This is a genomic window from Faecalicatena contorta (genome assembly GCF_022835095.1).
Classification (GTDB): Bacteria; Bacillota; Clostridia; order Lachnospirales; family Lachnospiraceae; genus Faecalicatena; species Faecalicatena contorta.
Map to the genome: position 1 here is coordinate 4,899,681 of NZ_BQNQ01000001.1, position 114,949 is coordinate 5,014,629.

Annotated in this window: 90 protein-coding genes, 1 tRNA gene and 1 pseudogene (1 of these 92 running past the window's edge); 18 read left to right on the forward strand and 74 right to left on the reverse strand. The window is 44.6% G+C overall.

Annotated features, from left to right (window positions below):
• From MWG26_RS21900 to MWG26_RS21955, 12 genes are all read right to left on the reverse strand, one after another.
• Window positions 1–101: the 5' portion of a Flp1 family type IVb pilin gene (locus MWG26_RS21900; RefSeq protein ID WP_025653770.1), read on the reverse strand. The gene continues 100 nt to the left of window position 1, outside the view; the window shows 101 of its 201 coding nt (coding positions 1–101); its start codon is at window positions 99–101; its stop codon lies off the left edge, out of view.
• A gap of 13 nt (window positions 102–114) precedes the next feature.
• A complete protein-coding gene (locus MWG26_RS21905) occupies window positions 115–1,347 on the reverse strand; it encodes a type II secretion system F family protein (RefSeq protein ID WP_025653771.1) in 1,233 nt (410 codons plus the stop codon).
• Between the two features lie 3 nt (window positions 1,348–1,350).
• Window positions 1,351–2,013: a type II secretion system F family protein gene (locus MWG26_RS21910; protein ID WP_081732967.1), complete on the reverse strand. Its 663-nt coding sequence runs from the start codon at window positions 2,011–2,013 to the stop codon at window positions 1,351–1,353.
• Window positions 2,014–2,056: 43 nt separating this feature from the next.
• A complete protein-coding gene (locus MWG26_RS21915) occupies window positions 2,057–3,268 on the reverse strand; it encodes a CpaF family protein (RefSeq protein ID WP_025653773.1) in 1,212 nt (403 codons plus the stop codon).
• The gene (locus MWG26_RS21920) at window positions 3,265–4,194 is read right to left on the reverse strand and encodes a P-loop NTPase family protein (RefSeq protein ID WP_025653774.1); all 930 of its coding nucleotides are present in this window, start codon (window positions 4,192–4,194) and stop codon (window positions 3,265–3,267) included. Before MWG26_RS21920 ends, MWG26_RS21915 begins: the two co-directional genes overlap by 4 nt.
• 238 nt (window positions 4,195–4,432) lie before the next feature.
• Window positions 4,433–4,645 (reverse strand): pro-sigmaK processing inhibitor BofA family protein, encoded by a 213-nt coding sequence (locus tag MWG26_RS21925; RefSeq protein WP_240285588.1) that lies wholly within the window; start codon window positions 4,643–4,645, stop codon window positions 4,433–4,435.
• Window positions 4,646–4,785: 140 nt separating this feature from the next.
• Window positions 4,786–5,274, reverse strand: coding sequence for a deoxycytidylate deaminase (locus MWG26_RS21930; RefSeq protein WP_025653775.1), 489 nt, complete (start codon window positions 5,272–5,274; stop codon window positions 4,786–4,788).
• Between the two features lie 30 nt (window positions 5,275–5,304).
• The gene (gene upp, locus MWG26_RS21935; protein ID WP_025653776.1) at window positions 5,305–5,934 is read right to left on the reverse strand and encodes a uracil phosphoribosyltransferase; all 630 of its coding nucleotides are present in this window, start codon (window positions 5,932–5,934) and stop codon (window positions 5,305–5,307) included.
• A complete protein-coding gene (locus MWG26_RS21940; protein ID WP_117440582.1) occupies window positions 5,934–7,460 on the reverse strand; it encodes an L-threonylcarbamoyladenylate synthase in 1,527 nt (508 codons plus the stop codon). The genes upp and MWG26_RS21940 overlap by 1 nt, the downstream gene beginning before the upstream one ends.
• Window positions 7,461–7,523: 63 nt before the next feature.
• Window positions 7,524–8,222: an N-acetylmuramoyl-L-alanine amidase family protein gene (locus MWG26_RS21945; protein WP_025653777.1), complete on the reverse strand. Its 699-nt coding sequence runs from the start codon at window positions 8,220–8,222 to the stop codon at window positions 7,524–7,526.
• A gap of 162 nt (window positions 8,223–8,384) precedes the next feature.
• Window positions 8,385–10,325 carry a glycosyl hydrolase family 18 protein gene (locus MWG26_RS21950; protein WP_025653778.1) on the reverse strand — a complete coding sequence of 647 codons (1,941 nt, stop codon included), beginning with the start codon at window positions 10,323–10,325 and terminating at the stop codon, window positions 8,385–8,387.
• Between the two features lie 139 nt (window positions 10,326–10,464).
• Window positions 10,465–10,692 (reverse strand): hypothetical protein, encoded by a 228-nt coding sequence (locus tag MWG26_RS21955; RefSeq protein WP_025653779.1) that lies wholly within the window; start codon window positions 10,690–10,692, stop codon window positions 10,465–10,467.
• Window positions 10,693–11,276: 584 nt separating this feature from the next.
• Between MWG26_RS21955 and MWG26_RS21960 the strand changes: the two genes are divergently transcribed.
• Window positions 11,277–11,999, forward strand: coding sequence for an adaptor protein MecA (locus MWG26_RS21960; protein WP_025653781.1), 723 nt, complete (start codon window positions 11,277–11,279; stop codon window positions 11,997–11,999).
• A 155-nt stretch (window positions 12,000–12,154) separates the two neighbouring features.
• Here the strand turns inward: MWG26_RS21960 and MWG26_RS21965 are convergent, their stop codons facing one another.
• Both MWG26_RS21965 and MWG26_RS21970 read right to left on the reverse strand, forming a co-directional pair.
• Window positions 12,155–12,361: a DUF1858 domain-containing protein gene (locus MWG26_RS21965; RefSeq protein ID WP_025653782.1), complete on the reverse strand. Its 207-nt coding sequence runs from the start codon at window positions 12,359–12,361 to the stop codon at window positions 12,155–12,157.
• Window positions 12,362–12,898: 537 nt separating this feature from the next.
• Window positions 12,899–13,984, reverse strand: a complete 1,086-nt coding sequence (locus tag MWG26_RS21970; protein ID WP_025653783.1) for a C40 family peptidase — start codon at window positions 13,982–13,984, stop codon at window positions 12,899–12,901.
• Between the two features lie 402 nt (window positions 13,985–14,386).
• Here MWG26_RS21970 and MWG26_RS21975 point away from each other — a divergent pair, with 402 nt between their 5' ends.
• From MWG26_RS21975 to MWG26_RS21990, 4 genes are all read left to right on the forward strand, one after another.
• On the forward strand, window positions 14,387–14,782 hold the full coding sequence (locus tag MWG26_RS21975; RefSeq protein ID WP_025653784.1) for a Fur family transcriptional regulator: 396 nt from the start codon (window positions 14,387–14,389) through the stop codon (window positions 14,780–14,782).
• Between the two features lie 152 nt (window positions 14,783–14,934).
• Window positions 14,935–15,477 carry an NADH peroxidase gene (locus MWG26_RS21980; RefSeq protein ID WP_025653785.1) on the forward strand — a complete coding sequence of 181 codons (543 nt, stop codon included), beginning with the start codon at window positions 14,935–14,937 and terminating at the stop codon, window positions 15,475–15,477.
• 237 nt (window positions 15,478–15,714) lie between these two features.
• Window positions 15,715–16,251, forward strand: a complete 537-nt coding sequence (gene rbr / locus MWG26_RS21985; RefSeq protein ID WP_025653786.1) for a rubrerythrin — start codon at window positions 15,715–15,717, stop codon at window positions 16,249–16,251.
• A 261-nt stretch (window positions 16,252–16,512) separates the two neighbouring features.
• Window positions 16,513–17,715, forward strand: coding sequence for a uroporphyrinogen decarboxylase family protein (locus MWG26_RS21990; RefSeq protein ID WP_025653787.1), 1,203 nt, complete (start codon window positions 16,513–16,515; stop codon window positions 17,713–17,715).
• 144 nt (window positions 17,716–17,859) lie between these two features.
• Here MWG26_RS21990 and MWG26_RS21995 read toward each other — a convergent pair whose 3' ends face one another.
• From MWG26_RS21995 to ileS, 8 genes are all read right to left on the reverse strand, one after another.
• Complete coding sequence (locus MWG26_RS21995) at window positions 17,860–18,999, reverse strand: CdaR family transcriptional regulator (RefSeq protein ID WP_025653788.1); 1,140 nt, start codon at window positions 18,997–18,999, stop codon at window positions 17,860–17,862.
• A 189-nt stretch (window positions 19,000–19,188) separates the two neighbouring features.
• Window positions 19,189–20,514 (reverse strand): GntP family permease, encoded by a 1,326-nt coding sequence (locus tag MWG26_RS22000; RefSeq protein WP_025653789.1) that lies wholly within the window; start codon window positions 20,512–20,514, stop codon window positions 19,189–19,191.
• A gap of 130 nt (window positions 20,515–20,644) precedes the next feature.
• Entirely contained in the window at window positions 20,645–20,911 is a 267-nt protein-coding gene (locus MWG26_RS22005; RefSeq protein ID WP_025653790.1) for a GIY-YIG nuclease family protein, read from the reverse strand.
• 339 nt (window positions 20,912–21,250) lie between these two features.
• Entirely contained in the window at window positions 21,251–21,991 is a 741-nt protein-coding gene (locus MWG26_RS22010; RefSeq protein WP_025653791.1) for a M23 family metallopeptidase, read from the reverse strand.
• Window positions 21,992–22,033: 42 nt separating this feature from the next.
• On the reverse strand, window positions 22,034–23,023 hold the full coding sequence (locus MWG26_RS22015) for a SpoIID/LytB domain-containing protein (RefSeq protein WP_025653792.1): 990 nt from the start codon (window positions 23,021–23,023) through the stop codon (window positions 22,034–22,036).
• 57 nt (window positions 23,024–23,080) lie between these two features.
• The gene (locus MWG26_RS22020) at window positions 23,081–24,136 is read right to left on the reverse strand and encodes a hypothetical protein (RefSeq protein ID WP_025653793.1); all 1,056 of its coding nucleotides are present in this window, start codon (window positions 24,134–24,136) and stop codon (window positions 23,081–23,083) included.
• 9 nt (window positions 24,137–24,145) lie between these two features.
• On the reverse strand, window positions 24,146–26,620 hold the full coding sequence (locus MWG26_RS22025) for a glycogen/starch/alpha-glucan phosphorylase (RefSeq protein ID WP_025653794.1): 2,475 nt from the start codon (window positions 26,618–26,620) through the stop codon (window positions 24,146–24,148).
• Window positions 26,621–26,625: 5 nt separating this feature from the next.
• Entirely contained in the window at window positions 26,626–29,781 is a 3,156-nt protein-coding gene (gene ileS / locus MWG26_RS22030; RefSeq protein WP_117440556.1) for an isoleucine--tRNA ligase, read from the reverse strand.
• A gap of 744 nt (window positions 29,782–30,525) precedes the next feature.
• Between ileS and MWG26_RS22035 the strand changes: the two genes are divergently transcribed.
• The gene (locus MWG26_RS22035; protein ID WP_025653796.1) at window positions 30,526–31,713 is read left to right on the forward strand and encodes an AfsR/SARP family transcriptional regulator; all 1,188 of its coding nucleotides are present in this window, start codon (window positions 30,526–30,528) and stop codon (window positions 31,711–31,713) included.
• A gap of 234 nt (window positions 31,714–31,947) precedes the next feature.
• Here MWG26_RS22035 and MWG26_RS22040 read toward each other — a convergent pair whose 3' ends face one another.
• Window positions 31,948–33,192: a uroporphyrinogen decarboxylase family protein gene (locus tag MWG26_RS22040; RefSeq protein ID WP_207658932.1), complete on the reverse strand. Its 1,245-nt coding sequence runs from the start codon at window positions 33,190–33,192 to the stop codon at window positions 31,948–31,950.
• Between the two features lie 213 nt (window positions 33,193–33,405).
• Between MWG26_RS22040 and MWG26_RS22045 the strand changes: the two genes are divergently transcribed.
• Window positions 33,406–35,703, forward strand: a complete 2,298-nt coding sequence (locus MWG26_RS22045) for an extracellular solute-binding protein (protein WP_025653798.1) — start codon at window positions 33,406–33,408, stop codon at window positions 35,701–35,703.
• Window positions 35,704–35,803: 100 nt separating this feature from the next.
• Here the strand turns inward: MWG26_RS22045 and MWG26_RS22050 are convergent, their stop codons facing one another.
• Window positions 35,804–38,647, reverse strand: a complete 2,844-nt coding sequence (locus tag MWG26_RS22050; RefSeq protein ID WP_117440555.1) for a tetratricopeptide repeat protein — start codon at window positions 38,645–38,647, stop codon at window positions 35,804–35,806.
• Window positions 38,648–38,978: 331 nt separating this feature from the next.
• Between MWG26_RS22050 and MWG26_RS23115 the strand changes: the two are divergent.
• The 8 genes and pseudogenes from MWG26_RS23115 to MWG26_RS22090 all read left to right on the forward strand — a co-directional run bounded on the left by MWG26_RS23115 (window position 38,979) and on the right by MWG26_RS22090 (window position 48,843).
• Window positions 38,979–40,240: pseudogene (locus MWG26_RS23115) on the forward strand (Glu/Leu/Phe/Val family dehydrogenase).
• Between the two features lie 34 nt (window positions 40,241–40,274).
• Window positions 40,275–41,423: an iron-containing alcohol dehydrogenase gene (locus MWG26_RS22060; protein WP_025653801.1), complete on the forward strand. Its 1,149-nt coding sequence runs from the start codon at window positions 40,275–40,277 to the stop codon at window positions 41,421–41,423.
• Between the two features lie 108 nt (window positions 41,424–41,531).
• The gene (locus MWG26_RS22065; protein WP_025653802.1) at window positions 41,532–42,869 is read left to right on the forward strand and encodes an aspartate aminotransferase family protein; all 1,338 of its coding nucleotides are present in this window, start codon (window positions 41,532–41,534) and stop codon (window positions 42,867–42,869) included.
• Window positions 42,870–42,912: 43 nt separating this feature from the next.
• A complete protein-coding gene (locus MWG26_RS22070; protein ID WP_025653803.1) occupies window positions 42,913–44,370 on the forward strand; it encodes an MFS transporter in 1,458 nt (485 codons plus the stop codon).
• 81 nt (window positions 44,371–44,451) lie between these two features.
• Window positions 44,452–45,087 (forward strand): dihydroxyacetone kinase subunit DhaL, encoded by a 636-nt coding sequence (dhaL, locus tag MWG26_RS22075; protein WP_025653804.1) that lies wholly within the window; start codon window positions 44,452–44,454, stop codon window positions 45,085–45,087.
• Between the two features lie 6 nt (window positions 45,088–45,093).
• Window positions 45,094–46,092 carry a dihydroxyacetone kinase subunit DhaK gene (locus MWG26_RS22080; protein WP_117440554.1) on the forward strand — a complete coding sequence of 333 codons (999 nt, stop codon included), beginning with the start codon at window positions 45,094–45,096 and terminating at the stop codon, window positions 46,090–46,092.
• A 12-nt stretch (window positions 46,093–46,104) separates the two neighbouring features.
• Complete coding sequence (locus MWG26_RS22085) at window positions 46,105–46,956, forward strand: class II fructose-bisphosphate aldolase (protein ID WP_025653805.1); 852 nt, start codon at window positions 46,105–46,107, stop codon at window positions 46,954–46,956.
• 18 nt (window positions 46,957–46,974) lie between these two features.
• The gene (locus MWG26_RS22090; RefSeq protein ID WP_025653806.1) at window positions 46,975–48,843 is read left to right on the forward strand and encodes a PEP/pyruvate-binding domain-containing protein; all 1,869 of its coding nucleotides are present in this window, start codon (window positions 46,975–46,977) and stop codon (window positions 48,841–48,843) included.
• A gap of 53 nt (window positions 48,844–48,896) precedes the next feature.
• Here the strand turns inward: MWG26_RS22090 and MWG26_RS22095 are convergent, their stop codons facing one another.
• From MWG26_RS22095 to MWG26_RS22180, 19 genes are all read right to left on the reverse strand, one after another.
• A complete protein-coding gene (locus tag MWG26_RS22095) occupies window positions 48,897–50,171 on the reverse strand; it encodes an ATP-binding protein (protein ID WP_025653807.1) in 1,275 nt (424 codons plus the stop codon).
• A 431-nt stretch (window positions 50,172–50,602) separates the two neighbouring features.
• On the reverse strand, window positions 50,603–50,725 hold the full coding sequence (locus MWG26_RS22765; protein WP_275891933.1) for a hypothetical protein: 123 nt from the start codon (window positions 50,723–50,725) through the stop codon (window positions 50,603–50,605).
• A 17-nt stretch (window positions 50,726–50,742) separates the two neighbouring features.
• Window positions 50,743–52,119, reverse strand: coding sequence for a D-alanyl-D-alanine carboxypeptidase family protein (locus MWG26_RS22100; RefSeq protein ID WP_044925969.1), 1,377 nt, complete (start codon window positions 52,117–52,119; stop codon window positions 50,743–50,745).
• 202 nt (window positions 52,120–52,321) lie between these two features.
• Complete coding sequence (locus MWG26_RS22105; RefSeq protein ID WP_025653808.1) at window positions 52,322–52,939, reverse strand: ThuA domain-containing protein; 618 nt, start codon at window positions 52,937–52,939, stop codon at window positions 52,322–52,324.
• A 5-nt stretch (window positions 52,940–52,944) separates the two neighbouring features.
• A complete protein-coding gene (locus MWG26_RS22110) occupies window positions 52,945–53,688 on the reverse strand; it encodes an SDR family NAD(P)-dependent oxidoreductase (RefSeq protein WP_025653809.1) in 744 nt (247 codons plus the stop codon).
• Complete coding sequence (locus MWG26_RS22115; RefSeq protein WP_025653810.1) at window positions 53,685–54,632, reverse strand: carbohydrate kinase family protein; 948 nt, start codon at window positions 54,630–54,632, stop codon at window positions 53,685–53,687. Before MWG26_RS22115 ends, MWG26_RS22110 begins: the two co-directional genes overlap by 4 nt.
• A gap of 9 nt (window positions 54,633–54,641) precedes the next feature.
• Entirely contained in the window at window positions 54,642–55,481 is an 840-nt protein-coding gene (locus tag MWG26_RS22120; protein ID WP_117440553.1) for a class II fructose-bisphosphate aldolase, read from the reverse strand.
• Between the two features lie 15 nt (window positions 55,482–55,496).
• The gene (locus tag MWG26_RS22125; RefSeq protein ID WP_173005532.1) at window positions 55,497–56,888 is read right to left on the reverse strand and encodes an L-fucose/L-arabinose isomerase family protein; all 1,392 of its coding nucleotides are present in this window, start codon (window positions 56,886–56,888) and stop codon (window positions 55,497–55,499) included.
• Between the two features lie 58 nt (window positions 56,889–56,946).
• Window positions 56,947–58,170, reverse strand: a complete 1,224-nt coding sequence (locus MWG26_RS22130) for an MFS transporter (RefSeq protein WP_025653812.1) — start codon at window positions 58,168–58,170, stop codon at window positions 56,947–56,949.
• Window positions 58,167–60,881 (reverse strand): glycoside hydrolase family 2 TIM barrel-domain containing protein, encoded by a 2,715-nt coding sequence (locus MWG26_RS22135; RefSeq protein WP_025653813.1) that lies wholly within the window; start codon window positions 60,879–60,881, stop codon window positions 58,167–58,169. The genes MWG26_RS22130 and MWG26_RS22135 overlap by 4 nt, the downstream gene beginning before the upstream one ends.
• Before the next feature lie 26 nt (window positions 60,882–60,907).
• Entirely contained in the window at window positions 60,908–61,741 is an 834-nt protein-coding gene (locus MWG26_RS22140) for a carbohydrate ABC transporter permease (protein ID WP_025653814.1), read from the reverse strand.
• A complete protein-coding gene (locus MWG26_RS22145) occupies window positions 61,742–62,596 on the reverse strand; it encodes a carbohydrate ABC transporter permease (RefSeq protein ID WP_025653815.1) in 855 nt (284 codons plus the stop codon).
• A gap of 56 nt (window positions 62,597–62,652) precedes the next feature.
• A complete protein-coding gene (locus MWG26_RS22150; protein WP_025653816.1) occupies window positions 62,653–63,954 on the reverse strand; it encodes an ABC transporter substrate-binding protein in 1,302 nt (433 codons plus the stop codon).
• Between the two features lie 90 nt (window positions 63,955–64,044).
• The gene (locus MWG26_RS22155) at window positions 64,045–65,619 is read right to left on the reverse strand and encodes a response regulator (protein ID WP_117440551.1); all 1,575 of its coding nucleotides are present in this window, start codon (window positions 65,617–65,619) and stop codon (window positions 64,045–64,047) included.
• Window positions 65,612–67,423, reverse strand: a complete 1,812-nt coding sequence (locus MWG26_RS22160) for a sensor histidine kinase (protein WP_162149246.1) — start codon at window positions 67,421–67,423, stop codon at window positions 65,612–65,614. The genes MWG26_RS22155 and MWG26_RS22160 overlap by 8 nt, the downstream gene beginning before the upstream one ends.
• Window positions 67,424–67,497: 74 nt before the next feature.
• On the reverse strand, window positions 67,498–70,419 hold the full coding sequence (locus MWG26_RS22165) for a glycoside hydrolase family 2 TIM barrel-domain containing protein (RefSeq protein WP_181969549.1): 2,922 nt from the start codon (window positions 70,417–70,419) through the stop codon (window positions 67,498–67,500).
• On the reverse strand, window positions 70,391–71,566 hold the full coding sequence (locus tag MWG26_RS22170) for an iron-containing alcohol dehydrogenase (protein WP_025653822.1): 1,176 nt from the start codon (window positions 71,564–71,566) through the stop codon (window positions 70,391–70,393). The genes MWG26_RS22165 and MWG26_RS22170 overlap by 29 nt, the downstream gene beginning before the upstream one ends.
• 136 nt (window positions 71,567–71,702) lie before the next feature.
• Window positions 71,703–72,374: a phosphatase PAP2 family protein gene (locus tag MWG26_RS22175; RefSeq protein WP_025653823.1), complete on the reverse strand. Its 672-nt coding sequence runs from the start codon at window positions 72,372–72,374 to the stop codon at window positions 71,703–71,705.
• A 148-nt stretch (window positions 72,375–72,522) separates the two neighbouring features.
• Complete coding sequence (locus MWG26_RS22180) at window positions 72,523–73,143, reverse strand: helix-turn-helix domain-containing protein (protein WP_025653824.1); 621 nt, start codon at window positions 73,141–73,143, stop codon at window positions 72,523–72,525.
• 327 nt (window positions 73,144–73,470) lie between these two features.
• On the opposite strand from MWG26_RS22180, the gene MWG26_RS22185 reads away from it, so the two are divergent.
• Window positions 73,471–74,055 (forward strand): flavodoxin family protein, encoded by a 585-nt coding sequence (locus MWG26_RS22185; RefSeq protein ID WP_025653825.1) that lies wholly within the window; start codon window positions 73,471–73,473, stop codon window positions 74,053–74,055.
• A gap of 387 nt (window positions 74,056–74,442) precedes the next feature.
• Here MWG26_RS22185 and MWG26_RS22190 read toward each other — a convergent pair whose 3' ends face one another.
• The 12 genes from MWG26_RS22190 to MWG26_RS22245 all read right to left on the reverse strand — a co-directional run bounded on the left by MWG26_RS22190 (window position 74,443) and on the right by MWG26_RS22245 (window position 87,840).
• The gene (locus MWG26_RS22190) at window positions 74,443–75,681 is read right to left on the reverse strand and encodes a uroporphyrinogen decarboxylase family protein (protein ID WP_025653826.1); all 1,239 of its coding nucleotides are present in this window, start codon (window positions 75,679–75,681) and stop codon (window positions 74,443–74,445) included.
• A gap of 16 nt (window positions 75,682–75,697) precedes the next feature.
• Window positions 75,698–76,021: an L-rhamnose mutarotase gene (locus MWG26_RS22195; protein ID WP_025653827.1), complete on the reverse strand. Its 324-nt coding sequence runs from the start codon at window positions 76,019–76,021 to the stop codon at window positions 75,698–75,700.
• 99 nt (window positions 76,022–76,120) lie between these two features.
• A complete protein-coding gene (locus tag MWG26_RS22200) occupies window positions 76,121–77,158 on the reverse strand; it encodes a uroporphyrinogen decarboxylase family protein (RefSeq protein ID WP_117440549.1) in 1,038 nt (345 codons plus the stop codon).
• 90 nt (window positions 77,159–77,248) lie between these two features.
• On the reverse strand, window positions 77,249–78,490 hold the full coding sequence (locus MWG26_RS22205; protein ID WP_025653828.1) for a sugar ABC transporter substrate-binding protein: 1,242 nt from the start codon (window positions 78,488–78,490) through the stop codon (window positions 77,249–77,251).
• Window positions 78,491–78,594: 104 nt separating this feature from the next.
• Window positions 78,595–79,620 (reverse strand): ABC transporter permease, encoded by a 1,026-nt coding sequence (locus tag MWG26_RS22210; RefSeq protein WP_025653829.1) that lies wholly within the window; start codon window positions 79,618–79,620, stop codon window positions 78,595–78,597.
• The gene (locus MWG26_RS22215) at window positions 79,620–80,669 is read right to left on the reverse strand and encodes an ABC transporter permease (protein WP_025653830.1); all 1,050 of its coding nucleotides are present in this window, start codon (window positions 80,667–80,669) and stop codon (window positions 79,620–79,622) included. The genes MWG26_RS22210 and MWG26_RS22215 overlap by 1 nt, the downstream gene beginning before the upstream one ends.
• Window positions 80,654–82,192 (reverse strand): sugar ABC transporter ATP-binding protein, encoded by a 1,539-nt coding sequence (locus tag MWG26_RS22220; protein ID WP_025653831.1) that lies wholly within the window; start codon window positions 82,190–82,192, stop codon window positions 80,654–80,656. The genes MWG26_RS22215 and MWG26_RS22220 overlap by 16 nt, the downstream gene beginning before the upstream one ends.
• 23 nt (window positions 82,193–82,215) lie before the next feature.
• On the reverse strand, window positions 82,216–83,697 hold the full coding sequence (locus tag MWG26_RS22225; RefSeq protein WP_025653832.1) for a peptidylprolyl isomerase: 1,482 nt from the start codon (window positions 83,695–83,697) through the stop codon (window positions 82,216–82,218).
• Between the two features lie 36 nt (window positions 83,698–83,733).
• On the reverse strand, window positions 83,734–84,372 hold the full coding sequence (locus MWG26_RS22230) for an SGNH/GDSL hydrolase family protein (protein WP_025653833.1): 639 nt from the start codon (window positions 84,370–84,372) through the stop codon (window positions 83,734–83,736).
• Window positions 84,373–84,497: 125 nt separating this feature from the next.
• Window positions 84,498–85,559 carry a uroporphyrinogen decarboxylase family protein gene (locus MWG26_RS22235; protein WP_025653834.1) on the reverse strand — a complete coding sequence of 354 codons (1,062 nt, stop codon included), beginning with the start codon at window positions 85,557–85,559 and terminating at the stop codon, window positions 84,498–84,500.
• A gap of 102 nt (window positions 85,560–85,661) precedes the next feature.
• Window positions 85,662–86,966, reverse strand: a complete 1,305-nt coding sequence (locus tag MWG26_RS22240) for a hypothetical protein (RefSeq protein ID WP_025653835.1) — start codon at window positions 86,964–86,966, stop codon at window positions 85,662–85,664.
• 121 nt (window positions 86,967–87,087) lie between these two features.
• Entirely contained in the window at window positions 87,088–87,840 is a 753-nt protein-coding gene (locus MWG26_RS22245) for a helix-turn-helix domain-containing protein (RefSeq protein ID WP_025653836.1), read from the reverse strand.
• Between the two features lie 110 nt (window positions 87,841–87,950).
• Here MWG26_RS22245 and MWG26_RS22250 point away from each other — a divergent pair, with 110 nt between their 5' ends.
• Window positions 87,951–90,206 carry an extracellular solute-binding protein gene (locus MWG26_RS22250; protein WP_025653837.1) on the forward strand — a complete coding sequence of 752 codons (2,256 nt, stop codon included), beginning with the start codon at window positions 87,951–87,953 and terminating at the stop codon, window positions 90,204–90,206.
• Here the strand turns inward: MWG26_RS22250 and MWG26_RS22255 are convergent.
• From MWG26_RS22255 to MWG26_RS22300, 10 genes are all read right to left on the reverse strand, one after another.
• Entirely contained in the window at window positions 90,200–92,638 is a 2,439-nt protein-coding gene (locus MWG26_RS22255) for a response regulator (RefSeq protein ID WP_117440581.1), read from the reverse strand. The two genes, MWG26_RS22250 and MWG26_RS22255, sit on opposite strands and share 7 nt — an antisense overlap.
• 81 nt (window positions 92,639–92,719) lie before the next feature.
• Window positions 92,720–96,571, reverse strand: a complete 3,852-nt coding sequence (locus MWG26_RS22260) for a diguanylate cyclase (RefSeq protein WP_044925975.1) — start codon at window positions 96,569–96,571, stop codon at window positions 92,720–92,722.
• Window positions 96,540–97,151, reverse strand: coding sequence for a TetR/AcrR family transcriptional regulator (locus tag MWG26_RS22265; protein WP_117440548.1), 612 nt, complete (start codon window positions 97,149–97,151; stop codon window positions 96,540–96,542). The genes MWG26_RS22260 and MWG26_RS22265 overlap by 32 nt, the downstream gene beginning before the upstream one ends.
• Window positions 97,152–97,882: 731 nt before the next feature.
• On the reverse strand, window positions 97,883–98,683 hold the full coding sequence (locus tag MWG26_RS22270; RefSeq protein ID WP_025653840.1) for an EcsC family protein: 801 nt from the start codon (window positions 98,681–98,683) through the stop codon (window positions 97,883–97,885).
• 684 nt (window positions 98,684–99,367) lie between these two features.
• Window positions 99,368–99,441 (reverse strand) — tRNA-Arg (locus tag MWG26_RS22275).
• A gap of 136 nt (window positions 99,442–99,577) precedes the next feature.
• Window positions 99,578–100,453 (reverse strand): DUF3881 family protein, encoded by an 876-nt coding sequence (locus MWG26_RS22280; protein ID WP_025653870.1) that lies wholly within the window; start codon window positions 100,451–100,453, stop codon window positions 99,578–99,580.
• A 66-nt stretch (window positions 100,454–100,519) separates the two neighbouring features.
• The gene (gene serS, locus MWG26_RS22285) at window positions 100,520–101,806 is read right to left on the reverse strand and encodes a serine--tRNA ligase (RefSeq protein WP_025653871.1); all 1,287 of its coding nucleotides are present in this window, start codon (window positions 101,804–101,806) and stop codon (window positions 100,520–100,522) included.
• 23 nt (window positions 101,807–101,829) lie between these two features.
• Window positions 101,830–102,354, reverse strand: a complete 525-nt coding sequence (locus tag MWG26_RS22290; RefSeq protein ID WP_025653872.1) for a DUF4446 family protein — start codon at window positions 102,352–102,354, stop codon at window positions 101,830–101,832.
• 139 nt (window positions 102,355–102,493) lie between these two features.
• Window positions 102,494–103,417 (reverse strand): ParB/RepB/Spo0J family partition protein, encoded by a 924-nt coding sequence (locus MWG26_RS22295; RefSeq protein ID WP_025653873.1) that lies wholly within the window; start codon window positions 103,415–103,417, stop codon window positions 102,494–102,496.
• Window positions 103,418–103,419: 2 nt separating this feature from the next.
• Window positions 103,420–104,187, reverse strand: a complete 768-nt coding sequence (locus tag MWG26_RS22300) for a ParA family protein (protein WP_025653874.1) — start codon at window positions 104,185–104,187, stop codon at window positions 103,420–103,422.
• 1,245 nt (window positions 104,188–105,432) lie between these two features.
• Here MWG26_RS22300 and MWG26_RS22305 point away from each other — a divergent pair.
• On the forward strand, window positions 105,433–106,401 hold the full coding sequence (locus tag MWG26_RS22305) for an alpha/beta fold hydrolase (RefSeq protein ID WP_025653875.1): 969 nt from the start codon (window positions 105,433–105,435) through the stop codon (window positions 106,399–106,401).
• 101 nt (window positions 106,402–106,502) lie between these two features.
• Here the strand turns inward: MWG26_RS22305 and MWG26_RS22770 are convergent, their stop codons facing one another.
• The 9 genes from MWG26_RS22770 to rpmH form a co-directional block, all read right to left on the reverse strand.
• Window positions 106,503–106,628 (reverse strand): hypothetical protein, encoded by a 126-nt coding sequence (locus MWG26_RS22770; RefSeq protein WP_275891934.1) that lies wholly within the window; start codon window positions 106,626–106,628, stop codon window positions 106,503–106,505.
• A gap of 16 nt (window positions 106,629–106,644) precedes the next feature.
• Window positions 106,645–107,358: a 16S rRNA (guanine(527)-N(7))-methyltransferase RsmG gene (rsmG, locus tag MWG26_RS22310; protein ID WP_025653876.1), complete on the reverse strand. Its 714-nt coding sequence runs from the start codon at window positions 107,356–107,358 to the stop codon at window positions 106,645–106,647.
• A 108-nt stretch (window positions 107,359–107,466) separates the two neighbouring features.
• Window positions 107,467–109,359, reverse strand: coding sequence for a tRNA uridine-5-carboxymethylaminomethyl(34) synthesis enzyme MnmG (mnmG, locus tag MWG26_RS22315; protein WP_025653877.1), 1,893 nt, complete (start codon window positions 109,357–109,359; stop codon window positions 107,467–107,469).
• A complete protein-coding gene (gene mnmE / locus MWG26_RS22320) occupies window positions 109,325–110,737 on the reverse strand; it encodes a tRNA uridine-5-carboxymethylaminomethyl(34) synthesis GTPase MnmE (RefSeq protein WP_117440546.1) in 1,413 nt (470 codons plus the stop codon). The genes mnmG and mnmE overlap by 35 nt, the downstream gene beginning before the upstream one ends.
• Before the next feature lie 187 nt (window positions 110,738–110,924).
• Window positions 110,925–111,788 (reverse strand): RNA-binding cell elongation regulator Jag/EloR, encoded by an 864-nt coding sequence (gene jag, locus MWG26_RS22325; protein WP_025653879.1) that lies wholly within the window; start codon window positions 111,786–111,788, stop codon window positions 110,925–110,927.
• 31 nt (window positions 111,789–111,819) lie between these two features.
• The gene (locus MWG26_RS22330) at window positions 111,820–113,109 is read right to left on the reverse strand and encodes a YidC/Oxa1 family membrane protein insertase (RefSeq protein ID WP_025653880.1); all 1,290 of its coding nucleotides are present in this window, start codon (window positions 113,107–113,109) and stop codon (window positions 111,820–111,822) included.
• A gap of 12 nt (window positions 113,110–113,121) precedes the next feature.
• Window positions 113,122–113,334: a membrane protein insertion efficiency factor YidD gene (gene yidD, locus MWG26_RS22335; protein ID WP_025653881.1), complete on the reverse strand. Its 213-nt coding sequence runs from the start codon at window positions 113,332–113,334 to the stop codon at window positions 113,122–113,124.
• Window positions 113,335–113,339: 5 nt separating this feature from the next.
• Window positions 113,340–113,681, reverse strand: coding sequence for a ribonuclease P protein component (gene rnpA / locus MWG26_RS22340; RefSeq protein ID WP_025653882.1), 342 nt, complete (start codon window positions 113,679–113,681; stop codon window positions 113,340–113,342).
• 57 nt (window positions 113,682–113,738) lie between these two features.
• Window positions 113,739–113,873, reverse strand: coding sequence for a 50S ribosomal protein L34 (gene rpmH, locus MWG26_RS22345; RefSeq protein ID WP_025653883.1), 135 nt, complete (start codon window positions 113,871–113,873; stop codon window positions 113,739–113,741).
• Between the last annotated feature and the right edge of the window lie 1,076 nt (window positions 113,874–114,949).

Genomic DNA, 114,949 nt, shown 5'->3' on the forward strand with positions numbered 1-114,949 from the left:
AGTATTAAAATCAGCTCTACGACAGACAGCCCCGTAGAGTCACATAAAACTACTTTTGCCCTGCCCAACCTCTGTTTTAATCTCCCTACAATTCTCTTCATTTGTTTCCTCCTCTCAGATCTGTATCGTAAAAAATGCCGGAACCACAATCATAATCAGTACCACCGCCAGCATCAGGAACATCGGCCCCAACATCTTTGTTCCGGCTTCCTCCCCCAACTTCCTGGCCTGTTTTTTTCTGTCCTCCAGTGCATCCGCGGCTTCCCTTTTGAGCAATTCATTCATCCCCCTGCCCCCTTTCCGCAGATTCTGTGACAAAAGTGCGCCAAACCTTCGATACGCCGGCAGACCGCACCTGCTGCCAAACCGTTCATAGCATTCCCCCTCTGTGACGCCGCCCTGAATCTCGTGCATCGTATAGGACATTTCCTCATAGGCAATCCGGGAACCTTTTCTATCCCTTCTTTTTTCATACTCTTCCACCATCTTGAACCATGCTTTGCGAACGCTCATTCCCGCTCCCAGGAACAGGGTGAACTGGCTGATCAGCTGTGGATAGTCTGTGGACAACTGTCTCTTCCGCTCCTCCACCATCTGTTTATGTTTCTGCCTGTCCAGAAAAAAGACTGCCGCTGCCGCCACGATTCCCAGAACGAATAGTCCCGCTGCCCTCGACTCTCCCGGATATTTCCATGTTATTTTACTCCCATCCACGCTGCCCGGCAGAATCAAATATTTTTCTTCCGGTTCGGCCAGCTCTGCCTCCCGCAGTGCCTTCTGTAGTTTTTGCATCTTTTGTTCTTTTTCATTTAACCTGGGAGGAAAGACGTTTACATAAAAGGAATGTACAGCCTCCTCCCCGCCATATGTAAGTACTGCACGCAGCTCAACCAACGTACCTTCTTCCTGCAGATGTTCCTGCTGCAGCTCCCCCAGAAGATTAACGATTTCGTAATTTCCGGACTCCCACGACACATTAATTCCCATACCCGGCACCTGATCCGCCAGTTTCAGATTATGCCTGACTTCATCCAGGCTCTCATTTTCTCCCAGCACAGCCTTTTCCAGTCGTTCTCCGGCCTTCTTAAATATCTCCGGAAGTTCCTCTTTCTGATACCGCTGCTCTTCTACCTGTACAGTCAACGGCGCCTTGTCTCCGTCTACCCGGGCCTCCAGTTCCACCTTTTTACTTCCCTCACCGTGGCTGCCACGGGCAAGTACACTTTTTCCTTCTGCATTTTTCTCCGGCCTCCGGCGGCTGTCAGCAGCCAGCATCAGGAGTGATATTACGCTTGCAGCCAAAAAGATAATTCCCATTCTTCCATACACTGTGTTTCGCTTCTTCATAATCTACACCTCTATATCCACCAGCTTTTCTCCCATCCGGTAAGCGGCCGCATATATCAGCAGACATCCCGTCATCAGCGCGGCTCCCCCCAGATTCCCGTAAAGCACCTTCATAAAATCCGGAAAAGCCATTCTCATATAAAACAGAATGCCAAATGGTATGATACACATCACCTGAAATTCCAGCTTTTTAGAAGCTAGAAGCGTCTGTATCTCCTTTTCCGCTTCAATCTTATCACTGATATCCCTGACCGCACTTTTGAGTATCGCTATGCTGTCCCCTCCTGTCCGCTTTGCCGCAGCAAATACCGTTACGAAGTTCTCTACATCCTCCTGACTGACCCTGGCCGCCAGATCATTCATGACCTGTTCAACCGGCTGGTTCATATCCAGCTGATGGATCATCCGCTCAAATTCTTTTCGTATTCTGCTGTCCTTCCGAAACAACGGCTTCAAATCCCGGGCAGTCTCGCGCAGCGCATTCTCCACGGAATATCCCACGTTGAGAGCCGATGCCATGGTTTGAATACTGACCCGAAACTGTTCCCTGAATTCCTGCTCTTTTTTCCGGAACTGCCTGGACTTCCAGTAGAGCAGATAGACATATAAGGCGGGCAGAAGCGCCAGCGCCGCAATCCACGTATCGTAGAAAAGATATGCGGTCATGCATAGAAGCAAAATCCCATTTATCAATGCCTGTATATATTCCTTACAGCGTATATCCTGCTGCCAGCAGCTTTTCCCGGTTGACAAGCTCTTCCACTTTCATAAGCCGTCCTTTAACTTTTCCATCTTCTGATCCCTCCTCCTGATACGCAAAAAGTGTCTGTATCTGTACCTCACCATCTTCATAGCCCAATACTTCTGCTATCTCCATTACTTTTCTGCTTCGGTCTCTCAGCCGCCCCAGGTGGATAATAATATCAAGGGCCGAAGCCACCTGCCGCTGGATTGCGGTAAAAGGCATATCAATCCCCATCATCATCATCGTCTCCAGACGGTGCAGCATATCCACGCAATTATTCGCATGGCCGGTGGACATAGAACCGCTGTGCCCATTTAGCATGGCCGAGGAAATCATATCCACGGTTTCCTCACCCCGAACCTCTCCGACCAGGATTCTGTCCGGACGCATCCGCAGTGCCGACTTGATCAGATCCCGTATGGTCACTGCCCCGGATCCCTCCAGGTTGGCATTCCTTGCTTCCAGCCTGACCAGATTGGGAACGCCTTTAATCTGCAACTCAGCATTGTCCTCAATGGTAATCAGCCGCTCATCTTTTGGTATATAATCAGACAGGGCATTCAGAAATGTGGTCTTCCCGGCCCCGGTTCCGCCGCTGACAAATATGTTGTACCTGGAATGCACCAGGAGCTTTAGAAACCCCACCGCCTCGCTGCTTATGCTGCCCCACGCAATAAGCTGCTCCATTGTTACCTTCTCCTTGGGAAACTTCCGGATCGTCATAATGGGACCGTTCAATGCAACAGGTTTTAATACCACATTCACACGGGACCCGTCCTCCAGCCTCGCGTCAACAATGGGGGAGGCTTCGTTCACATACCGGTTTGTTCTGGATACAATCTGCTGTATGACATCCTCCAGCTTTCCCGGAGAAAGGAAGTGCCTGTCCGATTCGTATATCTGTCCTCCTTTCTCCAGAAAAATATGATCTGTGCCGTTGATCATAATCTCCGTAATATCATCGTCCTCGATCAGATCCTGAAGGATATCCAGCTTTCTGAATGCATGAAACAGTTCTCTGCTCAGCTTAATTTTTTCCTGCAGTGGTATGTAAGTTTCTCCTCCCGCCTGATTGAGTACGGAATGTATGAGATCCAGCAGTTCATCATCCTCCATCTCCCTGCCCATATCCATCTCTTGCAGCACTCTGCCGTATAACTCTTCTAACTGCTCTATGCCTCCTCACCAGCCTTTCTCGCAACCCGTTTCTGTACGGTATGTTCCAGCACATCCTCATAGCCCGTCCGCCTCAAGTTCTCAAAATACTGCTTCAGCTTTGCCGAAGAAACCGGCTCATCCGTATACAACGTATACACTGTGCGGCATTCCCTTAGTATGCGGTACAGACCGTTTACACCGTCCCCCAGATCCAAGATCACGGATTTATAAATGGACTGATCAAAAATGGCTTCAAACAGTCTTAGCCACTCAGCCTCTTCAACCGCCCTCAGATCCTGAATAACCGGCATCGGAGAAAGATAATCCAGTGCCCCCGCCCTGCCGGCCATGGCGCTTATTCTCAGTCCAATATTCGCCTTATCCTGCCTCAGATAATACAAGAGATCCGTCAGGTTATGCTCCGTTTCCTCCGGAAAATAATGGCTTGTCCCGGAATACTCCTCCAGATTCAGATACAGAACCGGCCCTTCTTTGGAGAGCTCCCTGCCAAGCTCCAGCGCAAACTTTGTCTTTCCGATCCGGTGCACCGGAGAATAAACACCGATCAGCTGCCCCTCTCCCCTGCCTTTGAATCTCCCCGGTATTTCCTCACCGTCCAAGGCCTCCTCCAGGATAAGGCTGAGGATCCTATCTGCAGATTGATACTTAAAGATCCCCCTTTCTTCCGGAAGAAGCCCGCTGTCTTCCCCCTTAATCAATACGTAACGCCTGTCAGCGTTCATCTGCTGCCTCTGTTCGGGCGGGCAGTCTTCCCCCAGCAGCAGGATGTGGACTTGTTTCTGCTGTGAAAATGCCTCCAGATGATCTGTGTCCTGAAAAAGATGCATCTGAAACCCCAGCTCCCTGTGAGAGCCTACGGCCTGCATAAGATTCTTTGCGTACTCCTGCTCCGCATCCCATATTACAAAATTCTTTGGATGCAACTTGTCCCTCCTTTTTTCATTTTTAATAAAACAACGTTTGAAAATACCGCTGCGAATATGCAGCATGATTCTTACATGATGGTTAGTTCATCGTCCCAACCCAAGATACATCCGGCACCACGATCCGGCGCCTGAATGATGACAGCAGCTCGAACAACTGCTGTGTGAATCGTATTATAAACACAGATTTTTAAAATGTCCATACTTCTTTTCAAATAAATTACTTTTTGTGAAAACCTCACAAATTTTGATAGAATAAAATTCCATAAAGCAGACACACGCCAGGAATACCAAGGCTTCCGGTTGTCAAAAAGGACACTGCATTCAGCCCCACATTCAAAGCATTATCCCCAGGGAGCAGATATTGATTAATAAAATAAATCAGCCCCATGCCCAAAATAGCACGGATCACAAAGTTCAAAACAATATTCCCCCATTTATTTCCTTCCATACTCACACATCCTCCGGATCAGCATATATGATATCCTATTCAAATCCGTGACAAAATATTCCCCCGGGCCGTGCAGTCCGTAAAATAATACGTTCTGCACAGCCCGGGGGATAACATACGGACAGTTCTCCGGAGCCTGTCTACAGCTTGATCTTTACCTCGCGGTTGGTCCTATGGTATTGGTGGTACCGCACCCCCGCGGCGTCCATCATCCGCTTGGAAGCCAGCACACCAGGAGTATCGGCGTATTTGTCACAGTCATAGATAACTTCCTTTATCCCGGACTGAATGATTGCTTTTGCACATTCATTGCACGGAAAAAGGGAGACATACAGCTTGGCCCCCGACAGGCTGCCGCCATTGTAATTCAGGATGGCATTTAACTCACTGTGCGTAGAATATACGTACTTTGTCTCCAGTGGATCATCCCCTTCTCTTGCCCAAGGAAATTCATCGTCTGAACATCCGATCGGAAACCCATTGTATCCCATGGACAATATCTTATTATCCTGACTGACAATACAGCACCCCACCTGTGTATTTGGATCCTTGGAGCGCATACCCGAAAGCATTGCCACCCCCATAAAGTATTCATCCCAGGAAAGATAATCCTTTCTTTTGTCAGACATATCTATCCTCTCCTTTCGTTCTTGCACCTGCTATTTCGTTCCGAAAATGCGGTCTCCCGCATCCCCCAGCCCGGGTACGATATATTTATGCTCATTCAGATGGTCATCCAGCGCGCCTATATAAAGATCCACATCCGGATGTTCCTTCTGCATCCTCTCCACACCTTCAGGCGCTGCTATAATACACATGAAACGGATTCTTTTCACTCCTTTGTCCTTCAGCATCTGAATCGCTGCTGTACTGGAGCCGCCCGTTGCCAGCATCGGATCAACGACAAAGACCTCCCTCTCATCGCAGTCCGCCGGAAGCTTGCAGTAATACTCCACTGGTTCAAAAGTCTCCGGATCACGATAAAGCCCGATATGTCCAACTTTTGCAGCGGGTATCAGAGAGAGCATCCCGTCCACCATCCCAAGGCCTGCGCGCAGAATCGGCACCACGGCAAGTTTCTTACCGGTCAGTTCCTTACCGATCATCTCACAGATGGGTGTCTTAATCTTCACGTCCCGGAGCTTCAGGTCCCGCGTAGCCTCATAGCACATCAGGCCGGCAATCTCCCCGACTACCTCCCGGAACTCCTTGGTCCCCACCTCTTCCCTGCGGATATAGCTGATTTTGTGCTGAATCAATGGATGATCCATAATGTGTACTTCTGACATCATTCTCCTCCTTTAGTAAGTGCATTAAGTTTATATGTTAATTTTTTTATTAACATCGATATTATTTCATAGCATTCTCCGTATGCCGTCAATGGTTGTCCATAAGGATTTGGTATTTCTGTATCCTCCTCCGCGAACTCATTTAGAGTATATACATTTTTTATGTTCTCATACTCGGATATAACCTTCCACTTTTGATTCTCATCCATTGTCAGAACAAGCGTATCCTCCTGCAGGTCCTCCTCAGAGAAAGCAATGGATGAATGGCCTTCCAGGCTCATCTGACCGCTTTTCATAATTGCCTCGGCTTTCTGATTGGCAGGCTCAGGAAACAGTACGATAAGCCCCCTGGAATCTATGGCGTACTCCTGTTCCAGATCCTGGCAGCGCAGAAGTTCCGCTGCCATGGGGCCTCTGCTTGTATCGGTATTGCTTAAGAATACGATGCGTCTGTATTTCTGCTGCTTCACGATTGCAGCGGCAGGCAGCATCACATGCCCGGCCGCCTTTTCCAGCCGGTTCATGATCGCCTTACCGATCCCCTGCGCGGCAAAGGACTCACTGAAGATTACGCTGACTTCCTCCTCATCAAATTCCCGGAGAACCGCATAGAGATTCCTTGCAATGGCCTTCTCATTTTCCCGCGATCCCAGATTCTTTACCAGTCCATAGGTATAAAAGGGCATCGTCTCGTTTGTCGCAATAATCCCGGTCTTTTGCCCTTTGCGGTGTGCCTCATAGGCAAGCTGCCGGATCGCAAGCACTTCCTCTCTCAGAGTGCCTTCCACGATCATCAGCCTGGCCCTGGGCGCGTAATGGCGGTACTTCATCCCCGGAGCTTTGGGCACCTGTGTGCTCTCACTTCCCAGTATGGTCTCATCCACGCTGACCGCACCGATGACTTCCTCCAGCATACCCGCCGTAATGGCGCCGGGGCGCAGAATCATGGGAGGTGTCACTGTCATGTCCAGAATGGTGGATTCCAGACCGATATCCACACTCCCGCCGTCCAGGATCATATCGATCTTACCTTCCAGATCCTCTGCCACATGCTGTGCCGTCGTGGGACTCGGACGGCCGGACGTATTTGCGCTGGGCGCAGACACGTACCCTCCCGCTGCAAGGATCAGTTCCCTTGCAATCAGGTCGCTTGGCATGCGTACAGCAACCGTCTCAAGGCCCCCGGTCGTTCCCATCGGCACAATATTACTTTTTTCAAAAATCATTGTCAAAGGCCCCGGCCAGAAATGAAATGCCAGTTCCTCTGTAGCAGCGGGAATGTTCACCGCGATCTCATCAAGTGCCTGCACATCTGCAATATGCACAATCAGCGGGTTGTCTGACGGACGCCCTTTTGCTGCATAAGTTCTTTTTGCTGCCTCCTCATCCAGTGCATTTGCTCCCAGTCCATAGACTGTCTCCGTGGGAAATGCAACAAGTCCGCCTCTTTTCAGTATTTCTCCTGCTTCCTGTATCACGTCTTCGTCTATCTGATTCTTATCTACTTTTTTTATTATTGTTTTCATAGGCTTCATTATACCATTAATCAACCTAAAAAAAAACTCTCTTTCACAAAATAAGATGCAGTCCTAATTCAGGCATTGCAAAATCCCCGCGCAGACGGCCTCCGCCAGCGCATCCTGGTATGCTCCGTCCACCAGTTTTTCCGCCTCCTCATAATTACTCAAAAAACCACATTCTACAATAATGACGGGCACCTCTGTCTTTTTCAGCATATAATATGTATCATTCGCCTTTGCCTGCCTTTTATTGTCCGGATCAACAGCCAAAAGAGCCTCCTGCATAATACCGGCAGCCTTCTCTCCGCCCTTGGAATGCGTATAGTAGAATACCTGGGCGCCATGTATGCTTTCTCCTTCATAGCTGTTCTGATGTATGCTGACCGCGAGATCCGGTTTTTCCTTGTTAATAATCGCCACCCGTTTCTTCATGTCTTCTGCTTTTGAATTTGCAATTCCGTTTTCATCCTCGCGTGTCATGATCACCGACACTCCCTGTTTCTCCAAAAGTGTCTTTACCTTGCCTGCAATCTCCAGGTTTATGTCCTTTTCCAGCGCTTTATTAATTCCTACCTTGCCCGGATCAGAGCCGCCGTGTCCGGCGTCTATGACAACCATTGGCTTATCGCCCTTTTTTGCCGCTGCCGCAGTCTTTTTGCCCTCGCTTCCCATATAATTCTTGTACAGGTATTCCCCTGCCTTCTGGCTCCCTATTACTGCGCACAAAAGCAGTACGATCAGTCCCAGTATTCCTATTTTACGGCGCAAAAAAACATCCCCTTTCTCATATACTATTCCTAAGTATATGCAGAAAAAGGATGTTTCTTTCATATTTCTGCAGTGCGGCGTATAATCACGCGCACTTATGAACATCGTAAAATTCACTAGTACAGCAGGTACTTATTGCTGAATCATTAGTGCAACGCTGTACTAGTTCACATATTGCAGGATTAGATCCCAAATACCTGAATTCTCCCAGCCGAGCCGCCACTCAGCCACTCCGGCCAGATTATTGCTTTTGATCAGCTTCAGCTTCTCCTCAATGGACTGGCTGTCCTCAAGCCATATTTTATAAGTTCCGCCATCGACATCCCACTGGGCATAATTCTGCTTCGTCTTATCATCCCATTCGGCCTGAACGCCTGCCGTCTGTAATGTCTGATTTGCCTCGTCCATGCCCATGGCCGTACTCGTCACTTTGTTCGGATACTGCGCCGCCTCTGTGCCTGCTTCCTCCTCCAGTTCTGCCGTTGTCTTAGGAGTCTCCAGCCACAGCCTTGTGTAGAATGGAATTGCATTGACAAGTTTTGAATTCGGAACGACTTTGAGGGCGTTCTCTATTCCGTCCTTCACATAGTTATAAGATGCCACAGGGCCTGCTTCATAGGACCCCTCCGTGTGCTCGTCATACCCCATAATGATAACATAATCCGCCATAACCGCCTGTTCCTTCAGGTTATAGTGCTCGTTATACGGCATGGGGACATAATTATCCACGGAAAATACAAGGCCGTTCTGCCTGCATTTTACGGACATCTCGCGTACAAACTGAATGTAATGTTCTCCACATTCAGCGGATATAAGCTCAAAATCCAGATTGATGCCGTCGATGCCTGACTGCAGCGCAGCTCCGATTACCTGGTTGATTAGGTTCTCTCTCTTTGAGGTATAGCTTAAAACTGCATAGGTCTCATCGTAAGAGCTTATACCTCCATGGAAATCTCTCAGCACAGCCCACACATCAAGATTCGACTGATGCGCATAGTTGACGTACTCGGAATTAGCCAGAGACGAGATATTCCCGTCCGTGTCGCTTATGTTGAACCAGGTCGGTGCAATCGTAGTCAAACCCTTGGTATTGGCAATTGTCTCCAGCACATAGCTGTTCGCCGTGTCATTCTCCACATTGTGCCAGGCCATATTAATCGTATAACCGGTAGAAATATTCGTATAATCCGGCTCCTGGAACTCTCTGGACCGGGTCTCTTTTGTGATCTTCTTCAGCGAACTTGTCTTAACATAACCAATGAACCCATCGCTGGTACGGACCTTCATCCAGTCATTCTCATCTTCCAGTATCCTTAGCTTTTCTGACTTTTTCACCTCTGTCAGAATCGGGCTCTTCACACCGCCCTGGTATCTGACCTGAGTGTCCCTTTTCAGACCGGATACGCTTTGTTCTCCCCAATTGCAGTCAATAACCGCCCTGTCAGGGTTCTCATATACTTTATATTCCATATTGGTATACTGCTGTATAAATGCGAGTGCAATATATGCAGTCTTACCTTCGGTCTTCAGAATTACATAGTCTTCACTTTTCTTTTCCTTAATATCGGTGTACTCTTTGCTGCCGACGCTTACAGATACGCTGCCGTTCGGAAGGGTATAGAGCAGGATGTTCTCATTAGAATCCCAGTAAAATCTTTCATTGATATAATTACGGACCACGGAATACTCCACATAGGGTATGCCATCGTAAAACTTTCCGCCTGCAGAACTGCTCTCCTGCGTTCCTGCATCCCGGGCGCCCATGATCTGGTCATCCACTACCACCGCAAGATCATCGTTATTCTGTATCCCATAATATTGTTTCAAATCAGCCTTCTCTTTTGATGAGCCGTATTTTTTCCAGAATACGAATCCGCCTAATGCTATAATAACCAGAACAACGAAAAGAATCATCCTTATGATGAGATTGCGTCTTCTTCTCCTTGCCCGGCTGCTCTTTCTCCTTGGTCCCTGGCCATTCGGCCCCGTACTCACTGGTCTTGAACTCCCCGGTCTCTGGTCACTGCTGGCTGGGCGTCTTCTCTGTGCATTCTGCTGGCTGCGCCTTCGGGCATACTCAGCTCTTTTTTCTCTTTCGTCCATGCCGCACCTCCTATCAGACCTTATTATACCATATTTTTTTCATACGTCATTAGTATTTTGTCTTTTTACAAAGTTTTTAGACGTATGCCCGTGGCAGCCTGTATTGCCGGCTGTCCGGCAGACTGAGGGAATTCTCTGCCTAATTGCTTCCATTAATATTTACAAAAGCGAGTGATTCTATGTATCCTTTGGGATCCAGAACGTAATCCCGCATATAGCACCCTTCCTCACGGATCATATGCGCCGTCACAATCTGCAGCGGGCTGGCCTGACAGCCGTCCATAAGCATGTTCACACCGTGCTTTTCATAATTCTCCAGTTCTGTGTATAAATCTCTGTATAAATGAGCTGTGTCACCAATTTCCATGGCTCACTCCTTTCCCTGCGGATTCGGATAAATAACAGCCGCTGCCTGCTTCTTTCATACCGAAGGCCTCGTGACGTACCGCCGGACTGGTGCAGCATGGAAGATAGTATGAACCCGCAGTTCCCTCCTCTTTAAGAATATCTGATGATTGCGTCCCTGAATGGGACATGTGATTTTCCTGAAATATATTCCACAGCTTTCCTGTGATCATGAAAAGATTCATGAGTAAAGATGTCCGGAATATATTTAGATAGGATTTCCTTTATGATTTCAAAAATCCGAATAAAATTCTGTACCTCCTTTCGTATAGACATATATTTATCCTGGAATACTATCTTCTGTAACTGCCATTATAGAGAGCGTGTCCGGCTATTTCAATGTGTTTATTGTTTATAAGCCGTCCACATTTGTTGATAACTGAAAAATATAGCGTCCAAATAATCCTGTGACGGGCATGGTACCAAAGTAGTATAAACTCTCTATAAACTCTTTACAGTTTTTCTTTACATATTTTTTAATTTTGTTTATACTAATAGTGAGAAGATATATTTTTTTTAAAATCCCAATCGTAAGGATGTGATAATATGAAGATCGAAAAACTGAATGACAATCAGATTCGCTGTACCCTGACACACGCCGACCTGGCAGCCAGGCATCTCAAGCTGAGCGAGCTGGCCTACGGCACGGAAAAAGCAAAGTCTTTATTCAGAGACATGATGCAGCAGGCGTCTTTCGACTTTGGCTTTGAGGCAGAAGACATCCCTTTGATGATAGAAGCTATACCGGCTTCTGCGGACTCTATCGTATTAATCATTACAAAAGTAGAGGACCCGGAGGAATTAGACACCAGATTTTCCAAGTTCACTCCGTTTGGCGAGGCTGGTATGGCCAGCACAGCTGAAGCCTTGGAAAAATTGGAAGGGGCGGAAGAATTTCTAAATCTGCTGAATAAGGTAAAAGAAGCCGCGTCCGAAACAGGCAATGTGGCGACCGTACCGGACGCGCCTGCACTTTTCAATGTTCGCCTGTTTTCTTTCGACAGTATGGACCGGGTAATCCAGGTTGCCCATCTTCTTGAACCTGTATACCATGGTTCTAATACACTGTACCATGACACGGAGAATTCATCTTATATACTTGCACTGACTCAATCAGACCATTCAAATAATGAATTCAACAAGATATGCAATATGCTTTCCGAATATGGTACGATTGAAAAAGCTTCCGGCGCTGCGCTTGCATTTCTGGAAGAGCACTGCGATATTATGGTATCTGCAGATGCAGTACAGAATCTGGCCGTAATCTAATCAGATACTGTGGGACGGCGTGTACAGTCCCCGGAGGGTTTTTATGATATAGGAAATTCCTCTGGAATTTTCTATATCATAAAAAAGCCCCTGCAGGTTTCTATTGATCCCTGCAGGGATTTTTTATGCAGAATCCTCCGCACATGGCCTTTTTATTAACCGTTTGCTTTCATGGAAGCGTTAATCTTTTCTACAAGCAGATCAGAATCAATGCCATGCACCATAGCAGCTTCTTCCAGAGATTCCATCTGTGCTGACGGGCATCCAAGGCAGTGCATTCCTATCTCCATTAAAATAGGTGCTGCATCCGGGTAAATATTTAATAATTCACCTATGGTGGTACTTTTAGAAATCTGTCCCATTTCTATTTCCTCCTTTATTATTCAGTGCTTTTTATTATAATCCCAATTTTTATAATAATCAACCGCCTAAAATGTAAAATCCTTATAAAACACCGACACACTTCCGATCTATTTTCTGAATTGTTCGAACAATTATTTTCAATTTTTGACTACTCAAAAGTCAATCATTTTGCTGATTTTTTTCGACAAAAAATTAAATTCATCATAACTTAACAAAACGTTCGTTCTTTTTTTTATAAAAGTAATCCACCAAAAACACATGTTTTTATGTGGATAATGTGTATAACTTTTATAAAAACTAGATTTTTCCACGTTTTTTTGAGTTTTGAGTGTGGATAAGTTGAAAACTACCTTTCCCAAAGTTTCGACATGTTTTTACATTTTTGTGCATTTTGTATATGCCATCCTTTTCACATTTATCACATTATTCGCGTTTTTTAGATATCCTGAGTCAAGATGTCTAACAAAAAACTACACTTCAAATGCAGTTTTTTTTGAAGTGTAGTTTTTTTTGTCAAATCTTTAAATTTAATACTTTTATATTACCCTTCGTATTGTAATGATCGGTGTGTAGGTGGCACTGCAGATTCCAATGCCGTCGGCTTCATTCATTGCATTGACGATATTGCCGTCACCCATATATAATCCCACGTGCCCGTCATATAATACGATATCTCCCGGGATCGCTTCTTCTAAGCTGACCGGTGTTCCGACGGACTCCATATCCCACGTCGTACGCGGAAGGCTGACTCCAAAATGTGCATATACGGATTGTACAAACCCGGAACAGTCAGCGCCTTCTGTCAGGCTCGTACCGCCCCATACATAGGGGTTCCCGATGAACTGGCAGGCATAATCAATAACGGCCTGTCCACTTGACGCCTGAACCTGCATTGCAGCCGCCTCCTGAGCTTCCTGCTGCTTTGCCGCCTCTTCAGCGGCTATTCGCTCATTTTCTTCATCTTTTGACTCCGCATAGCTGTACTGCTTCTCTACGCTTACATAATCACCGCATACCCAGCCTGCCGTACCGTTGACATAGACCGGATACCAGCCGTTTACTGCTTCGCCGGTTACCTCGTACTGCTGGCCGGCCAGAATCCTCGTCAGAATATTGGCCTCCGTACTCTGTCCGTCTCTTACGTTCAGCACGTCTGCTGTTACCGTTGCATGCTGCTGTTCGTAATTTCCTGCATTTTCCTGGGCTGCTTTGCCTGTATACAGGCACTCTGCGGGTACATAACCTTCTACGGAGCCGGACCGTATCCTTGTCCAGTCTCCATTATATTCAAGCACTTCTGCCGACGAATCACTGTACAGCTTGCCGACCCAGTCACTTGCTTCATCTGGGGCATTTCTAATGTAAGTATAATCACTCACATTAGAAAATGCCATATTCAAATACTCACCCTCGTTATTTGGTACCAGATACAGGTCGATGTTTTCTTTGACCTCCGACTGGTAACATTCTTTTACTGCCGATTCGATTCCTGCAACCGGTATGACCGGCGTATTCTCAGTAGAATTATCTGCCGCCCTGACCGTGATTGCACTCCCCGGAACCAAAATCGCTCCTGCTAAAGCAGAAAGAATCAATTTCTGCTTCATACGTATTGCTTTCATATAAAACCTCCTTGTAAGTGTCTTTATCTTTTGTAGGAAGTTCTAAATGTTACACAATTGTTAAATTTGTTACGTTGTTATTATAGCAACCCCTTAGCATTGTGTCAACCGTTTTTACCCTATTTTCAATTTACACACTTCGACATAAGTCCTAAAATTCTGTTATTTTGCAATATTATTTTTTTATATTCGTTCATTATTTTGTAACATTTTATCAGCCCTATTCCTTCTATTATAATGTTTAACAGAATTTTTAGGATAAAGGAAATCATTTCTATACACTGCTGAAAAACTTTTTTTTATTTTTTTTAAAATACTGTTGACATTTTTAGGAATATGTATTATATTCTAATCACAGTAACAATTACTATTATTAATTTACAAATCGAAAGGAGGTCTATATTGGCAGCTCTGAAGTATAGTCGGCAACGTGAATCCATCAAGCGGTATCTGATGATGACGAAGGATCACCCCACTGCCGATACGGTCTACCTGCATGTAAGGGAAGAATTTCCCAACATCAGCCTGGGTACCGTATACCGGAATCTAAATTTGCTGACTGATATTGGCGAAGTGATCAAGATTCCCACGCCAGACGGCGGTGACAGATTTGATGGTAATGTCATGCCGCACAATCATTTTTTCTGCACAAGCTGCAGAAGGGTTCTGGATCTGGACCTGGATATGAAGAATATCGAAGAGGTCAACAAGGCAGCTGCCGAGAACTTTGACGGCATGATAGAATCCAGCACCACAATTTTCTACGGTAAATGTGGAGACTGCATACACAAGCCGTAATTAGGAACACAGAAAGTTCACTGAATAAACACACGTGATTAATATAGGAAGTGTAATCTGCTTCCTATATTAAAAATAAATTACCGGCAGGCATAAAGCCTCCGGAAGCAACTATACTTATAAAATATTAAAAAGAAAAGGAGATTTTTATTATGAAGAAATTTGTATGTACAGTATGTGGTTATGTTCACGAGGGAGACGCAGCACCGGCTGAATGTCCGATCTGTAAAGCGCCGGCTGATAAATTCAAAGAGCAGACAGGTGAAAGAGAATGGGCTGCAGAGCACGTTGTAGGCGTAGCTCAGGGCGTCAGCGAAGACATCATCGCTGATTTAAGAGCAAACTTCGAGGGAGAATGCTCAGAAGTAGGTATGTACCTTGCAATGGCAAGAGTTGCCCACAGAGAAGGATATCCGGAGATCGGGCTGTACTGGGAAAAAGCTGCTTATGAAGAAGCAGAGCACGCTTCTAAGTTTGCTGAATTATTAGGTGAAGTTGTTACCGACAGCACAAAGAAGAACCTGGAGATGAGAGTTGACGCAGAGAACGGCGCTACAGCTGGTAAGTTTGACCTTGCTAAACGTGCAAAGGCTGCGAACCTGGATGCAATCCATGACACAGTTCATGAGATGGCAAGAGACGAAGCTCGTCACGGAAAAGCTTTTGAAGGCCTGTTAAAGAGATACTTCGGTTAATCACATACCCTTTAGATACACATTTTACTCCAACATTCATATAAGCACCCAATTTATACAGACGGGGCAGTCAGCCCCGCGGTAAAACGTAAATGCCTGCATAGGAACTACCTCTCCTCTGCAGGTAATTTACTCTTGCCGGAATGGGATATTTATCCATTTTTTATTTTTATTTCATTGAATCAGAAAAACAGCATGTTATAATATAGATATTAGAAAAAACAAGGAGGATTTACTATGTCAAAGTACGCAGGAACAAAAACAGAAAAGAATCTTATGGAAGCATTTTCAGGTGAGTCACAGGCACGCAACAAATATACATACTATGCATCTGCAGCAAGAAAAGCCGGCTATGTACAGATGTCCAATATTTTCTTAGAGACAGCTGACCAGGAAAAAGAACACGCAAAAATGTGGTTCAAAGAATTCCACGGAATTGGGGATGTAGAAGCCAATCTGGAAGATGCTGCAGCAGGCGAGAACTTCGAATGGACAGATATGTATGCCCGCATGGCAAAAGAAGCTGAGGAAGAAGGCTTCACAGAACTGGCATCCAAATTCAGAGGCGTTGCAGAAGTAGAGGCTGCACATGAGAAACGTTATCAGAGACTTCTCGATCATTTCCGCGCAGGACAGACTTTCAAAGACGAAGCGCCGCTTGGCTGGAAATGCGGAAACTGCGGTTATATCTACCAGGGCGACGAAGCTCCGGAAGTATGCCCGGTATGTGCACATCCACGTGCATACTTCGAAAGAAAAGCTGAGAATTACTAAAATATAAGGTATAATATAGTTGTAAATCAAGTGTGCAGGCCCCTCATGACTGAGGAGCCTGCACACTTTGTATGATGCCGTTTTGCGGCTGTATGGATGATCGGGGCTCGTATATCCTCGAGAGAAGCTGGCGGCCACGATAAATTCAGTTTTGCAGCACTATTTTCCCCGTCTTTTTTGTCTTTTTGCCACAATGTTAATTTGCTTTCCCCCTGCTATACTAAAATTGTTCATAAAGATCTATTTTAGGAGGAAAACACAATGACTGTAAAAGAAAGAATTTTAGCCACTCTGCGTGGCGAGCCTACAGATGCCCTGCCCTTTGTTCCGCGTCTGGATAACTGGTTCTACGCTCACGAAGAGACAAATACCTTACCTGATGAATATAAGCATGCCAATCTCCGGGAATTTGCAGATGACCTGGGCGTTGGATTTCATTCTATTGTCCCTAACTTCAAAGGCTGGCGCGAAGGCGGGGTCAAAGACCTGCACGTAGGCCTGGGGATTTATGATCTGGAACTTTCTCCCTGGATTGTCAGATTCCACAACGTAGGAATTGCCCATGAACGGAAAGATAACGGTGAATTAACTGTTACTTATGATACTCCCAGGGGCATTATCCGAACCAAAGTTGTCTATACAAAAGAAATGCTCCGGGAAGGAATTACTCTATATGCTCATAAAGAACACGCATTAAAGGAAATTGAAGATTATGACGCACTGGCTTATATTTTTGAGAATGCAGAAGTAATTCCCAATTATGAAGCTTTCACCAAATATCAGTCAGAATATGTAGGCGAACGCGGGGTAGCAGTGGCACTCGCTGCGATGTGGGCGTCTGCCGGACATTATTTAATCAAGGAGCTTATGGGATTTGAAGATTTCTATCTGGCCAGATTCGATGATAAAGAAGCAATGGACCATCTTGTATCCCGTATGACTCCATTCTGTGACAAATTATTTGATGCAGCAATTAACAGCCCTGCCGAGGTTGTTCTGTCCGGAGCTAACTATGACTTTAATTTTACAACACCGGATCTCATAGAAGACTACGTGGTTCCATCCTTAAAAAAGCAGAGCGACAAAGCACACAGCCTGGATAAGTTTGTTGCAACACATACTGATGGGGAAAATACAATGCTTCTCGATAAATATGTCCGTGCCGGGTTTGATATAGCAGATTCAATCTGTCCGAAACCTTTGACAAATATCTCCTTACAGGAAACCCGTGATGTGTTTCAAGATAAAATTACAATTTGGGGCGGCGTTCCTTCCACTGCGCTTTTAACAGCCAACACAACCGACCAGGAATTCTATCGTATTGTGGATGAAACCCTGCATGCCATTGGAAAGGGTGATCATATGATTATGTCCGTAGCGGATACCCTTCCCCCGGCAGCAGACTTTGGGCGTCTTCTTTATCTTAAAAAGAAATTTGAAGAATTTGGTCCTGTCACCCCCTAGAGTAAGTTTGAAAATTGCTTCTCATAAGATGGCGTCCTGGTTTGTCCATTCCACCCGGAGGTCCTTTATATAATAGGAAAATGCAGAGCACTTTCCTATTATAAAAACAGCGGAGGTCCTTTTAGAGACTTTCGCTGTTTTTTCCTAAAAACCGTTTCTTTTTCGCTTAAAATACGCACACATATACTTTAAAAATTCTCTTTCATTGGATTTTTGTAAAGGATTTATGGAGAAGATTACTTTTAGCTTATTTAACCGGAACACCAGTGTATTCTTGTGTATAAATAATTCCTTGCTGCTGTCTACCAGATTATAATTATTACGCTCAAGGGCGTCTACAAGTTCTACTATATCATCCTGATTTTTCTCATCAAGCAGTTCCTCAAACACGTGATATATCTGATGCAGCTCCATAAATGGGACAAGGGAATGTATGTATTCACCGGCATAGTCGTAGAAATATACTCCTCTGCTTTTTGCCTTCACATGATCCCGGAGCCAGCAGCATTGTTGATATGCTTTTCTATACTCTTCCAGCTCATTCTGGAAGGTTCCGATATAAAAATGGCATTCGATATCACGATCCAGCAAAAAGCCAAGAAAGTTCCCCAGATATTCCCCTATTACATACTTATATGTCCCCTGAAGAATCTTGCCTTTGTCAAAACATTTAAATATAATAATTTGTTTTTCCCTTGTTACCGCAGAAATATCTTCATAAGTATGCAGACTTCCCTCTTTAATTTTCCTCAGGAGCTGCGAGGTATCCACATTTCCCTCTGTTGTAATCAGTATGGGGATTCTGACGGCAGTTTCCGAGTACCCAAGCTGGGAGGCATAATATTTCAAAGAAAACAGATCTGTATCTTCACCATAGAGTATTAAATTCAAAAACTGCTCCTTCAGATTCTTACGATGTTGTATATCTTCTTTATATAATTCATATTCCAGCATGGTCTCCACAGACATTCTCATAATCTTCAGTATAGGAGCAACCTCATCGGGCTTTCCTGTCATTCCAATTACGCCAATCTTCTTATGATGATAAAAGATGGCCATATTGATACCATATTTCACTCCCAGATAATTATGCTCTTCATGCTCTGTTATAATCTGATCATCTTCTCCATTTATGATCTTATACGCAATTTCGTGAAATCCTCCAATCCTGTCTTTGTCCTTGCTGGCAATGATAATCCCTTTTTCGTTCATAATATTTACATTATATTCCGTAAATTCGGAAATCTTATCAATAAACCGCTCAGCAAGTATTTTATCTAACATATCCTCTCTCCCTTAAAAAACCAATTATTCTATAGATGTATTTACATATTTAACAACTATCTGAACCATGAACAGTCCGTTTATTATGTTCTCTATTATGAACAAAAACACGTCCCTGCAGGAATTTATCATTAATCCCTGCAGAAACGCACTTATAATATATACTTTTTATAACTAACAAAACTATCGTTACACAACACCAAGGCCGCCAAGGAATACCATTACAAAAGAGGTGAGCAAAGGTATGATAACCGTGACCATAAACATATCAAAATAAATCTGTTTGTACCCATATCCGGACAGATCCAGCAGCACCAGCACACCGCCATTATGCGGAAGGCTGTCAAATGCAGCCGATGATACTGCCGCAACACGATGAAAAGTCTGCAGTGATATTCCCGTTGACTGAGATAAATCAATGAACTTACTGCTCATGGCATCCATTGCTATGGTTAATCCACCGGAGGATGACCCTGTCGCCGCTGTTATTACATAGATAGCAATTGCCTCCGCAATCAGTGGATTGCTTATATTCACAGAAAAGATAGCATCCGTAAGCGCTGCAAAGGCGGGAACTGCTTTGATTACCGCGCCAAAGCCAACAATTGCACTTGTATTCAGTGTAGGAATAATCGAGTTTGTGGCACCATCGTTCAGTGTTTTCAATGGATGGAGGTACTTTAGATTTAATAAAATTCCTACAATATTACCGAGCAGCAAAGCCGGAATAATCATATTTGCCTTTACAAAGTCGCCCACCGGTATAATTGCAGGCAATACATTATAGCTGACAAGTACTGTTACAAGCGGTATCAGCGAAATAAGCGGATGAGGTAAATCCTCCGCATTTTCTGAAGGCAGCTCTTTCCCCGGCTGTTCATCAAAAAACAGCCCCTTCTTTTCATACCGTTTTTTTGCATGTCCCAGCCACAACATGGATAACCCAAACATCATGACTGCTGCAATAATTCCCAGTACAGGCGCCGCCATCGCAGTTGTGCCAAAATAGTTGGTCGGAATAATATTCTGAATTGCAGGAGAACCGGGAAGTGCCACCATCGTGAATGTAAAGGTTCCGGCCTGTATTGTTGCCGGTATTAGACGCCTGGAGATATTTGCCTCCCGAAAGATAGCCAGTGCCAGCGGATACAAGGCAAAAGAAGCAACAAACATAGAAACTCCGCCATAAGTCAGAACCGCTCCGGCAAGCACGATAGAAAGCAATGCTTTCCCTTTTCCAAGCTTCCCGACAATGAAAAGTGCAATAGACTTTGATGCCCCCGAGTCCTCCATTACCTTGCCGAAGATTGCCCCCAGCATGAACATCGGCAGATACGTTTTTGCAAATCCAACCATACCTTCCATATAGGTTGTCATGTACGCTTGAAAAAAATCAACTCCGCTCAAAATTGCAACGAGTATGGCGCATATAGGCGTTGCAATATAAATGGAAACCCCCTTGAACACCAAAAAAATAAGTAGAATCAACCCTAAAAAAATAATTGCTATCTCCATGATTTTCCTCCTGATATTTGTTATACCTATTATATCAAGGAGAGCAGCAGACGTTCTTGTACCTAGAATACAAACAATTGTTTCTTTTTTAGATTCAAATACTAAAAATCACTTTTAAGCCTTTCAGGATCTATCCCCCATTTCCACATACCAGTCCCCTGCTGCCAAGCAGCTCCAGCTTCTTCCTGCGCGGCAGCCGCTTAATAGCATACTCCCGCCGCATAGCCTCCTCCTTCGTCTCAAAAGCCTCAAAATAAGCCAGCACCACAGGCCTGCGGGCCCGCGTATACTTAGCCCCCTTCCCCGCATTATGGTCACTCACCCGCTTCTCCAGGTCATTCGTCCACCCTGTATACAAACTCCCGTCCCTGCACCTCAAAATATATGTATAATTCATCCATCAAACACACCTTTCCATACCTATCACTATACCACATATCCACATCCTGATCAAAAAAAACTCCCTCACTGTGGATAACTCCACCAATTCCCCACCCCCACCTGTAATTTTGTGGATAACTAAAAAAAGTCCTTTTTATAACCAGATAACCAAAGTCCCACAGAACCACCTAGAAAGTCTCTAATCTTTATAAATCATCCTTGGCGCTCCGCATCCGCCTCTCACCGTCGGATGCTCCCAGCCATCCAGGCGCATGGAGCAGCCGCCCGCCGGGAAGACATCTAGTGTTTTCCCGACGGGCGGCTGCTCCATGCGCCTGGATGGCGTCCCTCCCCCTTAAGACTCCATAAAGTCCATAGGATTCACAGGAGCCCCATCTTTGAGCACCTCGAAGTAAAGGTTCGGCCCTTCCACGCTATAATATTTTGTTGGTTCGCTCAGATATCCGACTGTCTGGCCTGCATCTACATAATCTCCGACCTCCAGCGGCACTTCCTTGAGCTGCCCGTATACTGCGCTGTATCCGTTTCCCATATCCAGGGTGACTGTGGTACCTGTCTGGGCGGACTGTTCTACATTTGTAACAACGCCCGGTGCGGATGCACCGATCATTTCTCCAACCTGGCCGCCAATAATCAGTGCCGGATTGTACTTATACTGTTCCAATGTTGAAAAGTATACCGTTTTGTCCATACTGTAGTTGATCAGTACTGCGCCGCTTGCCGGCCATGTGAGCAGGCTCTCCTCGCTGAAATATACTTGTGCGGTATTCCCTGCTGTCTCCGCATTTCCTGCGGAACTGTCCTGCGCGCTTTCATTCTCTTCGGTGTCATTTTCTGTTGATGTATTACCTTCTGCTTCCGGCAGGACAATATCATTGGTTGTCGTTGCCTCGCTCTTTTCTTTTGTTAGCTGTTCAGTCTGTTCCTCTGCTTTAGCCAGCTGCTGGTTCAATTTTTTATTATAATTGTTGAATGTATATGCTCCAACCATTACAATGACAGCAACAAAGCAGATCACGATTCCGACTGCTGCGCCCTTTCCTTTTAATAAAGATGGCTTTTCATTCTTATTCATATTCATCACCTCTGGCTATATTTTTGCCAGAAAAATGACGCCTTATTCTATTTTTGTAAATATTTCTCCGCCATCTGTCAGATTTGTTCCCTCAAAAAAATTTTGCAGTATTTCTTCGCAGCTTTTCCCCTCTTTTGCCATCTCGTTTGCCGTCCACTGGCTCATCCCCAGGCCGTGCCCTTTTCCCATAGTCGTAATCCGAAGGCCCCCGTCCGCCTCCTGCAAAGAGAATGCACTGGACGCCAGTGACAGAGCCTCCCGGAACTGTTCGCCGCTGCAGACCGTATCACCGATCCGCATCTGTGATACATATCCCGCAGAATCATAGGCTTGTATTTCAAAATCAGAGAAACTGTAGGTTTTTTCTGCATTTTCTTTATCCACGGCCACCAGAAACGGCTGACACTTGGCCTGTATTTCCTTGTACTCCATGTTATAAACATGCATCTCGTCCTCGGCTTCTTTATCCTTAGGACATTCTTTTACCGCCAGATAGGGGCAGTCTTCATTTCCCAGAACCTCCTGTCCGCTTCTTGTTTTACCATTGCTGGCCTGGTGGAACGGTACCATTGCATACGTGTCATTATAGTATAACACCTGATTTCCGGTCTCATCCATTGCCTTTTTTAACTTTTTGTAATAAGTTTCAAACTCCTTGGCACTCCACTTTTTTTCCAGAGATTTCGTATCCAGGTAATTGTCCTCCAGCAGCTTATCCTCACTGCTGTCCAATGTCTGGTAGAGGTTGGTGCGAATCAGAACTGCCTGCGCTTTCAGCGCTTCTTCTTCATAATTTCCGGGCATTTCTTTTGCAAGCATGCCCAGAAAATATTCGTCCCAGGGCACCTTGATTACCTGATCACTTCCATCCTCCGATGTTTTCTTCACCTGCACATAAGCACCGCCATTTTTTCCGTTTACTTCCATATCTGCGCCATTTACAAAAACCGCGACCACATAGGGAAGCAGAATTAAAATAAGCAAAAATGAACAGACGGTTTTGACTTTTTGCTGCATATAACGTTGTCCCATAAAAAAGCCCTCCATATATATATTATATGAAGGGCTCAAAGGGGTCAGACCCCTTTTTTATAAGTCACTATTTTCTTTCTTTTCTGTGTACTCCTCGTAAGTCTGGGTACCCTGTGGCGGCTTCTGCGTTTCTACGTCAGTCTCTGGCCCGGATACCTTTTCTTCTGTTTTGGATTCCGTATCCGGCAGAATAATTACTGACGGCTCCGGCTCCTCCTCTGAAACAGGAGACTTTGGTTCTGATACCGGTGCTTCAGGCGTCACAGAAGGTACTGGAGGAACGGGAGGTACAGGCGGCGTACTCATATCCGGTGTTGTGGGAGGCGCTGTGGTTTCCGGTGCTGCAGGTTCTTCCTGCACTGCCTCCTGGGGCGCAGGTACTGCGGTATATGGCCCCGGCATAGATCCGGCCGGCGGCATAGTTGGGTAACCCGGCTGGATAAACGGTCGTCCCAGATCTGGCTCCATTCCCGGATTAAAGTTCCTGTTGCGCATTGCGAAGAGGCAGATGGACTCGTAAAGAGGAACCACCATGCACAGTACTGCGTGAGCAATGGACATGTTTTTGGAAGTAAACTTCTCAAGAATCTGGTGATTTACAAGAACGCTCAGTACTTTATAGAAGGCACTGTACACGATAGCAGCAATCACCCAGATAATTGCTATGATGATAATTCCCATGATCATACCACTGCTGATATGTGAGGATGTACCGCCCCCATGGCTGTATAAAGCACTGGAATAGAGGCTGGAAAACGCTCCCAGTCCGACTATCCATACGATCATATAAAAAATAAAGTTAACCACACCGAAGATAAACGGCATTGCAAGGAGCCAGATCCCCGGATTTTTGATGGTTTTGGATTTGAGGGTAATGCTTCCGCCCAGCTCTCCATGGAGATATGTCCTGGCAAACGGAATAAACGCGAGCCAAGGATACTCCATCCCCTGTCTCTTTGCAATGGTATACATACCGATTCCTTTGAATATATAACTGATTACGTAGAAAATGAACCATACTGCAAGCACGATCAGATAAATGGCCAGAATCCCAGTAAGCATAGAATCCACCGGTGAGTTATAAGTATAAGTGTAGCTGTCATAATAATCCATAAATGCCTCCTATTCCGGCTGTCCTGACGGAACATCCACTTTTTCGAGTTTCCAGATATCCTTTACATACTCCTCAATTGTCCGGTCTGAGGTGAACTTCCCGCTGCATGCAGTATTCATCATTGCCATTTTCGACCATCTCTGTACGTCACGGTAGGCAGCCTCCACTTTTTTCTGCGCCTCTGCGTACGCGCGGAAATCCTTCAGAATAAAGTAAGTATCGGGCCTGTTTGTGCAATGTGTATTTAAAAGGGAGTTGTACAGGTTCTTGTACATCTCGTGGTTGCCGCCCGCATAGGTGCCGTCCATCAGCTGGTCTACTACACGTTTGAGCTCCCAGTCATTAAAGTAAATGTCAATCGGATTATAGCCGCCGTTTTTCTCGTAGTTAATAACCTCCTCGGAAGTTAACCCGAAGATAAATGCATTCTCCGCTCCGACTTCCTCCACGATCTCCACATTGGCACCGTCCATTGTTCCCAGGGTCGGTGCGCCGTTGAGCATGAACTTCATATTTCCGGTGCCGGATGCCTCCTTGGACGCGGTCGAGATCTGCTCGCTCACATCCGCTGCCGCAAACAGAAGCTCCGCATTGGATACGCGGTAATCTTCGATAAATACAACTTTCAGCTTGCCATTGATGCTTCTGTCATTGTTCACCACATCCGCTACGGAGTTGATCAGCTTGATTGTCTCTTTGGCTCTGAGATAACCTGCCGCGGCCTTTGCTCCAAAGATAAATGTCCTTGGATAAAATGACATCTCCGGATGCTCCTTGATCTGATTGTACAGATACATAATGTGCAGAATATTCAGCAGCTGACGCTTGTATTCGTGAAGTCTCTTCACCTGCACATCAAAGATCGAGGTAGGATCCACATCGATTCCATTATTTTCTTTGATATATTTTGCAAGGCGTACTTTGTTCTGATACTTGATCTGCATAAATTCTTTTCTTGCGCGCTCATCATTCACCAGCGGCTTCAGGTTGCCGATCAAAGATAAATCCGTGATCCATCCGTCCCCAATCCTTTCCGTGATCCAATCCGCAAGAAGCGGGTTACCATGGAGGAGAAAACGTCTCTGTGTGATCCCGTTTGTTTTATTATTAAACTTCTCCGGCATCATGTCATAGAAATCCTTCAGTTCCTGATTTTTCAGGATCTCCGTGTGCAGCCTTGCCACACCGTTAACGGAGAAACCGGCTATAATCGCCATATGCGCCATGCGCACCTGATTGTCCCTGAGGATTGCCACTTTTCTGACCTTCTCCTCATTGCCCGGATATTTGGCGCGGACCTCCTGCAGGAAACGGCGGTCGATCTCCTGGACGATCTGGTAAATACGCGGAAGCAGCTTAGAAAACAGATCGATCGGCCATTTTTCCAGCGCCTCTGCCATAATCGTATGGTTGGTATAGGCACAGGTCTTTGTGGTCACTTCCCATGCTTCCTCCCAGGTCAGGCCTTCCACATCAATGAGCAGCCTCATCAGCTCCGGAACAGCAACCGTCGGATGCGTATCATTCATCTGGATTGCCACCTTCTCATAAAGCTTTTTGATGTCGTCGTGGTCCTTTTTATACTTCGCAATCAGGGCCTGCAGGCTGGCTGAGATAAAGAAATACTGCTGTTTCAGCCTCAGCTCCTTGCCGGCATAGTGGTTATCGTTGGGATAGAGCACATCCACGATCATCTTGGCAAGGTTCTCCTGCTCGACCGCCTTATGGTAGTCCCCTCTGTCAAATGATTCCAGGGAAAAGTTCGTAATCGGCTCTGCATCCCATATCCGCAGTGTATTTACCACATGGTTCCCATAGCCGACGATCGGCATATCATAGGGTATCGCGCGTACAGATTCATAGTTCTCCTGAATAAACTTATCTCTGCCGGTCTCCGGATCCTTTTCAAAACGGATCGTACCGCCGAAGCGCACCTCTTTTGCGTACTCTTGTCTGCGCAGCTCGAAAGGATTGCCTTCCTTAAGCCAGTCATCGGGTGTCTCTATCTGGTAGCCGTTCTCAATCTTCTGCTTAAACATCCCATAACGGTAGCGGATACCGCATCCGTATGCAGGGTAGTTCAATGTTGCCAGTGAATCCAGGAAGCATGCGGCCAGACGTCCCAGACCTCCGTTTCCAAGCGCCGCATCCGGCTCCTGATCCTCAATCACGTTCAGATCGATATTCATCTCCTTTAGCGCTTCCCTCACGTCCCCGTACGCAGTCATATTAATCAGGTTATTGCCCAGGGCGCGGCCCATCAGAAATTCCATGGACATGTAATATACCGTCTTAGCATCCTGTTTCCTGTACTCCGCCTGCGTTGCCAGCCAGTCATCAATGATGATATCTTTCACGGCATAGGACACCGCCTGGAATATCTGCTGCGGCGTCGCCTCCTCTATCTTCTTCCGGTACAATGTTTTCACATTGTCCCGGACAATTTCTTTGAAAACTTCTTTTTCAAATCGCTTACTATACATATAACTTACATCCCTTCTTTCATTACGCCCATTGTAACAGCCTCGCCGTTTATCTTCCATTTCTTCACATAGCCTGCCGGTTCTGCCTTCACAACTTCGTTTGCGAGTACTTCGCTTCCGATCTCTTTCCCGTGCTTTGCAAAGACACCTTCTGCTTTTGCGCTTCCCGCGTAAGTCACTTTGATCTTATCCATGACTTCAAAGTCTGCTTCCTTACGCATCGTCTGGATCTTGCTGATAATCTCTCTAACAAAACCTTCCTCTAACAGTTCTTCTGACAGGTTCGTATCCAGAACAACGGTAATACCGTTATCATTTTCAGACACATAACCCTCCATCTGCGCCGTGTCAATCAGCAGGTCTTCCTTAAACAGAGTAATCTCCTGGCCGCTGATATCCAGCTTTAATGCTCCCGTCTCATTAATCTCGTCCATAGCAGCATTGCCGTCGAGACTGTCCAGAGCAGACTTGATTCCACCTAACATCTTACCATACTTTGGCCCGACTGTCTTTAACTGTGGTTTAAAACTATATGAAGTAAAGTCTCTCACATCCTCTGTAAACTTCATATTCTTTACATTCAGCTCATCTTCAACGATTTCCTGATAAAATTCCGGAAGATCAAACCCTGCCTTCACAAACATCTGGCCGATTGGCTGACGGTTCTTGATATTAGCAGTATTGCGGCACGCGCGTCCCATTACAACCAGCTTCAGGACATTCGCCATATTGGATTCCAGCTCCCCATCGATATAAGTCTCGTTGACAACCGGGAAATCACAGAGATGGATACTCTCCAAGGCCCCACTGTCAATGCTGCATACCAGGTTCTGATAGATCTCTTCTGTCATAAACGGAATCATCGGCGCCGCCACCTTTGCAACGGTCACGAGCGCAGTGTACAGCGTCATATACGCATTGATCTTATCCTGCTCCATACCCTTTGCCCAGAAACGTTCCCTGCTTCTTCTGACATACCAGTTGCTCATGTCATCCACAAAGTCCTGCAGCGCCCTTGCGCTCTCCGGTATCCTGTAATTTTCAAGGTTCTCATCCACTGTCTTTATCAGTGTATTCAGTTTGGACAGCAGCCATTTATCCATAACACTCAGTTTTTCATAATCCAGGCTGTATTTCGTTGCATCAAATTCATCTATATTTGCATACAATACAAAAAATGCATAGGTATTCCACAGCGTTCCCATAAACTTACGCTGTCCCTCTGTCACTGCTTTTCCGTGGAAGCGGTTCGGCAGCCACGGTGCGCTGTTCACATAGAAGTACCAGCGGATTGCATCCGCGCCATACTGATTCAGCGCATCAAACGGATCCACAGCATTTCCCTTGGACTTGCTCATCTTCTGGCCATTCTCATCCTGCACATGGCCGAGCACGATGACATTCTTGTATGGCGACTTATTAAAGAGCAGAGTAGAGATTGCCAGCAGAGAATAGAACCATCCTCTCGTCTGGTCCACAGCCTCTGATATAAAGTCTGCCGGGAACTGCTGTTCAAACAGTTCTTTATTTTCAAACGGATAGTGGTGCTGTGCAAACGGCATGGAACCGCTGTCAAACCAGCAGTCAATCACCTCCGGCACGCGGTGCATCTCTTTGCCGCAGACCGGGCATTTTATCGTAACATCATCAATATACGGGCGGTGAAGCTCGATATCATCCGGACAGTTATCGGACATGGACTTCAGTTCTTCAATACTTCCGATGGAGTGCTGATGTCCGCACTCACACTCCCAGATATTCAGAGGCGTGCCCCAGTAACGGTTGCGGCTGATCCCCCAATCCTGCACATTCTCCAGCCAGTCGCCGAAACGTCCCTTCCCGATGCTCTCAGGGATCCAGTTGATCGTATTGTTATTGGCAATCAGATCGTCCTTCACGGCAGTCATATTGATGAACCAGGATTCGCGCGCGTAATAGATCAGCGGCGTATCGCATCTCCAACAGTGCGGATAGCTGTGCTCGAACTTCGGAGCATCAAAGAGAAGCCCTCTCTCCTCCAGGTCTTTAAGCACCATCGGATCCGCTTTCTTTACGAAGACTCCGGCAAATGGCGTGGACTCCGCCATATTACCCTTTTCATCTACAAGCTGTACAAACGGCAGTCCATAACTTCTCCCAACATTCGCATCGTCCTCACCAAAGGCAGGGGCAATGTGTACAATACCGGTACCATCCGTCAGTGTAACGTAGGAATCACAAGTCACATAGAACGCCTTCTTATTCTGTTTCGCAGCCCCCTCCGCCGCACAGGCAAACAGAGGCTCATATTCCTTGTATTCCAGATCCTTTCCTTTATATGTCTCCAGAATCTCATATGCCGGCTTATCCTCTTCTGCCAGCTTGCCAAGTACCGTATCCAGCAGTGCCTGTGCCATATAATACACATAGCCGTCTGCTGCTTTTACCTTCACATAATCCTCCACCGGGTTCACGCAGAGAGCCAGATTAGAAGGCAGTGTCCAAGGCGTAGTTGTCCATGCCAGAATATAAGCATCCTCATCCTTCACCTTAAATCTGACAATCGCAGATCGCTCCTTGACATCCTTATATCCCTGTGCCACTTCCTGGGCAGACAGAGGAGTCCCGCACCGCGGGCAGTAAGGTACAATCTTAAATCCCTTATAAAGAAGGCCCTTGTCCCAGATCTGTTTCAGCCCCCACCACTCGGATTCGATAAAATTATTATCATAGGTCACATAGGGATGTTCCATATCAGCCCAAAACCCAACCGTACTGGAGAAATCTTCCCACATTCCCTTATATTTCCAAACACTCTCTTTACACTTATCGATAAAAGGCTCCAGGCCATATTCCTCAATCTGATCCTTCCCGTCGAGTCCCAGAAGCTTTTCCACCTCCAGCTCAACCGGAAGCCCATGCGTATCCCATCCGGCTTTACGCGGGACCATATACCCCTTCATTGTGCGGTATCTCGGAATCATATCCTTGATAACGCGCGTCAGCACATGTCCGATATGAGGCTTCCCGTTAGCGGTCGGAGGCCCGTCATAGAATGTATACTCAGGGCAGCCTTCCCTCTCCTCCATACTTTTCCGGAAAATATTATTATCAGCCCAAAACTTTTCAACTTCTTTTTCACGCTCAACAAAATTCATATCCGTAGAAACTTTCTTATACATAACTCATCTCTTTCCTTTCTATTAAAATGAATCCTTATACACACAAAGCGGTTTTTCCCGCTTTAGCTCCTCACCCATGAGGGGCTTGCACACTTTGGCGCCGCCGCGGTGCCGCTTTGCGGCTATATACCTTATCGCGGCGTGTGCATCCTCCCGGAGGGTTTTTATGATATGGGAAATTCCTTTGGAATTTCCCATATCATAAAAAAGCTTCCGCCCTGTAATAGGACGAAAGCTTTAACTATCGTTTTACCACCTGTTACAACATACTCGGACTGCCTGTTCCTGCCCTGTATATGCGTTCCCGTAACGGAGGAACTCCGTCAGCCTCTACTGCTTACGTTTCGAGGACTGCGACTCAGAAGTGATGTTCAGAAACACCTTACTCATACCGGACTCCCACCGCCTCCGGCTCGCTGCAAATTTCAGATAAATCCTACTGTCTTCGTCATTGTCTTTCCTGTTTTGTCTGCACAGGGATATTATAAGAAGAAACCAGCGAATAGTCAAGGGATTGCACACAAATTTCACCAAATTCCATAGCCCCCCTCTTCATCCCCCCATACCAAACCTCGTAATCCAAGCCCCATTTCTATAAGTGAATTACCGGATATTTGTTGAACTTAATGTTATGCATAATGTATAATGAAACCATACGTTTATTCGAAGGGCGAAACCGCCCCTGCAGATCGATATTCCACCCGTATAAGTTCCATATTCAAAACTACAAAGGAGATTTGTTATATGAGAAGAAAGCCTGACCTTCACATTCGATTTTTTAACGATTTTGCAGTATCCAGCCCCTATTATGAGTACGCTCCGAGCGCACACAACAGTACACAGTTGACATTGTTGATATCCTACCTGGTTGCCAATCAGGATACCAAAGTGCCAAAAGACGTACTGATGGCCATGCTGTGGCCCGACGAAAAGGATAAGTGTCCGGTCGGCGCCCTGCGCAATCTGGTATACAGAGCCCGTAAAGAGCTCGAACATCTTTATCCCGATAAGGATGTGGATTACATCAAGTTTACCCAGGATGCCTACTACTGGAATCCAGATCTTTACTGTAAGATCGACATCCATGACTTTGAGAATTACAACAACCTGGCCCGGCAGGAACCTGATCCGGAAAGGCAGTTCCGTTATTACTACCGGATGCACCGCCTTTATACCGGTGAATTTCTTTCCAACCACACCTCCATCGAATGGGTTCAGTACCGCATAACCTATTATAAGAATATGTATATCAACTGTACCATGAATATGTGTGAATATCTCTATACCAGGCGCCGTTATGATGAATTGATTGCTTTATGTGACCAGTCTATTATTTTCTATCCCGACGAAGACCGTTTTTACCGTTATAAACTGCTTGCTTATCTGGGTATGAATACAATTAAGACAGCACTGGAATACTACCACACTACCCTGGATTTTTTTTCTTCCAAATACGGTACTGATATCAGCGGATCTCTGAGGGATGTCCATCAGGAGATTCTCCTGCGCATGCCCAGCAAAGAGCTTGATATCAACGAACTGGAGACAACGCTTGGAAAAGATGATAAGAGCGGACAGACTTTTTACTGCAATTTTGATATCTTCAAGAACATCTATCATCTGCATTCCCGCTCCTCCCTGCGTATGCCGGGACGGCATTATCTGATGCTGCTTACTCTGCATTCAAAGAAGGAAAAGATGCCGGATGCCGCAAAGGTAAAAGAAGTCATGGAAACCCTGTACTATATGCTTTCCACACATTTGCGTAAAAATGACGTCTTCACCAGGACATCGCTGACTCAGTACTCTGTGCTCCTGTGCGTAACAGAAAAAATAGGCGTGGATACGGTAGCTGACCGAATAAACGAGGCGTTCCATGAGATGAATCCAAATTCGGAATTGTATCTGGAAGTCTCGAGCAAGGAAATCTAAAAACCGGAGCAAAGCGGGTAAGCCCCGGAGGCATTTCCTATATCGTAAAACAGCACCGCAGCAGAAGAGGCAGACTGTACCGGGGATGCATACTTATTGCACGATCCCCGGTACAGCCCGCCTCTCCTGCTGCGGTGCTGTTATAATCTCTTTCTTCTTATTGTATATATCCAGAACTGTCACATTATTATAGAATTCTGTGACTTCATGGAACCTGCCTTTTACTGAAAGCGCCTATTTGCGTGAATCATTCACTGCCTTATACATTGCCAGTATATTTACTCCCGGTACATCAGGCATGATGTTGTGTTCCTGATTGAATACAAATCCCCCTCCCGGAGCAAAGATATCAATCATTCTTCTTGTGTAATCATAAACCTCTTCCGGCGTGGATCTGTTCAGGATGCTTCTTGTATTGCATCCGCCGCCCCAGAATGTTATATCGTTTCCAAATTCGCGCTTTAATGTTGCGGGATCCATCTGATATGCAGTTGTCTGAACCGGATTGATCACATCATATCCTGCGTCAATCAGATCTCCCATAATCGGATAAATAGAGCCGCAGGAGTGCAGGAATGTCTTCATATTACTGTGTTTATGCACATATTCATTCAACTGTTTATGATATGGTTTGAATAACTCCTGATATTTTTCTCTGGACATAAACATCCCGGTGTCCATTCCAAGATCATCTCCAAAACGGAGGATGTCTACAATATCTCCCACAGATTCACATACCTTTTCCAAAGTAGCCAGATGACGGATCATCAGCTGTTCCACCAGTGATTCCACATTTTCCGGGTCTGCATATGTATCCATCAGGAAGTTGTCAATTCTTCTCAGAAAGGTTCCCCACTCGAACAGGTTGCATCCGCAGGTAATCATCAACGCACGGTCTGTTTTCTCTCTCAGGGCCAGTGTCCGCTCTCTCAGTTTCTGATAAAAATGATCTTCGCCGGCATGATCCCAGGGGCTGTGCACCAATGCGCTCCAGAGCACTTTTCCCATCTGATGGTCCAGATCTGACCAGTCATCCGGATAATCATCTATATAAGGGAAATACGTCTGGTCAAAGAAAGTTGCGCCCACCGGCATTCTTGCGATCAGAGTTCCTTCTGCGTCATGAACAACATAGTCTCCGTTTTCCAGCTTTTTCGGCTGAAACCATTTGGGATACTGACCGGTAGAACCATCCGCCAGTGTTACATCGTACCAGTCATCATCGTTCTCATTAAACACCCTTCCGATATCAATCACATCTACACCGAACTTATCCATAAGTTCAAGCTCAGGCTGTACTACCTGCTGAACAACGTCGTATATTCTTGTATGCCCGCCTGTAATACCCATCTCCTTCTTCAGGTTGTTGTAAGCAATTGCTGAGATTCCTGAACTTGGAGTCCCGCCCAGATCCAGCGGCACATAATCGGGTTCTTTGTGGTTGATTGCTGCCAATACTCTTTCCCTTGACATCATCATATTTATTCCTCCAATTCTAAACGATTAGATTTTTTTGTATGCGATAATTAATTTGTTACTTATGATTATAACTGAAAGAGTTTTAAATTCAACATGGTTTTTAATATTTTTATCTAAACGTTTAGATTCTTTGATTTTTCTAAAATAATATGCTATGATGAAGCAACAGAATTATGCAGTGCTGATTTTACAAAATACCGGAGGTGACTGTCATTGGCAACCTTAAAAGATGTCGCAAGAGACGCAGGAGTTTCTATTGCGACGGTATCCTGCTGCCTGAGCGGCGCAAGGAATGTAAAGCCGGAGACCCGTGCCAGAATCATGGATTCCATAGAGAAGCTGAAATATATCCCAAATGCATCTGCACGCAACCTCAAGACCGCGGATTCAAAAAAAATAGGGATTGTGCTGACAGATATTGATGATTATTACCATGCCGAAATTTTCAAAGGCATTTCATCCTATCTTCAGAATAAGGGGTTCAGCATGAATGTAGCCTTTTCCAATAACTCCCCTGATATCGAATGCGATAAGATCGATGATTTTGTAAGCGGAAATGTATCCGGGCTGCTGATTATTACATCACAGCCACAGAATACCGAATTTTTCACCGCCAGAATCAGAAATTATAACATCCCCGCCGTATTTATAGAGCGCAGGCCCGATAATCTGAATACCAGTTTTGTCAGCTTTGACAATTCTAAAACCACCTATTATTTAACAGAAAATCTTATAAAAAAGGGGTATCAGAATATTGCCCTGATCACGGGATCACAGCAGTTTTCCTCGGAGGCCGAGGCCATAAAAGGCTACCAGCTTGCTCTGCAGGATTATGAACTTCCTGTTAATCCGGATCTGATCCAAACCACCAATCTGACCAGGGAGGATGGGTTCAAAGCATTTCTCACCCTCCCCCTCCTGGATCAGATAGACGCCGTAATCACCACCTCTGAAAATATAGCCCAGGGCGTGGCAGAAGCCTGCAAAATACAGGGCAGCATCCCCTCCGATGACATACAGATCCTGACCTTTGGAGAAGAGTCCTGGAACCGCGTTAATCTGTCCGGAATCATCCACACCTCGCGCACCGCATTCACGCTGGGCACAAAAGCCGCGCAGCTGCTCATGCAAAACATTGAATCGCCTGTCCTGTTTGAGGAAAAAACTCTGATTTTCACGGATGAAATCATACACAGCAGGCTTCCTCTGCCCGAAGCCAAAAAAAAGACCCCTGCCTCCAAAAAGGCGGGCTCTTCAAAGGAACCGCTGCGTATCCTGATGGCAGACCTCGCAACCTCCCATGCCGCCAGGCTGCTTTCCGAAAACTTTACACGGCAGACAGGAAATCCTGTGGAGATCGATTTTGCCGCCCAGAATGAACTGCCTGGCAAAATTGTGGAAGATCTGGGCCGCTCCCGGTCCCACTACGATATTTATATGTATGATATCCCCTGGCTGCAGTATCTGGTTCAAAACGGACTGATTGCAGACATCACTGATTTCATAGAAAGCGACAGCTTCAACTCGGATGCCTTTTTCCCGGAAAATCTGAACAACTGTATGTTCGATAAGCGTTATTACGGCATCCCGATCGTCGGCGGTTCACAGATATTATTTTACAGACAGGATCTTTTCGAAAACAGGCGCATACAAAAGGATTTTAAAAAGATGTTTCAGATTCCGCTCTCCCCGCCCCGTACATGGACAGAGTTCAACGGGATCGCCTCCTTTTTCACAAGAGACTGCAATCCGGATTCTCCCACCCAATACGGTACCTCTATGGCCGGAATCGTAGATGAAGAACTGGCTCCCGAGATCCTGATCCGGCTCTGGTCAGGCGGCGGAAAACTCTGGGACAAATACAACCGGGTCTGCATGAATACCCCGGAGAACGCCCAGGCCTTCGGCAGTATCCTGAAAACTCTCAATTATATAGAAACCTTCCCGTTCGAAACCGATATATCCAAAACGGTCCATGATTTCTGTTCGGGAAAGACCGCAATGCTGATCACCTACTCGGAATATGCCGGCCAGATCTGCCAGAGCATCCATAACAACATCATCGGACGCGTGGGATACGAATCCATCCCCGGAAAGACCCCGGCCAGCGTCGGCTGGAATCTGGGCATGAATCCCTGCACCGCCCGTTACGAGGAAGCCTGCCTGTACTTCCAGTGGCTCAGCAAAAAAGATATCAGCATTTACATGACCATCCTGGACGGCCAGTCCCCCGCCCGCGCGCCATACTCCAGCCACGAACTCCTGAAGCTGTATCCCTGGCTGGAACTGACCGAAAAGAGCTTCGAATACTGCCGGAAAAGAACCGGGCCATACAGCAAAAACTCCCTCATCATCCCCCAGAGCCGTATAGAAACAACCCTCTGCACTGTACTGAGGCGTATCGTAACCGATGGGCTGGGCATAGCGGAGGCACTTGATGAGGGACAGAAAGAAATGCAGGCATTATTCAAATCCTACGGCTATCCAAAACCGCTGCATTTACTGCCCTGAAGGATTCGTCGATCTGACGAATCCTTTTACATTGGATGATTACAATCCATAGCACACCGCCGGGCTTTTACGGCAGGTGACGGAAGTGAAAAAGGAGAGTCTAGGCATCAAATGTAAAATGGTATTCCTCGAATAACTTATTAATCTTATCCTTAACGGGAACTTTTAATTCCTTTTCCAGACAATCTGTCATTTTTTTTGCAATGTTTTTTGCCTGGAATACAGCGTGGGAGGCTAAAAGCATATCTATATATTCGAAATATATATCTTCCATATAAGGCTCTATTGCCAGAATCTTTTCGTAGTAATCCTGGCCCTTTAAATAATCTTTTTTATCTTTGAAAAAATTAGCAATATGTTTGAGCGTATGTATGTATTTCACATTTATTTTTTCCCTCTCTATTTCTAAGAAAGGTTCATATGGATATTCTTCAAAAAAATCTCCCTTATATAAAAGATCAAGCTTATTCAGTAAACTTTCATCAATCACGTCTTTCCTATTCATAATACAGTTGCAAACATCGTCAAACTCATCAATATCCAGGGAAATTCCATTGGAACTAAGCTGATAACATTCTTTCGTACGCAGGATGTACTTTGAGTTTTTCCCGGATTTAAGATCTGGTTCCAGTGCTTTGCGGAGAACAGAAAGCGCCACATTAAAATGGTTGGCATTATCATACATGATTCCGGGAAAAACAGCGTCTATAATGATATCCTTATTGATTTTGTGCTTCCTGTTCACGATGAGAAACTGAAGTATGCGAAGGCTTGAATTTCTTTTAATATTTATATCTTTGCCGTTCAATACAATGTGAAAGCTTCCAAGGGTGCTTATTTTTAGATCTTCCTGGTCTGAAGGCTCCATGAAATCTGAATCACTGCCTTCCGCGGAAATATCCATAACCCACTCGTATTTGTATTTGCGGCATATTTCAGAGAGCTCCTGCTTTTTTGAGCGGATCCGATCTGCCTCATCCATCAGAGTATAAAGCTCCAGCTGCTTTTTCACAATACTGTAATGAAGATAACCACATTTCAGACAGCTTTCATATGCGATATTCAAACTCCATTCGGCCTGGCGGAATTTCCCGCTCTGTAAATATGCGTTGCCTAATGTCAGATATGAAAGCGCTATATCATATCCATCGCTGTACTCTATCACAGAATCGATTGATTTTTTTGCCCAGATAATAGCCGCATCATACTCTTTTTTTTCAGTAAGCAAAGTACTTTTGTCCGTCAAAAGCCAAAATGAAATAAATGGCTCTTCTTCAGCTAAGCCAAAGGCCTGTGAAAGATAAAACTCAGCTTGTCCGTAGTCTTTAAGAGCTATATATAATCGAGTTAGCACTTCCAGGGTATGTACCTGCATAATTACGATGTGGTGTCTTTCAGAAATAAATAAGGCCTGCCTCGCATATTCAAGGCTTTTTTCGTATGATCCCATACATATATGGCACTCCGCAATTAATTGGAGATTGCAGGCAATCAGGGCATAGTCATTAAATTCCGTTGCGTTCTGATACGACTTTTCAAACATTTCTTTTGCTTCGGATATTCTGCCCGTATGATAATAAAATGTCCCCAGTCTGTTTTGCAGATTAGATAATAAAAAAATATTCTGGTTCATCTCCGCCGTATGAATAGCATCATTCAATGGATCAATAAACTCAATAAGAATTGATTCCGGAATACATCTTGCTAAAAACAGCGAGGTATTCGAAAAAAGCAATTTCGGTGATATTTCCTCTAAATGGCCGTCAATTACGTTTATAAACTGCATCGCATTGTATCTGTGCCCGATGAGTTTTATTATTTTCGTTGCTGATTTATAGTCATTGCTGGCAACTGCATGCGCGAAAGCCAGTATGTAGGAATGGCGCTGCATATAGATTTCCGTCAGCTTATTGTGCTGCTGCGACATTTTGCCTGCATTAAAATGATAATAGCGTTCGTATAAAAATTGTCTGAAAAGTTTATGGTATCTGACTGCACCGTACTCGTTTTTATATACAAATGCATGATTATCAAGGAGGTATCTGATGATCTCTTCTCCTCTGTTGATTTCAAGAAAATGATCTACTATATCTGGTTCAAGCTCTGTCATTAAACTGGTTTTCAACATGAAGTCCTTTATTTCTTCCGTTTCACACTCAAATACTTCATTGCTGAGATAATCAAAAATATCAGGAACGTTTGATAAAAGATGAAAATCAAGGCGGTTTCTTTTTGGGTTCGGGAATTTTTGAATATATTCAAGGATGAGTTGATAACTTGCAGGCCAGCCTTGTGTTATCTCATAGATCCAATCCAGCTCATAAGGTTTCAGATTCAGATTGTTATAATTATTAAAATAATCCTCTGTTTCCCGTCTTGAAAAAGCCAGATCATCGGCATCCAGTTCATAGTAGCGTTTTTTTGATTTCAAAAGCGGCAGTGAAAAGTCAGGCCGCTGTTTCCCCATGATAACAATCGTGACGAGAGGATTCGCAGCTTCTATTACCCTTGCTATAAATTTATGAATATCCGATTGTGCACTCGTCATATGATAATTGTCAAACACGATAAACAACGGAGCTGTAAGAGCGTTCAGTTTACTTATTATACTGTCAATTTCATCTTCAGCAGACAGCTCTTTCGGACTATAAGGAGTATCGGATTCTTCCGGTAAGAGCTCCAGCACTTCCTTTCTTATATTCGAAAGCAGATGGGCATCGTATCTGATAATGCTGTCAATACCACACCAGATATTATTTATATTGTAGTGTAATAAATAACTATACATCAAAACTGTTTTGCCAAATCCGCTGTTGGCAAATATTCCTATAAGCGACACATTTCTGTGTGATTCCAGCTTATTGTAAAGACTCTCCCTTAAATATCCGGATGCCGCATCTGATGATTCTGCAGTGTTTTTGTCATCTGTTTGTAATGACTTCATTTTATCCCTCCCTGAACAATAACATTTGTTAAAAAGTAATACATTAAAGGTTTTAAGGAGCCGCTTATTTCGTGTATTTATATGTAAGTATACTTACACGAATATAAAATTACAAGGAACTCCGGCAGATTTGTAAGTAAAAGAAAAAAAGCTGTAAGTAAGCAGTAACGCAAAGTGGATATTATCAGGGCAGCCCCAAAAGCGAAGCGAATGCCTGACGTTTATTTAAGGGAGGTGAGCCAGGTAAGCTATGAATTGAGCAAAACAGGCATTGAAAGCTGCAGGGAATGTTATGAACAAAAAGACAGAATAGTGGAAAGAGGGCACACAAATGGAACAAAGTTATAATCCGTATGATAATGTATTAAAAGTTGTCGAGCAGGCCGCAGGAATACTGGGGTATAAACAAAGTGAATATGAGGCCATTAAATTTCCGGAAAGAGAATTAAAGGTTTCTATTCCCGTTGAGATGGACGATGGAAGCGTCCATGTGTTTGAGGGATTTCGTATTCAACATTCTACTTCCCGTGGTCCGGCAAAAGGCGGCATTCGTTTTCATCCCTGTGTTAACAATGATGAAGTAAAAGCACTCGCAGCCTGGATGACATTTAAATGTGCAGTGGTCAATATTCCTTATGGCGGAGGAAAGGGAGGGGTTATTTGTAACCCCTTGCAATTATCTGAGAGAGAACTGCGTGCACTTACCAGAAGATTTACAGCAGCTATCGCACCCTTAATCGGTCCGGATCAGGATATTCCCGCACCGGATGTGGGAAGTAACGCGGCTGTCATGGGCTGGATGATGGATACCTACAGTATGCTAAAGGGACATTGTGTACATGGCGTCGTAACAGGAAAACCCATAGAACTTGGCGGTGCATTGGGAAGAAATGAAGCCACTGGACGCGGAGTGATGTTTACGACAAAAAACATCCTGAATAAACTGAACATTCCTGTGAAAGGAACAACTGTGCAGTCCAGGGGATGGGAAATGTAGGCAGCGTTACAGCAAGACTTCTGCAGGAGGAAGGTATGAAGGTTGTAGCGGTTAGTGATGTATCCTGCGCTCTGTATAATAAAAATGGATTGGATATAGCAGCCATTTTGGATTATTTATCACGGGATCGTAAAAATCTGCTTAAAGATTTAGATCTTAAGGACACAGCAGTAATGACAAATGAAGAATTGCTGACCCTGGATGTAAAAGTTTTGATACCGGCAGCTCTTGAGAATCAAATTAATGAGAACAATGTGGATCGAATTAAGGCAGATGTTATCGTAGAAGCAGCCAATGGCCCCGTATCCCCGGAGGCAGATGAGGTTCTGGCTGAAAAAGGAATTGTACTTGTACCGGATATCCTTGCCAACGCCGGCGGCGTTGTTGTTTCCTATTTTGAATGGGTGCAGAATATTCAGTCTGTTAACTGGACCGAAACTGAAGTAAATGAAAAGCTTAAAAATATCATGGATCCTGCATTCGATGCAGTCTGGAACATTGCTCAGGAAAACCATACTACTTTGCGTACCGGTGCATATCTTATCGCCATCAGACGTGTTGTAGAAGCGAAAAAGTCAAGGGCTATATGGCCATAATCAATACACATAACTATGTGAAAGGAGAATTGAAATGGATTACACATTTTATCAGGGAGTAAAAGTGATTCCCGGCATAGGATCGGTCAATAAAATTGGCGAGCTGTGCAGGGATACAGGCTGTAAAAAAGCTTTTATAGTTTGTGATCAGGGTATAAAACAATCTGGTATAGCAGACAGAATAGAAAAACTGCTGGAGAAATCTGCAATTGAATATTACGAATATGCAAAAGTGGTATCTGATCCGCCAGCCTCTGTCATAGACGAAGGGGCACAAATCTGCAGGGAGAATAACTGTGATTGTGTAATAGCAGTGGGTGGCGGAAGTGCTCTTGATTCTGCCAAAGGGATTAACATTCTGCGGTTTAATCCAGGCAGAATATTAGACTATGCAGCAAAGCCGATGCAGGTATGCCGCGGTTTAATTACTATTCCCACGACTTCCGGGACCGGTTCTGAATTATCTAATGGAGCGATTATCTCTGATACGGAACATAATTTAAAACTTCCAATATTGTGCGCAAATTGTATGAGTGAATATACAATTCTGGACCCGGAACTTACCCGGGGAATGCCCGCCTCCTTAACCATGATGACGGGATTAGATGTGTTTTCACATGCTTTTGAAGCTTATACGGCTATAACAGCAAATATGATGACGGATTTAGTTTGTGAAAAAATTATGGAAACAGTGATTGAATACCTGCCACAGGTTATCAAAGACGGGAATAATCTTGCCGCAAGAGAAAAAATGCAGGCAGCCTCCTCAATGGGAGGATGGATGTTATACAATTGCTGTGCCCACGTGGGACACAGTATCGCTCACGTTCTCGGTGCACATTTCCATTTGGCTCATGGCGCCTGCTGTTCATATGGCCTTAGTAATGTTATTGTAGAAATGGCAGATACACAGTGTGAAAAGATTAAAAAAACAGGCCGGCTATTTGGTTTGACATTTGATGATGATATCAGTAGTATTGAGATCGCGTCAATGGTTGCAAATAAATATAAAGAGTTTGCTTCTGAATTAGGTTTAAAACCTGTTGAAGACTGTCAATTACAAACAGATACTCTTGATGAACTGGTGAATGAAGTGGTAAATGAGCCATTTGCAGGATTAGCACCGTTTAAAGTCACACATGATGTGGCGGAACGTTTATTAAGGTCAACATTAAAATTGTAAGTAAAATAAGAAAATGTGTAAGAAAGCAGTAACATAGAAAATGTATGATTAACTTAACCAAAAAACTGAGCGAAAGCCAGATGTTAATTTAAGGAGGAGAATTATCAAATGAAGAAAAAGAATGATTGCCCAAAGAGCAGAGCGATGACAGAAGAGTTTTTGGATTACTTCCCGGTAGCACACTCAAATATGAGGATTAAAGTAAGTGCACAAAATTACAGAATGTTTATTGATCATGGAGAAGGAAGCCGTCTCTATGATATTGACGGAAATGAATATATTGACTATTGCATTTCTTACGGACCTGCTGCATTGGGTTCCAAACACGAAGAACTCTCAAAAGCACTGATTGATTTGATCGAGACAAGGCCTACTGCAAGCTTTTTCTTTTCTGATGACGATGTGAAGCTTGGCGAACTTATCAGAAAATATGTTCCGTGTGCAGATAAAATCAAAATGCAGATGACAGGTACAGAAGCAGTGCAGACAGCAATTCGAATTGCCAGGGCATATACAGGGAAACCAATGATCCTGAAATTTGCAGAATGTTTCCATGGCTGGATTGATAATGTGTTTGGCGGCGGATATGACCCAAGTCCGAGTGGATTGCCTTTAATGTCATTAAGAGAAGATGATCACTCTTATTGCCCTGGGTTAAGTAAAATCGCAACACAGGAGACGTTAGTAATTCCTTTTAATGACTTTGACATTCTTGAAGAAACGTTCAAAAATTATGGACATATGATTGCAATCTGCCATTTTGAGGCGGTTCCGATTAACCATTTCTCTCTTCAGCCAAAGCCTGGTTTTTTAGAGAAAATCAGGGAATTGTGTACAAAGTATAATGTAGTAATGAGTATGGACGAAGTGCTCACAGGATTCAGAGTCGGACCGGGAGGCGCACAGGGGCTTTTTGGAGTTAAACCTGACATTGCAACCTTCGGTAAGATGTTTGCCGGCGGCGTAGCATCTGCATTTGTATGTGGCGTAGAGGAAGTTATGAGAGTGCTTCCGGAGAAGAATGTTCTTTCTGCCGGTACATTTAATGGCTGGCCTTTGGCTCAAAGGGCAGCGGCAACTACGATCGACATCCTGACCAGAAATGATGGAGAGGCTTACAGGAACATGTATGAAAAACAGGAAAAGATTATGGATGGACTTGTATGCCTTGCAGATAAATATGGATTGAAGCTGAGGATTACAGAGAATCCCGGTTGCTTCTATACTATTTTTGGAGTAGAAGGCGGCAGAACACCTATTTATTCAGATGATGATATCAAGGATATGGACGATGATCAGAACAATACCTTCCGTAAATTAATGGAGAACAACGGGGTGCTCATCTTACCTGCAAACCGTTGGTTAATGAGTTTTGTTGTAACAGATGAAGATGTTCAGTGGACATTGGAAGCTGCAGAAGATGTAATGAAGCAAATGGCCAAATAAACAATCTCATTCGAGGACTTTACGAGGAGGAGGAAATGAAGAAATGAGGAAATTAGATAAGTATGATATTGATTTTAGATCAACTACCGGAAAAATCCCATGGGTAGATAAAATCGCAATGTCCTTAAACAGCGGATTTGCATTCAATGTTGCCTGGATAATATTCGGATATTACCTGATGTTCTTTTATACAGATATTGTAGGAATGAGTGCAGGTGTAGCCGGAACCATCATTTTAGCAGCACGGCTTCTGGATGTTATAACAGACCCGATCATAGGATATTTAATAGATAATGTCTGCCTGAAATGGGGAAGATTCCGTTCATGGATGTTTGTTGGTATTCTTCCGCTTACGATATCATTTGTAGCAATATTTACAAATTTAAAGGGCGCCACAATGGGCACAAAGCTTGTATGGGCAGCAATCAGCTACAGTATATTTGGAGCAATAGGCGCAACAGCAACCTATTCGCCCTTTACCGGCATGGTAATGAATATGACCAAAAACCCACAGGAGAGAGCAGTGATTGCAAGCCTGCAGGGTATGTTTAATGGTATATCAAATATTGTTGCTGCTACCTTCTTCATCTCGCTGGTTAAGCTATTTGGTCATAATTCGGCCGATCAGTCCAAAGGATACTTTGGAGCAGCTATCGTAATCGCGGCAATCATATTTATTTGCGCATTATTTGTAATTATAATCAGTAAAAAATATGAATTAAACAGAGATGGATCTGTAAGAGAACATCTTATGCAGACAGAACATGAACCGTTTTTAAGCCAGCTGAAAAATCTGGCGGCAAACAGACCCGTAATTATTCTTATTACAGGACAAATTATATTTCAGATCATGCTGGCTATAAGGAACGGCGTAATGATTTACTTTTTCCAGTATTACTGGGGAATGGAAGATTTTTATGTCACAGCGGTATTCTGGAATACAGTAGCATTGGGCGTGGGGGCGTTGTTACTTAAGCCGCTTATCAAATGCTTTGGCGATACTAACAGAGCCTATAAAGTAGTGATAGCAGTAAACATCGTGTTATTTGCAGTTATGTTTTTTATGGTTCGGGCTATGGGTGCAGAAGGCAGTGGCGAATCAATACAATTTGGACTGCTGTTCGCTGTGTTTCTTTTCAGTGGTCTGGCGATTGGTTCTTATACTTCATTTGCAACTGTTTTAACACTTAATACCGTAGACCACAGCGAATACATAGCTGGAAAACCACAGGCCGGACTGATCCATGCGGGCTTCGGACTGTCAATTACGCTTGGAGCAGCTTTAGGAGGATTCTTCTTCGGAAATATATTAGAAGCCATCGGATATGTGGCCAATGCAAAACAGAGTGCAGGCACATTGAATTCAATGCTGTTTGTAATGTTCGCAGTACCTGCTCTTCTTACGTTAGCACATTTTGTATTGCAGCAGTTTTTCAATCTTACCGACAAACAGGTTGCTGAAGAACTCCAGGAAATGAAATCCAAAAAAAGCGAAGCATAAAAATCTGAATAATTGTATTGGTTACTGTGCTAACCCGAAGAGTGTGAACAGTAATCAATACAGTTATGAAAGGAGATCAATATGAATGTATACAATACAATAGACATGATGTATGAGGTATGTGATGAAGCAATTTCATCAAAAGACCTGTTATGCAAATTAGACAGCTTTGTAGGTGATGGAGACCATGGCTTTACTGTAGCCCGTGGATTCTCTGCTGTTAAGAATGTACTTGATAAAGGAAGCTTCAACACTCCCAGAGAAGTATTTGCAGCGGTTGGAGATACACTGGCAGAATCTATGGGCGGCGCCATAGGGCTCATTATAGGCGGACTGTTCTCGGGCGGCGCCAGAACAATGAATGACAGCGCTGATATAACAGTGGATGACATATATAAGTTACTCAGAAATGGCCTGGAAGAAATCAAAATGATTGGAGGGGCAAAAGAAGGGGACAGAACACTGATCGATGCCCTTTCTCCTGCATGTGATGCCTATAAAAATAAAATGGATTCTGAATCAGGCTTGGCCGAATGCCTTCATGCTGCAGCAATTGCCGCGGGTGATGGTGCTGCAGGTACTTCCAAAATGGTTGCCAGAAAAGGGCGGGCAAAATTTTTAAATAAAGAGTCTCTTGGCTATGTAGATGCCGGTTCTGTAACAATGCAAAAAGTGATCGAAGCAATGTGGAAGTATGTGCGTAAAATAGAGGAGTAAAATAATATGAAAAAATTTTTAAATAAACCGGAGGATATTATGCAGGAAACGGTAGAAGGCTACGTTTTAGCAAATAAAAACCGCCTGAAGCTGACCCCTGGGACACATAATATTACAAGAAAGGATCCAAAAGAACCGGGTAAAGTAAAAGTGGTAATTGGTAACGGAGGCGGTCACGAACCGGGAACAATGGGACAGGTTGGATATGGGGCCTATGATCTGGTTTCCTTAGGCGAGGTGTTCGCAGCCCAATCAGGAAAGAAGTTTTTCGAAGCAATCGAGGATATTGATGATGGAAGCCCCATTCTGCTGACGATTGCCAACCATGCCGGAGATGTAATGAACGGGAATATGGCATATCGTCTAGCGAAAGAAAAAGGAATGGATATAGAGAAAGTAATTCATTATGATGATGTTTCTTCTGCACCGAAAGGCTATGAAGAGGAAAGAAGAGGCACAAGCGGGTTCTTCTTCCCTGTTAAGGCAGCAGGCGCAGTTGCAGAAGAAGGCGGAACATTAGAAGAATGCGTAAAAGCTTTTCACAAAACCAGAGATAATACAAGAACCATTTCTATAGCCCTGAGCGGATGCACACATCCTCAAACTGGCATGCAGATGATGAGTATACCGGACAATGAAGTAAGTATTGGAGCAGGAGCTCACGGAGAAGGGGGCTCCTATAGCGGTAACTTCACAAACTCATATGAAATGCTAAAGATCGCAGCAGATTATTTGATTGAGGATTTGCCATACAAGGAAGGGGACGAGGTTTTATTGCTCGTAAATGGTATGGGATCCACAACAATGATGGAATTGTCTATTGTATACAGGGAGGATCTGTGCAATTATTTGGGAACCCATGGAATAAGTGTCTATTCAGGGGTGGCTGCAAACATGGTAACTACTCAGGAATCATCAGGGGTTTCTATTTCTTTCTGTAAAGTTGATGACGATATAAAGAAATGGTGGGACGCACCTTGCAGTACACCGGTCTATTCAAATTAAGGAGGATGTACTGTGTTAATATCAATGAAGCGTATTTTAGATTATGCAGAGGCAAATGGAACCGCAATTGGTGCCTTTGATGTAGCCAACCTGGAGGGAATCCGTGCTGCTATAGCTGCGGCAGAAGAGCTTCATCAGCCGGTAATCATACAGTTTGCACAAGCGCATCATGCGATAAGCCCTGTGGATATATTGGGGCCAATTATGGTAATGATGGCAGAAAAAGCAGACGTACCTGTATGTGTGCATCTGGATCATGGTGAAGAACTGGAGTTTTTGAAGAAGGTACTTGATATGGGCTTTACATCCGTTATGTATGATGGGTCAGCTCTTAATTTTGAAAAAAATGTGGCAAATACCTGTATAGCCGTAGAGCTGGCGTCCGCATATCATGCATCCGTTGAAGCGGAAATCGGTTCCATGGGAAGAGAAGAATTCGGCAGTGCCGGGGCGGAAGGAAAGGCAATCGAAAATGTGTACACGAACCCGGCAGAAGCAAAAGAATTTGTAAAACGTACGGGAATTGATGCACTGGCATGTTCTTTTGGAACTGTTCATGGGTTATATCTGACAAAGCCTGTATTGGATTTTGAACTTATCAGCACAATTCGCAAAGAAGCAAATGTCCCGGTTGTTATGCATGGCGGCTCAGGTCTGCACGAATCAGAATATAAAGAATGTATCAGGCGTGGCGTCCGTAAAATAAATTATTATACTTACGCCGCAAAAGCTGGTGGCGAAGCGGTTAGAAAAATGTGCACCCAAAAAGAGGGGGATGTCTATTTCCATGACATCGCGAACTGTGGTATGGATGCAATGAAAGCAGATGTCATGTCCGCTATGAGGACTTTTTCGAATCTATAGAAAAACGGGGATGATAACATGACAAACTATGCAGAATTATTGCAAAAAAACAGCCTTTCCACTATGGAGAGCAAAGAAGTCTGCAATGCACTTATGACAGAAGATCCCAGGATGGAGAAGCTGATCCTGAAATACTTTCAGCCAAATGATTATATGAAAATATGGCAGCGCAGAATTGGTGATGGCCTCATCGGTGGAAAAGCCTGTGGGATGGTCATGGCCCAAAAGTTACTGAGCATTTATCTCCCCGACTGCAAAGAACACCTGACTTCTCCAGATTCCTGGTTCATAGGCTCCCATGTCTTTCATGATTATGTAGCAGAGAATCAGTGCGAAGGGCTCTGGCGGATACAGACTCTAAAAAAAGAGGATATGGAAGAGATAAAAAAGTTTCAGGACAGACTCCTGTCAGGTAAATTCTCATCCCCTGTGATACAAAAACTGGAAGAAATATTGGACAATTATGGCCAGACTCCACTCATTATACGCTCCAGCAGCCTCATGGAAGATAGTTATGAAAATGCCTTCACAGGTAAATATGACTCGGTCATTTGTGCCAATCAGGGTACAAAAGCAGAACGTATGGCAGAACTTTTAAATGCTGTACGCAGCGTATATGCCAGCGTACTGAATCTTTCCGCATTGGAATACCGCAAAAAACGGCACCTGTTGAACAAGGAAGAACATATGGCTCTTATCATCCAGACTGTGGCCGGGAGCACACATGGGCAATATTTCTTCCCGGCTGCTGCAGGCATGGGGTGCTCTTATAATCCTTATAAATGGATGGAACAATTAAATCCCAAAGCGGGAATGCTGCGAATCGTCATGGGTCTTGGCACCCGTGCCGTGGAGCAGACTCCTGGTGACTATCCCCGGCTGGTCGGATTGGACCGGGCCCGCGCAAATCTCCACCCAACGATCGCCGAGCGTCACAAGTATTCCCAGCGGCATGTTGATGTCATTGACCTTGCCGCAGGAGGGCTGTGTACCAAATCTTTGGAGGATATGACTGACCTTCTTCCTAAATGCCAGAGAAACATGCTGTTGAGCCATGATACTGAAGCAGAAACGCTCCTGGCCCAACGCCGAATCTATCGGAACATATACTTTGCAGACTGCCAGGGTCTGGTTGAAAACTCCGATTTTATTAACGTCATGCGAAAAGCCCTGAACATGTTTGAAAAAGAGTATGAACGGCCTGTGGATGTAGAATTTGCGGTAGACACTTCTGCCGATGGCTCCTGGCACATCAACATTTACCAGTGCCGTCCTCTCCGGTCAGCTTCCGCCGAAGGAATCACAATTTCCGGAGGTGTTGAACACGAATTTCTTTTCGATATAACCGGGGCGTCCATTGGACGTTCAGAAGAGAAAAAAATTGATTATATTGTATGGGTAGATCCTCAGAAATATTACGAATGTCCATACTCTGAAAAACCAAACATCGGACGGATGATTGGCAAGATAAATCAAAAATTTAAAGATACGGATAACGGGCGGCTCCTGCTTACACCTGGACGGATTGGAACCACTTCGCCTGAACTGGGGGTTCCCGTGGCCTATGCCGATATCAGCCAGTTCTGTGCGGTCTGCGAAGTGGCATATGAAAAAGCAGGTTACTTCACGGATCTCTCCTACGGCAGCCATATGTTTCAGGACATGGTGGAGGCCGGCGTGTTTTATGGGGCAATCACAAAAAACCGGACGACAAAATTATACCGCCCGGAAATGCTGAAACAATATCCGGAGATCCTGCATAAGTGGTGGCCTGATGCAGGAAAAATCCGGGAAATTGTAAAGCTCTATGATCTGACCGGCCTCCATGCATCTATCATCCTGGATGCCAGGGCTGGAAGAGCTGTCTGCCGCATTTTCTCCCCCTGAGGAACACATACTGCGCAGCAAGGCCCCTGACGTGCTGCGCAGTCCACTGTATCTTAAATCAGCCAGACTGGTACATACCAGTTTTTTTCATCAACAGGAAGTAACTCATTTGCCATACAGACAACGCTCCCTGTTCCTATCTCTACTTTAAGTGTCTCCAAAGCATCAAATGTTCCTGACGCGCTTACAGGGTCTAACACATGAAAATTTTTTATCGCCGTTTTTCCAGGTGAAGCAGCTTTTTTAATCTCAATGGGAGACAGTATACCATTCTGAAAAATCAGCAGGTCAATTTCCTTTTGATCTTTATCCCGATAATAATAAATTGGAGGCTCTTTTCCCGCATTCAGGTAACTTTTATAAATTTCAGAGAATACATAGCTCTCAAAAAATGCTCCTGACATTGCCCCTCTTTCCAGTGCCTCCGGGTTCCCCCATTTTAAAAGATAAGCGGCCAGACCCGTATCTAAAAAATGGAGAAGCGGCATTTTTACTACTCGTTTCAAAGCATTATTATGATAAGGCTGTACAAGCGCGATGATATGGGAAGATACTAAAACAGAAAGCCATTTCTTAGCAGTAGGAGCCGTAATCCCGGCCGCACTTGCCAGTTCCTCGTACACAACAGGTTTGGATGTATGAGCGGCGGCAATCGTCATAAAATTATAAAACTGCATTTCATCAGCAACCTGAGCCAGATCACGGATATCCCTCTGTAAATATGTGTCTACATAGGAACGGTAATAGGTTTCCCAGTCAATATGGTCATCAGCATAGAGTTCTGGCATAGAGCCTCTGAATATTCTCCGGTAGATCTCATTTAACCCACGTGCCTTTGTTACAGATAAACGCTCCAACAAACGCCCGGTATCCGTGGAAAAGGGTTCATTTGGCACCTGATAGATCTCCGCATCGGACAATCCCAGCAAATTTACAATTCCCACGCGTCCGGCAAGACTTTCACTCACATTTTGCATAAGCCGGAAAACCTGCGATCCTGTAATCCAGAAATCCCCTTTCCGCTTAGAACGATCAACACTCATTTTAATATAAGGCAGCAGCTCCGTTGCATACTGAATCTCATCAATCAGAACAGGCGGAGTATATCTTTGCATGAACAAAGCCGGATCTTTCTTTGCCAGATACCTCACATCAGGATCATCCAGAGTCACATATTTACGATCCACTCCAAGTTCACGCTGCGTCTCCGCCAGTTTTTGCAGCAAAGTTGTCTTTCCCACCTGCCTGGGCCCGGTTACCAAAAGTACAGGAAACATTGTCGATATCTGCTCAATCGTCCCCTCCACAGCTCTTTTAATATATACCATCTGAACCTCTCCCTTCAAAACTAAATTGCACAAATCAGAAAGAACTGCCTCTCCGTCCATTCCAAATTACCATTTTAGTTTAGCCAAAATTACCGACATTGTCAATCACATTTCCGTCTATTCTAAAATTATATTTTAGTTTAGCCATATCACTTACATTTCCTGATCTTATAAAATAATCAAGCTCCCCTCGCCGCCTATACACACTCCTTTTCCAAATCGATCCACCGCCCCCATCAAAGCCCCTGCCGCACCCCCCTGGGTGCGTCCAGCTCCGTGAAAGCGGAAGCGGGCTGCCCCGGGGATACATATGCCGTTTCTTTGAGCATATAGCGCGGTTAGCAGCAGTAAGAGAAAAAGAGCAGAATCGCAGGACTGGAAACTGATTCCGAATCAGTTTCCAAGGAAGCCTGAGCCGTCTAAGCATCAGCTTAGGCGGTGAATGCTTCCGATGTCCTGCGATTCTGCTCTTTTTCTCTTAACTGCTGCTTACCAAGCGGACTGCCCAAAGAAACGGCATATGTATCCCCGGGGCAGCCCGCTTCCGCTTTCACGGAGCGTCCCCCCTTCCCTACCTCTTCCGCCGCCCAAAACATATCCCTGCGATTAACAGGATGAGTACTGCCGCCGCCCCAATCCCGATATACAGTTTGAGCCTCGGCTGTTCATCCTTTTTATCTTTGGGCGTCTCAACAGGCGTATCCTCCTGTTTATTATCTATTTTACGACTGTCACTTGCCGCAGTATCCCCCATTAGCTTCTGATACCCTTCTTCAGTCAGGGTGGCTTCCGCGCTGCCGACTGCCTGGCCCTTATAGGTATAGATGACTTTACCGTCTCTAATCCCGCTTTCGGTCAGAACAATATTCTTTTCAAGCTGGGAAAATTCTATCCCGTCCGGCAGTACGACATAAGCATCTTCTGTGTTAAAATTCCTGATGTCTTCTGAAGTCTCCAGACTCTCAACCGGAACTTTTTTGAAGTTCGAAAAAACATAATCCATCATGGCCTTTGTATCCGTATACGCATCGACTCCATAATCGTAGAGGACTACAGCGGCCAGGTGCATATTTCCATTGTCTGCCATTGTCACCAGCGTGGTTTTTGCCTGATCTGTGTATCCGGTTTTTCCGCCGGTACAGTATTCGTAATAATAGTAATTCTCCGGCCAAAGCATCTTATGGTTCTGTTGAAATACACGTTCTTCCTGCGTCAGGTTCGTAGGGCCAATCTTGTACTCCAGTTTTCCCATAATGGTTCTAAATTCGTCCTGCTGGTACACTGCGGATGCAATCAGGGCCATATCATGGGCTGTTGTGTAATGTTCATCGTCATGCAGCCCGTTCGGATTCACCCAATGGGAGTTGGTGCATCCAAGCTCTTTTGCCCTGTCATTCATTTTCCGGATAAATGTATCATAATCTCCGCCCAGGCTCTGCTCCCCCACACTCTCGGCAACCGCATGGGACACCTCATTTGCAGAAGCCAGAAGTACCGCGTGCAGTGCATCTTCGAGGCTTAATTCCTCTCCTGCTTTCATTCCAATCTGCGCGTCATCATACTGCAGAAAAGAGATACTGTCTTCGGTAAATTTTACCTTATCCGCCAGATCCGCATTTTCCAGAGCTACCAGAGTAGTCAGCAGTTTTGTGATACTTGCAGGGTAATGTTTTGCATCCATATTCTTGCCATACAGAATTGCACCGCTCTCCATATCCATTACCACGGCCGAATCTGCATATACATTTGGTCCCTGAGGCCAGCCCTCCAGCCCGTTCGTATCAATCGCCGCCTCATAAGATGCGGCCTTCTCCTGCAGTTCCGCCTCAGCGGCAAGCTCTTCCTCTGTCTTCTCCTGCGTATCCCCATCCTCCGCCAGCACAACTGCCGGGGAAAGGATCAATATAGCTGCTGCTAAAAAACAAAATAAAATCCGTTTTAACTTCATAATTTCCTCCAGATTTTTATTATCATATGCAGAACCTGCAGAACTCATTCTTCTATAAAATTATTTCATAAATAAAAATAAAATTTATTATTGAGCTTTTCGTGTTTTGGATAAGAATCTATACATTACATAGTACCTCAAATATTGGACACTTACAAGTATTAAACTTTTGAAATCTATCCGCCAGCAAGACGGAAGCTCGTTAACGAATTCCTAATTTTATTACGCATTCCCTCAACAATCTCCGGAATGTTTTACTCTCCGCTGTCTTTTCATCGTGCCCCGGCGCCAGATAGATCATCCTGCCCTTTTTATAATTCCTGCACCAGCCCGCAGGGTAGTCTTCTCCCTGATATTGAAAAGTAAGAAAAATCTGTTTCTCCGAATCCAGCTGCCTCACCATATAAGGCTCTTCCTCTAACTGAAACTCTTTTTCTCCCGGACACTTTGCAGTACGATAAACCAGCAGGCAGCGGGGAGGATGCGTTACGAAGTTCCCGCCGTATGCTTTTTCCAGCTTACTTCCTGCGCGGCTGATAATTCCGTTATGCAGCGCCAGAAGACGGCCGTCGCATGCAAGATAATCCGCAAGAATGTCATCGAATCCATTCAGATTCTGGTAATCGTCAAGATAACTGATGATACAGTCATATAACTGCAGGTCAGAAATAGTCAGGCCGCGGTAATCTGTACATACGCTTATCTCCCCCAGGGATTCCAGTGCCTCCCGGATGCCGGGCAGCACTCTGCTAAGCGGATGATAAGGCGCCTGTTCTTCATCCCCTAATATCATAATCTTTTTTTCCGTCAACTCTTTCATACCTCCTACCAGGGAATGATGCTCCCGTCATAGCTGTCCAATACCAGCTTTTCCTGTTCCCGTATTTTGAAAAAGCTCTGCAGGGCCAGCCTTGCCGCTTCTTCCGGATTCAGATCGGCGTGTTCTTCTTTGGTTCCCATCATATAGGTATTCATCCATCCGGGGTGATAGAGACGGATTTCATAACCGTCTTTTTTCAGCCGGTTTGAAAGAACTGCCATACCTGCGTTGAGTGCAGCCTTGGACATGCAGTATTCGGTTTCGTCCTCCCGCCAGCAGGTCCCGATGCTTCCTGCTTCCGAAGAAATACAGCAGATCTTTTTGTCTGTGCCCCGGTCCATAAGCGGAAGAAATGCCTCTGTCACCCGTATTGCTCCCAATGCGTTGACATTAAGCGTCCGAAGCATCCCAGGATAGTCATATCCATCCCGAATGTCCCGGATCGTACCATTGATTCCTGCACAATGAATCAGCATATCAACCGTTTCCACACGTTCCATCACCTTTTGAACCGCTGTTTTTACAGAATTATCATCTCCCACATCCAGCGGCACACAGATCAGGCGGTCAGGATAAGTCTGTTTCAAGGCATCGAGTTCCTTCCATTCCTCCATATACCTGCCTGCAATCACTTGAAATGTGGTTTTTGATTCTGCACCGGTCTGCCTCCCGCTGGTTTTCAAAAATTCCTCACACAATGCAAATCCCAGTCCCCGGTCTGCACCTGTTACCATCACAGTTTTCCTCATCTCCAAAATGCCTCCCGATACTGTTCTTCTCTTTCTGCAAAATCACAGGGCAGGATCTCACCTGTATTTTGAAAATGTTCCACACATTTTCTCGTAGGAATTCCGGTACGCCCGCCCAGGACCGTACACTTTATCGCGGAAACCGCTCCGGCAAATAAAGCTGCTGATTCTGCATTCATTCCTTCCGCTATTCCACAGGTAAATGCGCCGTGAAAAACATCCCCCGCCCCGGTCGTGTCCAAAACCTCCACAGGATAGGATGCTGATTCAAAAAATCTACCATGATCCATTCCTGCACATCCCTTTGCCCCCAGCGTAACGACAACTACCGGCGGCCCCTCTTTGGACAGAAGCCCCAGATTCTTCTTGTACTCTCCGTCAGAATAAAGATGATTGTAATAATATTCTGATAGTATAAAAACATCAATATTCCTCAGGTTTCTCTGGGTCCGCTCATCAAATTCATCCCCATCCACAACAACGGTTCCTCCGTTTTCATGTACATATTTCGCCATCTTTTCCGCCACGGTATCCATCTGATACAGCATCAGATAATCCCCTTTTTTAAAGATTTCGTAAGGGATATCCGCAGCGTTCCACGGCTGAACCGTAGATGCAGATTCAATATAGTGCTTTCCCCGCTTTTCAGAATCTACAATACTGACACAAAAAGCAGTTCTGCCTTTTCGCATCTCCAGGTGCGAAACATCCACGCCAAGCACTTTTAAGTCTTCTACACAAAGCTTCCCATACCTGTCATTACCCACAGCCCCAATAAATGCAGTTTCTGCCCCCAGACGCGCAGCAGCGGCAACCGCATTTGCAATCTTGCCCCCGCCCATCAGACTCACATCCTGAAATTCCACCAGTTCCTCTTCTGTTGGCATGTGCGGGCACAAAATATTCATGTCCATACAGGGGTAATCAAATCCTATGATCCTCATAAACACCTCCTACCAGCGTGTCAAACTGATTTTCTCTTTCAAAAATGCCTTTGCCGCCTGCGCCGCATCTGCCAGGGTACAAAATATATAAGGTTCTCCCACATCTTCCTTTATGTTCTTCTGCACCGCATAAAAAATGGTCTGGTCGTATCCTGTTCCCACATTCAGCTTACGGATCCCTCTTTTCACAGCTTCCCTGATCTGGCTGTCTGGAATTCCTGTGCCTCCATGGAGCACCAGTGGAATGGAAACCTCTCTCTTAATCGCATCCAGGCGCTCCATATCCAGCTTCGGCTCTCTGACATAATTGCCATGCGCACTGCCAAATGCAATCGCAAGTACGTCACACTCCGTCCGCTCCACGAATTGCTTCGCCAGCTCCGGGGAGGTGTAGCCACTGTCATCCGCAAAATCTGCAAGCGTATCTGCATTTCCCACATGCCCCAGTTCAGCCTCCACATCCACACCCATAGCGTGTGCCGCTTTTACGACCTCCCTTGTCCTTCTGACATTCTCCTCGAATTCACAGGATGAAAAATCCACCATGATACTGGTAAATCCGGCTTTCAGGCACTGCATTGCAAGCTCGTAGCTGTCCCCGTGATCTAGCATCAGCCCCACCGGGTACTCGCTCTTTGCGGCCAGTGTCTCTACGATCCGGGCAAAAGTATCCACACTGATATACTCTGTCATCTCAGGGTATATCATAACGATTGTCGCTGTCTTCAGCTCCGCTGCCGCCTCAATCACCCAATTGATCGTTTCAAAGTTAAAGGTATCAAATGCAGTCACCGCATATCCCCCTTTATCTGCTTCTTTTAAAATCTCTGATACTTTTACTAATGGCATATGTTTCTCCTCCTCTTATCTTTCATCGGCCTCATCAGCCCTGATTCCCGTGTAGCGACATACTTCTTTCAAAATTTCACTGTACTTTCCGTGGACGCCGCATGCATGATGGATATACGGGCCGTACATCAGCTTTCTCTCCCATCTGCTCCAATCCTCTACCTCTACCCAGATATAATTCCCTCCGGTCTCCGGTCCTTCCACGCCTTTCCCTTCTCCAAAAAACATCTGGAAATCTCCGCAGACACCTCCGAACCTTGCAATCGTGAGATCGCCTCCCTGGATTTCATACCGCCCCATACATTCATCCGTCAACTCCGGATTGCAGGATGGTTTTGCCAACGATTTCGGGAACGGTCCGCAATGCCACAGCAGCTCTGCATTGTCATTTTCCGGATGCCGTATGGTCATGTCCGCAGTAAATGCAGGGGACTCCATCCTGGCTGCTCCCGTCAGAATTCCTGCTGTCACTGCGCCGTAAATATCTGTCTCGCAGATCACCGGCAGGCCTTTCTCCGTCAGGTTGCCGAAGGCATAGCATGGATAACACTCATAGATCAGTGGATTGACATACCAGCAGTCTCCTGCCATAATCGTGCACCCATAAGTTTCAGCCAGATTTCGGATTGCCAGCTCTGTGGCCGCTGTAATCTCCGCATGCTTCTCCGAAATGCTGTAACACGGAAACGACTGTTTTGTTTCCTGCACCAGCTTTTCCACGGCTCCCCGATCTTCCTTCCGAATACGTTCGATCTCCGTTACCAGCTCTGTCCCGTCAATGGGTACTGTATCAATTTTCAACTGGTTTACCAAAGCCCCCTCGTCCACGATGACGCTCAGAAAATCTCTCGGGCGCGGACCGATCTGCCCGATCTTCATATTTTTCACAGCCTTTACCGCACATGCCGTGCGGATAAAATTCTCGATTCCCTGCTCCAGCTTCGGATCTTCCAGCCAGCAGTTCTCCAGATAGGTATAGGTCAGCCCCTCCCGAAGAAGCCCCATCGTCGTGGCAAACAGGCCGCACTGCGTGTCCGTCTGTCGATATCCATATCCTCCCGGAGGTGCTTCATCCCTTGGCCCCCATACCAGAATGGGCACAGAAAACTCCCTGCAAAGCTTAACCACCGCCTCCTCGTTCCCAAAGTTCGCGTGGGGCACAAACAAAGCGTCAATTTTCTTCTCCCGGAAATACTGGGCTGCCCTCTCCACATCACATGCCTGGTACAGCAACGCCTCCTCATTTAAAAATGAAATATCCACCAGCTCCACATCGCCGATTTTTTCAAGAATTTCATCCACCCGCCTCCGGATCTTCAGGCTGTTTTCATATGCATTTTTCGGATCCGGAAAATCAAACCTCCTTGTCGGCGCATATCCCAACACTAATTTTCTGTAATTGTACATAAACATCCTCCTACCTTCAAAATCTATTTTTTATTCATTCATGGCCTGAGCATTACCTTCATTGCCTCCGGCTCTTCTGCCGCATACTCCTTTCTTTTTTTACGGCAGCCATTCCTGTCAGACACCCTGCTATTGCAAGCATCATAACTCCGCCAAGAAGCAGCAGGCTTGCATATCCAAAGGCTTCCATCAGCCCCCCTGCCAGCATCGGAAAGATAATTCCTCCGAGACTTCCGAAGATGCTGACGGCATTCGTCGCTCCCACAGAGCTTTTTGGGAATTGCTCACAGGCCAAGCCGATTTCCAGTGGGAAATTCACACCTGACAGCAAACCGACCAGGAAAATTAAAACAATCATCATGACCGGCTTCGTAACCGCAAGACCGAGCGCCAGAAGAACCGCTGTGACCAGATTGACACATACCAGGTATTTTTTCGTATCATATTTTGCAAATAATACAGGATAAATCAATCGTCCTGCTGCCGAACCTGTCCAGTAAAAAGTGATCGTAAGTCCGGCCATTGCGGATGCATCGAGCGCCAGCTCCAAATAGCTGGACATATACGTACTGATCGTCATATCAAATCCCATAAACAAAAGCGCCGCAAAACAGGTCATCAGCAGATGCGGATTTTTTAAAAGCCGGAAAAACGGCTCTTCCTGTCCCGGTTCCGACCCTGCTCCCTCTGCCTTCACTTCTGCTTCTCCCTGACTCGGCTCTGTCTTTTTCTGCTTTCTTCCAAGAAGCAGAAGCCCCGCCAGAAGCAGGAAGGAAATCCCGCCGATCACGAAGTAGCTCAGCTTCCAATTCAGTCCGCATGCCAGGATAAATGTGGGAAGGATCGGACCTGCCAGAGAGCCCAGCCCATAGACTCCATGAAAAATATTCAGATACGAATTGCGCTTATCCCCGGACAAATCAGATATATAAGCGCTCATCACCACATTGAGCAGGCTGATCGCCGCACCATTTACAAAAAATGCAGCCAGCAGACTCGTAAAGGAAACCGAGGCCGCAATCCAGAACATTGAGACCAGATGCGCCAAAACTCCCACGGTGATCAGGGTAACTCTGGGCATCCTCCGCGCCAGCATGTCATTGAAAAATATCATAACCAGCTGCCCCACGCACAACACGGATCCTACGATTCCCGCCTTTGCCAGTGGGATACTGTAGGTTTCTGAAAAGGCGGAAACCAGTGCGCTGTACATGATAAATCCAAAAGAAGCAAGAAATATCGTTACATACATGGCTGACAACAATATTTTTTTGTTATTCATTGTGCTTCCTCCATACGAAATTCCCAGCGGACCGGTTTTGTAATTCCATGGAAAGAAGAGAAGATTTCCATGCAGACCCAGATATCCGCCTGTGATGCATCCCCGTCCCCCTCCATTTTTAACGCAAGCTTGTCAGGCTCTTCATACGGCTTTTCTACTTCGATCACATTTACACGTTTTGCATCTTCTGTTTTGAGCTCCACTGTAATGCTGGCTTTTCCTTCCAGCAGCTCAAACTGCAGGTACAACGGCTCTCCCTTCCGGTCTTTCGGGATATCCGTATGACAGTGGTATACCAGAAAACCGCTGTTCTTCCATAAATCATGAAGCTGGGTTCCATGGCCGATTTCCACCGGGTGATAAGAAGGCAGATGGCTGTAATTTCCATCCACTTTTTCCGGCTCCTCAGGCATCCATTCTGCCATTTCCCAATTTGTGATATATCTACTCTGTACAGTTTCCGCCTCCGGTACCTTACTTCCCGGTTCACAGATACTTGTAAGCGCCGCCTTTTCCAGCCCCCTGGCCTCTGCCTGGATTTCCACCCTGGTATCCTGCACTTCTGCTATGATCTGGGCCTTCCCGTTGTACAATCTGCATACTGGTTCTCTGCGGTTACTGGTATCCTTCACATCCCCGTTGCCGGTTACCAGAAGCCTGGCCCCTTTCAGCCTGGTAATCTCAAATACATTTTCAGCATCCGGCACCTCCCGGCCTGCCTCGTCCAATGCGGTTACTGTATAAACAGCGGCTTCCCGGCAGCCGCTTTTTACCTGCTGGTTCTCCAGCTTCAAAGAAAGCTTTTTGGGTTCCCCTGTTGTCTCTCTCACGCATTGCGCAGCCACGTTTCCATTCACCATCGCAATGGCTTTTAATTCTCCCGGCTCATATGCCACATTCCAGTCTGTCTGAAAATAAGCATCGTTCTTCCTGGTTCCAAGCAATCGCCCATTCAGATAAAGGCTGACCTCATCCCCCGTGGAAAATACCCGGACTGTCACGTTTTGGCCTGCCTTCTTCCCGTTCCAATGGGGCTGGATATAGACGAATGCCTCTCCCCGCCAATACGTCTGATACAGATAATAGCTGTCCTTTGCATAACCATTCTGGTCCATACAGCCGCAGGGCGCAAACAGCCCCGGATAATCATGTTCTCCCCGGTAGTCCATCCCCGTCCAGGCAAACATGCCGCTCATGTATGGCGTATTGTCCACAATCTGCCATGTACGGATTCCGGCTGTCCGGTTCCCCAGAACATCTTCCTCTGATGCATTGTTCACTTCTGAAAATACAATGGCCTTCTCAGGGTATTTCTTATGGACTGCTTCACACAGTTCAATGTTGTAGTTCATTCCAATCATATCCGCGCTTTGTGCTGCGCCGTCTTCCAATAGTCCTGTGTGCATCGCCATCAGCACCGGCCTTGTCGGATCCTGCTCATGAATCCTGTGCTTCATGGCATTCATGATCTTTCTTCCGCGTTCACCGTCCTGCAGGGATTCCTCGTTTCCTGCCGACCAGACGATCACACTCGGATGGTTCCGATCCCGTTTCACCATATTTTCCAGACGCCGCAGACCATTCGGCGAAGATTCGAACCAGCGGTTTTCATCCATCACAAGCATACCCAGACGGTCGCATGCATCCAGCGTCTCCCGGGAATGCGGATTATGCGAGAACCGATATCCATTGCATCCCATATCTTTGAGGCGCTGTACCCGGTACTCCTTTATATTATCCGGCAGCGCCGTTCCCAGGCCGCCATGATCCTCATGAATACACATTCCCTTTATTTTTGTTGGTATACCATTTAACAGAAAGCCGCGTTCTGCATCGAATTCAGCTGTCCTGAATCCAAATGTAGTATCTACTTCGTCCAGCAGCACCTCACCGCTGAAAATTCTTGTTCTCAGCTGACAGAGCGTGGGATGCTCCACCGACCACAGCTTTGGATTTCTCACCTCCGCCTGCTGCATCAGCCTCTTTGTTTTCCGTCCCGGTACCAGCTGTATCGATTCTGTTTCAAATAATAAACTGCCCTGTTCATCCGCCGCCGTTTGAACCACCCTGACCTCTCTGTCTGAAAATGCGTCATTGCGCAGTGTCGTTTCTATCGGCACATTCCACAGTTTTCCATCCCTGGATTCCGGATGAATGAAAATACCGCAGTAATCCACACAAACCGGCTCTGTCTTAACCAGCCATACGTGCCGGTAGATTCCTCCGCCTTCATACCACCATCCCTCGTATTCCCGGTTATCCACATATACCGCAATTACATTCAGCTCGTCCTCGTATCTGGCAATATCCGTCATATCCAGATCAATTTCTGCGTATGCACTGTCATTCATCCCCATATAACAGCCGTTGATCCAAATACGGCTTTCCGTACAGATTCCTTCAAATTCTATATGGATGCTTTTCCCTCTGTCGGAAGGCTCCAGCCTGAAGAATCTGCGGTACCATGCATTTTCCCGGATCAGAGAGCCATGCACCGGATTGGCCTCTGGCGTGGGTGCTCCCTGCACCACATAATCATGAGGCAGTTCCACTGTTTCCCAAAGACTGTCATCATAATCTGCTGAGGCAGGTCCCCTTCCCCTCTCCGTTTTTGTATGCATATACGTATACAGATAACCGTGTGACACGGTATCTTCCACATCCCCCCTGTGAAATTTCCATCCTCTGTCCAACTGTAATTTTTCTCTCATATCATCGTCCTTTCCATTTTCCCCGCCTAGCCTTTGATCGCTCCGGCTGTCATTCCTCCTGCAATGCTTTTCTGCGTCAGGAAGAAAAAGACAACGACCGGTATCAGTGACAGGCAGGCCGCGGCAAATGCAGCATTCATATTCGAAACATGCTGTCCGAAGAAATAAAACTGCTGCATCGGTATTGTCCGCATTTCCTTCTTCTGCAGCACGATCAGCCCGATATTGAACTCATTCCACATCCACAGCATATGCAGCGCTGCCACCGTTGCTGTGATAGGCTTCATCAGCGGAAATACAATAAACCAAAAGGTGCGTATTTTCCCGCAGCCATCAATCTGCGCGGCCTCCTCCAGCTCAATCGGAATGGTCTTCGTAAAACCGACATATAAAAATGTTGCGTAGGAAACACTGGTTCCTACCATCAGGATAATCGCGCCTGTATATGTATTCATCAGATCCAGACCCTTCAGCATTCGATAAACCGGAATCATGATCATCTGGAAAGAGACCATCATGCCTGACATCAGAAGCAGATCCATGGCTTTATAAAACCGTTTGCCGCTCTTTCTGCAGATCATATACCCTGCCATAGAAGATGAGATAACAATCAAAATGACCGAAAGCAGCGTTACAATCGTACTGTTTTTTAATGTCACAAAGAAATTTGTTACTTCCACTGCCTTGCTGAAATTCTCCAAATGCAGGCCGGAGGGGAGCGATAAAATACTTTTTGCCGTCTCCATCGGTGTCTTGAAGGCATTTACGATAACGATGTAAAGAGGCGCCAGGAATATCACTCCCGCAAGAATCGTCAGAAGGGAAAGCAGCCCTTTGATTCGTTTACTTTTCTTTGACATCTACGCTTCCACCTCCAGTCTGCGCAAAGCCCTGGACAATCCGCCTCCGATCAATACCAGTGCAATGGTAAATACAACCGAGATGGCCTGCCCGTATCCTGCCTTGTTATAACTCATCAAATGATTGTATATATAGATACCGATCGTCTCTGATGCTCCTGCCGGTCCCCCCTGGGTCGCCGCATACGGAGTTGCGAATTCACGCAGCCCATAGGTCAGCGACAGGGTTATGCAGGTGGTAAATGCCGGTACAATCATAGGCAGCGTTACCCGGAAAAACTGCTGTATCCTGGTTGCTCCGTCCAGATCCGCCGATTCATATAATTCCTTTGGCACTGTGGTCAGAGAGGAAAGATAAACAAGCATATTGATACCCACATCAATCCACATATGGATGATGGCAATTCCGAGAATTACGGTACTCTTCTGCCCCAGAAGACTGTTTAATCCGAACAGGTTTCTGAACACATCGCGGAAAATGTAGCCCCAGATAAACACTGCCAGCACAACGCTGATCGCGGTAGGAAGGAAAAATGCAGTCCTTGCAAATGTCCTCCCGATAAATTTCCGGTTGATTGCCAGTGCAAGCAAAAGAGAAATGATATTCCCCGCAATCGTTGCAATCAAGGTATAGCAGATCGTGTTCTGCACGGGCTGCAGAATATCTTTATTGGAAAATATGTTGATAAAGTTTTTAAACCCAACATAATTTAGTTCTTTGCTGACCCCATTCCAGTCTGTCAACGCAATATGCAGCCCCGAAAAAAACGGAATAATGACAGAAAAGCCGAAAAAAAATAAGACCGGCAGCAAAAAGCTAAAATTTATCAGCTTACTTTTTACTTTTTTATTCATAGGTCTTCCTTTCCCGGACAGGCGCCACGGACGGTGCCTGTCCTGTGTCCACTATTCTATTTTTGCGCGGACAGAGCCGCTTCAAACCGCTCATCCAGCATCTCAATGGCCTCATCCACCGTCATATTTTCATTCATCAGAAGTTCCGTCTCCACATCCGTCACAATCGTCTGCAGCTCGTCGGACACGAACAGCTCAGAATACCCAGTCCAGTCAAACACCTTATCCGCATCAATATACTGCTGGACGTCATAGAGGATTCCATCTTCTTCCGTAACCTCTACGTTTTTACATGCAGAGATATCACCTTTCGTCTTTTGCTGCAGTGCCCCCATTTCCGGTGTAGAGAGCATTTCCAGGAATTTCAGGGCTGCATCTGCATTTTCTGAATCCTGATATACCGCAAATCCGCCAGGTGTAGAGCGAAGCGGCAGCATCGCTTCCTTAGAATCCTCCGTCAGCGGAAGCGGAAAGATTCCAAGATTTGCATCCGGATTGATTCCCATCACAGCCGCCGGGGTCCATGAGCCGTTGAGAATCATACCTGCATCCCCTACTGCCAGCATATTCAGCGCCGTATTCCAGTCTGTTCCAAAGGGATCATCATTGGTATACTGATACCGTTCTTTCATCCTCTGCAGAACCTCTGAAAAATGGCCTTCGTCCGCCGCCCAGGTTGTTGTTCCTGCTTCCAGGTTCAGACGGTTCTCTTTGTCATATTTTACAGTTGTTACCACGGAATCGCACTGCTCGTCACTGAACAGCACCCACTGCTCCTGGAACCCCGCTGCAATCGGAGTCTTTCCTGCTTCCTGTATCGTCCTGCAGGTATCGATAAAACCACTCCAGGTATCAGGCACCTGCTTAATTCCTGCTGCCTCAAATACATCCTTGTTATATATGACAAACATACCGCCCTGCGTAAAGGGCAGGCACCATGTTTTGCCATCGACGCTGCATGCCTCAACTGCACTCTCCTTGATATTTTCATTCAGCCATTCTTCCCCGGAAATATCCATACAAATTCCCGCATCTATAAACTCCTGTTTTTTATGGATATCATCAATAAAGAACAAATCGGGGACATCATCCGCCGCAATCTTATTGCGCAGCATGGAGTTGTAATCATCGCTGGAGAGCGTCTCCATATCAATCTTTACATCCGGATTTTTCTCTTCAAACTGTTCAATAGCCTGCTCCAGAAAACTGATCGCACTGTCTTCATTCATATCATGAATCAACGTCAGTTTTGTATCTTTGCGCTCTGCCGCATCTGATGAACCTTTCGCCCCGCATCCGGCAGCCATCCCCGCGATCATTACAGCAGCAAGCACAACACTTATTCCTTTTCGTTTCATAGATTTTCCTCCTCTTATTATGGGATTTCCTTTGTTGACTCTAATATAAACTTTTTTCTTTTATGGGTCATTTTAAAAAATTGCAGTTTCTTAAAAAATACTATCTTTATATTCAGAAACGGTTGTTCCCGTCACCTGTTTGAAAATCGTGGAAAAATAAGAGGCACTGGAGAATCCTACAGTCTCAGCAATCTCATGTGCTTTCATACTGGTGTTTTTCAGAAGCTTTTTAGCACCCTCGACCCTCACCTGATTGATATACTGGGTCAGCTTCATTCCCGTACTGTTTTTAAAAATCTTGCAGAGATAATTGGGTGTCAGCCCCATCTCTTCTGAGAGAATTTCCAGTGAAATCTCTTTCATATAATTTTTTTCAATATAATTCATAATCGCGGTGGCCTGCCTGCTGCTTCCGCCAGACCCGATCTGATTCTTCTGGCTGATCTTCAGAACCAGCTTTTCATAGTCTTCCAGCAATGCAGCCTCCATCTCCTGGATAGACCTGAACCTTCGGCACCAGCCCTCTGTAATCACCTTCACACCCAGAATCATTTCAGGGTTTATATGTTCTTCTATAGAGATACGGTAGAAAATATGAAAAAGCAAAAAGCATGTTCTCTGAAGGCTGTTCTTATCGGGACGTGTCTGATAGAGGTTTTGAATGATCTGCTTTAACTGTGCCCGTGCTCTTTCCTCCTGGCCCTCATGGATCTCTTCCGCCAGATCCTCAATGGCAGCTTCCAGATTCTGCTCCGTCTTCTTCTGGTTTAAAGTGGAATAAAAAAACACTTTTTCATATCCTTCATACAGGCTCTGTTCCTGTGCCCTCAGCGCCTGCCGGTACAAAAGGGCAATATCACCGGGATTTTTAAAGCTGTCGCTGACTCCCATGGAAAATCCCGTAATATGCTGCCTTTTCATTTCCTGATAAATAGCAGTCACCTTCCGGGTCACATATTCGAAAATACGCATGGCGCTATTTTCATGCTCCAGACAGAACAGAACTGCCAGAGTCTCACCATCCATGGAAATGGTAAACTCCTGCTCTGATATATGTTCATTCAATATGTTCCGCGACTTTTCATAAGTCACCTCATCCGGATCAGGGAGTTTCACTGTCAGCACGGTCATATTGCCCGGTTTATCCGTCCTTCCGGTATATTCCCAGAATTTCTGCATATACTCCTGAGAATTCAGCTTATTTAAAAGCAGATTTTTTAAAAAGTCATTGGAAATAATGGAGAAATTCTCTGTTACAAACTGAGATTTTTTATATTCCTCTTTTTCCCGCTCAATTTCCGCCGCTATCTTATCCAGTATGGAGATAATTTCCTGCTCCTTCAGGTCATACTTCAGAATATAATCCCGGGCGCCCAGCTTCATTGCATCTTTCACAAAATTAAAATCATCATATGAGCTCAGAACAATGCATTTAATCCTGGGATAGCATTCCCGCACCTGCTTTAGCAGCTCAATTCCATTCATCTCCGGCATACTGATATCTGTGAGAATCAGATCCGGTATCTCTTCTTTCAGACAATCCAGCGCACATTTCCCATTCATAGCCTCTCCGATCACCTGAAATCCATATGCCTCCCAGTCCATAAAATTCCGGATTTCATAACGGTAAAACACATCGTCTTCTACAATCAATATCTTATACACCTGCCTGTGCCTCCTCTCTTGTCCGAAATAACGGAAGCCAGACCTCTACAATGCTTCCCCTTCCAGGTTCACTGATATAATTCAATCCATACTCTTCTCCAAAATATTGCTTGATTCGCTGTGACACGTTTGCCACTCCAATGCTATTCAACCCTTCATACCTTTCTTCCTGCACGGTCAGTATCGATTTTATTTTTTCCTGCGTCATCCCGACCCCATTATCTTCCACCGTCAGCCGGAGCTTTCCCTCTGAAACGGATGAAGTAATCCGGATTATCCCGTTTCCTTTGGATATCTCGATGCCGTGAAAAATTGCATTTTCCACCAGCGGCTGCAGGATAAAGTCCAGCATAATATATTCCTGCACGCCCTCGCACAGACAGTATTCTACAGCAAACTTATCCTCGTACCTGAACTTCTGCAGGGTAAAATAATTCCGGATATACTCCACCTCTTCCCTGACTGTGTGGTATTCTCCGTTTTTGCTTAATGATGCTCTGAGAAGTTCGATCAGCGCCGCCGTCATTTCTGCGATATGCTCCTGCTTTTCCATCTTCGCCATGCATTGAATTGACCCCAGTGAATTATAAAGAAAATGGGGATTGATCTGAGCCTTCAGTACCTGGAGTTTAAGCCTTTGTTTCGCCTGTCCTTCTTTATAGGCCGCTTCAATTAGCTCTTCAATCTTATCCGCCATATAGTTAAAACGCGTACACAGCATGCCGATTTCGTCAAGACTGGTGGGTTCGATATGCACTTTAAAATCGCCCTGTTCTACCTTCCGCATGTTCCGCTCAAGGTAATGGATATTCCGGCTCAGATTTCTTGAAACAGCATAGGAAAAAATCAATGATACAAGAATCGCCCCTACCGCAATCATCATAATATACCATTTAATTGATTTTGCATTTGCCATGAAAACATGCTCCGGTATCAAACAGTATATGTTCCACTCTGTACTGTTTTTGATGCGTTCTGCAAAAATATAACTCTCATTCTGGTAAAGAATACGCGATATATAATTGCCATACCGGTCTTCTTTCCTGCTCATACGGTTGTCTATTCCGTCTTCCATCTGAAAATCCCCGTAAATCATGGAACTCTCATTATTTTCGAAGACCAGGCTTTCATTGTCGATCATCCGGTTCCGGGACTGGATGGGCCGGAAGAAATCCTGAGCAATAGCAAAGACCACCGTTCCATACACCTGCCCCAATTGATTCTTCGTATCAATCATATTGCGCACCAGATAGACCTGATTTTCTTCTTCCTCCAGAAACCAGCATGTATTCTTTGCGCCCATCCGGTTCTCCGCCATTTCGAGAATCTCTGCCGCCCGTTCCTGGTTGATATTGCTGTCATTAAATGCCTTTGTATACCTCGCCCACCATGCCGGCTGTTCTCCCACCCCTTTTACGTAAAAAGCAGTGACTGGCACGGAGCTGCTAAAATGTTTATTGCCAAGTGTCCGGATGTTCTGCCTGTATTTTCCCGTACCTTCCTGCTTAATCTGCGGCTCCGGAGCCTTGATACACTCAAGAAACGCCTCGTCGGTCATAAGTTCATATGTGGTCTCCAACAAACTTTCTGTGCGGTTTTCTAAGTTATAGGATAATTGTTCCAGGAACTCACCGGTAAAACTGGCCGTATTTCTGAAGATAACCTGTACTGAAATATACTGAAAAACTCCTCCCAGCAGTAGAATCAAAAGCAGCATAGTACTTACATACGCAATAAAAAATTTGGAGCGGATTTTCAGTTTTTTTGCCCACAAACGGATTTTTTCTATCAGCTTCTGTGCCATATTCTGTTTTCCCCCTGTTCTCATCTGTATATTCCAAAAGGACATACAAGACCTCTTGTATGTCCTTAATTATACTATACCTCAAATCTTACAGGCCCGGTTATACCGCATTTCCAGTGATTACCTTTTATTACCAGTTTGATAATTAACCGGTCTCCTGTAACAATCCCCGGCAGTTCTACCCTCATGCGGCTTCCTTCCACGCCGTGTTTCTCCAGATAATAACGTTTCTGAATGCGGTTCATGTAATCACGCATGGAGATTAAGATTTCTGCCTCCCCGGTAATCTCCTCGAACACCACTGCTCCGGTCTTTCCCGCCTCCAGATCCGGCATATCCGGCTCCATACAATAAATAATATAGCCGCCGCCTCTTGTAAAGTAGAAGGGCATCTGGCGGTCCAGCATCGATGCGCTCTCCAGGCTCTTTCTCCAGTAAATATAATTGTCATCTGTGGTATAGGCGTAGATGTCCGGTTTCTCCTGGTAAATATGAGACATAAACCAATCGTTAATATACGGATTGCCGACACTCACAGACCTTTCCCAGGCAGGCTCTTGTTTCTCCGCCCGGCCAGACTCTTGTTTTCTCTCCCGGGCAGGCTCCTGTTCCCCTTCCCGAACCAAATATAGATTTACGCAGCAGTCCGCTTCTTTCAGCATGCCAGAAATCCTGATTTTCAACACACCTGCTTCTGTCCTGCACCGAAAAACCGCCATTCCTTTTCCTTTATACAGACACATAACCTCTTTCTCCGGAAAGCAGCTGCAATAAGGATCCGCATTATCCGTGCACACACACTCTGCCAGTTCATTACATGCTGTTTCAAAAATATGGGATGCCGTGGGTACCAGATTTCCTTCTGTATCTATGGCCTCCACCCGGACCGTAACCAGGGCTTCGCCGTCTGCAGGATATTCTGTCTTTTCCGGGCAGACCCGGAAGGCATACGCCTCGCCGCTTGTCCGTATTTTTGCTGTTACCCGGTCCGCTCCGCGGATTCCCACTGCTTTCAGTTCACCTGGTTCATAAGGAACCTTGAAGACCGCATGCTGCCGTTTATCTACCACTGCCTCGGCCTGCTTTCTCCCATTCACATACAGCAGAACTTTATCCATATTGCTGCATACTACTACCTCCCGCATTGCTTCTTCCGTGGGATTCCAGTGTCCGCATATATGGAGAACGGGGTCTTCCCTCCAGCGGGCTGCATATTGATAAAAACCGTCTTTTTTGTCTCCATTTATATTCAGCGGACAGGCATCTGTAAAGAACCCCAGATTTCTGTGCTCTCCCCGGTAATCCTCACCGGCCCAGGCAAAAGTCCCGCCATAATAAGGATGGCTTTCCCCGAACTCCAGTGTTTCATACGCCCCCTCGCTTCCCGAAAAAGGATTGCCGCATTCTACTACAGTATCCGCCAGGCAGAGCATCTCCGAACCGATGATCGGCTTGTTTGGATATCTCTTATGGATCTCTTCCAGCTTCCTGTGATTATAATTGACTCCGATCACATCGACCGCATCGGCTGCCGTCCTTTCGCCTTCTCTGTCCGCTTCTGTGAGGCCGTCATGCATAGCCATCGTCACCAGCCTGGACGGGTCCAGTTCCCGGATCCATCCCTTCATCGTCTGCGCAATCCGGTAACCCCGCTCCTCTTTCTGCCAGGGCTCCTCATTTCCCACTGACCAGAGAATAACGGATGGATGGTTTCTGTCCCTTCTGACCAGATGGCGCAGATCTTCTCTTCCCAATTCTCCCGTGTCAAAACGCCGGGTCTCCTCCATGACCATAATTCCATATAAGTCGCACAGATCCAGCAATTCCCTTGCCGGTGCATTGTGGGAACACCGGTAAGCATTTGCCCCCATCTCCACCAGATGCTGTATTCTGCGTTCATAGACCGAGGCATCGACTGCCAGCCCCAGATTGCCTTCATCCTCATGAAAACAGAATCCCCGGATTTCTTTTCGTTTTCCATTGATAAAGAATCCCTGCTCAGCGTCAAAATGAATCTCCCGAAAGCCAAAACGCTGGCACAGACTGTCCCTGATCTCATGTTCCCGGCTCAGCTCCAGATCCAGCAGATAACAGTTTCCCTCATGGATATCCCAGAGAGCCGGAGCTTCCACTGTCATCTCCATGCTGAGGCATGCCCTGGTGTTATTTGGATGTATCCCCTGGCAAATGTATGCTTCCCGCTCTGCCGCCAGAATTCCCTCTGCAGAAAAGATACGTGCTCTGACCGTGCAGTTTCCTGTTCCGCCATATCGGGCATTTACCTCAAAATTGACTCTTACTTTCCACTTCTCTTTTGATTCCGAACTCCCCGCCGTCCCGGTCTTTTCTTTTACCTCCGGAAGATCCGACGCTCCGGTCTTTTCTGTTACTTCTGAAGGCTCCGCATCCCCGGTCTTTTCTGTGAGAATCTGAACTTCTTTTGAATCCAGATACAGCAGGTCTGTTATTTCCAGCCACGCCTTGCGGTACAAACCACCGCCCTGATACCACCATCCCTGCATCCATGTATGATCCAGAAATACTGCAATCAGATTGACAGAAGCGCCAAACCTCACTACATCTGTAATATCAATTTCCACATCACAGTAGGAGGACATCTGTTTCCTCATCAGGCAGCCATTCACCCATATTTTGCTCTCCCCGGTTATTCCGTCAAAATGTAAAATAATACGCCGTTCTTTATCCCTGGCATCAAGACAGAAAAACTTCCTGTACCAGCAATTTTCCGCGTCGAGATATCCATTGTAATCTCTGGCCTGTGGATTCAATTCCTGGAGCACTTCAAAATCATGGGGCAGCGTTACCTCCGCCCAGCCATGGTCGTCATAGGACATTGCAGCAGGCGAAACCTGTGCTCCGGTCTTAGTCAGATGATATGCGTCATATTCCATATCTGCTTTCATTTCTTTTGTAAATTTCCATCCCTCATTCAGATGGATGATTCTTCTACTTTGATGCAAGGCGGTATATTTCATAAACATCCTCCGGTGTCAGCGCGATATATGCGTCGCCATAATCTTCTGTACAATTGATACGCTCAGAAAGCATTTTACCGTCTTTCTCAAAATCAATGCCAAGCTCGGATAAGGTAACCGGCAGCCCCACGCCTGCAAAGAATTCTTTTGTCTTTCGTATCGCAGCGTCCACCGTCTTCTCCGGATGGTCCACATTGATATCCAGGTTCCAGACTTCCCTTGCATAGCGCAGGAGCAGATGAAACTTCTCCTTCTTCAGATACGTCATCCATGCCGGAAGAATGACGGAGAGCGCAGCACCATGCGTCACATTATAGATTGCCCCCAGATCCTCCGCAATGGTATGCAGCCCCAGATTGGTATACAGGCCCATCGATGCAAATTTTCCCATAGCAAGGGTGCCGCAGAGCATCAGCTGGCTCCGCGCCTCGTAATCATCCGGTTTTTCCAGCGCCGCCGGGAGATATTCGATAACCGTTTTCATCACACTCTCGCTCAGCCTGCTGGTCAGCTTCATATCCTCAATTCTTCCAAGATATGCATCACAGATATGGGCAAAGATGTCACATGCCCCGCACATTGTCTGGTATGCCGGAACGCCAAAAGTAAGCTCCGGATTCAGCAGTGCAAACCTGGGCCTCATTTCCGTACAGCCATATCCGATTTTGGATACTTCCTCCGTATTTGTCAGTACAGCAAAGGGACTGGTCTCGCTGCCTGTCCCCGCAAGTGTCATAATAGCCCCCACCGGAAGGACCTCATCCGGCCTGGCCTCTCCACTGTATACCTCCCAGATATCCTTCTCGAGGCGGGTCCCAAGGGCAATGGCTTTTGCCACATCAATGCAGCTCCCGCCGCCGATTCCCAATGTCATCCCCACTCCCTGTTCCTTTGCAGTCTGTATTGCTTCCCTCGTTTTGTCCAACAGAGGATTGGGAACCACATCATTGTATTCCACTACCTTCAGCCCTTCCGCTTCCAGATAGCCGATCACCCGCTCCACCAGAGGGCGCAGCGGCCCCTCTGCATAGGATACTGTCATAACCGTATCCGTCAGCGCAAACTCCCTGCACAGCTTTCCGGCCTCTTCTTCCACACCAGTTCCCCAATAAAGCCTTGTACCATTTTCAAACATAAAATTTGCCATAAGAACCCTCCTGATATTACACAACTAATTTCTGAACCAATGGTAACATCAGAATGTGAAAGAGGCATTTAAAAAAAGAGGGATTCCTTTTAAAATATTATAATAACTAAGTGTGCAGGTACTCCCATGCTTTGCTTTATACCACTCTGTTCTTCGACTCAAAATACAACAATGCAGAGCAGTATAGTGCAATCAGCACCGACGAAAGTAAAATCCCCGCCACAATATCAGTAAACCAATGGACACCGGATATAAGCCGCCCGATTACAGTTGCTGTAATAATGAGGACGGATACAATATCCGACATCCAAAGCCAAGCTTTCCTTTCTCGCAGATAATAATGAAACTGCAGCATGGCTGTAGCCATAATACAGTTTACAAACATAACATGGGAGGAGGGAAACGATGCTTCTAAACTTTCCGAAAGAATAATGGGTCTATCATTGACAACCACCACCTCAAAAAACAAATAAACAGCAATAACCATAACGTAAAATACGCCCAACAGTAAAATCCTGCAATCGACTTTCTGAATGCTTTTCCGCTTTATAAGCTGGAATAGCCCTAAAACCGCAAACCCCAGAGCAAATACTATTGCGAAAACTCCAAGCCAGTCAGTAATATCATACCATAATAGGTTTACACCGAAAAATTTAAACACGCACTGGTTGACAGACGCAAGGCCAACTTTTGAGCGATCCGGACCGACAGGCTGTACATCCACGGTTTTGACCATAACAGTAAAAAGTATAAAGATTAAAAACAATCCCCCTGTTATGATAAGATACTTCTTTAATTTCTTTTGCATAATCAATCTTCCTTTCTTTTGCGGAAATAATCTATTTGCAAGCTGCATTTGGATTATCTTCCAGCAGTACCAAAAGGACAAGAAACCTCTCGTCACAATAGAAAAAGGCCCCGACACTCTTCGTGTCAAAGGGCCTTTTCTCAATGATTTAAGGCTGATCTGCCTGTATCTGCTTCCATAGTAAAAATACTTTCACTCCAAAAAATAAAAATAATAGAATCGTTGCATATGGCTCTCTTGCGGCTGCAAACAAACAGATGGCTGCCGCGCCGGCCGCAATCGAAATTTTAGTAAAATAACGGAACAATAACTCCTTCTCAATATAAATGAATATAAGTCTGGCAATGCCAAGACCGATTAAAAATGTAAAGACAGCCCAATAAATAGTACGGTCTATATTGGGAGTATGGGTATTAGCCAGCAGATTCACTGAGTAAACATGGTTCCCTTCCGGTTTTCCATAAATCGGAAGTAATATAAATGCAACAGACAAAACATCGACGATCCCGCTGATAACCATGTAGATCTTTTTAAGATTAGAACGGTTCTCAGTTTCTGCCAGGGTAATCAATTCATCACTTGATAATAATTCATCAATTGTAACTGAAAAAAGTTTTGATATGCATTTTAAAGATTCGATGTTTGGATAGCCCCTGCCACTTTCCCACTTTGATATAGCTGTCCGTGATACATACAGCTGCTCTGCAAGCTGTTCCTGCGTAAGATTGTTATTCTTTCTAAGTTGCTGCAGCTTTTCATTAAATTCCATTTGTATCCCCTGTCCGTTATTTGTATTAGGCTTCTAAGGCAACAGATTCTTCGATAAACTCCCCGCTGCTTTTTCATTTTTCTGAGGTTTCGACGTATACCTCCTGCAATTTATTGTATACATATTATAACGTTTTATCAACACTCAAATTCGATGTACCGAAAATGGATGTCAGGAGCGCCAGTCTCTACTACGAAAAACTAACTCAAAAATGCATCACGAATCGTAAGAAGCTGCAATCTGCAAAATGATCTAGTAACTTAATCGAACATTTTTACAATGTTTGGTCATGTCTGATATAATAAAATAAAAACCCGGGAGGTACATATGAAAAATATATTAGTAGTCATAGGCGGCGGCAGAGCAAATGGAAATACAATGCAGCTGGCAGATTCCTTCATTGCAGGTGCAAAAGAGGCGGGACATCAGGTGGAGAAAATATCATTATTAAAGAAAGAGGTTAAGGGCTGTCTGGGATGTAATGCCTGCCGGTTTGGAAAACCATGCATACAGAAAGATGATTTTCATGAAATGATTCCTAAGATAAAAGCTGCCGATCTAATAGTTTTTGCATCCCCGCTGTACTTCTGGACAATTTCCTCCAGGTTAAAAGCATTTATTGAACGCTTCTACTGTATTGCAGAGGAAGATGACAATCCGCCTTACGGCAGATATGAAAAATATCCGGTAAGAGACAGTGCACTGTTAATAACATCTGCTGATGACCTGTTTTGGACATTTGAGCAGGTAACTTCCTATTACAAATTTGCTATTGTAAATTATATCGGCTTCCACGACAAGGGCATGCTGTTAGCAGGCGGATGCGGAGATACAAACGGAAAACCCAGAATCAGCGAAACTGGCCATCTAAAAGGTGCTTACGAATTCGGGAAATCACTATACAACGCGTAATAGCGGACTGAAGAGGGACAGATACGCTACCCAGGCCCTCTCCCGCGCCGCCACTCCTTCCGCCCGGGTGCGCCCAGCCTGTGAGGAGCGGGACTTCAGCCGCGGGCCGGGAAACTTCCCTGTCCCTTTCCGCGGGCATAGAGCGCGCCGTAGTTTCACTTGAGAAAAACCACATCGGACTGGAAGGCTAAACTCTGCTTCCGAAGCAGAGTTTAAGCCGGCTTGAGCCGCGCAATTCATCAGAATTGCACGGTGAATGCCGGTGGTGCCTTCCAATCCGATGTGGTTTTTCTCTAGTGAAACTTGGCAAACGGACAGCCTGCGGAAAGGAACAGGGAAGTTTCCCGGCCCGCGGCTGAAGTCCCGCTCCTCACAGGCGTCCCCCCATTATCTCGAGTCCGCCACAGCCTTATACATAGCGAGAAGATTCTCCGGCGGTACGTCCGGCATGATGTTGTGTTCCTGATTGAACACGAAGCCGCCGCCCGGCCCGAAGATATCGATCATTTTTCTTGTGTAATCATATACTTCCTGCGGTGTGGAACGGTTTAATACGGATCTCGTATTACATCCGCCGCCCCAGAAAGTGATGTCTTTTCCAAATTCTTTTTTCAGGGTCGCAGGGTCCATCTGGTAAGCGGTTGTCTGTACCGGATTGAGTACATCGTATCCCGCATCGATCAGATCTCCTATGATCGGATATATGGAACCGCAGGAATGTAAAAATGTCTTCATACTACTGTTTTTGTGGACATACTCATTCAGCTGTGTGTGGTAAGGCTTGAACAGCTCTCTGTATTTCTCCTGGGACATAAACATTCCCGTATCCATCCCCAGATCGTCTCCGAATCTGAGAATATCCACGATGTCGCCCACGGCGTCACATACGCAGCTCAGGGTAGCCAGATGTCTTTCCATCAGCTGATCCACAAGCGCTTTTACATTTTCCGGATCCGCATAAATATCCATAAGGAAGTTATCCATCCTGCGCAGGAATGTTCCCCACTCGAACAGGTTGCATCCGCAGGTAATCATCAGTGCCTTGTCCGTGCTCTTTCTCAGTTCGAGGGTGCGCCTTCTCAGTTCGCTGTAAAATCCCTTCTCCCCGGCGTGATCCCACGGACTGTGCACAAGAGCGCTCCACAGAACCTTGCCCATCTGATGATCCAGATCGGAATAATCATCCGGGTAGTCGTCCACATACGGGAAATATGTCTGGTCGAAAAAGGTTGCTCCGACCGGCATTTTAGCTATCTGGGTTCCTTCTTTGTCTACAACGATGTAGTTGCCGTTCTCCTGCCGTTTCGGCCGGAACCATACCGGGTACTGTCCGATAGAACCATCTGCCAGGGTCACGTCATACCAGTCGCTGTCTTTTTCATTAAACACGCGTCCGATATCGATGACATCCACCCCAAACTCGTCAATCAGATTCTGTTCCGGTATAACGACCTGCTGCACTACGTCATAGATCCGGGTGTGCCCGTCTGTAATGCCCATATGCTTTTTCAGATTATTATAGGCAATCGCCGAGATCCCCGAGCTTGGTGTTGCCCCCAGATCCAGCGGCACATAATCCGGTTCTTTATGGTCTATTGCCGCCATCACACGCTCTCTTGAATTCATACCAAAACCTCCGTCCTTAATCTAAATGATAGACCTCTTCCATCTCAGCCCACCACTCGCCTTCTTTTCTCTCTTCGAGCGGCTGCTGGAACGGCATTACCAGATCCCACCACTCCTGGGTCTTCGGGTCTGCTGCCATTTTGTCCATATCTGCTTTATAATCGTCTCCTGTATACTCATAATATGAGAACAGTAATTCGCCGAAATTATAGATAGAATAATTGGAGATATTGCATTCCTTAATCATTGCATTAATTTCCGGCCATATATGTGCATGATGATATTTGTAATCATCCAGTTTTTCCTTTTTCACTCCTATGATAGAACCATATCTCTGCATTGCTGCACCTCCGATTTTATACTTTATTCCGCAGCTCAGCTGCTGATCTGCCCGCAGGACATGCATTACGAGGTGCCCTTTGGGTATATTTTTCTCCGTTCAATATACTTTCTGTGCCTCTTCAAACAGGGCATGGATATTAGCTGGCGGTACATCCGGCATAATTGCCTCGTGGCTTGGTGAAATAATCAGTCCTGTAGGGAAGATTTCACGCAGTTCTTTTACTTTATTGCGCACATCCTCAGGGCTTCCGTTTACAAGCAGGTCCTGGGTATCTACGCCGCCGCAGAATGCAACCTGATCACCGAATTTTTCTTTCAGCCCTCTTGGCTCCATGCCTGTTGCCAGTGCCTGAATCGGGTGTACAATATCCACACCGGCTCCAATCAGATCCGGAATTACATCTGCGATAGAGCCGCAGGAATGGTAAATTACTTTTACGCCGTAGCTGTGTGCCTGCTCAACAAGGCGTTTACATCCCGGAATAATAAACTGGCGCACCATATCAGGTGATAACATCAGGCCTCTCTGACTGCCCATGTCGTTTCCAATCAGGACTGCATCCAGTTTACCTTTAGTCGCTTCAAAAAAGATCTTATTGGCCTTCAGATAGAATTCCATGACCTTTTCATTGACTGCTTCATAAATCTCAGGATTTGCAATCATATTCATCAATGCAGTTTCCATGCCAAAAGCGGCGCAGGTATCCTGGAAGTGAGCTGACCAGAGGATTCCCAGTCTCACTTTTCCTTCCGGTGCTGCCTCGACACGGCGCAGACACTCTTCGGGATCAATGTATTTTTCAGGATCCGGCCATTCAAAGAAGTCCAGATCTTCCAACTCCTCGGCATCCTTAAAACATCCGTCTGCCGTCAGGGTCCGGTCCTCCGCATCTACATCGCCGTCCATATACCAGTCAAATGCGGCATAGATGGCGCTTGCGGTCGGTGACTTGTACGGGACTTCCACTGCATAAAAATCATCGCCTACCGCCAGTTTTAACTCATGCATATCCTTAACGCCATAATATTCAAATAATGCCGGCTGTGAAAATATATCCGGCATGCCAAGCCATGCTGCCGGGCGGTCTACCGGTTTCCTCTCAACTGTTGCCAAAAAACGTTCTTTACTGTTCATCTGCCTCTCCTCTTTCACAGGTCAGGCGGAGGTTGATATACCATCCTCCGCCCGACCGTTATCTGCTATTTCATTTTTACTAATTCTTGCTTACCACTGACATGGGAGGAAATCCTCTACATTGTCAGCGCTGATAATGTCTGTTCCGATGTAAGCTACTCTCGGGATTTCTTCTCCGCAGAAGTACTCGGACATTGTTCTTACTACAAGACCTGCATCTGCCTGGCATGACTGATAACTTGCGTATTTCAGCTGTCCGCTCTGGATCAGCTCTGCGCCCTGTTTTGAAATACCAGCTGCTACGATAACGATATCTTCACGTCCTGCTGCTTTACAAGCTTCTGTTGCACCGATTGCCTGGTCAGAATCGTCTGCAAGTACGATTGCGTTCAGGTCGTCGCCATATTTTGTGATCCAGTCAGATACAACCTGTTTTACAGCGGAAGCCTCAAATCCTGGTGACTGAACGTCAAGAGATTTGATGTCAGGATATTCTTCTGCTAATGTGGACATTGGTCCGAATGTACGTGCATAGTATGGTGATGTTCCTACATTATGTGTGATGTAGCAAACGCCGCCTTTTCCGCCAAGCTCTTCACCGAGTTTGCTTGCCAGGTTTCTCATCTGATACCAGTCGTTCGGGCCTGTGTAAGCCAGAATGTTGTTCATTGCATCTGCTTCCGGAAGTGTGTTACAGCAGAATGCAGGGATTCCTGCTTTTGTGATCTTCTTGAACTGCTGTCCTGCATGGTCAGCACTTACAGGAATTACAACGATTGCGTCCGGGCTCTCATTGATTGCCTGGTCAACATATCCGTCCTGTGTTGACTGATCCCAGTTCGGATCATATACGTCACATGTCATTCCAACTGCTTCACAAGCTTCCTCAAAAGCTTCCTGATAGCATGTTGTCCATGCGTGTGCGCCGTGTACAATTACGATAACGTGTTTGCCCTTCTGTCCGTCTGCAGGAGATTCCGGGAATTTTGAGTCATTTGCATCATCCCAGTCAAGGTACTCATAATAATGCCATTTATTAATATCTGAGTCCTCCAGTTTTTCCAGTTCTTCTGCATCACCCTTTGCTTCCGGTACATCAAATGTTGTTCCTTCTTCCATCAGCGGATGATTGTCTGTTGTTTTGAGTTCTTCAATTGCCTTTGCTAGAAGTTCTTTGGATTCTGCCAGGTTATCCCCGCCCTTTGAATCCTCTGTCTTTGCATCTGATTTTCCAGAATCAGAATCTTTAGAACTGTTTCCGCAACCTGTCAGGCTGACTGCGCTTACCAGCATAAGCCCGCTGAGCAATACTGCTACATACTTTTTGAACATTTTTCTTCCTCCTTTTGTTTTCCTTAGGTTTCTTATTAAAAACATGTCCCGCATGTTTCTAATCTGAGTTACTTTCTGAACCTGCTCGGATTCGAGAACCTGGCCTATGAAGCCTTGCCCAGCTCCTTCATGGCCTCTTTATGCAGGTTCGGCCTTGTACCAACTGTCTTGTTTCTGTTGTACAGAGCAATTGTTTCGTAAACGATACATGCAATCAGGATTGCTGCAATAACAAGTACCTGAATTTCTGTCTTCTTGAAAATAGCTTTCAGGAGCGCAATGGCTACCAGTGACACCCATGTCCATACAACGCTTCCCTTTCCTCCATTGATTGCAGTACCACCAATAATGGTTGCTGTCAGTGCGATCATCAGAGGGCTGATTCCTTTTTCGCCCATTGTAATACCGGCTGTTCCTGAGTAGATACCGTTCAGCGCTCCGCCCAGTGCACATGCCGCTGATGAAATAACGAATGCCAGTGTCGTGACTCTGTCACTCTTAATACCTGCCAGCCATGCTGTCTCAAGGTTACCGCCGATCATATAGACATTCCGTCCGAATCTTGTGTAACGGAGCACAATCATAACTATGAATACAACAACTGTCGTAATCAGGAAGTAGGTTGAAAACGGCAGGAAGGAAAGCAGATTGTCATTCAGAACATCACTGAATGCATAATCTTTTCCAATACTCAGCTCTTCTCCGCCTGTATAGATGTACATGGAACCTTTTAATACAAACTGCATACCGAGTGTTGCGATGAAGGAATGAATCTTCAGCTTTGTTACAAGGAAACCGTTGATACATCCAACCAGAACTCCGACCAGTGTTGCAATCAGGATACAGACAGCCCAGGGAAGACCCGGTTTGTCATGCAGTCCCAGACAAAGCAGCGCTGCAAACGTGGACATATACATAATCGTCAGATCCATATGTCCTGCAATCATACATGTTGTAAATCCCAAGCCCAGCCAGATTACAAGGCTTCCGTTTCCTGTAGCGGCACTAATGTTGTACATGGTATAGAAGTTATCTACAAAAAGACCAATAATCAATATCAGAGCCAGGAAAAGATAAGATCTGTTTTCATTAATAAAATTTGCATTAATTTTAAATTTCTTATTTTTCATTATGCTCTACCCAACTTTCTGTTAGAATATGTATTCAGCCAAACGATAAACAGGAATACAAGACCCTGTACCAGGTATTTCTCATAGGTTCCAAGACCAATCCATGAAAGGATGTTGTTGAGGATACCATAGGCTAATACGCCTCCAAATGTTCCAACTACTGAACCTTTTCCTCCGTTTAAGAGGCATCCGCCCAAAAGTACGGCTGTCAGACAGGAGAAATCGTATCCGGTTCCGTTTTCGTAGGATGCTGTCTTACGCAGCGCTGCGAAGAAGATCCCGCCGATGGAAGCACAGACACCGTTGATGATGTAAGCGGTAATCAGTGTTTTTGCACAATTGATTCCGGAGAATTTTGCTACTTCATAGTTTGTACCGATAATTTTCAGCTTCTGGCCAAATTTAGTCTTTGCATGTATAAACCAGGCAATAACCATAATAACGATCATGACAATCGCCATCAGGGAAATATACTTTCCGATATAAGTTCTGGCAATGGAAAAGAATGTGCTTGCTGCATGCTGCGCAAAATCAGTGTCCTTTGCTACCTTATCCGCATAGAGCTGTTTTCCTTCCCAGATTACACGTACGATACCGGAAAGCAGAAGGTTGAAGCCCCATGTCCAGATGATCGGGTTCGCTCTGAGCTTACCAATCATGAAACCGTTGATGAAACCGATTACCACACCGGATAAAATACCGATCAGCATTGCAACCGGGAAACCAAAGTTAATAGTCTGCACTGTCATCATACCGCCCACAGCCATGGTAAGCGGAATGGACATATCGGTCATGTTACCGGAATATGTAATGAAAATAAGTCCCGCACTGACCATACCGATCAGTGCAACCGCCTCCAGGATGGACTGGATATTGCTGGCGGCGAAGAATGTACCTTTTGATACAATCATACCTATAATAATTAACGCAACTACAACAACGTAAATACCCAACTTATTAAAAATAAGACTGAACTTGTTGATCTCTTCTTTTCGTGTATCTACCTTGGGCGCGCCTGGATTTGGATTGTTATTTATTTGTTCTGACATGATACGTACTCACCCTCCCCATTAGCTGCAATCAACAGTGAATTCTCATTGATACCTTCTTTTGGAATCTCGCCGATAATGTGGCCTTCTCTTAAGATTACCGCGCGGTCGCAGAGGCCTACAACCTCCGGCAGGTCACTGGAAAGCAGGATACATGCATTTCCCTGTGAAACATATCTCTTAACCGCATCGTGGATAACCTGTTTTGCATTGACATCAACGCCTCGTGTAGGCTCATCCAGAATCAGAATGTCAACATCTGCCGCCAGCCATTTTGCCATCAGGACCTTCTGCTGGTTACCACCGGAGAAGCTGTTTACCAGTCTGTCTCTGTCTGCTGGATATACACTCATTTCGTTGATCTTTTCATCGATCAGCCCGAACTGTTTCTTACCGTCATAGATAATGCCAGGGCCGCATCTGTCAATAATACAGGATGTTACATTGTCTGCAACCGTCTGAGGAAGCGCCAGTCCTACGACCTTTCTGTCCTCTGTCAGATACCCGATTCCGCCCTTGATGGCTTCTCCGAGATCCCGGAAGTGAACTTCTTTTCCATGGATGTACTCTTTTCCTCCGTCGATCTTGTCAACCCCTGTCAGGCCTCTTGCGATCTCGGTACGTCCGGAACCGGCAAGCCCGCAGATAGCGAGGACTTCACCCTTATGAAGTTCAAAGTTTACGTGATGATAGAATCCCCATCTTGTAAAGTCTTCCACTTTCAGTACTACTTCATCGGTAACCATGCTCTTATGGTCTGCATAGAAGCTCTTTACAGGCTCACCAACCATGCATTCTACCAACTGTTCTGTATTGGTCTCTGAGATCGGGAAAGAGTCAACCAGCTTACCATCTCTCATGACTGTAACCATATCTGCAATCTCGAAGATCTCACTTAAGTGGTGGGAAATATATACAATAGCCAGTCCCTGTTTTTGAAGATTTCTTACGATCTCAAACAGTTTGTTGACTTCCTCGCTTGACAGTGCGGAAGTAGGCTCATCCATAACCAGGATCTTCGGTTCAGAACCGAGTACCTTTGCGATCTCAACCAGCTGTGCATCACACTGGCTGATCTCGGATACGTCCAGCGTCGGATCGATATCATCCAGGCCGACACGGCTCAGCAGCTTCTTAGCTTCCTCGATTGCTTTCTTCTTATCAATGAACAATGCGTTCTTTTTCGGAAGGCGCCCAACAAGAAGGTTTTCATAGATGGAAATTCTGCGCGCCAGTGATAATTCCTGGTACACCATTCCTATTCCATATTCTTTTGCAAGGTTCGGTGTGTGGAGATCTCTCTTTTCTCCATTGATATAGATCTCTCCTGTATAATCATTGAAAAGACCCGCAAGCATTTTCATCAGAGTGGATTTACCAGCTCCGTTTTCCCCCATGAGGGCATGTACCTCCCCCGCTCTCACCCGGAAATCGACTTTATCAACAGCCAGTGTTCCGGGAAATCTCTTGGACACGCCACGCATGTCCAGTGCATACGCTTCATTCTTAGATGCGTTACCCATGCTGATTAACTCCTTTCGTGTTGCTATTTATTGATTTCACCACCGGCAAATCCTAAAACATAACTGTGGCGTTTTACTTTGGCAGTATCCAGCAGATTCTGATACCATTTATCATGCGCTTCTATGCGCATATCTTCCTCTGCTTTTACCTGCCATGCCTCAGCACCTTCGCCGGCGTAATAAACCACATGAAAACCGCTTTCTGTGTATATGACACTGCAGTCTCCAGGCTTGCGCCCATCGTCAAACACCCATTTATCAATTGCATCATCCAGAGTGTCTCTGGTCAGATTCTCAAATGTTCCGTCTGAATCTGATGCAGACTCATATTCTGAAGCAAGAGCTTCAAAACTTTTCTCTGTTTTATCACCTTTTTCCCATGTCTCTTTCAGCTCTTCCGCTTTCGCACAGGATTCTTCATACAGCCTGTTTACTTTATCTTCATAATCATCAGCGCTGCTGTCCTCAAGCGCCGGATCAACCGGGAAGCAGACATCTGTGATGCTGGCTGTCGGATAACTGCTCTCGTTCCTGCTGTGGAACACCATTACATAATAACCTGAACCGTCATCTATGACATTAAGATCGCCGTCTTTTCGATCTGAAGAAAAAAGCCATTCTCCGTAGGAGAAATTCGGATCATAGTATGCGTCATCAAAAGCATAATAGGTTCCGTAATCTTTATATTCACTGCTGACTTCTTTTAGTTCCCCGCCTTTTTCCACCTTGTCATGAATCTCCTGCGCTATGGCAAAGGCATTCTGTTTTTCTTCCTGGGTCGGCTCTGTATCTATATCGCTGGCTTTCACATAAAAACGTTCATAGTTGACAAATGTATATTCCGGAAGATGTTCTTCATAATACTCTCTGATCTCATCCTCACGGAAACTAAAGTCAGCCTTTACCTTATCGCTGTACTCCGCCGCCAGATGGGAATATGTGAGATGCTTCCTGTAAAGCTCTTCCGTCATGCCGCTGCCGTATATATTTTCCAAATACTTATCTATACTGATTCCGGCATTATCAGCGCTGCTTTTTATATCTTCCAGTGCAGTATCAATCTCTTTCTGCGCCTCAGTGCTCAGTCCAAATCCTTCTTTCTCAGCCAGAGCAGCCGTTCTTAGAACGCTGGACATAGACTCCACGGTCTGATCCTCAAAATATTCGAACCAGGACTGATGATCGTCATAGGGCTGGTCTTTCAGAGATGTGCTGTCATCAAACATATACTCTCTGAACTCACTGTGTTCATCCAGATAGGAATTATAATAAGCATAGTAGTAATAGTTAAATTCACACAGCTTATACCCTTTCCCGTCTATCGTCACCGCAGGAAGGAGCTTGACCGGCGCCCCGCTTTGAAAAAACAAAGCTGCAAGAATTCCAACGATCAAAAATACTCCGAGTACCACTGCAAAAATTGTGATCTGCCTGTTCTGGCGCTGCTTTTTTGCCTGATGTTCCTGTTTCTTTGTGCCCCCGCTGTTGTTGATTTTTCTGCTCATAGCCACCTCTTATCAGCACAAAGGCCTCTTTATCTGTTATCCAAGGATCTCTTTTACTTTTTCCGCAAAGGCTTTCCCCAGTTTTTCATGGTATTCAGCCTCCATATGTACCCCGTCCCTGACGGATGCCTTTCCATATTTGGATGCGTCTATAAAGTGCACACCGTTTTCTTTTGCAAATGCCTCATATGCTTCTGCAAACCTTTCTGAACGCTCAACCGCGCCTTCTCCGAACATATCCAGAAAGAGCGGAACATCCTTGTAAGACGGATCAATCAGGAGGGGAGCTGCCAAGAGTACTTCCGGCCTGTTTCCTGCCATCGGCACCGTTTTAACCGCGTTCAGATAGCGTCCGAATCCGAATGCTATGGTATAAGGATCTACCCCGAATCTGGCCTTCAGATCGTTCGTCCCGAGCATCAGGATAATCAGGTCAAGCGGGGACTGTGAATCCAGGCAGGCCTCAAAATAAGCGATGCCGGAAAGTCTGTTTTCGACTGGATCGTCGTGGACAGTGGTCCTTCCGTTATATCCTTCTTCAATAACCTGATACTCATTTCCCAGTTCAGCCGCCAGAATCCCTGTCCACCTGACATCGTCCGGATGTCTGGTCCCTTCAGCCGGAACGGCTCCCCAGGTGTTGGAATCCCCGAAACAAAGTATTCTCTTTTTCATACTGCTGTTTCCTCCTTCAATTCTTCAAGTACGCCCCGGCGTACCTGCGGCGGGCCGCGCGTCATGCTCCGCATGACACAATTAATCTGCGCGCCTCTCCCATCCGCCGGAGGCTTTACTGCTTGTTAGATAAATTTTTTTCGTGCTTCATACAAAGCAATGATATTTTCCACAGGAACGTCGCCCTCAAAATCCTGGCTCGGCCCCAGAATATATCCTCCATCCACATTCATCGTCCTGATGATGTATTCCGTCTCCGCCCTGACCTCCTCCGGTGTCCCGAAAGGCAGCAGGTTCTGTGTGTCCACACCGCCCTGAAAGCAAAGCTTGTCTCCGTATTCCCGCTTTAATGAATCGACTTCCATTCCCTTTACCTTCTGAATCGGCTCCAGTCCGTCAACCCCGCATGCAATCAGGTTTGGAATAATCTTCCTGACCGCCCCGCAGGAATGCTGCAAGTAAAAACAATTATATTTATGTGCCAGCTGAACCAGCTTTTTCGTATTCTCCGCAAAATATTCATCCCACATCTTTGGGCTGAACAAAAGGCTGATCTGCGTCCCGTAATCGTCACATGGCCGGATCAGATCGATCGCACCATCGCCTGCTTCTAACATCCGCTCATACATCTCCATATAAAACTGGCTGTAACGGTTCAGCATTGCCTTTACCATCTCCGGCTCCTCCGCCATCAGCATATAGAAAGATTCCGCCGGATACAGATCCAGAAATACCTGATAAGGCCCCGGCCATCCGATCCGGATCGCTTTATCCTGATGCTGGCCGCAAAAACGCTTCACAGCCTCATAGTCAAAATGATCGGGATTCGGCCAGTCTCTGAAAGCCATGAGTTCTTCCATCGTCTCAACATGTTCAAGAGGCCTTTTGATGGTATGGCTGTTATACTCCACACCGTTCCATTTTTCTACATATTGCTGTCCAAAAGGATGTGTATGCACTACCTCCCCTTTTGCGTTAACAAAATCCGGTTTCTTAGGCCCGATATATGGCGGAAAATCCATTACCCTTGTGTCAATCTCCAGGATATCCATAACCTCTTCTGCCGATTCAACCTGAAAGTATTGCTGCATCTTCTCCCATGCAGTCTCAACAGCCTGCATCGTTGCAGGGACACGGTCCGGAGTCTTGTGCTCAAAAGCTGCCCTCACACGCTCCTTACTATTCAATTGATATCCCTCCCTCAGAGTTCCTCTTCTTGTTAAGCTCATTATAATTCTGAGGGAGTTTAAAAATCAATTTAAATTAAATTTTAAATTTAAACGTTTAAATTATTTTGTATAATCCTCGGCAACACGCATTGCAATCTTCTCCCATTTAAACAGCCGCTGTGGATCATGCCTTACAGTTGAGATATCTTTGAAGATAAGTTCCACATGGCACTGCCCCTCTGTCAGCTCCATAAACTCTCTGATTTCCTTCTCCGCCTGAGCCTCATCAAAAATATTGCCTGCAACAATGGCCGGGTTCGGCTTTCTGCTCATAACATAGTCCGTCCCAACCTCTTGAATGATCTTTTCACTGTTACACCAGGGTGATACGGATATTTTGCGCAGATTGGGTATTTTTCTAAGCATGGAAACCTTCAGATCCAGAGGTTCACAGCATCCGTAATAGGTAAGTCCGAATCGCCTGAGCCACTTCAAATCATGTTCAACGGCGAATTCCCAGTGCATCTCAGGAGATACGGTTGAGAATATCTGTGCATTGGAACATCCCCACATATTCTTTGCAAGTACATGGTTCGGATTAAAGTCCTCACCGGGAAGCTCTGTTGTATACCCGTAACCGCCTGAGCCTACCCGGGTGTTATTGCAGTCCAGTGATAACAGGTTCTGTTCTTCAAACTGATCCAGCTCTACCATCCATGCCTGGACCATTTTTTCATAGATGTCGTGTACCATATCCGGCCTCATGACCAGATCCATAATGGCTTCCTGTACGCCCCACCAGCGTATTAGGTAATCCCACGGCGTATACCATATATGGGTCTGCCCCACCTTTTTGACAGGGATTATTCCCGCAAATACATCCCGCATTGCATCATAAGAATACTGCGTGGCCCTTTCATAATGGGTGACCACCGGCATCTTGATCTTTTCAATGTCTTCCGGCTCCTGGATCTGAATCTTAAAATGCCTGGAATAGATCTCATTTTCCTGATCCGTATACGCGGCATCCACATCTTCCACAATTCCAAAATCCGTAGAGTGGATCGCCAGCGGACATTCGATATAGGGGTTGACTACCATGTCCCCCGGAAAGTGGTTCCACTGGAAAATCGTCTTTTTCAGCGTATCCTCCAGATTTCTTGCCCAGGGATGTGTGCACTTCAGGGTCAGCTCATCGTTTATGTTCATCTCATGCCAAGGAATCTCATTGATCCATACCATTGGTTTTACCGATTTCTTATCATTCAAAAGCGTCCAGTTTCTGGCATTCTCTTCATTTCTTCTATCACCTGAGATCTGCGCTATCCTCTCTCCCAGTGTTTTTAAGATATCCTTATCCTTCTGTGTAAGTATAATTTCTTTCTCCTCCGGAATCACCGGTTTGTGTGACGGGTCATGCAGCATAATCTTTTCCTCCTTTACTATATGCCTGCCGGTTCCGAAGAACCGACAGGTTATTCCAGATTTTTACTCTTTTTTCCATCCTAACACTGCATGAAAAAAGCCACAACGCTCTGTTGTGGCTTTAAGGTTGCTCAATGTGACATTTTTTGTATTCACCGGGAGTGACTTCCATATATTTTTTAAATGCTCTGGAAAATGTCTTCGAATCACTGTACCCGCAGTCGGCAGCAGCCTCATTCACTGTGCTGCCCCCAATCAATGCCTGAGCCCCCACACTCATTTTCCTGGTATAGATAAACTGGCTCGGGCACATGCCGAATATCTCTTTAAACCTCCTGGTAAAATAGGACCGTTCCATACCCGCACACTCTGCCAGCTCCTGTACCCCCGGATTCTCAGCAATGTGCTCATCAATATACTTCAGCACACGCTTCATGCGCCGGCTGCTCGTGCGGTAAATCGGCAGCCTCTCATTGATCCGCTTCAAAAAGATATCGAACAGCCTGGACACGTCCTGAAAGCAGGCGGGATCACGCTGCAGGAGCCGAATGCTGTGCAGCAGATAATACAGCTCTTCATCCGTTCGGACCTCAATGCAGGTAAAATTCATAGCCAGAGAGATATCCATCTCCACATGGAACCAGAGCACTTCCAGCGGATCGTCCAGATCATGCCGCAGAGAATAGGGCTGCATCACGGGAAGTACATAAAAATACCCCTTTTCCAGCTGCACCTCATTTTCCCCCTGCCGGAACCATGCCTTTCCTCCGCAGACATAATACATGCGGTAAAATGCGGCGCATTCGTCCGTCATGCCCCAGTCCGGAGGGCACAACGTATACTCATTTTGTATAATCTTAAATTCAAAATGCACAGCGTGCCTCCTTCTTTAATCGTTTAACTTAATATTAAATTCCGTTGACTTTTTTATTTACTTATGACAATATTATTATAAAATTTGGAGAAAGGCAAGGAGGGATTCTTATGGCAACATTAAAAGATGTTGCGGAAAAAGCGGGCGTTTCGATTGCGACCGTCTCAAACTGTATTAATAATACGAAAACCGTAAAACCCGCTACCCGGGCAAAGATCATGCAGATCATTGAAGAATTAAACTATATTCCCAATGCATCCGCTAAGAGCCTCAAATCTGAAGCATCCAGAGAGATCGGAGTTGTATTCCCTGATATTGATGACTCCTGTCATGCAGATATTTTAAAGGGAATCATTTCCAGCGCAGAGAATATGGATTATACATTAAATATTTCCTTCTCTTATCACACGCCAAAGCTGGAGCGCAAAATCATAGACCAGCTCATCGGCAGAAATGTAGCCGGGATCATTCTCATCACATGTCAGCCCCAGAATGCAGACTATTTCCAGAACAGCATTGTCAGGCATAACATTCCAACCATATTTATCGATCATTTTCCCGATAATATAGACGCAAACTTCCTGGCATTTGACAATTACAATTCCTGTTACTATCTCACTAAAAAGCTGATTGAAAACGGTTATCACAATATTGACCTCATGATCGGGCACAGCGATTACTTTTCTGAGCGTGAATGTGTCCGTGGATTTACCGATGCCCACGATGACCTGGAACTGGAATTTGACCCCTGTCAGATCATTGAAACACGCTTTACAAAAGAATCCTCATTCCGCAAGGCCATGTTCAACATCGTAGAAAAACCGCCTCAGGCTATTATTACGTCCTCACATCCGCTGGCCAAAGGGGTAATTGAAGCATTTAATCTCTGTTCAATCAAGATTCCAAAAGATACCTGTATCATCACTCTTGGAGAAGAATCCTGGAATGAGAGCAACTATCTGCCGAACCTGCTGCACACGTCCCGTACGGCTTACACGCTTGGCATCCGCAGCATACAAGACCTCATGAAGAATCTTCAGGAGTCGGCATTTTTTGAAAAGGAGTTCATGCTCTTCAAGGATAACGTAATAGGAAGCCACATCAAGATTCCCAAGGCTCCCATTCCCTACCGCATCCCCAAAACTCCCAAGAGGACACTGCGCATTATTGCCACCTCTATGCCCACCATCCTCTCGTTACATGCAGTATCCAAAGAGTTTGAGCGGCAGCATGAGGTTAAAATAGAATTTGATTTTGTAAGCTACAGAGAACTGATCGAAACGATCGTCGCAGACAGTGCCAGGGAAAAAAGTAAATATGATGTATATATGTATGATATCTCATGGCTTACATATCTGGTAAATTTAAATGTGCTCACAGATATTACCGAACTGATTACCTCCAATGAGATGTTTACTAAGCATCTTGTTCCCAAGAACCTGTCCAATGCATGCTATAAGGGGAGGTATTACGGATTTCCTATCGTGGGAGGCTCCCATATACTGTTTTACAGAAAGGATTTATTTGAACAGCCGTCCATCCAGAACCAGTTTGAGACAAGGTACAATATGCCGCTGCGCCCCCCCAAAACCTGGAAAGAATTCAACGGCATTGCCCAGTTTTTTACGAAAGAATTTAACCCCTATTCGCCGACTTTATACGGAACATCCGTCATTGGCAGCGTCAATGAGGAATTTGCCCTGGAGCTGCAGATACGCCTCTGGAGCTTCGGCGGCGGCTTGTATGACAGCGCCGGACGCCTGAAACTGGATACACCGCAAAATGTCAAGGCACTGCAGAGTCTTCTGGATACCGCCCGCTTTACGGAACACGGCATTTCCAATACTTCCATCAATTCCAGTTTCCAGGACTTCGGAATTGGCCGCACTGCTATGCTTCTTTCCTTTACGGAGTACGGAACTCTGATCAACGACTGCCTGCACGGGGATATTATAACGAAAATTGATTACAGCATGCTCCCAGGGCAGACTCCGGCCAATGTAGGGTGGCATATGGGTATCAGCAAGACAACCCGCCACACAGAATTAATAGCAAACTACTTTAAGTGGATATCCCAAAAGAAAACAAGCTACTATATGACGACTTTAAACGGGCAGTCCACCGTACTTTACCCCTATGAGAACCAGGAGATTTTAAGGCTTTATCCCTGGATGAGAGTGAACACAAAGTGCATCGAGAAATCCAGGAACCGGGTCTATCCGTTCCAGGCTCCCGACAGGATCGTACCTCCATACGAGATAGAGACGATCCTTCAGGATGTATGTATCCAGGCTTACCAAAAAGAGCTTTCCCCGCAGGATGCCCTGCGAAAAGGAGAGAGCAGGATCCGGAGGCTGTTTCAATAGAAGTGCCGCTTAAGTGTCCGGTACAGAAACTCCGGCTCAATGGGCTTTGCAATATGGGCGTCCATCCCTGCCTCCTGGGCTTTCGCGACATCCTCCTGAAACGCATTCGCAGTCATGGCAATAATCGGAATTCTGCCTGCCTGCGGATGTGTGCTGGACCGGATCGCCCGGGCCGCTTCATATCCGTCCATCAGCGGCATCTGAATATCCATCAGAACGGCATCATAATAGCCCTCCTTTGATTCAGCAAAAGCCTCCAGAGCCTGGGAGCCGTCTGCGGTTGTATCCACATGGATACCCGTCATCTGCAGAATCTCCACGGCAATTTCCTGATTCAGCGCGTTGTCCTCGGCAAGAAGCACCCTGCGTCCACTGAAATCAAAGTCCTGCGCCGGATTATCTGCCGGTTCTTTTTCTTTACCTTTTCCGGTAATGTCCAGCAATGTGTTGTAAAGAGACGATGCAAACAGCGGCTTTGTAAGAAATTTGTTCACTCCTGCCGCCCGTGCTTCCTCCTCTATCTCTCCATAATCATATGCAGTGATAATAATAATCAATGTATGATGGCCCACAATAGACCTAATTTTTCTGGCCACCTCGACTCCGCTGATCTCCGGCATCCTTAGATCAATAAAACAGATGTCATAATCCTCTCCTGCTTCGTGTGACTGCCGGATTTCCTCCACGATTTCCATGCTGTCCGTCACCCATTTTGCATCAATCCCAAACTTTTGCAGAAGCAGGGATTCATACTGGCAGACATCCTGGTCGTGGTCACCAATAAGCACTTTCAGCGTATCCATCTCCGGATATTTTTCATAAGACCTGTCAGAATCCGCCAGGTCAAAGGGCAGTTCCACTGTAAATGTGGTCCCCACATTTATCTTGCTTTTTACTCCAATCGTTCCCCCCAGAATTGTAACCAGATTCTTTGTAATGGACATACCCAGTCCGGTTCCCTGCATATGGGAATATCCCTGCCTGCGTTCCTGTTTGAATGGCTCATACAAGTGTTTTAGAAAGCCTTCGCTCATACCGGTTCCCGTATCAGAGACGGTAAACCTCAGCCTGACCTGTCCCTTCTGTGAAAACAACTGCCTGACATCCAGCCTGACATGGCCGCCCTCAGGCGTAAACTTCACTGCATTAGATAAAAGATTCAGCAGTATTTGATTCACACGCATAGAATCTCCGATCAGCTCTTCCTCCATCACTCCCTGTATGGATTCATCGAACTCGAGACTCCTGTTGGCCGCCTGTGGATGGATAATCGCAGTCACCGACTCCAGAAGACGTCCGAGATCAAACTTTTCATGGGAAACCGAAAGCCTCCCGTCCTCAATCTTAGACATATCCAGTATGTCATTGATCAGGGAAAGCAGATGTTTCGAGGAAAAACTGATTTTCGCAAGACAGTCCTGTATCCTTTCCCTCTCATCCATATGCGCCGCGGCAATCGTTGTCATCCCGATAATTGCATTCATCGGGGTCCTAATCTCGTGTGACATTCTGGAAAGAAAATCTGATTTTGCCCTATTTGCGTTTTCAGCGGACTGCAGCGCATCACTGAGCTGCTGAGCCTGAGCTTTCAGTTCTTTCTGCATCTCACGCAGCTCTTTTACATCCGTGACATCAATGTAAATAAGCAGATATACAGGAAAACCGCCAATCCAGTCCACGCAGTCCCCGTTAATCTGCATCCAGGCAGTCTGTCCGTCCTTATTCAACATCTTTGCCAGAAAATGTACATGTTCTCCTTTTTTTATACGGCTCATCTGGGACAAAATTACGTCTCTGTTCATATCCAGATTCATCCTTAGAGTCTGGTCTGACATATCCCCGCATTTTCTGGTTCCGAAAAATTCCTGGAATTTATCATTTGCATCTAACAATTTCACATCCCGTTCTGTTTTTACCAAAAATTTTACGGCAAATCCGGGAATGTTATGATATGTAATAGCCTGTATTTTTTCCATTTCAACCAGGTCGTTGATATCGGTAATGACTGTATAAGCAATCGGAATACCCTCAAGAACTTCCTCTGTAAAACTGCCATTCATCCTCACCCACTTATGCCCGCCTCCTTTTACCGGCATACGGGTAATAATGCTGTACCCTTCTTTCCCGGTCTCTGCCGCCTCCAGTACCGCCACGCGTATCTTATTCAGTTCATCCTCATAATGATGGCTCGTATAATAGATATCCGGTCTGTTCCTGAACTTTGTCTGATACTCTTCTTTTGCATAACCGATCAGGTCATAGTAAAAATCATTGGACCATACCATAGTATAATATTCATCCATCAGATGTTTGCTGACACTCACCTGCAGCGAACTCATCAGCATGATATATTCTGCCTCTGACTTGTTTTGTTTCAGGGGATTCTTTTCCTCCGGCTGATATTCTTCATCCTTCTCATTCTCATCTTCCATCTCATTGCCTCCCTTCATCTATTGAGCACGCTCGGAAATTCTCCTGCGCCCATCTTTGCGGCCGAGTTTCCGGGAGTAACCCTATTCACTCGGAATCTTGGCTTTTATTTGACCGCGCTTATCCTGTTCTGATTTGTATGGTGTAATATCGTGGCAGGCCAGCAGACATGCCTCATCACTGTCCCATTTTATCAGGCACGCATCCGCGATGGACCAGACATCAAGCACTGGATTGTACACCTCCATAGTTTTGTTTCTTTTACTCTTTATTCCGCTGACAGGACATAACTCACAGGGGCTTTTTCTGTGAAAAAAGGCTTCAAAGCAGCACATCCCTGTCCGTGCATCAGGTACTGTCTCCCTCGTTTTTGCATTAATGTAAAGAAGGCGGTAACTGTCAGGATCAATGACATAGATCCATGAATTCTGGTTGTCCAGTATCATATCCAGATTCTCAGCAGCCTCCAGAGCACGGTCCTGTGCCCTCTTCTTCAGCAGAAACGTGGATAAAAATTCTGCAATAAATTTAAGCGCATCAATCTGGTTCCTCGTCCACAGCCTCATGGCCAGGCAGTCGTCAAAGCCTACAAAACCTGCAAACCTGCCCTCATCGCTCACCGCACACTGCAGCATGGACCGTATGTTTCTTGCATATAAAAACGGATGTTTTTCCTTTGAAAAATCAGAAATATCCTGACAGTAAAAAATCCCGTTTTCGTCAAAATTGTTCTGATATCCACTGCCCAGGAGCTTATACTCAATATTACACAGCCTGCCGATCTCAGGTTCGATCCCTTCGTTGCACCATTCGAAGGTATTGGTACACCTCGTGCCATCCACTGAATTTTCAAATATATAGACACGGCTGACATTATAGCGCATCCCCACCATCTCCAGAATCGAACTCACGGCTTTTTCAATGTCTCCTGATTCATATAATTTCTGGAATGACTCTGGGACAATACTGTCCACGCTAACCTCTTCTTCCCCATACGATTCGATCCGGGTGCCTGCCGCCGTACTCTGTTCTGCATTCAATACAAATGATTTCTGCATCACTGCTGCATCGTAAAAAGCATAGCCGTTCTTGCCTCTCTGCTTAGCTTGGTACAGCGCCCTGTCACACTTCTGGAACAGATTCTGAAAGTCCAGTCCATCCTCCGGACATAATGCAATACCAATACTGCATGTTAGACAAAGGCCGGAGAGTTTGTCATGATAAACACTTTTCAATGCCCGGATAATCTTTTCAGCCTTGATATGCAGGAATTCTCCTTTTGAGTTGTATTCCAAAAAAACCAGGAATTCATCTCCTCCAAAACGGGCAATGATATCTTTTCCCCTGAAAATATTCTTGATCTTATCGGCTGCTTCCGTGAGAACAGCGTCTCCAAACATATGCCCCATAGAATCATTCACCTGTTTAAAATTATCCAGATCAATAATCATCAGAGCAAACTTCGTTCTTATGGCAGACGATCCCCCTCCTGCAAGAGTATCGTTCGCAGAAAGCGTCTGGGTATATCCGGCTTCCTCTGCCCACTCCAGACGGCGTCTGATCTTTTCAACTGCCGTATCTTTATTGAATACTTTCGTCAGCGAATCCATCTGCACTTTAGCAGACAACTCTTTTATCCGGCGCTTTTCATCGTCAATATCTATGATGACTCCGATCACTCTGACTGGCTTTTTCTCCTCATTGAATTGGGTGGTTACGCGGATTCTGCACCAGAGGTACTTTCCCTGCGCGTTGGCAATCCTCACTTCAGTTTCACCATACGGAATACCCGCAGAAGCGCTTTTCATCAGCTCCAGGAGCGCAGGAAGATCTTCCGGAAAGATATGGGAAGCCTTTTGAATTTCAGTAAAGATATTGTTTGTCAGAGGCTTATAACCGAACTTTTTTTCCCAGTTTGAGGAATAACTAATGACATGCTTTTCGAGATCCCCCTCAAATGTAATATCATTGGTCTGATTCATAACAATGCGGTAGCGCTCCATTGATAGTGCCATCTGCTCCTGAACTTTTTTGATCCTGCTAATATCTGTCAGGATACAATTCACATATTCAATCCCGTCCGCACCTATGATCAGCCGGCATTTTTCCAAAACCCACAGCGATGCGCCTTCCCTTGTTACTATTCGATACTCCAGCGTCTGTGCTCTGCCCTCAGACAACTGTTCCCTATAATGCCTAAGAACTGCACGTTGGTCTTTTGGATGAATCATCTCAATATACCGGTCATGGAACTTCTCTTTTATTTCTCTTCTGCTGTATCCAAACAACGAGATAATTCCATTATTCAGGTATGTAATTGTAAACCATTGGTCGTTCATACACTGCAGAATACCGGCGGGAAGGTTCTCCGTCACAAGATCGTGTCCGGATTTCTCCTGTGTCTTTGCTTCGACGTTTTCCTGATTTTCCCGTTCCCATATAATCAGTACTTTATGTTGTTTGGGATTCTCGATATTTACTCGCAGCGACGTTGCTTTATACCAGATATATTCTCTGGATTCACGGTGCAGAACCCGGTAGCTGCGCGTCTGTTTGATCAGACCGTGTTTAAAAAAGTTCTCCATATATCCACCCAGGATTCCTTCAACAAGAGGACGGTCATCCGGATATACTGCATGTTCAATAAAATTACTCAGCGACTCTTCAAAGGTGCTGCCTGACCTAAGATCCTGAAAATCCTCGTTTTGCTGATAAACTAGATGATAGACCCCGCTGTCCATATCGAGTTCCACCACTGTGGAGTCCAGGTGCCTGAGCAAAGCAAAATATTTCATCTGCTCCAGTTTCGGTACATTTTCCTGATCCGTATGCAGTACAGGCTCCAGGGTGTCCTGGTATTTAAATACAGTACCCGAAAGATTGCCGTCCGCATATTCACGGGTCAGATGAAAGAACTTTTCCCGCACATTCTTCAGACATTCCAGCAGTTTCGGAGAGAACATTCCACACTCTCCATTAAGTATCATATTCAACGCCCGCTCCGGCTGAATGGCCTTTTTATACACCCGGTCAGTAGTCAGGGCATCATAAGCATCAGCGATCCCCACTGCCTGCGCATAAACCGGGGTATTATCCCCTATCAGCCCATCGGGGTATCCTTTTCCGTTCCAACGTTCATGGTGATAGCGGCAGATATTATATGCATATTTCAGATACTCTTCATCTCCCATTTTGCCCAGACTGGAAAGAATCTGACACCCCCTAACCGTATGCGTCTTCATAATTTCAAACTCTTCGTCCGTAAGACGGCCCGGTTTATTCAAAATGGTATCCGCAATTGCTATCTTTCCAATATCATGAAGTGCCGCCGCTTCCGCAATGACCTGGATTGCCCTATCATTCAGCTCGTATTCCGGACAGGAATACATGACATTTTCCAAAAGCACGCCTGTAAACTTGCGGATTCGCAGAACATGCTGCCCGGTCTCCGCGCTTCTGTGTTCAATAATGGAAGAGAGTGTGTCCATGATTACATCCCTCGATTCCCTCACTTTCATTGTCTGTTCTTCCAGCATTTCTTCTAGGTGCATCTTATGGCGGTTCAGTTCTATTGCATTACGAACCCTTCTTCTGACAACATGGGGTTCAAATGGCTTGATAATAATATCAGATGCTCCCATATCAAAGGCACGGACTTCATTTTCCATAGAATCTTCGGAAGTTATAATAATAACAGGGATATTAGTCATAAGGCCATTCTGCCCCATTTCCTGCATAACCTGAAATCCATCTTTTACAGGCATCACCACATCCAGCAGGACAGCTGCCAGTGATTCCCGGTACTGTTTTATCAGCATCAGGGCCTGTTCCCCATTTTCCGCTTCCAGAAGATTATATTCCTGCTCGAACAGTACATGGAGAATCGCACGGTTCACTTCCATATCATCTACTATTAAAATGGTGTCCCGGTTCATTCTCATCCCCCCTGGCGTCTCCTGCCACATTATTAACCAGTGTATCTATGAACTTCCTTCTCTCTTCTCTTTTATATATATCCACGCCGCTGTACATCTTAAAAGTACTGGCAGACATAATCGCCACCTGCAGAGGCTGTAGAATCTGCAGCGCTATAATACGAAGTTCCAGCTCATTCTTTTTATTCTGAAACAGCTCTTTTAACATGGGAATCAGATATAGTTCCACCTGCATGCTGCCGCGCTGGAGCTCCATTGTCAGCATGAATTTTGCCAGTTTTTCATATGCTTCGAACAGTTCGTAGATCGTATCCAGCATATTTTTAATTCTTTCTGCCGGATCTATGGACTGCATTTCTGATCGGTTCAAAATGTGTGCTACCGCATCATCAACCCTTTTTTCGATTGCGGCTGCAAGAAGATTGTCCTTGCTTCCAAAATAATAATTTATTAGTCCGGTTCCTACTCCTGCCAGTTTAGCAATGCCGCGGACAGTGATTTTATTTACGTCTGTATTTTCTTTTATCATTATGCCTGCAGCTTCAATGATTTTTTCTTTTGTATCCTGGTTGCAGTTCATAAATTTGTTTCTCCCATAATCCCTCTGTGTACTTCTATTTTTAAATATATTGTGTTCACTTTATTATAGAATATTGAATCTGATTTGAACATGTTCAATATAGTAAAAAGTATAGTCTTTCGCTATCCTTTTGTCAAACTCTTTGTCCGGAAAACTTGTATTAGATGTTGTAATGTCAATGGACGGTTAATGATAGAGATACCGCAGAGGTACCATAATACTCTTTTGCTTTATCCTCAGACACAGTAAATCTTTTCTGCAATTTTCTATAATTTTATCTTTGACAAATCCTTCCTCAATATCATCCAGTACCAATGCTTGAATGCCCTGCTCTATTCCCTCATTCAAAGCCCACGTTTGGTAGGGAAGTAGCTTTTTTCGGGGATTTGGTGCAACCCACTACGCGGAAATATCGGCCAGTTCCGCAAGCGCGATAGTACCGACAAAGTTATAAACAATCTCGATTTCCTGTTCCCGTAGCGGTTCGTGCGGCGGCGTTTCTGTGTTGTTCGTTCCGGAACGTGAGCTAATATTTATGGGGTATCACCGCGGGAATCGAGAAAATTCTGATCTTTGGACGATACCCGGATATATCCATAAGTCTGCGCTGACATATTGTTACCTCCTGTGAAAATCATACAGGATCACATCTCCAGCGCCAAGCATTTCCATCCTTTTCCGGTCAGCTCTGCCATATATTTTTCTTTAATCTGCATTAAACAATTTTCTTTTTATTTACCCTCAATTTCATTTTTTGCTGACAGAAACCGCCTCCAATATTTCAAGTTGGCATAAGAAGATACCCGCTTCATATAAACTATATCATAGACGCCACCTACCACTCCTACAATCGGGATTCCCTGCAGAAACTTCATATACAGTAGTTCTTTTGACAATAACCGGGCCGTCTTATGAATCTCCTTTTCCCGGCTGTAATTTTCCGGCAGCTGAACAGTTCTAATATATTCATTCACTTTGCCGTTTATTTGGTTCATCTTATCGCCGTACGATACTGCTCCCTGGATCAGCAATAACACAAAATACCGCTCTTCCTCTGAGTCATATTCAAAACCGTAACTCAGAGCAGTCTCATAAACGTTCTTTAATATCAGACCTGTAAAGAGCGGAATATCCGGCAAACCAATTCCTAAGGCTCCCAGACCAATCCCTGATACCCCTGAGAGTACCAGATTTTTCGCCTCCACAACTCCAGCCATTCTGGAAAAAGCACGCAGAGAATTGCGGTTCTGACGTATCTCGTCCGCATACTGATTGACCTGACAGGTCTTTTCCAGTTCTTCTTTTCTATAAGTCTTTTCAATTATTGCAGTCCCTTTTTCAAATATCATAGAAAATGCCTTGGCAAAGGCTGCATCCAACGTATGCTGCAATTTTTCCGGAACTTTCTCTGCTAATTTTTGATTCAGAAGGGTATCCTTCTTTTCCTGCCGTCCCTTTAAAAAGACGGATTCCTTCTTCTCTAAACGATCCCATTCCTTTTCAAAAGGCGTTTTTTTATGAAACATTTCCATAACCGGCTTACCTCCCTAAAAGATAAATATCTTAACCCGCGCATATTTGCTATAAAAATTTCATTCTTTTTTATCTAACAACATCCTAATTAAATGTAATATAAATCGTAACTTGGTTTAATATAACATAAATAGCACATTAATTTACCTGTTTTGGATATTCTTTAGAAAGTATTTAGTCTGCTGCCTCAGAAACACTTTTACTTGAAAGACATTACTATATAAACAAATTGCAACGGCACCTTATTTCATCAAAGTCTCTTACCCGGATATTTTATATACAAATGTTTTGTTGTGTATTTATGATTAGACTTGAAAATGCGAAAATTGTCCATCTGTTCAGAAATCACTTTCCACCTGGCTTTTACTGGTGGCTTACTGGGTTAGCGAAATCATGGCGGCTATCCTGCATAATGATTTTATCATGATCCCTTTTTCGATATTTCGGCTATTTACAGTGATCTCACTGACTTTGATGCTGTTTTTCTTTTTCAGACTTCCCGGATATGTATGGCCCCGCTATGCACAAAAAGGAGATGGACTGATCTGCCCCAGGCATTTTTTGCCGAAATATTTCTCCTTGTCTTCCTGTACGGCCTTCTTGCATCATAGAAGCTTAATAAATACAGAAAAACACCGAAAACCTTCATTGCAGCATGAAGGTTTTCGGCATTCTCTTTTCAGCGTTCCTGGGCGGATTCGAACCGCCGGCCTTCCGCTTAGGAGGCGGACGCTCTATCCTGCTGAGCTACAGAAACATTCAGATATATTTATAAATAACTGAATGGTAAAACACAATTAATAATATAACATGAATCAGTAAAATACTCAACTTTTTTTCTAAACATTTTTACATTTTTTCTGTCTGGCTGAGAGATAAAATAGGACATGATCCTAGAAATTAATATATCCCTGCAGCCAGATTGTTCCCTTAAATCTTCTTCCAATCTCAGGCTCACCCATGACTTCTTTTGCGGGTACGCATACATCGAACTGCAGTTCATTTACATCCAGTTTCATCTGATACAGCGGTTCTTTTGTAAGAGTATTTTCTCGCTTTCTAACAGCAAGTATCTCTCCCATTATTGAGTACAAATCACATTCCACGCCGTAAGGCATAAAATATGTATCTACTATCGTAAATATATCTTCATGAATCAGCCTGCGGGATACTTTGGAATATGTATCGATATCATCCAGAGTAAGAGTTTCTATTGCCGTCTGGTCGCCGCTTCTGGCTGCATTAAGCAGCACTTTCCTGTTATCTGACGCTTCTTTTTCATTTTTCACCTGATCCTCACTCTTTTTTACCGGAAACAGGATCTTCCCGGACAGAGCAAGACCGGAAAATGTAACTGAGACTGCCAGCTCGGTTGCAAAACCAAGCTGGCGCTCCCTCATATACTCGATTCCATTCTGCAGATGGAAAATAAGGCTGATACCAACTTTCGGATCCTCACATATTCCCACATACTCTTCCTTCTCGATTCTTTTTTCTACAATTACATCAGCGTATGTGGTTACACCGCTCCCTTCAAAATATGGAAAATAATAATCTGCATCGAAATTTTCAAATTCATCCAGTTCACCGCACAAGGTTATCCCCACATTTTGTCCGTATTCCTTCTGAAATTCACAGTAATCTGCCCAATTCTGATAAGATACGATAGTCTGGTGTGTAAAAGTAGTTTCTACCTGATTCAACAGTTCTTTTATATCTTTCTTTGTCTTCAGGTTGTTAAATCCAATTGCTTTCAGATATTGATGCATAATATTCTCCAAATTATAGTACTATATTATCTTAATACTATTTTCTAATATATATTCATGAATCCGTTAATTTTTCGGAGTTATCACTGCATTCCCTCCCATATATGGGCGGAGCGCCTCCGGTATTTTTACGGAGCCGTCTGCCTGGAGGTTATTTTCCAGAAATGCAATCAGCATTCTTGGCGGAGCTGCTACCGTATTATTCAGTGTATGTGCAAAGTATTTTGTCTTATCACCCTTTACACGTATTCCCAGCCTTCTGGCCTGTGCATCGCCCAAATTAGAGCAGCTTCCTACTTCAAAATATTTTTTCTGCCTTGGGGACCATGCTTCTACATCCACGGATTTCACTTTTAAGTCAGCAAGGTCTCCGGAACAGCACTCCAGAGTACGCACCGGTACATCCAGAGACCGGAATAAATCCACCGTATTCTGCCATAGCTTATCATACCATTCCATACTGTCTTCCGGTTTGCATACAACAATCATTTCCTGTTTTTCAAATTGATGTATACGATATACACCGCGCTCTTCGATTCCGTGCGCCCCTTTTTCTTTTCTAAAACATGGGGAGTAACTTGTCAGTGTCTGTGGTAGCTCTGCTTCCTGCAACTGAGTGTCAATGAATTTTCCGATCATGGAGTGTTCGCTTGTTCCAATCAGATAGAGGTCTTCGCCCTCGATCTTGTACATCATGGCGTCCATTTCTGCAAAGCTCATAACGCCTGTTACAACATTGCTGCGAATCATAAAAGGAGGCACACAGTAGGTGAATCCTCTGTCGATCATAAAGTCTCTTGCATAGGAAATCACGGAAGAATGAAGACGTGCAATATCTCCCATCAGATAATAAAATCCATTCCCAGCAACACGCCTTGCGCTGTCCAGGTCTATGCCATTAAAACGCTCCATAATTTCTGTATGGTAAGGTATTTCGAAGTCTGGAACGAATGGCTCTCCGTATCTCTCAACCTCTACATTCTCACTATCATCTTTTCCAATTGGTACGGATGGATCAATTATGTTTGGAATAATCATCATGATCTTCCTGATATTTTCTTCTACTTCTTTTTCTTCTGCAGAGAGTGCTTCCATTCTGTCTGCATTTTCTGCTACTTTCTGTTTAAGGACTGCTGCTTCCTCTTTCTTTCCCTGTGCCATCAGCGCACCGATCTCTTTTGAGATTTTATTTTTTTCGGCTCTTAATGCCTCCACTTCTTGCTTAATATCCCGGTTTTTTTTATCCAGTTCTAAGACTTCATCTACCAAAGGCAGTTTTTCATCCTGGAATTTGTTCTTAATATTTTGTTTTACAGCTTCAGGGTTATTTCTTACAAATTTAATATCTAACATAGTATCTTTTCCTCTTTTCCTCTCTATCTTTTATTTAAATCATATGCTTCCTGGAATATAGCTCTTTCCAGTGACTCTGATTCCTCCTCAGCCAGCTCGATATAGCTCTGCCCTTTTACAACCTCTTTAATATAAGTATAACAGCCTTCCCTGCTGTGCATTGCATTTAATATCCATCCATTATCATTTTCATCCAGCATAGTCAGTGCAAAACTTAGATTGCCCCCCATTTCATGGAACGCATCGTATTTTACGATGCCAATTTTCTGATAATGGAGCTTCATTTTTTTATAAATATCCTGTATATCCAATTGATTTTTTTTTGCGATTTCCGCAATTTCATCAAGCTCAGAAAATCGTGTAAGCATGCTCTCTTCTAGATTCTTTCCATCTTTCCCTTTCATAAACGAAGAATAACTGGTTTTTAGCCTATTGTACTTCATATTTACACTGATTAACATAACAAATAACAGAACCTGTATCAAAAACAAAAGTATAATCAAATACACAGGATCTAGTCCAATATTACCTAAAATCGTATTTTCCATACCCACTTCCTCCTTATTAAATTATGTATCCCCTTTTACCGCCAAATTTACCAATCTATTGCCATCACTGTTTATTATGCTGACATTTCCCCATATTATGATAAGCGGTACAATAGTGTGTATTTTAATTCATTACATCTCAATCATTTCTTATAGACATAATCAGATCGAATATACGTTCGAGTTCATCTTCTGAATAATACTCAATCTCAATTTTTCCTTTTCCATTTGCTTTTGGACTCACATTTACCTTTGTACCAATGATATTTTTCATCTTTTCTTCCAGATTATCATAGATAAATGTGTGTTCAACTTTTTCGATTTTTTGTTCTTTTTTAGGATTTTTCAGGGCCTTAACTAATTTCTCGGTCTCCCGGACACTTAATTTTTCGTCAAATATCTTGTTTGCAAGTATATATTGCTGTTCTTCATCGTCTATAGCAAGCAGAGCTCTGGCATGTCCTGTAGTAATCATGTCGTCTACTATCATTCTCTGTACTTTTTCACTCAGTTTTAGAAGACGCATAGAGTTTGTTACCGCTGTTCGGCTCTTTGATACTCTTTCTGCAACTTCATCCTGTTTCAGACTGAATTCTTCCAGCAGACGTTTATAGGCCATCGCCTCCTCAATAGGATTCAGGTTTTCTCTCTGAATATTCTCAATCAAAGATATTTCAACGATTTCCTGGTCAGTATAATTTTTTATAATTACAGGTATTTCCTTTAAGCCTGCAAGTTTTGCTGCCCGCCATCTTCTCTCACCTGCAATAATTTCATAGTAATCCTTTTTTTTCTGTACAACCAAAGGCTGTAAAACGCCAAACTGCTTGATCGAGTCTGAAAGTTCAAGAAGAGCATCTTCATCAAAATCTTTTCGCGGCTGCTCTCTGTTTGGTTCTACTTGATTAATTTTCACTAACATTTCGCCAGATTCATTTACTACTCCCTGCTTTTCTGGCTGTGTTATGGTCTCCTGCTTTACAGGCTTTTTTACGGACTTATCACTTCTATCGGGAATCAGACTGTCTAAACCTTTTCCGAGTCCATTTCTTTTTACTGCCATTCTTATTCCTCTCCTTTATTAATCACTTCTTCTGCTAACATCATATAACTCTCTGCTCCGGCAGACTTTGGATCATATAAATTAATAGGCATCCCGTAGCTGGGTGCTTCTGCCAAACGGATATTCCTCGGTATTATAGTCTTATAAATATTCTGATTTAAGTTATCTTTCACATTCTCGACTACCTGTAAAGAAAGATTAGTTCTGGCATCATACATTGTAAATACAACACCTTCTATTTCCAGTGATGGATTCAGCCTTTCCTGTACCAGTTCAATGGTATGTACCAATTGGCTCAACCCTTCCAGTGCATAATATTCACACTGAATAGGTACAAGTACGGAATCGGCCGTAGTCATGGCATTAATAGTAAGCATGCTCAATGCAGGTGGACAATCAATAATCACAAAATCATAATCGTCCTTAACCTTTTCAATTTCATTTTTAATAATATATTCCTTGTTATCAACACCAATTAATTCAATTTCCGCTGCTGATAAGTCTATATTAGATGGAAGAACATCAAGATTATCAAAAACTTCTCTGCAAATACATTCCTCAATTCTGGCGCCACCGATAATCAAATCATATACAGTGTTTTCAACTTCATTTTTATTTACACTAAGCCCACTCGTCATATTTCCTTGCGGATCCATATCCAAGGCTAAAACCTTTTGTCCCAGTCCAGCAAGTGAAGATGATAGATTAATAGCCGTTGTAGTCTTACCCACACCACCCTTTTGGTTTGCAATTGCTATAATTCTTCCCATATTTGTACTCCTTTCATTGAACACTTCACTATTATATCACTTTTTTCTCCGCATATCTATATAATGTTTCACGTGAAACATAGAATTTTTAATAAAAATAAAAAAACTATGTTATTAATGTCATCAGAATAATAAAAACTATACCAATTAATCCCCATAACTTATAAATTCCAAACAAACCTACTACAAAGGCAAATATTATTTTACTCTTAAAAGACATTTTGAACTTTTATCCTAAGGACGACTTTGAAGAAAGGATGCAGAACAAGCATATATTCAAGGGCTCCCCTTTCAATTCATACCCCTAAAGTAAATCTGTAGTATAGCAGCAAAACAGGGTATGTCATTCTGCAAAATTATATCTTAAGTTATACCTTAAAAGAGGTTCTATAACTTAGATGCAGAATAAATTATAACCAAGGGGTGTCCTGTAACTCATACCCCTATGGATGAATCCGCAGCATAACGCATAGTTTAAAGTAATACCGTAATTTATGTCCTATGGACGAATCCGCAGCAAAACTGCAGATTAAAATAAAATAGTAGATTACAGCATAAATGTTTCACGTGAAACATCTAACCAGTATAAATACCCAAATTCAAAATTTACATTTAATTCGCGTAAACTAATTATCTATCCCAATAAAGTATTAAACATTATCTAATACTCTCACAATTTTTTTGTCTTACAATCCATCTAAAAACTCCCCCCTCTTCATTTCCAAACCAATCCTATTCCTGAACCATCTTATATCCAAACTAACTAACCTATCACCATCCGCCTCCCCGTAGAATTCTCACAACTAAATTTATCTACAGATTTGATAAACCAGACAGAATGGAACAGTGCGCCAGCTGCATTGCTGGAAACTTACATGTCCATTTCTGGAAGCATAGAGAGCGCCATAGAATTACAAAATGAAAAGTACATCGGATTGGAAGGATAAAATTTGCTCACCGAAGCAGATTTTAAGGCGGCATTCACCGCGGAATTCATCAGAATTGCGTGGTGAATGCCGCCAGTGCCTTCCAATCCGATGTACTTTTCATCTAGTAAGTCTTGGCAAACGGACCGATCCAAAAATGGACACGTAAGTTTTCAGCGATGCAGCTGGCGCATTGTTCCATTCTGGCGTCTCACTTAACATTCCTAATATAAATTTTTCAAATTTAGTTAAATAAATTTACATGCCCCTTCCAGTGTAGTATAATGATAAGTATAAATTTAGAAAGAGGTGAAACATAGTGAGTTGGAAGAAAAAGCTCACAACATGCGCTCTTCTTGGAGGCACTGCTGCCGGAATGATGCATGTTGTCAATAGACTAGTTTATTACATTTCCACAATAGATAACCTATTATACCATAAAGATGAAAAATATTATGATTGGAGATTCGGACGTATATTCTACACTAAACAGGGAAGCGGTTCTCCAATTTTATTAATTCATGACCTGAACGTTATAAGTTCATCCTATGAATGGAATAAAATTGTTGAAACACTATCTCAGACTAACACAGTCTACACCATTGATCTGCTGGGATGTGGCCGCTCGGACAAGCCAAATCTTACATATACCAATTATTTATACGTACAATTGATCACTGACTTTATCAAACACATTATTTGCAGTAAGACAGATGTAATAGCAACTGGTGAATCCGGAACCTTTGTTTTAATGGCATGTGCAAATGACAACACAGTTATAGACAAAGTAATGCTAGTCAATCCACAAAACCTGGTTACACTGGCAAAGATACCAACAAAACGCACGAAATTACTTCGCCACTTTATAAGTACACCGATCATAGGAACATTTGCTTACAATATGCTCATTAATAAAAGAACCATCGAGGACAGTTTTCGGACACAATATTACTACGATCAAAATAAAATCGAAGAAAGAAGTATCATGACCTGCTTCGAGTCTTCGCACAAATCCAATACCCGCTCAAAGTATTTATACGCAAGCATGAAATCCCGTTTTACAAATGCAAACGTAATGCACTGCCTCAAAGGACTTACCAACAGCATCTTTATCATAGTAGGAAATGCCAACCCTGAAAACGGACTCACAGCAAATCAATATCAGAACCAATTGCCATCTATTGAGATTGTTGGAATAGACAAAACAAAACACTTGCCGCAAATGGAATCTCCAAAAGAATTCATAGACCAAATCCGCATCCTTTTTGATATCGAGGGGGATATCTGAATTGGGTAGGGGAATAGGGGCTGGTTGGATACGGTATTGTAGGATAACTAGCGCTATATCAAAAAAGACTTTGACATGACGGACACCGCGGATACTCACGATTATGCCGATACATACTCGCTGCGGTTCCGCTTTTCACCAGGACTTGTGGTCCTGGTGAAAGTCAGCATGTCAGAGTCTTTTTTGTTAAAGCGCCAGTAATCCCACAAAGAACGTCCCACTACCATCCCAAAAACCTCCCCGCTACAAAATCGGCTCTTTTGAGGGCAAACCTGCTTTTCGAGGGTATTTTTTTTTGGTAGATTCTATTTTTTTTATCGTTACGAATGATCTCCCTATTTCTGTTCCCGGAAGCTGGAATTTTACTGTTTTTTCTGTCTTTCCTCCCAGGATTTTTACAGCTTTTTGAGATGCCTGCAGTTCCTCCTCTATATTACCGGATTTATAAGATATGAATATACCCCCTACCCGTATATATGGTATACAGTACTCACTCAATGTTGATAAATTTGCCACCGCTCTTGATACACATAAATCAAACTTCTCCCTATATTCCGTCTGCCTTGCGTAATCTTCAGCTCTTCCATGAAGCGTATCTATCTCTTTCAGTCCCAGTTCCTCTATAACTGTGTTAAGAAACTTTACTCTTTTGTTTAAAGAATCTAATAGAACGACATGCAGTTGTGGATAAACTATTTTTAAAGGAAGACCTGGAAAACCCGCTCCGGTTCCTATATCTATCACTGTTTTAATGTTTTCTATATCAATAGCTTTTACTATAGAGAGGCTGTCAACAAAATGTTTCTCATTGACTTCGTCATATTCGGTGATTCCCGTCAAATTCATGACTTTGTTCCACTCAGTCAGTAATTCATAATATCTCTGGAACTGCTGTTTTTGTTTTTCTTTCAACTCGATATTCAATTCTAACAGCTGACTTTCAAATTTATTTTCCATACATTTTCTCCCGGTAAATGACTATAATACTTTGTACACCATCGCTTATTTTAAATTTGTACCTGAGAATAAAATATCTTTATCTTATCATTCATTCTCAAATACATCCTATCTGCTTTCAAGATAGACTAAAAGCACGGAAATATCTGCAGGTGATACTCCTGATATTCTGGAGGCCTGCCCTATGGATGATGGACGCATTTCTGTTAATTTCTGTTTTGCTTCGATCCGCAGACTCTTGACTTCATTGTAATCCAGGTCATCCGGGATGATTTTACTTTCCAGCTTTTTGAATTGTTCCACCTGCCTCTGCTGGCGGCGGATATATCCGTCATATTTGATATTAATATTTACCTGCTCTACTACATCAAATGGAAGTTCTTTTCTCTGTCTGTCTATGGGAGCCAATGATTCGTACGATAGCTCCGGGCGGCGGATCAGTTCTGCCAGTGTTGTTCCTGATGTGAGCGGTGTGCTTCCGAAAGACTTCAGAAGACTCTGCACATCATCTGATGTTCCTATATTAGTATGTTCAACCCTCTTGATTTCCTCTTCTATCATTTTTTCTTTTTCCAGAAGTTTCTTATACCGCTCCTCTCCTACCAGGCCAACTTCGTAACCGATTTTTGTCAGACGCAGATCTGCATTGTCCTGCCTCAGCAGCAGACGGTATTCCGCTCTTGATGTCATCATACGATAAGGCTCGTGACTCTCTTTTGTCACAAGATCATCTATAAGAACCCCGATATAGCCCTGTGAACGGTCGATGACGATTCCCTCTTTTCCCTGCAGTTTTCTTGCCGCATTGATTCCCGCTATCAGTCCCTGGGCGGCCGCTTCTTCATAACCTGAACTTCCGTTAAACTGTCCCCCGCTAAAAAGGCCCTTCAAATTTTTAAACTCCAGCGTGCTTTTCAGCTGTCTCGCATCAATACAATCATATTCAATTGCATAAGCATTTCTGACAATTTTAACATGTTCCAGTCCGGGCACGCTGCGATACATGGCATACTGAACATCTTCCGGCAGGGAACTGGACATGCCGCCAACATACATTTCATTTGTTTCAATTCCCTCGGGCTCTATAAATACCTGATGCCTGTTTTTATCCGCAAATTTTACAACCTTATCCTCGATGGACGGGCAATATCTGGGCCCTGTTCCCTCAATCATACCGGAGTACAACGGCGAACGGTCCAGGTTTGCCCTGATAATTTCATGTGTCTTTTCATTTGTGTAGGTAAGCCAGCAGGACGCCTGTTCAATCTGGACCTTCTCAGGATCCGTGGTGAAGGAAAAAGGTACGACTCTCTCATCCCCCTTCTGCTCCTCCATCTTACTGAAATCTACAGAATTTTTATCAATTCTGGCAGGAGTTCCTGTTTTAAATCTATACATCTTAATCCCCAGACCTTTCAGACTGTCAGTCAGATGATTTGCGGCCTGCAGCCCGTTTGGACCCGTATACGTACTTATATCTCCGTAAATACATCTTGCCTTCAGGTAAGTTCCCGTACAAAGTACAACTGCTCTGCAGCGGTATATAGCCCCTGAGTAAGTTTGGACTCCGGTCACTCTGCCTTCTTCCGCCAGAATGTCCGTAACTTCCATCTGGCGGATATCCAGATTCTTCTGACTTTGAAGCACCTGGCGCATGGTCCTGCTGTAATTAGCCTTATCCGCCTGAGCCCGCAGCGAATGAACAGCCGGCCCCTTTGACTTATTAAGCATCTTGGACTGGATAAATGTCTGGTCAATCACCTTTCCCATCTCACCGCCAAGTGCATCTACTTCCCTTACAAGATGCCCTTTAGAACTGCCTCCTATATTCGGATTGCACGGCATCAGTGCAATACTGTCCACACTCACCGTAAATATAACTGTCTTAAATCCCAGCCTTGCCGCAGCCAGAGCCGCTTCGCATCCCGCATGCCCCGCTCCGACAACTGCGATATCATATTCGTCTTTATTTTCCCATACAGAATTTGCTGAATATTTCATTTACTAAATCTTCTCCTATCGTTTCTCCAGTTATGCTGCCCAGTGATTCATATGCATCCATCAGATCTATAGAGAAAAAATCCTCCGGCATCTGATTCTCAATACTCTCAATTACTTTATTTAAACTTTCACAGGCATCCTGCAGGGCAGCCTTCTGCCTTATGTTCGTTATATATACCTGGTCATTAAAGGATATTTCTCCCTTCAGGAACATCGTTTTTAGTATTTCTTCAAATTCCTGGATTCCTTGCTCTTCCTTTGCTGAAATGTCAATCATAGGAATATCTTTTGAATAATTTCCTGCATTTTTTGTTTTTTCAAATACTCTCTCGATTGTATTCTGCAGGATTTCCTTCGTTACAACTGTTTTCAGGTCCGATTTATTTAATAATATGATGCATTTTTTTCCTACAGTCAACTGAATTATGTCTTCGTCATTCTTATCCAGTGGTCTTGATGCGTCGGCCACATAGATAATTAAATCCGCATTTTTCACATAATCTCTTGCCTTATCCACACCCATTTTTTCTATGATGTCATCCGTCTCCCTGATTCCGGCTGTGTCTACCATATTCAAGGTCAGCCCGCCCATCTGAATCTGCTCTTCCAGGGCATCCCTGGTAGTTCCCTCGATATCTGTTACAATGGCTCTTTCCCGGCCGGATAGGACGTTCAGAAGGGAGGATTTTCCCGCATTAGGTTTTCCTGCAATAACGGTCTGTATTCCCTCTTTCATGATGCGACCGCTGTCTGAAGAATCAATCAGTTTTCTGATGTCCACTAAAATATCATCAATGACATATTTTAATTTCTCACTATAACCATCAATATCTATGTGCTCCGGATCATCCAGAGCAGTTTCTATAAAAGCTGTTTGGTATATTATTTTATTTCTTATGTCTTCTATTTTATTTCTAACATTTCCTTTTAATTGACTTATAGAACTTTGCAGGGCATATTCATTTTTAGAAGTAATTACATCTATGACAGCTTCAGCCTGAGACAAATCCATCTTGCCGTTTAAAAATGCGCGCTTTGTAAACTCCCCTGGTTCCGCCGGCCTGGCTCCATTCCTAATGACCGTCTCCAATACTCTTTTTACCACATAATTTCCGCCGTGGCAATTGATTTCTACTGTATCCTCACCGGTAAATGTACGAGGGGCACGCATCAGCATGACTAGTACTTCGTCTACTGTCTCCTGTTTATCTTTTACATATCCATAATGTATGGTATGGCTTTCAGCTTCTAAAAGCCTGTCCTTCCCTCTATATATCCTGTCTATGACCTCAAATGCTTCCGGGCCGCTGATACGTACAATCCCAATGCCTGAATTCGTCATTCCCGTAGAAATCGCGGCGATCGTATCTTTTCTCATTTTAAGCCTCCCCATGATCTGTGAGGAATTTTCCGGCAAATGGATAACCGGAAAGTCCCTCACATTATCCTAAAACTTTTAAAATATAATAACCCCATCATATAAAATTAAATTTTTAAAAAAGACGTTTCACGACTTCACGAAAGCATCCGTGAAGCGGAAACGTCCTCTTTCGCTTCAAATTCATTTATCTTTTTAAGGTAACAACTACTTTTCTGTACGGCTCTTCCCCTTCACTATGTGTTGTTACATAAGGGTCAGACTGAAGCGCCGCGTGTATGATCCTTCTCTCGTAAGGATTCATCGGCTCCAGAGAAACTGGTCTCTTAGAACGTTTTACCTTGTAGGCAATGTTCTTTGCAAGATTCTTCAGTGTCTCTTCTCTTCTTGCACGGTAATTCTCTGTATCAAGCTTCACACGCACATAACCGTCCTGATGCTTATTGGCAACCCGGTTAGCAAGATACTGCAGTGCATCCAGTGTCTGTCCGCGCTTTCCAATGAGGAGTCCCATGTTATCCCCCTTCATCTCTACACCCAGCGCGCCATCGGCATCCACATCAGAGATCAGCTCTACGGTCATACCCATTGCATTTAATGTATCACGCAGGAAGGCTTCAACAGCTTTTTTGGTTTCCTCTTTTACTTCTGCAAGCTCAGCTTCATGTCTGATTGCAGGCTGTGCTTCTGTCTTAGCAGTATCTTTTTTTACTTCATTTTTAACTTCATTCTTAAATTCACGCTTAAACTCATTCTTAGCTTCTTGCTTCACTTCTTTTTTATAATGTTCTTTTTTCTTGAACTCTCTTGCCGGCTCTTTCTTTACCTCAGGTTTCTCTTCTCTTTCCTCTGCCTTTGGTTCTTCCACTACAGGCTCCGGCTTTCTTCTTGCCTCGATTACAGCCTGTTTCATACCTATTCCAAGAAATCCGGCGCTTCCTTTTTCAATCACCTCATATTCAAGCCTGTCGCTGGTAACACCTAACTGGATCAATGCTTCTGTAATCGCATCATCTAATGTTTTTGCTGATACTCTGATACTACCGTTCATGCTGTATCCCTACCTTTCTACACCGACTCTCCTACTTACCTTCATCCTTTTTATCTGTTGTGCTGTGACCGCTGTTATACTTGCTTACCATATTGGCCTTAGAAGCAAGACTGCCCGGCTTCGCACTCTTTGTATACTGTGCTGCATTTTTCAGGCGTTCTTCGCGCTCAGCTTCAGATATCTTTGATTTTTTCTTATCTTCTACATTTCTGGTGCTCGTTGTTGCCATTCTGTTGATTTCTTTTGCGGATGTTCCCTTTTTCTCACGTTTCTTGGCAGCCTTTTTCTGATTCTCCGCAATCAATTCATCCGTTGACTTTTTGCCAAGATATTTGTTGATTGCCAGCTGCTGTACGCATCTTACAACTGCACTGATTGCCCAGTAAAGACCAAGACCTGCGGGAAGTGTGAATCCCATGAATACGGAAAACAGCGGCATTGTATATGTCATTGTCTTCATGGAGTTGGCCATCGTATTGCCTGGTTCAACCTGTGGCTGCGGCTGCAGTTTTACACTGATAAACTGTGTAAGACCGGCCATGATCGGGATAATAACTGCTAATATTATACCTAAAATTGAAAAATCTTTGATTGCAGCCATTAACATTGTAAAAGGCGCTTCGCCGATGTTAATACCGATAAAACTGTTCAGATGTCCTACTGTCTGTGTGGTGGATTCCACAATATCCTTCAGAGAAGGAATCTTGTCCACTAGAGTATTCCATGTGCTGTCCTGGAATTTATACAGCGCATTCACAAGTGTATCTGCCTGTGAATAATCGTAAGATTTTGCGCTCATAAGTACAGGTTTTGCTTCCCCGATCTTTTCCATGATCTTCTGGAAACCGTCCGTTGCCATGATCTGGTTTACAACCGGCATATAAACATCTTTTACACCCTTAACATAATTCGGTATATTCTGAATAACCGGATACAGAGCAAAGAGAACCGGCATCTGGATCAGCATTGGAAGACATCCGCCTGTAGGTGAAGTACCGTACTTCTCATATATAGTCTGCATCTCTTCCTGCTGTTTGAGCATGGAAGCCTGGTCTTTTTTGTTTGCATACTTTTTCTGAATCTTCTGAATTTCAGGATTCATAACCGAAGACATTTTAGACCATTTCTGCTGTTTGATCGTAAGCGGAATCATCAATGTATATATGACGATTGTAAAAAGGATGATACAGATACCGATATTCTGTATCCCAAATACACCATCTAACACATTGTAGATTCCATTCATCAATTTTCCAAGCAGCCAGGAAATCTGATGAATAATTGGCCAGTCTGCATAACCTGCAGCTAAAGTTCCATACATCTCTTATCCTCCTTAAGGTACCGGATCATATCCGCCTTTTGCAAATGGATTGCAGCGCAGAATTCTCCAGATTGTGAGGGCGCCTCCCTTTACAGCACCGTATTTTTGAATTGCTTCAATACCGTACTGTGAACAAGTCGGCGTATAAATACAGTGATACTGCGTCTTCAATCCGGACAGATACTTCTGATAAAATCTGATAAGCCCTATAAAAATATGCTTCATCTGCGTCACTTCCCTTTATATATTTCATGAAGCTTTCCCAAGTGGATAAGTGCACTCTCAATCTCATGGTAACACTTCTCTTTTGCACTTACTCTGGCTATTACGACTATATCAAGTCCACTTTGGAAATGTTCTTCTAAAAGCCGATAACTTTCTCGGATCAACCTTGTCAGATGATGCCTGACAACACTGTTCCCCACTTTTTTACTAACGGAAATACCGAGCCTGTTTTTGTCCAGCCCATTTTCCTTCACATACATCACAAGATACTTATTAGCATAAGATCTTCCGCTTTTATAAACAATTTGAAAGTCATTATTTTTTTTCAAAGATTCGGAAAATTTCATTGAATTCCCTTTGCCTTTTTCTTTTATAAATAGAAGAAAAGGCCACATAGATGCGGCCTAAGCTGATAACTGTTTTCTTCCTTTTGCTCTTCTGGCAGCTAAAACTTTTCTTCCGCCTGGTGTGCTCATTCTTGCTCTAAAGCCATGAACTTTTGCTCTCTGTCTTTTCTTTGGCTGAAATGTCATTTTCATCGCAGATACACCTCCCTTTGATTGATATACTTATTATAAAGTATTACAATTATTATCACTTTCGCCTGCCGTCTTTGTTAAAAAATATATACCTATATAATACACAAAAAAGACACTGCTCTTAATTATATTCAAAAAAAGGGGGGAAGTCAAGCTATTATGGGGAATTTTATGCGAAATTACGGATGTTTGGGTAAGGGGGGGGCGCTAAGGAAGAGGTGTGGCTTGCTCCTGGGGGAGTGTGTATGCTGATTCAAATCCCGACCGTTCACGAAGAAGATGTAAACGAAAAAACAGGTAAAATTGAGGGACTTGCCGCAGTTGACCCAAAATCTTGATGATTTTGGGCCGCCGGCGGCAACAAAATTTGTTTTGGTAAAACAAATTTTGCCCTCAATTTTACCTGTTTTTTCGCTAACATCTTCTAACGCTTACTTTGAGGGATTCTGAATCAGCATACACACTCCCCCAGGAGCAAGCCACACCTTTTCCTTAGCTGGGTTCATCCAATCGGCAGCATTGCGGCATGGACGTTGACGGATAGCTTATAGGGACTTTATGCGGGGGCAGTGGATCTGCCCTGACGACGCGGAGCTGGGATTTGTATTTTATACTAAGTTTCCTGTAACTCACGTTTTGACGTGCGGGGCTGTTGCATGGCTACTGAATAAATTATATCTATATAATTTCCTATAATACCTGTCTTACAGACGGGTCACGTATACCCCCGAAATAAATTATACTCAAAAGCCCCCTGTAACCTAATCCTTGCGGACGGCTCCCCAATACAATTAAAAAATATTCGATCAAAAAAACCACATTAACACTCCGCACAGCCAGTTACCATCCGCTGCCCCCGTCCGAACCCCACCCACTAAGAATCATCCCTTTCCTCTTGCTGCAGCACCCCTCACATCCTTTTATAGAGCGTCCCCTCATCCTTTCACTCACAAGTTCGTTATCTACATTCTTATGTGGATAATATGTGGATAAGTGTTGGATAAGGTGTTGATTAAATTTTATTTTTGATTTTAACCCATGCAAACATACGCGTTTAAATTGTTCATAAAGTTATA

Excerpts from the sequence above, each read along its gene's own strand:
- MWG26_RS21905 (WP_025653771.1), bottom strand. The coding sequence starts at position 1,347 with ATGAAGAAGCGAAACACAGTGTATGGAAGAATGGGAATTATCTTTTTG.
- MWG26_RS21910 (WP_081732967.1), bottom strand. The coding sequence starts at position 2,013 with ATGACCGCATATCTTTTCTACGATACGTGGATTGCGGCGCTGGCGCTT.
- MWG26_RS21925 (WP_240285588.1), bottom strand. The coding sequence starts at position 4,645 with ATGGAAGGAAATAAATGGGGGAATATTGTTTTGAACTTTGTGATCCGT.
- MWG26_RS21930 (WP_025653775.1), bottom strand. The coding sequence starts at position 5,274 with ATGTCTGACAAAAGAAAGGATTATCTTTCCTGGGATGAATACTTTATG.
- upp (WP_025653776.1), bottom strand. The coding sequence starts at position 5,934 with ATGTCAGAAGTACACATTATGGATCATCCATTGATTCAGCACAAAATC.
- MWG26_RS21940 (WP_117440582.1), bottom strand. The coding sequence starts at position 7,460 with ATGAAAACAATAATAAAAAAAGTAGATAAGAATCAGATAGACGAAGAC.
- MWG26_RS21950 (WP_025653778.1), bottom strand. The coding sequence starts at position 10,325 with ATGGACGAAAGAGAAAAAAGAGCTGAGTATGCCCGAAGGCGCAGCCAG.
- MWG26_RS21955 (WP_025653779.1), bottom strand. The coding sequence starts at position 10,692 with ATGGAAATTGGTGACACAGCTCATTTATACAGAGATTTATACACAGAA.
- MWG26_RS21960 (WP_025653781.1), top strand. The coding sequence starts at position 11,277 with ATGAAGATCGAAAAACTGAATGACAATCAGATTCGCTGTACCCTGACA.
- MWG26_RS21965 (WP_025653782.1), bottom strand. The coding sequence starts at position 12,361 with ATGGGACAGATTTCTAAAAGTACCACCATAGGTGAATTATTAAATATT.
- MWG26_RS21970 (WP_025653783.1), bottom strand. The coding sequence starts at position 13,984 with ATGAAAGCAATACGTATGAAGCAGAAATTGATTCTTTCTGCTTTAGCA.
- MWG26_RS21980 (WP_025653785.1), top strand. The coding sequence starts at position 14,935 with ATGAAGAAATTTGTATGTACAGTATGTGGTTATGTTCACGAGGGAGAC.
- rbr (WP_025653786.1), top strand. The coding sequence starts at position 15,715 with ATGTCAAAGTACGCAGGAACAAAAACAGAAAAGAATCTTATGGAAGCA.
- MWG26_RS21990 (WP_025653787.1), top strand. The coding sequence starts at position 16,513 with ATGACTGTAAAAGAAAGAATTTTAGCCACTCTGCGTGGCGAGCCTACA.
- MWG26_RS21995 (WP_025653788.1), bottom strand. The coding sequence starts at position 18,999 with ATGTTAGATAAAATACTTGCTGAGCGGTTTATTGATAAGATTTCCGAA.
- MWG26_RS22000 (WP_025653789.1), bottom strand. The coding sequence starts at position 20,514 with ATGGAGATAGCAATTATTTTTTTAGGGTTGATTCTACTTATTTTTTTG.
- MWG26_RS22005 (WP_025653790.1), bottom strand. The coding sequence starts at position 20,911 with ATGAATTATACATATATTTTGAGGTGCAGGGACGGGAGTTTGTATACA.
- MWG26_RS22010 (WP_025653791.1), bottom strand. The coding sequence starts at position 21,991 with ATGAATAAGAATGAAAAGCCATCTTTATTAAAAGGAAAGGGCGCAGCA.
- MWG26_RS22015 (WP_025653792.1), bottom strand. The coding sequence starts at position 23,023 with ATGGGACAACGTTATATGCAGCAAAAAGTCAAAACCGTCTGTTCATTT.
- MWG26_RS22020 (WP_025653793.1), bottom strand. The coding sequence starts at position 24,136 with ATGGATTATTATGACAGCTACACTTATACTTATAACTCACCGGTGGAT.
- MWG26_RS22025 (WP_025653794.1), bottom strand. The coding sequence starts at position 26,620 with ATGTATAGTAAGCGATTTGAAAAAGAAGTTTTCAAAGAAATTGTCCGG.
- ileS (WP_117440556.1), bottom strand. The coding sequence starts at position 29,781 with ATGTATAAGAAAGTTTCTACGGATATGAATTTTGTTGAGCGTGAAAAA.
- MWG26_RS22035 (WP_025653796.1), top strand. The coding sequence starts at position 30,526 with ATGAGAAGAAAGCCTGACCTTCACATTCGATTTTTTAACGATTTTGCA.
- MWG26_RS22040 (WP_207658932.1), bottom strand. The coding sequence starts at position 33,192 with ATGATGATGTCAAGGGAAAGAGTATTGGCAGCAATCAACCACAAAGAA.
- MWG26_RS22050 (WP_117440555.1), bottom strand. The coding sequence starts at position 38,647 with ATGAAGTCATTACAAACAGATGACAAAAACACTGCAGAATCATCAGAT.
- MWG26_RS22060 (WP_025653801.1), top strand. The coding sequence starts at position 40,275 with ATGGATTACACATTTTATCAGGGAGTAAAAGTGATTCCCGGCATAGGA.
- MWG26_RS22065 (WP_025653802.1), top strand. The coding sequence starts at position 41,532 with ATGAAGAAAAAGAATGATTGCCCAAAGAGCAGAGCGATGACAGAAGAG.
- MWG26_RS22070 (WP_025653803.1), top strand. The coding sequence starts at position 42,913 with ATGAGGAAATTAGATAAGTATGATATTGATTTTAGATCAACTACCGGA.
- dhaL (WP_025653804.1), top strand. The coding sequence starts at position 44,452 with ATGAATGTATACAATACAATAGACATGATGTATGAGGTATGTGATGAA.
- MWG26_RS22080 (WP_117440554.1), top strand. The coding sequence starts at position 45,094 with ATGAAAAAATTTTTAAATAAACCGGAGGATATTATGCAGGAAACGGTA.
- MWG26_RS22090 (WP_025653806.1), top strand. The coding sequence starts at position 46,975 with ATGACAAACTATGCAGAATTATTGCAAAAAAACAGCCTTTCCACTATG.
- MWG26_RS22095 (WP_025653807.1), bottom strand. The coding sequence starts at position 50,171 with ATGGTATATATTAAAAGAGCTGTGGAGGGGACGATTGAGCAGATATCG.
- MWG26_RS22100 (WP_044925969.1), bottom strand. The coding sequence starts at position 52,119 with ATGAAGTTAAAACGGATTTTATTTTGTTTTTTAGCAGCAGCTATATTG.
- MWG26_RS22105 (WP_025653808.1), bottom strand. The coding sequence starts at position 52,939 with ATGAAAGAGTTGACGGAAAAAAAGATTATGATATTAGGGGATGAAGAA.
- MWG26_RS22110 (WP_025653809.1), bottom strand. The coding sequence starts at position 53,688 with ATGAGGAAAACTGTGATGGTAACAGGTGCAGACCGGGGACTGGGATTT.
- MWG26_RS22115 (WP_025653810.1), bottom strand. The coding sequence starts at position 54,632 with ATGAGGATCATAGGATTTGATTACCCCTGTATGGACATGAATATTTTG.
- MWG26_RS22120 (WP_117440553.1), bottom strand. The coding sequence starts at position 55,481 with ATGCCATTAGTAAAAGTATCAGAGATTTTAAAAGAAGCAGATAAAGGG.
- MWG26_RS22125 (WP_173005532.1), bottom strand. The coding sequence starts at position 56,888 with ATGTACAATTACAGAAAATTAGTGTTGGGATATGCGCCGACAAGGAGG.
- MWG26_RS22130 (WP_025653812.1), bottom strand. The coding sequence starts at position 58,170 with ATGAATAACAAAAAAATATTGTTGTCAGCCATGTATGTAACGATATTT.
- MWG26_RS22135 (WP_025653813.1), bottom strand. The coding sequence starts at position 60,881 with ATGAGAGAAAAATTACAGTTGGACAGAGGATGGAAATTTCACAGGGGG.
- MWG26_RS22140 (WP_025653814.1), bottom strand. The coding sequence starts at position 61,741 with ATGTCAAAGAAAAGTAAACGAATCAAAGGGCTGCTTTCCCTTCTGACG.
- MWG26_RS22145 (WP_025653815.1), bottom strand. The coding sequence starts at position 62,596 with ATGAATAAAAAAGTAAAAAGTAAGCTGATAAATTTTAGCTTTTTGCTG.
- MWG26_RS22150 (WP_025653816.1), bottom strand. The coding sequence starts at position 63,954 with ATGAAACGAAAAGGAATAAGTGTTGTGCTTGCTGCTGTAATGATCGCG.
- MWG26_RS22160 (WP_162149246.1), bottom strand. The coding sequence starts at position 67,423 with ATGGCACAGAAGCTGATAGAAAAAATCCGTTTGTGGGCAAAAAAACTG.
- MWG26_RS22165 (WP_181969549.1), bottom strand. The coding sequence starts at position 70,419 with ATGAAATATACCGCCTTGCATCAAAGTAGAAGAATCATCCATCTGAAT.
- MWG26_RS22170 (WP_025653822.1), bottom strand. The coding sequence starts at position 71,566 with ATGGCAAATTTTATGTTTGAAAATGGTACAAGGCTTTATTGGGGAACT.
- MWG26_RS22175 (WP_025653823.1), bottom strand. The coding sequence starts at position 72,374 with ATGCAAAAGAAATTAAAGAAGTATCTTATCATAACAGGGGGATTGTTT.
- MWG26_RS22180 (WP_025653824.1), bottom strand. The coding sequence starts at position 73,143 with ATGGAATTTAATGAAAAGCTGCAGCAACTTAGAAAGAATAACAATCTT.
- MWG26_RS22185 (WP_025653825.1), top strand. The coding sequence starts at position 73,471 with ATGAAAAATATATTAGTAGTCATAGGCGGCGGCAGAGCAAATGGAAAT.
- MWG26_RS22190 (WP_025653826.1), bottom strand. The coding sequence starts at position 75,681 with ATGAATTCAAGAGAGCGTGTGATGGCGGCAATAGACCATAAAGAACCG.
- MWG26_RS22195 (WP_025653827.1), bottom strand. The coding sequence starts at position 76,021 with ATGCAGAGATATGGTTCTATCATAGGAGTGAAAAAGGAAAAACTGGAT.
- MWG26_RS22200 (WP_117440549.1), bottom strand. The coding sequence starts at position 77,158 with ATGAACAGTAAAGAACGTTTTTTGGCAACAGTTGAGAGGAAACCGGTA.
- MWG26_RS22205 (WP_025653828.1), bottom strand. The coding sequence starts at position 78,490 with ATGTTCAAAAAGTATGTAGCAGTATTGCTCAGCGGGCTTATGCTGGTA.
- MWG26_RS22210 (WP_025653829.1), bottom strand. The coding sequence starts at position 79,620 with ATGAAAAATAAGAAATTTAAAATTAATGCAAATTTTATTAATGAAAAC.
- MWG26_RS22215 (WP_025653830.1), bottom strand. The coding sequence starts at position 80,669 with ATGTCAGAACAAATAAATAACAATCCAAATCCAGGCGCGCCCAAGGTA.
- MWG26_RS22220 (WP_025653831.1), bottom strand. The coding sequence starts at position 82,192 with ATGGGTAACGCATCTAAGAATGAAGCGTATGCACTGGACATGCGTGGC.
- MWG26_RS22225 (WP_025653832.1), bottom strand. The coding sequence starts at position 83,697 with ATGAGCAGAAAAATCAACAACAGCGGGGGCACAAAGAAACAGGAACAT.
- MWG26_RS22230 (WP_025653833.1), bottom strand. The coding sequence starts at position 84,372 with ATGAAAAAGAGAATACTTTGTTTCGGGGATTCCAACACCTGGGGAGCC.
- MWG26_RS22240 (WP_025653835.1), bottom strand. The coding sequence starts at position 86,966 with ATGCTGCATGACCCGTCACACAAACCGGTGATTCCGGAGGAGAAAGAA.
- MWG26_RS22250 (WP_025653837.1), top strand. The coding sequence starts at position 87,951 with ATGGCAACATTAAAAGATGTTGCGGAAAAAGCGGGCGTTTCGATTGCG.
- MWG26_RS22255 (WP_117440581.1), bottom strand. The coding sequence starts at position 92,638 with ATGGAAGATGAGAATGAGAAGGATGAAGAATATCAGCCGGAGGAAAAG.
- MWG26_RS22260 (WP_044925975.1), bottom strand. The coding sequence starts at position 96,571 with ATGAACCGGGACACCATTTTAATAGTAGATGATATGGAAGTGAACCGT.
- MWG26_RS22265 (WP_117440548.1), bottom strand. The coding sequence starts at position 97,151 with ATGAACTGCAACCAGGATACAAAAGAAAAAATCATTGAAGCTGCAGGC.
- MWG26_RS22270 (WP_025653840.1), bottom strand. The coding sequence starts at position 98,683 with ATGGAAATGTTTCATAAAAAAACGCCTTTTGAAAAGGAATGGGATCGT.
- MWG26_RS22280 (WP_025653870.1), bottom strand. The coding sequence starts at position 100,453 with ATGCATCAATATCTGAAAGCAATTGGATTTAACAACCTGAAGACAAAG.
- serS (WP_025653871.1), bottom strand. The coding sequence starts at position 101,806 with ATGTTAGATATTAAATTTGTAAGAAATAACCCTGAAGCTGTAAAACAA.
- MWG26_RS22290 (WP_025653872.1), bottom strand. The coding sequence starts at position 102,354 with ATGGAAAATACGATTTTAGGTAATATTGGACTAGATCCTGTGTATTTG.
- MWG26_RS22295 (WP_025653873.1), bottom strand. The coding sequence starts at position 103,417 with ATGGCAGTAAAAAGAAATGGACTCGGAAAAGGTTTAGACAGTCTGATT.
- MWG26_RS22300 (WP_025653874.1), bottom strand. The coding sequence starts at position 104,187 with ATGGGAAGAATTATAGCAATTGCAAACCAAAAGGGTGGTGTGGGTAAG.
- MWG26_RS22770 (WP_275891934.1), bottom strand. The coding sequence starts at position 106,628 with ATGGTAGTGGGACGTTCTTTGTGGGATTACTGGCGCTTTAACAAAAAA.
- rsmG (WP_025653876.1), bottom strand. The coding sequence starts at position 107,358 with ATGGAAAATAAATTTGAAAGTCAGCTGTTAGAATTGAATATCGAGTTG.
- mnmG (WP_025653877.1), bottom strand. The coding sequence starts at position 109,359 with ATGAAATATTCAGCAAATTCTGTATGGGAAAATAAAGACGAATATGAT.
- mnmE (WP_117440546.1), bottom strand. The coding sequence starts at position 110,737 with ATGAGAAAAGATACGATCGCCGCGATTTCTACGGGAATGACGAATTCA.
- jag (WP_025653879.1), bottom strand. The coding sequence starts at position 111,788 with ATGAACGGTAGTATCAGAGTATCAGCAAAAACATTAGATGATGCGATT.
- MWG26_RS22330 (WP_025653880.1), bottom strand. The coding sequence starts at position 113,109 with ATGTATGGAACTTTAGCTGCAGGTTATGCAGACTGGCCAATTATTCAT.
- yidD (WP_025653881.1), bottom strand. The coding sequence starts at position 113,334 with ATGAAGCATATTTTTATAGGGCTTATCAGATTTTATCAGAAGTATCTG.
- rnpA (WP_025653882.1), bottom strand. The coding sequence starts at position 113,681 with ATGAAATTTTCCGAATCTTTGAAAAAAAATAATGACTTTCAAATTGTT.
- rpmH (WP_025653883.1), bottom strand. The coding sequence starts at position 113,873 with ATGAAAATGACATTTCAGCCAAAGAAAAGACAGAGAGCAAAAGTTCAT.